The following is a 115,343-nucleotide window of genomic DNA, read 5'->3' as shown; positions in this document are numbered from 1 at the left end:
TCTGTGGTTGGTGTATGCGATTCTGAATACACATTAGTTTGCGCCACACCTTGTAATATATTAAATTGAACTTGTATAAGATCGTTAGTAATTAAATTACCACTTCCATCCTTTATTACTGCTTTATAATTAATACTTTGTGCCTCTATAGTCGAAAATATTGAAGAAAGACCAAGTATAACTATTACGAGTATTTTATTTATGTTTTTCATGATTAATAGTATTTATTTTTTCTAAAATCGCAATCAATTATTCCTTTATAATGCGTTTTACAACTGTAGTGTGTTCTGTTTCTAACTTTAATATATATACACCAGAAGGCAATTTTCCTAAAGATATTTTTGAAGGTTGCTCAACAATCATAACTTGTTTACCAGTAATATCAAAAAGTTTAGCTAAACCAATAGATTTAGTAGATTTAATTGCAATAGAATCCTTAGTTGGATTTGGAAATACTTTAATAAAAACCTGAGTTATTTCTTCTTCGTTAATACCTAGAGTATTAAACATTATAGAAGTAAAACTAGGATCATAACCTCCAAAATAATCTTGTGTGGTTGTATTGTCAATATTAGAGTTGTAAAAACTATCTAAAACGCCTGCTGCTCCTGTAGCAACAGGATCTGTATTATCTAAAAAAGTCATTTCTCCAGTAGTTGGCATAGTACTAACCGAAAAAGAAACTAAATCTATTTGTTCACCTGAAGTATGTGCAATAAGTGATTGTCCTGGTGGATTATTAAATTGAAACACATCTCTGCTTCCATCTCCTAACCCTTGACTTGTTAAAAAAGCAGCATCAAATTGTTGCATAGTCCATATACGTGAAGGTAATAAACTACTTGTATTGGTAATATCTGCAATACCTGCTGGTAATGTTAATGTAAATCCCATATCTGATGCATCTGTACTAGCATCGAAATCCGGAATGGCTACTACTTTAAAATTGTAATTATCGGTATTAACTATTCCGTAAGAATAAGTTTGAGCATAACTGTTTGCAGTTATAAAAAGAAGTACTAAAATTGAGTAAAAAGTTTTCATGGTTTTTGTTTTTTTTAATTTATTAATAGCTGTATTTATTTTTAGTTCCCTACAGGAACAGTTGTATTTATAGTAAATGTTGGTGAATTGAATCCGTTATTAGGATGCTGCAAAACGTTATCTTTAATAATATTGCTATCATTATTAGATCCTGAAAAACGACCTCCTCCAGATAAATCTAAATCAATAAGCAAATAACCAGTAGATGTGTAAGTGGCAGAATTAAAGCCGTTTGATGGATCATTTAAAACAGCATCTTTAATAATATTACTATCATTATCAGATCCTGAAAAACGTATTTCACCATTATAATTGGTGTCTCCTGTCCACAAAGCTAAATCACCATTCGCTAACGCAACTTGAGCATTACTACCAAAAGTAGGAGTTGTGTTCTCTGTAAAATTAATGGCAGTACCTATTTCGGTTACAGCAATAGGATTAGCGCTCATAACACCCAAATGGTTTCTGTGTTGTAATACCACATAATAGTTTTTAGGAACCATACCTAAAGAAATATCTGAAACGCCATCCAAAGCAACAATGTCTCCGTCGCGTTGTAATAAAACTGATGTTCCTTTAATAATTTGAGACACATCTGTTTCATTTCTAAATTCTAACCAAATCCAATCTACAATGTCATCCTCAAATTCTCCAAGACTAGTAGTTCCTCCAAGGTTAAAGACACTAACATCTACCGTTTTACCATCTCCAAAAGGTGATGTTGTAGGAAGTAATCCTAAATCTCTTAAATCATCATTCATTAATCCTACTGTTTCCGGGTTTAGTGATGCACCTTGAAGAAATACTTTAGGATTGATTTTAATTTTAATAAAACGAGATAGAAAACCTTCTGAAATTTTAACTGTTGCAGTAGCACGTTCTGCTGCATTTACTTCTCCAATGGTATAAACCATTTGAATAGTTGGCGTAATAGTTGAAGCTCCTCCACTATCAATACTAAATTTTTCGATACTTTGAGCAACACTACTAAAGCTGTAACTCCAAACGAGTAATATGACAAATATTGTTTTCATAATTTTAATGTTTAGTTGATTATTATTTATAGGTGATAAACTGAAAATCACCTTGAATTAATGTTCCTGCTGAGTTGTAGAGATAAACTAGTAATTTTCCTCCTGCACTATTTACGCGTAATCTATTAACAGAAGAAGAAGTAGTCGTAACATTAGTAGTATAGAGTGTCCAGAAATAATTTTCTCCAGTAATTGCAATTTCATATCTATTATTTGCTGCAACCCAAGCGGAGCTATAGTTCCCTGAACCAGAAGATGTATTACCAGTATTTTGCACAAAACCATAAGCAATTGGTCCTAATGCTGCTTTGGTTTGCACAGAATTATCTTCAAATTGCACAGATTTAAATTTAGCTGACCCATCACTATTTACAGCAGCTACAATATTAGTTCCATTTTGCATTTCTATAAATTGCGAACCAGATGTGGAACCCGAAGGAACAATAAGTTCTAAAAGATCTTTTCCTGTAGGATGATCTAAACTTTCTACTCGAACCGTATTTGCTGTACCTGCTGATTGAAGCACAGATAAAGGATTTACTGGTGTATTGGTTCCAATACCAATACGACCTTCATTTTGTGCCATAGTAATATCTCCATTTTGTTTTAATCTTAATCTTACACTACCTGAAATCAAATCATCGTTTGAACTTCCTATCTGAAGTTCGTTAGTAGTAACTCCACTAGCAATAGACCAATCTGTTTTTGCTGCGTCAGGATGAAGAAATTCAAGAGATGAAGTTCCAATTGGAGATGTTATACGTGCAGAAGTACTATTGGTTCCAGAACCTAATATTTCTAATTTAGTAAGCGGTGAATTAGTACCAATACCAACATTACCTGCGTTATAAAAAGCATTTATTCCATTGGTTTCCCAAATAGCATTTTCTATATCTTTAGCTACTAAAGCATAGGGAACAGTTTTAAACTCAGTTGTACCTAAATCTACTAATCCTGCACCAATATTCACCTGTACATTTAAAAAGTGGTTATCGGTTTCCCAAGAAATTGTAGAAAAATTATCTCCCGTTATACCTTCTCCAATATTAACTATTATAATTCCGTTAGCATCTGTGTTAAGAGTATGACTTTCTTGGTACACATTATTAGTTAGCGCCGAACCTTCATACACAATAAACTGAACACTTATAGGTATAGATTCCATAATGTTACCTACTCCATCTTTTATAACAGCTTTGTAGTTAATGCCATTTTGAGCCATACTACTTAATGTAAGCAGCAATGTAATTAATAGAGCAAGTGTGTTTTTACTCAAGGCAGTTCCAATACCTTTTTTGAATTCGTGGTTTTTCTTAGGAAAATTCATTTTTTTTGATTTTTAAAATAAATAGTTAATAGCGGTTTATTTCTTATTTATGGATACAAAAATCAATAGGTTAACATTTTCTATAATATTTTTTTAAACAAAAAAAATCCCTTTTAAGCCGAAGCCTAAAAGGGATTTAATAATCTCTTATTTGTATTAGAGCGATTTTAATATCGCATCTTTCATTTTTTCTGCACGCAATTTAACCTCTTCTTCAGTCCAAGACAATTTAATAAGGCACGATATGTTTCGTCCAATATAATGGTCACTTTGAGTAAACGTCTTTTCACTTAACAAGCTTAAAGCATCTTTAATATCTTTAGATAAAGGAAATAAAGATTTAGCATCTTTTAAATGGTTCCATTTTCTCACGTAATGCCAATTATTGTCAAAGTAATTCCAACATACATCTACTCCATTTTCTTTAAAAGCATCAATTGTTTTTCTTGCTGTTTCTAAATCTGGTAAAAAGAAATTAAAAAAGGCGTAACTTTCTTCTCCTCCTTCAGGTACTGTTCTAAAAGTAACTTCTGGAATTTCAGATAAAGCCTCTTTTAGTATTGTATAGTTTTTTTTCTGAACAGCTAAAAACTCAGGCAAGCGTTTAATTTGTGCTAAACCAACAGCTGCATGTAATTCTGAAATTCTAAAATTATAGCCCAAAAACGGATGAGTTTCTGCTCCTCTATCACTTCCAATATGGTCATGACCATGATCGCTAAAACCATCAGCATTTATATAATACTCTTTATTGTTCGTTATCACTGCTCCACCTTCTCCACAAGTAACTGTCTTTACAAAATCGAAAGAAAAACAACCTAAATCACCTATGCTTCCTAATGGTTTATTATTATAACGTCCACCAATTGCTTGACAAGCATCTTCAACTAAAAGTAAATTGTGTTTAGTACAAACTTGAGATAAAGCATTCATATTCGCCATACTTCCGCACATTTGCACAACCATTACAGCTTTTGTTTTAGATGTAATTGCTGCTTCTACTGCTTTAGCATCTAAGCCTAAAGTATCATCAATATCAACTAAAACAGGAATTGCTCCTAATAATAGAATAGCCTCAAAACTAGCAACAAAGGTAAATGTAGGCATAATCACTTCATCTCCTGCTCCAACACCAGCACTTGCTAATGCTACAGAAACTGCAGATGTTCCATTAGAAACTAATTGAACGTAATCGCTTTCTAATGTATTTTTTAGTTCTGCCTCTAATGCTTTTGCTTTCCAATGTCCATTACGCATACCATCAAAACCATAACGCATTAAAACACCATTATCTAATACATCTTGTAGTTCTTCTCTTTCTAAATCTCCAAAGCGTTCAAATCCTGGCATATCTATATCTTTTTTTAGTTGTTCAAAAATAGTTCAATTTCTAAAATAAAAAAAGCCTCTTAAAACAAAGTTTAAAAGGCTTTTTATAGAATTTAAAACTCTATTATTTTTTTATAAGCATATCAATAAAAGCAAAATGTCTATCTGTTTCTCTTAAAAAGGTATAACCAGATAATTCACCAATAACACTTAAATTATTATTTAATGCTACTAGATTTGGGTAGCCTCCTTTTTGATTGTATTTTTTTACTAATACTTTATTTTTCTTTTTTTGTTCAGGTGTTATAATATCTAGTCTTCTAGGCATATCAATCATTAATAAAACGAAATTTTCTGCTTTTGCTTCAAAAGCTTCAGTGTTAAAAAAATCCTTTTTCAGCATTTTACAAGGTCCACACCAATCACTTCCTGTAAAATATATAAGTATTGGCTTTTTAGATGAAGAAGATTCTTTTTTAGCTGAATCAAAATCTGTTAACCAATTAAGATTTGAATACTCCTCATCATCTTGAGAGAAGCCAATTAAAGAAACACATAGGAAAAATAAAAAAAACACTTTTTTCATAATAAATCTAGACTTAATACATTACAATAGTATACAAAATATATAATATAACAATAATCTTGCCAAAATATTGTACTACATTACAATCACACTATCATTAAAATCTTTACGAACTTTTTTAAGTTCAGCCATAAAATCATCTGCTGCTCTATAACCAATAGGCAATACTAAAACAGATTGTAATCCTTTAAATTTCAAATTTAAAATTTTATCATATTCTGTTGGATCAAAGCCTTCCATTGGGCAAGCATCAATTCCCTCTAAAGCACAAACAGTCAGCAAATTTCCTAATGCAATATATGCCTGTTTTATAGACCATTCTATAATTTCGCTTTCTGATTTACTTTCAAAATCATCAATTAAAAAATCTTTAAAAGGATTTAAAATGGCATCAGGTGTGTTTCTAATAGACTTAACTAAACTAAAATAGTTTTCAATAAATGCTTTATCAATTAGAGTTTCAATACAGATTACTAAAACCTGAGAAGCTTGTGCAACTTGCTCTTGGTTCATTGAACAAGAAACCAAATCTTTTTGCAACTTCTTATTTTCAATTACTAACAATTTTAAAGGTTGCAAACCATATGAAGTTGCTGTTAAATTAAAAGCCTTCAAAATAATATCTAATTTCTCTTTAGAAACCATTTTGTCCTTATCAAAAGATTTTGTCGCATAACGCCATTTTAGTGCTTCAATTACGTTCATAGAATTGTATAATAATTTTATGCAAAAATAGAATTACATTCGCAATTAAAACTACAATGTCCAATAAATTAAAATGATATTAGTATAGATATGAAATCTACCGAAGAATTAATTAACGCATCAGAAACTAAAATTTTTAAAGCCATTTTTCCAAACACAACAAATCACTACAACACATTATTTGGCGGAACTGCTTTACACATGATGGATGAAGCATCTTTTATTTGTGCTACTAGATTTAGTAGAAAAAAGGTGGTTACAATATCTACAGATAAAATAGATTTCGAAAAACCAATCCCAGAAGGCACAATTATTGAACTTGTTGCTAGAATTTACAAAGTAGGAAACACAAGTTGTACGGTAAAAGTTGATATTTTCATGGAACACATGCAAAGTTACAATCGAGAATTAACAGTAACTGGATACTTTAAGTTCGTGGCAGTCAACGCACAAATGAAACCAATTCCCATTTTAGGATAATTTTTTAAAAAAAGTACCACTTTTATTTGAAAAGAATTAAAAAGGACACTATATTTGCAGCCGCATTCAGGCAATAGCTTGAATAGACACTTTGGAGAGTTGGCAGAGTGGTCGAATGCGGCAGTCTTGAAAACTGTTGAGGGTCATACCTCCAGGGGTTCGAATCCCTTACTCTCCGCAAAACCCTATAAACATAATGTTTATAGGGTTTATTTTTTAATGCCGATAATAAGATATTAGTATAACTGTAATTAACTGATTAAAAAGCGATATATAAAACGCCTTTTCTTTACAAAGAAAGCATTTAACTCTTCATCGAAATTAACTATAGATAAAATTAAGCACGTTACTATTTGAGTCTAATGCATTTTTTTCTATCTTAAGTACCTTACCAATTAATCAAGATTTACTTATTTTGGAAACATGAAAAAAATTACTTTAAAAAATATTGCTAATCATTTAAATGTTTCTATATCTACTGTATCTAAAGCACTAAACGATAGTGACGAGATTAGTAAGCCTACCGCTGATGCAATAAAAGCATATGCTAAAGAGAAAAACTACGCACCAAACTTTAATGCTTTAAGCTTAAAAAATCAAAGAACTAAGACTATTGGAGTAATTATTCCAAACATGCTTAACTATTATTTTGCTCAAATATTAAAAGGAATTGAAAAAACTGCAACTCAAAATAAGTACAAAGTAATTACCTGTATATCTAATGAATCTCTACAAAAGGAAATAGAAACAATAGAAATGTTATCGACAGGTGTTGTTGATGGATTTATTTTATCTGTTTCTGAAGAGACACAGCTAAAACAAAATTATAAGCATTTATATTCTTGTATAGAAAACGAAATTCCTTTAGTAATGTTTGACCGTGTTATAGACGAAATAGATTGTGATAAAGTTATCACTAACGATTTTATGGCTTCTTCAAACGCTGTTAACTACCTAAAAAAGAAAGGCTGTAAAAAGATAGCTTTTGTTGGAACTGATATGGATTTAAGTATTGGAAAGTCCATATACGAAGGCTATTTATCGGGTTTAAATAATAATAATTTTAAGAAAGATGAATCTATAATTATTACTACGCATGAGATGTATTATAAAAATCATGAGTCGGTTGTAAAACCATTGTTTGATAATTCGTTTGATGCCTTAATTACCTCAAACGAATCTGTTGCTATTGCTGCAATGAAAATCGCGCAAGATAAAGGCATAAAAATACCTGAAGATTTATCTGTTTTAGCTTTTTCTAATGGCATTTTGGCTAGACATTCTAATCCAACACTAAGCACAATTAGTAAACATGGAGAGCTTATAGGCGAAAAAGCAGCTACATTATTAATAAATAAATTAGAAAATAAAATTAATGATACAACCTCTAAAACTGTAGATACAGATATTGTATTAAGAGATTCTTCAAAATAAAAAAATCTTGTTAATCTTTTTTAAAATACTAACTTTTCAGAAAGACTTTCTATTAGTTTAAACTGGTTTTTTGCTCTATCTAAATTATGATCAGGATACCTCGTTTTATAATAAACATCATTATTTAGATAATCTGTTAAAAAGCGAAGTGCCATAATAAAAATCATTGTTTTTGCAGCTAAAGGCAAATACTCTAGTTCAATTGGAGATAAAGAATATTTCATTTTTTCTATAAAGCCTTTTTTAAACGCTTTATAATAGTTTAAATTAAATTCAACTTTAGATAAGTCTTTCTCGTCCTCTGCTGTAGTATTACAAATAGTTCTAATAGCGTCACCAAAGTCGTAATGTATAATTCCAGGCATTACAGTATCTGTATCAATCATGCAAATACCTTTTTTATATTGATCAAAAAGAGCGTTAGATATTTTTGTATCGTTATGAGTTACTCTTATAGGAATTTTACCAGCTTCTTTTAGCTCCTGAAGAATATGCATCTCTACTTTTAATTCATCTACAACACTTATATATTTTGTCGTCTTTTTTAATCGCTCTTTTGAGGCATTTGTTAATGAAGAAACGTATTGCTTGTAGCGGAAAGACATATCATGAAAATCAGGAATAACGTCTATTAATTGACTACTATCAAAATCTGAAGTTAGGTTTAAAAATGTTCCTAAAAGCTTACCTCCTTCATAAGCTATTTCTTCATCTTCAACAACTTCATATGTAATACTATCATCAATAAAAACCATTAAATTCCAATAATTCTCATTTTCCTTATGATAGTAGAATTTTGTATTTTGTGCTTTAACAAAGAGCAAAATTTTGCTACTTAGTTCTTGTTCTGAAAAATTTGGAAACTTACTTTTTATATGGTTACTTATTAGGACTTTATTATTTATTAAACCTTCAACGTCTATAAAAACATGATGATTTATTCTTTGTAAAACGTACCTGTTACCAAAATCTGTGTTTATTAAAAAAGTATCGTTAATATGACCTGAATTTAATTCGGAATGACTAACAAAATTAGATTTATGATCAAAAGCATTAAAAATGGTTTTTAAAAGATTCGCTTCCATAATTAGTTCCACATTTTTGAAGGATACACTCCATTTTCTTTTAATTTATTAATCTCTTTTTCAACCTTATATTTATCATCAATATAGGTAACTCCAAACCATTTTGAGTCTGATTCTAATACTTTAACCGAAGCCACTTCTGTTGTTATCATATTATTAACAATAGCTGGTAAATAGAACTCTGCCTTGTTACTATTTTTATTCTCTTCCAAGAATTCTAAAAATAATTTATCGATAAACTCAAAACACTTAGGTGTAAATCCCCAAATATTCATAGAAACAGTAGTGTTTTCATCAATAGAAATCATTCCTCCTTTTCCGTCTTCTCTTTTTAATGCTCCATCAATTCGTTCTATTCTAACACGTTCGGTTACATCTATAAGAAAGTCTTTAGTATTAACTGTACATTCTCCTCGCGAAACATAGCCATTATTTGAAACCGTATTTTTTAAAGCGTATGCTACCATACAAAAATCGTAGCTATCTTTTTTTGTATGTTTTAATTTTTCTGCTATAGCATTAAAAGCTTGTCTACCATAAAAATCGTCTGCATTAATTACAGCAAAATTCTCTTTAATAACACCTTTAAGCATTAACAAAGCGTGTCCTGTTCCCCAAGGTTTTACTCTCTCTAAGTTTATATATTTTTCTGGAACATTTTCTAACTCTTGAAACACATACTCTACTTCTAATTTCCCTGATAGTTTCTTATTAAAAATGGTTTTAAACTCTTTCTCTAGAGTTTTTCTAATAACAAAAACTATTTTACCAAAGCCAGCTTGTATTGCATCAAATAAAGAAAAATCTATAATAGTATCGCCTTCAGGAGTAAATGTATCCATTTGTTTTAAGCCACCATATCTGCTTCCCATTCCTGCTGCTAAAATCACTAAAGTTGGTTTATTTTCTGTCATAATTACATAAGTTTGAGAATAATCTTAGTTTCAGCATATAGCCTATTTCGTTAAAAAAATTAGCAATTCCTGGATGACTTAGTTGTATTTTAAAGAAATAATATTCTTTAAACCAATTCAATCTTCTTTTTTAGGAAAACAATTTCTATTTTTTTTGAGCTGAAAGCTGAAGAAAAAAAAACATAAAAAAACTATCTAAATTAAGTTGTGTAAAAACCAATGATTATAAATTTATCCTGGCTCTTTCTCAGATCCACTCTCCAATTTAATTAAGCCTCTAAAAGCATCATGAACAGTATTACCTTCGTAAAGCACTTTATATACTTCTCTAGAAATTGGCATATCTACCTTATAATCTTTGGCTAATTCCATTACTACTTTAGCCGTTTTTACACCTTCGGCCACTTCATTCATTTCTTCAATAATCTGCTCTAAACTTTTTCCACGTCCTATTTGAAAACCTACATGGTGATTTCTACTTTTAGAACTTGAGCAAGTGGCTACTAAATCTCCCATTCCTGCAAGTCCAGAAAACGTTCTACGTTTTCCTCCCATTGCAGTACCTAATCTTGTTAATTCAGATAGGCCTCTTGTAATTAAAGCTGCTCTTGTGTTATCTCCTGCGTTTGCACCATCTCCCATTCCTGTCGCAATTGCCATAATATTTTTTAATGCACCTCCAAGTTCACAACCTATAACATCGTTATTGGTATACACTCTAAATAATCCAGTGCTAAATACTTGTTGTAATTGTTTAGCAATGGTTTTATCTACCATAGCTATTACTGCTGCTGCAGCTTGACCAGAATGTATTTCCTTCGCTAAATTAGGACCTGTTAAAACGCCTGCTGGATGACCAGGAAGTTCTTCTTCAATAATCTGCGTCATGCGCATTTTGGTTGTTAACTCTAAGCCTTTAGACAAACTTACTATTGGAACCCAAGGTCTAATAAACGGTTTTGCAGCTCGTAATACTTCTCTAAAATGTTGGGATGGAATTCCCATAACAATCACATCTGCGTTCTTAACTGTATCCTCAATAGAACTTGATGCTTTTAGATTTTTATGTAATTTGGCTCCTGGTAAATATTTAGAGTTTGTATGCTCTTCATTTATTTCTTGAACAGATTTTTCATTTCTAGCCCATAAAATAGTCTCATTATTTTTTGCAGTTAATGATGCTACTGTAGTTCCCCAAGATCCACCTCCTAAAATTCCAACGGTTAGTTTCATGTAATTAATTTTCTAATTCATTAAGATATAAATTTCTAACGTCTTCAATATGTTTATTGATGTTTTTTAATTTCCAAAGTGATGTATCTACAGGTTCTAAAACCACGACTTCAATATGAGTTGGCTTAAACATACTCGTTCCTTTAGGCATTGCCATGTAGGCGTTTTTAATTACAATAGGAATAATTGGAACTCCTGCTTGCATAGCTAAATGAAATGCTCCCTTTTTAAAAGTACCTAAGGTTTTACTTCCGCTTCGCGTTCCTTCTGGTGCTATTGCAACAGAAATACCACTTTTTAATGCTTCTACTGCTGGTTGCATGGCTTCAATAGCTTTTTCTTTATTCGCTCTGTCTACATAAATAGCTCCTAAAGCTTTAAAAATTGGGCCTACAGGTGTACGCTCTAATTCCTTTTTTGCAATACCTGTAAAATCGTGTCTTATTAGTTTCATAACTATAAAGAAATCTGCTGCGCTTTGATGATTAAAACAAAAAACCGCTGGACGTATTTCTTCTAAATTATGCTTTCCTTTTACTGCAATTTCTAAACCTGCCATTTTAGAACCTAAATCTCCAATACTTGAAAAAGTAGTATTTGCAGCCTCTTGCCTAGATAGCGTTATTGCTCCTTTTATTATTCCTTTAAGAGCTGAAGGATAAATACTGGCTGCTGCTAATGCTGTTCTAAAACCATTAACTACTGGTTTTCCTACGGGTTCTTCAAACCTTAAAATTGGCCAATTGTTTTCGAATGCTACTTGCGATAATTTCTGATCTGGATTAGTAGCTACTGGATTTCCAACAATTTTTAATAGTGGATAATCTTCAATACTATCTGTATAAAAATAACTTTTTGATAAGTCTGTATTATTCTTTTTTGCAAATTTCCTAGCTGCTCTAGCTTTACCTTCTCCCCAACACATTTCGGAAACACGACCAGTAAACTTACCATTACGTAATTCCATTTCGGTAGCATAAATATCTTTAATACCTAATGCTTTTGCGATAGGTTCAATTTGATATGTCGTTGCTGCCGAAATAATAACAACCTTATGCCCTTTTGCTATATGTTTTGCTATTAATTCGCGAGACTCTTGGTAAATAGTTTCTTCTAAATAATCAATAAAAACTTGTTCTCCTAATTCTATAAATGCAGATTCAGCAATACCCTTTACACCAAGCGCTGCCATTTTAGTAAGTACTTCAAAATCTCTATTTCCAGCTGCAAAAGCTAAAGCTGTTACAAATTGTGTTAAATATTCTTTGGCTGTTGTTTTTCCGCTAAACAAACGTGTGGACATGAATTTCTTAGCTGAAAAATCATTGATTAACGTTTTATCCATATCGAAGAATGCCGTGATATGTGGACCTTCTTCTATAATCGTTTCTTGGTTAACTTCGTCATTACCAGAATCTGGAACAACACCTTGCTCTGAAGCTTGCGCGTTCAATCCTTTTTCATCTAGAACAGTTTCTATTTGTTTTAAATAGAATAATCTTTCCGATAAATCTTCTAATTGATTTTTCCAATCCACTAAACCATCATAGTTTATGACTCTTTCTACTGGGATTAAATTAGCATTTTTAGCAAAACGAAGTGCATTTATTAAAAAAGGTTTAGAGACACTATCCAATCGTGTTATATTTGATTGCCAATGCAACTCTTTCCCTTTAAACATTGCTAAATCGATGAAGTCGTTATCTTTAAACTCATCATCTGTATCCCAACTATTTAGTGTGTGACAAACTATTTTATCTGCTTCTAAATACGATAACAAAATGGCTCGAGAAACGAATAAATCTTGCTTTTTTAATAACCCAGAAATATCTCCTTTTGGATTTGCTAAAATCCTTCTCCAGTTTTTATCAAATCGTAATAATTCAGCTTCAATTTCACTGCTAAATTTTGGTTTATTAGTGTAGAAAAATTCAAACTTAAATAAGTTACGAAGTTTCATGATTTCTTCCCAAAAATGGGTGATTCTATTTGCTGAAGTGTCATCTTTAATTTTCACCAAAGCCATTTCTATAAAAGCTTGGTGGTATAAATGGCCAGATGCCATATTTGCATAATAAGTTGCTGGTAAATATTCGGTTGAAACCAAACTATATTGCGCCTTTTGTCCTGCTCTACTCTTTTGGATTATTCTTGCACCTTGTAATAAATTTAAAGCTTTTTGAATTGTAACTCCAATCTTATTACCACGATCTATAAGTACATCTTCCTTCTTTTGGCCAATATATGCCATTAATCTATTAACCTTAAATTCGATTTCTCTTTTAGTTAAAGCAAAATCATTTAATAGCGTATGGCATACCAACGAAACTGTTGTTACTGGTGTAATTGCATTGGCTTTGTGAATTAACTCAAAAGCAAAACGTGGTAAGGTGTTTTTGTCTGCATAACTATCTTCTTCCATATCTGGAATAATAGCTTGCTGGTGTTCTTCTATCTCAACTGGTTCTCCAAAACGAATAGCTGCACGACCATAATCGTTACCTAATTTTTTTATGTAATTAACTGCTTCTTTTACGTTCTCAGACTTCTTATCTTGTCCTTTTCCTTCTTCTGTCATTTCTTTAACATCAGGAATTAAATCGTAAACAATAGAAACTGGCACATATTTTATAGCTCTTGAACTTTGCAATTCTCCTTCTTTAATATACTTTAATATTCCCATTTTAGGGTAAATAATTTTACCTGTTCTAGAACGTGTACCTTCAATATTCCAAGTTAAATGATCTCCTTTATCTATAATTGTAGATATGTAATGGCGTAAAGCTGCTTTGTAAATTAAATCGTCCTTAAAACTGCGGCGAATAAAAATAAGTCCTGCGTTATTGCCTAGTTGTTTTAAGCCTGGAAATGCCAAATTACTACCTCCAAAAGAATATGGAATTGGCATACCATATCTTGCTAATGTAGATATTAGAACTAAAGTGTCTAAATATGTTTTGTGTGTCATGATGAAAGCTACAGAATTTCTCTGCATGAGTTTCATCAATTTTTTTATGCCTTTTGGATCGACATCAATTTTATCGTTATAAGCTCTAGACAATATATAATCAAAGCCTTTTACCGACATTAATTTTGCCATAGGATGCTGCTGTGCGTATAGTTCCTTAATACACTTGGCGCCTTGCTTTTTTACTTCTTCAAGGTCTAAATCTTGCTCCTTTGCAATTTGTTTTAAAACTTCTTGAAATTTATGATGTTCAATAATATGATCCATAACTTATTATTTAAAGCAGTCTACAATTGATTTTTTAGTTTGAAATGCTTTTCGTGCTTTATTCCAAAAATTAGGATATAAAAACCGTTCAATATTTGAACCAACATCTCTTATTTTTTTGCCTTGCAAATTAGCACTTAGCATATTGGCTGTAACCAATAGTACACTCACATTTGCTCCCATTCCAGAATGGCTTCCAAAAACTTCAATGTTTTTTATATTCTCTCTATAGGTTTCTGCTTCCATGCAATGTTTCCAAGGTACCAAACCATCGGTTTTTGTATAAATACAAGTTACCGGAATTGTTGGTATTGGTTCTAACTCTGCTAAAAACCTCTCGTTTCTTTCTTTTAAAGATTTTCCTCTAAAAAATTCCATCAAGCCATATACTGGTGTTTTCATATCCATAACTCCCCAAATTGGTGAGCCAATGGTTAAAATTTGCTCTACTTGATCTGGATGTCTATTTGCCATTATTTTTGCAAAAATGCCACCACCACTCCAACCAACAATACTTACTTTCTCTTGATGCTCTTGATAAATGTCTGCTAATTTCTCTTCTAATCTTGGTATGTAGTGCGACTTAACCATATTAAACCCTAACTCCCATTTATACGTTGTAAAACCTAAAGATTTTAAATATTTTCTAACAAATGTTGTAGAAGAATCATCTCCTAAATAAGGAGGAATTAACAATACTGGTTTTCCTTTACCATCTATGCGTTTTGGTATAAATGGATACAAACAATAAATAGACGACCATTCTAATAGTGAGCGACTTTCCATAACCATATTAAACAATGGTGGAGAAGGTATTTTTTTATTAACTACTGCTATTTCTTTTTGAAATCTTTCTATTATTGAATTGGTGTATTTATATTCATCTTGATCATGGCCTTCGGAAATTGAGCTACCTACATTTTCTAAGATTTTTACCAATGTGATGTAATCTCTATTTGGACCTAACTCGTCACAAACCAAAATAGTTTCATCAAGTAATTGTTCGATGATATTATGTTCGTCTTTATCTATTTTCTTAATTAACGCTTTGGCTTCTTTCTCCAAAGGATGTTGTTTAAACTGAAGCTTTGTCAACTTTTTAGCTTCACTCATGGTTAAACCATTAAGTGTTCCTAGAGCAACTGTTAAGCGTGTAAAAATTCGATATATAATTTGGGTTTCTTCCATTCTTATTTTTTAATCTTAAATACGTGTATTTAGCCAACTTATAACTTCTTTTTTAACTTCTTCGGCATTGATTTCGTTTAACATCTCGTGTCTTCCGCCTTCATATAAATTAAATGTAAAATCATTTAGACCTCTTTTTTCGTATTGCTTTGCCACACGTTTTACGCCTTTTCCCATTTCGCCAACGGGATCTTTATCTCCTGAAAACATTAGGACAGGCAACTCTTTTGGTGTTGCTATAAATGCTTTCGACTTATTTAACGTTTTAGAATTTTTGATAATATCTAAAAACACTCCAAGTGAAAAATCTTCTATACGATACGGATCTTTAGCATAAAGATCGACTTGTTTTTCATCACTACTAATCCAATCAAACTTTGTTCTATTGGGTTTAAATTTCTTATTAAATTCTCCAAAAAAGAAAGATTTTAAGAATTCGTTTCCTCTTGCTCTTCCGCGAAAAGCTGTAACTGTTGTTGCTGTTACAAGCCCTATATTCCCTAATCCTTTTATAAAACTGGCGGTTCCAGATAAGATTAAAGCATCTAATTCGTTTCCATATTTAAGCACATATTTTCTACTAAAAAGCGATCCCATACTATGTCCAAATAAAATGAATTTAGTTTTAGGGTTTTCAGCTTTCATTAGGTTAGACAATACATACATATCTTCTATACAGTCGTCAAAATATTCCTTGCCATCATAAAACCCAAATAAGCGTTTCATTTCGGCAGTTTTACCATGCGCTCGATGGTCGTTTGCATAAACAGAATAGCCTTCTTCTTGTAAAAGATGTGCCATATCATCATATCTGCCAGCATGCTCTCCTAAACCATGTGCAATTTGCACCAAGCCTTTAAAAGCCACTTTTGGGCTGGCTTCCCATTTATAATAACAAATGGATTCTCCATCTGTAGATTTTAATATATGTGTATTATAGTGCATTAATTATCTTTCTAAAAAGGCAGTAAGTAATTTCATAAATTTTGTTTTACTTGCTGCAGTTCCTGTTATTTTTATTCTTCCTTGTATTTTTAATTCCTCTAAAAGCAACTTGCCTTTGTATAAAGCAAATAAATTTTCATCTTCAATTTCAATTAAAACTTTAGGAGCTAAATTTTTCTTTTTCTTAATAACCGCTACTGGTTTTGTAAGGTTTAATTCCCAACCGTCTGTTCTATCTCCTAAATCTAATTGTATTTGGTATAAACCTTTATAAGCTTTAACAAATTTAGGGTTCTCTTTTAAGTACTTTTTTAAAGCTGTAAAGAAAGGTGCACTTTTACTTTTAACTTGTTTTGTTTTACTTGTCGATTTACCTTTACCAAGGTTTGTAATGTGCTCTTCTAACTCGTTTGCAGATTCTCTAATATATCTAGAAAACACATCTGCATCTGGCATTGTTTTAGAGTCTGAAGTTGTGGTAATACTCACTTGACCATTATAACTAAATGCTGCTATTATTAGCCCAAAACCATCTACAACAGGTGTTAAACCAAAAATAGAAACCACTTTATGCCCATTTAAGTACAATAAACCTCTTGGTCCTGGAACATTGGTAATCGTGACGTTAAAAGGTGGTCTGTGTAGATCTTTAATATTGTATTTACTATATAATCCAGCAGCTAAATTTGCCAAACCAAAAGGCACAACATCTGCCATTTTAGCTAAGGTTTTTGCTCCCATAGTATTGTGTCTAGATTTCCCTAACATGGTTTGTTCTTGAATATATTCTAAACGCTCTAATGGATCTTCGATATGTGTTGCCAACTGAATCATCATGTTAGCAATTTGATTATTCATTTTTGTGCTGTTTTCTGTGCGAATAGAAATTGGAACATTTGCAACCAAAGGATGTAATGGTAACTTTTCTTTTTCTATTAAATAACGACGCATAGCTCCTGCACAGATGGCTAAAATAACATCGTTAATACTTCCTCCCATTGTTTTTCGAAGTGCATTAATACGATCGAAAGATAGAATGGCTGTTCCCCAAGTTCTTTTTGCCGAAATAGAACCATTAAAAATGGTAATTGGAACTGGAAATTTTGTAGCACTAAATTCCTTTTGAATACTTAGTTTTTTAGCAGCTCTACTTTTAATAAAACTGTAAGCAGTCTCTGCAACTGTTTTTGGAACTTTAAACGGGTTTTTAAAAAACGCGTACCCACTTTTTAACAATAAACTAAGTTCGTCTGGTAAAGGTTCAGGGTTATATGCTTTTGGTTTAGAACGTTTTTTCTGCTTGCCGTTTTCATCACTATCATATAAAACGCCAAGTAAACCAACGCCAGAAGTACCATCAATCATTACATGATGTATTTTTGTTATTATGGCAACAGAGCCTTTTGGTACTTGTGCAATTTCGTCTATGCCTTCAATAAAATGGACAGACCACAATGGTCTTCGCAAATCTAAAGGTGCAGAAAATAATGTAGAGGTTAAATCTCTTAAGGTTTTCCAGTTTGAAGGATCTGGTAATTTAATACGATTTAAATGCAAGTCTATATCAAAATTAGGATCGTCTACCCAATAAGGATAATCTAAATTCATTGGTACATTTAGTAATCGTTGTCTAAATTTTGGAATTAAATGTAATTTTGAAGCAACAATATCTTTAAAATCTTCGAACTTTAAAGAACCTTCTACAATGTTTAAGGTTGCCACATGCATAGGACTTGTAGGTGATTCTGCATATAAAAAAGCTGCATCAGAACCTGAAATCTGCTGTATTGAAGAATCGAATGCGTCTTGCACAATATCCTTTAAATCAATTTTTTTCGCCATTATTAATTACTTGTATTTTATACTCTTATTTTAAAAACTTGTCAATTCTTTAAATCTAAAGTGAAAAATTAATGCTTTTATTAAAACAAACCACTAATCAAAGTCGTTTTTTCACAAGATACATTATTTACACAAAATACTATGCACGCATAGCATTTTAATTTCACACACCAAAGAAAATTTGTAAACTTAGGTTTTACAGTGTTTTATAATTATTGATTTTTATATTTTTTGATTGTAAATCGAACATTAAATTAAACAATCCAAAAAAGGTTCTATTTAAATAGATAAAATGTTTAGAGCCTCTATTAGCATTCATTTTATTAGATCTTGTACTTTTAAAATAGCGCTCACCAATTGCTGCAATTTTTTCAAAAAATTCTGAATTAGAAAAATCGAAAGTTTCCTCGCGAAATGGTTGTGTGAAAAAACTTAACACATCATGAAACATGTTGGTAAAAAACTTAATTTCTTCAGATGAATCGTCTTTTCTTAAAATTTCTAATTTTAATAATTGATTGTGAAATAATTTAGGATCATCAAGAATTTCTTTATTAAACAACTCGAAATAAGGTACGTAAAAATCTTCTGGAATTATTTTCATGCAACCAAAATCGATAGCTATTAGTTTTCCTTCTTCAGAAATTAAAAAATTTCCAGGATGTGGATCTGCATGTACCTTTTTAAGAACATGCATTTGATATAAATAAAAATCCCATAAAGCTTGTCCTAATTGGTTTGCAAGCTCTTGATTGGTATTTATTTTTGCAAACTCGGAAAGATGAATCCCTTCCATCCAATCCATAGTTATAATTTGTTGTGAAGAATACTGTTGATAATATCTTGGAAACTCTAAATTAGGAATACTTGAACACGCTGCAACTACTTCTTTACTTTGTTCTATCTCTAACAAATAGTTTGTTTCTTCTAGTAGCTTCCCTTCTACTTCTTTAAAATAGACTTCGGAATGTTCGCCTTTTATGTTGAACATTTTCATAGCTATTGGCTTTACCATTGCCAAATCGGACAAAATACTATCTGCAACTCCAGGATATTGAATTTTTACAGCTAACATTTTTCCATCTTTTTCTGCTTTGTGTACTTGTCCAATACTTGCTGCATTTATTGCCTCTGGATTGAAGGTGTCAAAAATTTCATTTGGAAATTTACCAAACGATTTCTTAAAGGTTTTCATTACCAAAGGAGCAGATAATGGTGGTACAGAAAATTGAGATAAAGAAAATTTTTCTACATAAGCTTGTGGTAAAATGTTTTTCTCCATGCTTAGCATTTGCGCTAATTTTAAGGCAGATCCTTTTAAGTCTTTTAAACTATCGTAAATATCTGTAGCGTTAGATTCGTCTAAACGCTCTTTGGCTTCTTCTTCCGAATTAACCATTTTGTCACCATAATACTTAAGATAATTTACGCCAACTTTTGCTCCAGTTTGCACGAGTTTAGATGCACGCTGAATTTTAGAAATTGGTATACTTTTTAGTGTTTTCATATTTAGCCTATTTCACTTTTTCTTTATATAAAAACTTCGCCAAATCTATTATATTATTAAAAGACTTGGTATTTATCAATTCGAAACTAGTATTTATTGATTTTTCTATAAATATATCTGTTTTTTCAAATTCATCAGAAGTATCATCTAGCCAAAATTTCATGGTGAATAACAACTGAACCCAAGATGATTCTCTTATTGTTTTTTTCTGAATATTTTCAATGGCATCTACATTTAAACTTATAGTTTCTAAATCTAATTCACTAATAAACGCAGAAAAGCTACGTTTAAATCTTGAAAATACTGAAAGTGCTTTTAGCTGATTTTCAAAGCCTTTTAAATTCAACTTTATAAATTCTTGATTTAAGGACAGATTCTCGAAAAAGGTATAATACAAACTTAGTAGTTTGTCTTTTTTAGTAAATGATGTATATTCTGGAGTTTGCTTTAAAATAGCTACCGAATTATCGAAAAGCAGTAAATAAATATCCTTTTCTAAATCTTTAAATGAAGTAAAATGTGTGTAGAATAATTCGTCATCAAAATGATGTGCTTTGGCAAAATCTGAAACCGATTCTGGTTTACTATAATGTTCTACCACATAATCCATGTAGAATGTAACTATATCTGAAGCAGAAATTTTCTTTTTCTTGGCCATTAACTAGGTATTTGTCCTTAAAAATACAAAAAGTAAAATCGAGTTTACCGTTTTAATGTACACTAAATTTAAAAACAAAAAAACCAAGCTTCACATGTTGTGTAACTTGGTTTTTAATAGTCAATTTAAAAATCTCTAATTAAGCGATAAGCTTAGTAAATCTTTTTTTGCTAAGTTTTGCATGTTTTTTAACACCTGCTAAAGCGGTAAAAACTAAGTCTTGATTTGTTGCTGCTATTTTTAAGCTATCTTTAATTGCTTTGTTAGCAACCGTTTGCCATTGTTCTGCAACAATTATTCCTTCAGAAACTACATCTTCTGTTGTATTTAGTGCATAATCATTAGCAGATTTTGCAACTTTTTTTGTTTTGCTAAGTGCTTTAAATACCATCGTTTTTGGTGCATCTAACATTGATTTTTTTGTGCTCATATCAAATTACTTTTTATAAGTTATTGAATTATTTTTTTACTTCAGTTTTTACTTCAGCAACTTTAGCTGCTACTTCATTTTTAACCTCTGTTGCTTTAGCTACAGTTTCTTTTTTAACAGCTGTTGCTTTTTTAGCTACAGCAGTTTTTGCTTTAGGAGCCGTTTTTGTTGCTACTTTAGTAACAGCTTTTTTAGTTGCTGTTGCCTTTTTTGCTACTGTTTTCTTTGGTGCTGCTTTTGCTACAACTTTAGTTGCTTTTGCCTTAGTTACTGTTGCTTTTTTAGCTACAGTTTTTTTAGCTTTAACCACTTTTTTAGTTACCTTCTTAGTTACTTTTGCTTTTGGTGTTGCTTTAGCATCTTCTATAATAGCTTCGCCTTTATCAATAATTTTTGAAGCTTGCTCTAACACATCTCCTTTAAGTTCATTAAACTTAGCCATTCCCATTTTCTTAATACCGTCAGTAGCTTTTTCTGCTTTTTGAACCATTGGGCTTTCAGTAATATCTTCAACAATATCCATAACTTTTTTAGCTACAGGATTGTTTAAAGCCATGTCTTTAGCTTTCTCAATCATAGTTGCATCGTAACCAACTAAGTCTTTCATTTTATCTGTTCCTGTTACAAACTGGCCTTTTACAGCTTCAGCAGTATCAAAAAACATATTAATTTGTTGTTCTCTTACTTTTTCTGACTTCTTAATTAACTTAGAAGCTAATTTTTGCCATTTTTCACCATTATCTACAACAGTATTAATTGTAGCTATAGAAGCATTAACTAATTCTTTATTAATTTTCTTTACAACGTTAGTATCGTTTTTTACTTTACTTGTTGCTTTTTTTGCTACTGTTTTTGTTTTAGTTGCCATAATATATATTGTTATTGTAATGTTATTTTTAATTCTGGTACAAACATACAATCAGTGAGTTACAAATGAGTTGCACTTGAGTATGTGTTCCTTTTTATTTCTAAAATTATTTAGACTTAACTAAAAACTTTACTGCTTTATCTTTTACAGTTTCTAATGTATCGAATACTAAATTTTGATTTTTAGCTGAAACTTTTAGCCCTTTTTTAACCACTTTAGAGGAAAGCCCAATTCCTTTTTCGGTTAAGTCAATAGATTTTGTTAATACCTTTTCAGTAGTTTTTAAAGCTATATTGTTTGCTTTAGTAGTTAAACCTAGTACTGTATTAGTTGTTGTATTGATAAGGGTCGCTTTTGCTTTTTTTGTTTTAGTACTAGCCATAATATATAGTTTTAATGTGTTGTTTAATATTTATGGTACAAACGTACAATCAAGTAGTTACAAATGAGTTGCAAACTGAAGGATGAAACTGTTTTAATCTGAAAAATTAGAAGAAATACTAGTAAACATTAACGTTTACAGCATATTATTTTTTTGAATATTTTTTTTACTAAATGGCTTCAATCTCCTTTAGTAGATTTTTTGTTGCTGGAAGCGGATCGATACCATATTCTTTATCTAGCACATCTGCACATTTTTGGTAGGCTTTTATGGCTTGTGGTCTGTTTCCTTTTTTTATATAAGCTTGCATTTGAAGTCTGTACGCATCTTCCCAAGTATTATCAATCGCTATTGCACATTGTGCTAAACGAATGCTTTCCAAAGGATTTTCGTTTAGTAGAATTTCGGCAAGTATAACATATGCACCTAAAATTAGGATTTGAATTTTCTCTCGTTCTTCAGACGACCAATCTTCAAAAACACGATTTGGCAAATAGACACCTTGATATAATGCAATAGCAGCTTTATAGGCTTCTTTAGAAATGGATTGATCTTCGCCAAAAGCCTCATTTCCTATAATAACATATTGTTCTAATGCTTCGACATCTATCCAAACCTTTTCCAAATCTAACTGGTAACTAATGCCTTGTCTAATGACGAAACTAGGTTCTGTTCTAGAAGCTCTTTCGGGTTCTAGTACTTTATTAATACCATGTAGTGCGACTTTAAAATCACGATCTCCTCCATCTTCCCAAAGATGATCCATGATTTTTTCTTTATGAAGTGCATGACGTTGTCTGTTAGAAATTAAATACTGAAGTAATTGAACGGTTTTGTCTCGTCCCCATTTTTTTGAATCTACTTTTTCATTATTCAACCATAGATTAAACTGTCCCAAAGTTTGAATGCGAATAACTGCATCCTTTTGAAACTGTTTTAATTCTTTTAACCTATCGGTAAGTGGATTCATTTAAAAGGTTTACTTCTTTTTAGTTGTTCGTGTCGTTTTCGCTGTTTTAGTTGGTTTTACTGGTTTACTAATAGCATCTACTTTTGCATTCAATTTTTTAATCTCATCTGCAAGAGTGCTAATAGAATCTGCTATGGTATTAAAATCGGAACGAGAAGCATTTCTCCATTGATCTATGTGGACTTTATCCATTAAATCTTCACCTAAATAACTAATTTGATCCTGTATGTTTGCAACTTGCTTTCTAGGATCTTTAATCGTTTCCATAATCACTTTTGGACCTTCTTTAGAAATAGTTTTCCATATAGAAAAACTCTTTTTTAATAAAGAATCCTGTTGTTCTGGTGTTTCATGCTTTGTAGCTTCCAAGGTTAAATCGGCTAATTTGGACTGAATAAAAGCTACAGCTTCTTTAAAGTCTGAAAAACTTTTATCGTCACCACCTTGTACATGCGATACTTTCCCTCTCCATTGTACTTTAGATTCACCATCTTCTTCAAAAATAATTTGGTTAAACCTAACCATAAAGGATGCTGTTTGGTCTGCTTTTTTAGCCATAATATTAAAATTTAATCGGTTACAAATTACAATTCTTTTTTGATAAACTAAATCCGTTTTATATATTAAGGATGCCTCAAAATTAAAAATAATTTCCTATGCACGCATAGTATTGCGAAATAATTTCGGTTCTTTATGTTTTAATTCTTGAAAAAGAAGCCAATGAACAAAAAATATATAATTGCTTTCGATCAAGGTACAACAAGTACCAGAACTATCATTTTTGATAGAAAAGGTAATATTCAAGGTATTTCGCAAAAAGAACTCTCACAACATTATCCAGAATCTGGTTGGGTAGAACACGACCCAAATGAAATCTATAATGACCAGAAAGAAACCTTTGAAACGGTTTTAAAAGACACCGGAATTCTGCCTGAAGACATTGCGGCTATTGGTATTACAAATCAACGAGAAACCACTGTGGTTTGGGATAAAGAAACTGGAGAACCTATTTATAATGCAATTGTATGGTTAGATAATAGAACCAAAAGTATTTGTCAGACTTTAAAAAATGATGGCTTAGGAACTTATGTTCGAGAGCATACAGGATTGGTAATTGATGCTTATTTTTCGGGTACCAAATTAAAATGGATTTTAGATAATGTGCCAGGAGCACGTAAAAAAGCCGAAGTTGGACAGTTGCTTTTTGGAACTATAGATAGTTGGTTAATTTATAAATTTACCAACGGAAAACAGCATGTTACAGATCATACCAATGCATCTAGAACCATGCTTTATAATATTAAAGATTTAAAATGGGACGACACTTTGCTTGCAGCTTTAGATATCCCAAAATCTATGCTACCAGAAGTAAAAACATCATCTTCTAATTTTGGATCTGTTACCTATAAAAATATAAATATTCCTATTTATGGTGTTGCTGGAGACCAACAAGCCGCTTTATTTGGACAAGGAGGCTCTCAAGCAGGTATTGCAAAAAACACATACGGAACAGGTTGTTTTATTTTACTAAATAACGGAAAAGATTATGTAACTTCTAAAAACGGGCTCATTACCACATTAACATGTACCTTACCAAAAGAACCAGTAAATTATGCTTTAGAAGGCAGCGTTTTTATAGGAGGAGCTTCTATACAATGGCTACGCGATAAGCTATTGTTAATTAAGGATGCTAAAGAAACCGAAGCAATTTGTAATAGTATTCCGCCTTTAAAAGATTTATATGTAGTACCTGCTTTTGCAGGATTAGGAGCGCCTTATTGGGATGCTAATGCAAAAGGTGCTATTTACGGAATTACACTTGACATAGGAAAAAATGAAATTATTAAAGCCACTTTAGAAGCCTTAGCCTACCAAACCAAAGATGTAATAAAAGCTATGGAAGAAGATAGTGGAAAAGCATTAACCACTTTAAAGGTAGACGGTGGAGCAAGTGCTAATAATTACTTGATGCAATTTCAATGTGATATCTTAGACGTTGCCGTAGACAGACCGAAAATGATTGAAATCACGGCTTTAGGAGCAGCGATGTTAGCAGGATTAAAAGCAGGGATTTGGACAAATAAAGACATAGAATCCATTCGAGAAGTAGACCGAATTTTTATTCCAAAAATGGACATAAAGACCAGAAATCAAAAATACACAGGTTGGTTATCTGCTATTAAAAGAACCAAAACCTTTAATGAAGCTTAGTAAATAAATTATGAAAGTAAAACCATTTTCTATACTAAATAGAGCCGAAGATATTAATACAATAACGTCCCAAAAATTTGATCTTACTATTATTGGAGGAGGCGTTACTGGAGCTGGTATTGCTTTAGATGCTGCTTCGCGAGGCATGAAAACCTGTTTGATTGAAAAAAACGATTTCGCCTCTGGAACTAGTAATAAATCTACAAAATTAATTCATGGTGGTTTACGCTATTTAAAGCAATTAGAAATTGGTTTGGTTAGAGAATCTGGAAGAGAACGTGCGATTGTACATAAATTGGCACCACATTTAGTAATCCCAGAAAAAATGCTTTTACCGCTTGTAGAAGGTGGTACTTATGGAAAAATGATGACTTCTATTGGGCTAAGAGTATACGATTTTTTAGCAGATGTAGAAGGTGACGACAGAAGGAAGATGTTAGATAAAAAGGAAACTTTAAAAAAAGAACCTTTACTTGATGCAGAAACTATACTTGGTAGTGGTTACTATTCGGAATACAGAACAGACGATGCTCGATTGACCGTAGAATTACTAAAAAAAGCTTCGGAGTTTGGCGCAACGATTCTTAATTACTGTGAGATGGATACCTTTGTTTACAATACCAAAAAGCAAATTAAAAGTATAGATTGTATCGATCACAACTCTGGTGAAACTATTAATATTAGTTCTAGAAACTTTGTTTCTGCAACTGGTCCGTGGGTAGATTTATTAAGAGAGAAAAATGCGTCTAAAAACAACAAGTATTTACATCTTACTAAAGGTGTGCATCTGGTTTTTCCTTTTAAAAAATTCCCATTACAACAATCGGTTTATTTTGATGTTGCAGATGGACGCATGATATTTGCCATACCAAGAGGACACGCTACTTATGTTGGTACAACAGACACCAATTATTTTGGAAATTTAGAACGTGTAGTGACTACAAAAGCAGATATTAATTATTTATTAGATGCTGTAAATGATGCTTTTCCAGATATTAATTTAACCGAAAACGATATTGAATCTAATTGGGCTGGTTTAAGACCATTAATTCATGAAGCCGAAAAAGATCCTTCAGAATTATCTAGAAAAGATGAAATATTTATTTCGGATAGTGGCTTAATTTCTATTGCTGGCGGAAAACTAACAGGTTATAGAAAAATGGCACATCGTGTTATTGATGCTGTAATAGATACAATGACAATAACACAAGCTAAAAAATTTAAAGAATCTTATACCGAGAAAATAACACTTACAACTGATGCTTTTGAATCTTCTAAAGAAGTAAAAAAATATAGAAAAAAGCTACGTTTAAAGCTTGAAGATGCTGGAATAAACAACAACTATTTTGCTACTTATTTAACATCTACTTATGGAAAACAAGCCAATACTATAGTAGAACATATGCCAGTTTTTAAAAATAAAAATCCAGAGGCTAGACTAATTAGAGCCGAGTTATGGTATGGTATTCATCATGAAATGATTAATAGTCTTGCCGATTTTTTTGTGAGACGAACAGGACGATTGTATTTTAATATTTCTAGTATTTCTATGTTTGAAACACTAATTGTAAAAGACTGTACCAAATACTTAAATTGGGATGCTGCACGCATTAAAAAGGAAAAAGAGATATTAAGCGTTCTTGTAAAAGATGCTACCCATTTTTATGATGAAGAATTGAAAGCGTAATACACTTTATTTAAATCAAGAATTTGCTACAATTGGAGTATCAACAATTTAATCCTTCTAAAATAATAGAAACCGCCTTTAATGTTGTCCAAATGTTTTTCAAGTAAAAGAAAACTAGTTTAGAGTTTAATAAAGTAAGTAAACTCTTATAAGTGATTAAATTATTTTTAATATTATGGTGTTTGTAATAATTTATCAAAATTTTAACTAAGATAAATTTATCCTAATTAAAATATTGATTTATCTTTGTTTAAGAAATAGAAGAATTATATGTTTTCAAAAGCTTGCGAATACGGAATTAGAGCCTCAATTTTTATTGCGAAGAATTCGTTTGAAGGTAAACGTGTTTCACCTAAGGAGATTTCAGAAGAAATAAATTCACCACAAGCCTTTACTGCTAAAATATTACAAGCTTTGGTAAGACACGATATAATAAAATCTGTAAAAGGTGCTTATGGTGGTTTTGAAATTGATAAAGATGTTATTTCGTCAATAAAATTAGCTTATATAGTAGAAGCGATAGATGGAGATTCTATTTACAGTGGTTGTGGTTTGGGCTTAGATAAATGCGATGAAAACCATCCTTGTCCAGTACACAACAAGTTTAAAGAGATTAGAGATGGATTAAAACACATGCTAGAAACTACTAATTTAGAAGAACTTGCATTAGATATAAAAACTGGTATTGCATTTTTAAAGACTTAATTAAAAAAATATCCTAACTTAAGATTAGGAATAGTTCAACTAACAATTTTTTAAAAAAACTGAGAGACCTAAAAAAAATTTGAATATAAATAGGATAAATTTATCCGAGATAAAACAGCCTTACATCTATAATAAAAGGATAAAAGGCAAACACTTTTTACCATTTTTAAAATAAACACATTATGGAAACATTACAAAAAAGCACACCAAAACAAATAGGACAATTTGTGGCAGAAGATTTTAGAACTGCAGCAGTTTTTTCGAAATACAAAATAGATTTCTGTTGTAATGGAAACAGATTTATTGAAGAAGCTTGCGAGAAAAAAGGCATTGATAGTACTACCTTAACACAAGAATTAGAGGCTGTTTTAAACTCTACAACAGACCAATCTATAGATTATAAATCTTGGCCTATAGATTTATTGGTAGAATATATTGAAAAAAAACACCATAGGTATGTAGCCGAAAAAACGCCTGTAATACGTCAGTTCTTAGATAAACTTTGTAAAGTACATGGAGAACGCCATCCTGAGCTTTTTAAAATAAATGAACTGTTTACAGCTTCTACAGGAGAATTAGCTTCGCACATGAAAAAGGAAGAATTAATCCTCTTTCCTTTTATAAAAAGAATGGTGAAAGCAAAATTGGATAATGTTGCTATACAATCTCCACAATTTGGAACCGTAGAAAGCCCAATTGCAATGATGATGGAAGAGCACGATACCGAAGGTGAGCGTTTTAGAGAAATAGCAGAACTTACAGGCAATTACACGCCTCCTGCAGATGCATGCAACACCTATAAAGTAACATTTGCAATGTTAAATGAGTTTGAAAAAGATTTACACTTACATATACATTTGGAAAACAATATTTTGTTTTCTGAAGCAGTAAAGCTAGAGAAGCAGTTTGATTAATAGCATTTCATGATTAGTAACTTTAGTGATTAGAAATTCCTAGAACATTATTATAATATGTTCTGGGATTTTTGTTTAAATTTTAGACCTTTACATTACAATTTTCCTTTTACCAAAATGCAAAAAAAACTAATTATTGTTTGCCTAATAAATTTCTTAATTGCTGCCTTAATGGGCTTGGCACTACGTTTTTCGTTTTTAGAATCTATTGGTTTAAACTATCGTTTTTTAACACATGCACATTCTCATGTTGCCATGTTAGGTTGGGTTTACTTAATGTTGTTCACGCTTTTTGTTCATTATTTTATACCCAATAAAACAAAGGTTTTTAATCACTTATTTTGGCTTACAGAGTTTGCAATTATTGGCATGATGATAAGCTTTCCTTTTGTAGGTTATACAGCTATTTCAATCTCCTTTTCTACATTACATATTTTTTGTAGTTACTACTTCGCTTATCTTATTTTTAAACACTATAAAACCAAATCTGTGGTTACTAGGAAACTACTAAAGGCTTCACTCCTATTTATGGTGCTTTCTACATTTGGTGTTTGGTGTCTAGGTCCTGCAGTTTCTATGCTTGGTCAAGCTTCAGCTTTTTATCAAATTGCGATACAATTCTTTTTACATTTTCAGTTTAATGGCTGGTTTTTAATAGCAGTGATTGCTGTATTTTTTCATCTGCTTAAAATTAAAGATTCTAAATTATTTAGGCAGTTTTTTAATTTATTAATAGCCTCTACTATTTTAACTTTCGCATTACCAATTCAATGGTTTGCACCACATAAAATGCTGTTAATTATAAATATAGTGGGTGTTATTTTACAAATTGCTTCACTTATATTCTTTTTAAAACTTATTAAGCATAATTTACTACTACATAAAAAAACACAATCGAAAATAGTACTATCCCTTTACTTTTTTAGTGTTGTTTGTTTCCAATTGAAAACACTCTTTCAAGCATTTACTATTATCCCAGAATTTTCGCAAGTTGTGTTCGATCATCGTAATTTTGTAATTGGGTTTATTCATTTAATGATGCTTGGTATTATTAGTGGTTTTCTTTTTTCTTTTATAATAAACACCAAATTAGTTAGATTTACAAAATCTTTGTACATAGGTGTTTATAGCTTTGTTTTAGGCTTTGTATTAACCGAAGTGCTCTTGCTTATTCAAGGTTACAAATTTTATTTTGGAGAAGGAATACTTACCAATTATTACATTTTATTATTCCTATTTAGTATCTTATTACCTCTAGGAATCCTTTTTATTGTATTCAATATTTTAAAAACAAAACAACATGGAAATAAAACCACAAAAACGACATAAGGCCTTACAGCCATTAAGTAGAGAACATCATCATGGTTTATTATTATCTTGGAAAATTAGATCTGGATTTAGCAAAAATATTGAACCAAAACGTATGCGTATCTATGCAGACTGGTTTTTCAAAACGCATTTAATTCCACATTTTAAAATGGAAGAAACACATATTTTTACCATTTTAGAAAATGATAATGAACTGGTAAAAAAAGCATTAGCAGACCATAGACGTTTAAAGCGTTTGTTTGCTGAAACCGAAGATGATGCCAAAACATTAAGCAAGATTGAAGAAGAATTAGAACAACACATTCGTTTTGAAGAACGTATATTGTTTCCTGAAATCCAGAAAGTAGCTACAGAAGCGCAAATGCTTCAAATAGAAGAAATTCATAATCCAGAATCTTTTGAAGATAAATTAGATGATGAATTTTGGAGGTAGTATTGTATTATTTCTAGTTTAGGATATAACTAAAATAGTGCTTGTGAAAATTAATAAAAAACCAATAATTAAAATTTTCCAAAATACGTTTGCTTTTTTCATCTCCATAAATTGAAAAGCAATACCAAGAAATTTCAAGCCTGCTAATATTAAAATAATTAATACTACATAAGTACTTTCCATTTTAGAAACTAGTGCAGACACTATGGTAAGACCTATTAAAATAATCCAAGTTATTGTTGCTGTTCTACGCATATTAAAAAAGTAAATAAATTATAGGAAAAAGTAAAACCCAAATTAAATCGCACATGTGCCAAAAAGCAGCACTAGCCTCTACATCCTCTATACTTGTGGTAGATTTTTCTTTACTAATTCCGAAATAAACAGAGGTTAATATTACCAATCCAATAATTACATGAATAACATGAAATAAGGTTAGCATCCAGTAATAGGTGAAAAATGTATTGTAGCCAAGATTTATACCTTCACTTATTTTACCATAATACTCAAAGCTTTTTAAGCCTAAAAATAACATACCAAAAAATAGGGTTAAAAGCAGTCGTTTTTTAAACCCAGCTTTGTTTCCTTTCTTTAATTCTGATACTGAAATAGTCATAAAAAAACCGCTAGTTAATAAAAATATAGTATTAACCATACCAAAAGTTTTATTAAGCATTAAGCTAGATTCTTGGAATAATTCTAATTCTTGATTTCCAGAATATACCATTACTATTAAAGCAATTCCGAAAGTGAAAAGCTCTAAAAAAATAATAATCCATAAGAGAATGCCTCCAGGAGGATAAAATATATTTTTGTTATCTATTGTTTCTATATTCATATTAACTTTGATGTTTAATCTTTTCGTAAAGTTGCACTAAAGACTGAAGAAGCTCTACTGGAGTTGTAAGAATTTGATAATGATTTTGTCCAAACATTTGTGGCAAATAATATTTGGCTTGTCCCTCTATTGCCAATGCATACGAATTTATTTGGCGTTCATTTAACTCTCTTAACGCTTGTTTAACGTCATTAACACCATACTTTCCTTCGTATTTGTCGTAGTCGTTTGGTTTGCCATCCGAAATTAAAATAACCCACTTATTCTTAGTGTCTCGCTTATCTAACAAAGCTCCAGAATGTCGCAATGCAGCACCTATTCTAGTATAGCCACTTGGCTCTACTGCTCCTACTCTGTATTTTGCTTTACTCCAATCGTCATCAAAACCTTTAAGCGTTAAATAAGTAGAATGGTTTCGTGTTTTAGAGTAAAAACAATCGATTGAAAAATCGATATTAAATTCATCTAAAATTTCACCAAACAAAATAGATACTTGTTTTTCTACATCAATAACTCGGTTTCCAGCTGCATAACCATCACTAGAAAGACTAATATCTAAGAGTAATAAAATAGATAAGTCTTTTTCTTTTTTTCGTTTAGATAGATATATTTTTTCTGAAGGTGTATGCCCAGATTTAACATCGATAAACAAATCTGTTATGGCATCGATATCAAATTCCTCACCTTGTGTTTGTCTTCGTTGTTGCTGGTATTTATTATTAACAGTAGTTAGCATTTTTCGTAAGCCAACTAAAGTAGATCTGTTTACGTTTAATGTTTTTTTATAATAAGCAACATCTGTTTTTAATTGTGTTTTTGGGTATACTTTACAAAAATCTTCTTTATAAGATCTATTAGCATAATTCCATTCTTTATAAGTAATATAATGTCCTGCACTTTCTTGTTCTGCACTTTCTAGAACTGTTGTATTCTCTATAAAATCTGCTTGATATACAGAATGTGCTGTGTCGTCCACACGTACTGTATATTTCATATTCACCTCATCTAAAGCGTTAGAGTGGTCTTCTAAATTATCATCGCCATCCATGTCTCTAAAGTTTCCACCAAATTCTTCTGCTGTTTCTACTTTTTCAAATTGATGTTGTAACACAGCATCTTCCATTTGTTTTTGGTCAATTTGAACTGAAATAATTTCTTCTACAGCCTTGGATTTTAAAATGGTTTTTACAGCATCTTGTTTTGCTTCTTTTACTTTATCTGAAAAATTTTTCAACGTATCATCTACATCATCATCATTAGGCGCGTCTTTCATCCATTTTCCATATATAAAGGAATAATCTGGAGGTAGTTTAGAAGTAGATTTACTTTTAAAGTGTGAAATAAACGTTTTATAATAATCTTCTGCTATAGGAAATTGTTCGAATAAATTATAAAGTACCTTTTCTGAAGCTTCTGCTGCTTTTTGCTGTGATTCTGAAGTATCATGTTCTACAGTATCTTTCCAATTGAAGCCAAGGTTTTTTTGTACAGATATATATAATATTCTAAATAAATAAAAGGAAAGATTCTCTTCTACTGTAGGAAGTTCTTGAAATTTAGTTGGTAAAAAGAAGTTATTATTTCTATAACCTCCTTCTTTTTCTGCTTCATAAATTTCTATAGCTTCTCCAGTAATAGCGCGTGCAAAAATTGTTAAACGTGGTTTAAGATCGCTTAAATAAACGGTATGCTCAAATGCTGCTTCTTTTTTCTTTTTTCGTCTTTTAAAAAAGAAAGCAAACTTGGTAAAAATATACTCATCTGGCTCGAACTCAAACATGGTTTTTATCTTTATGCTAAATCATTAAATCACTTAAATCTTTTAACGCTTGAATCACTTCTAAATCATCTGTTAATGGTTCTACAACAGCAACATGTACTGCAAGTCTTTTTGGTAAGCCAGCATGAATTAATTTAGCAGCATCAACTAATAATCTTGTAGAAACGGTTTCGGTTAAACCTAATTCTGTTAAGTTTCTAATTTTAGTCGCGATATTTACCAGTTTTTTAGCAATATCAAGCTGAATTCCAGTTTCGGAAACTAATATTTCGGCTTCTACTTTTTCTAATGGATAGTCGAAAGATAAAGCCACAAAACGTTGTCTAGTTGACGGTTTTAGTTCTTTAAACCCGCGTTGATAACCTGGATTAAAAGAAGCTACAAGCATAAAATTCTCATGTGCTTTAATTGTTTTTCCCAACTTATCAATAAACAACTCTCTACGATGATCTGTTAAAGAGTGAATGGCAACAATAACGTCTGGTCTGGCTTCGGCAATTTCATCTAAATATATAACATGACCTTCTTTAACAGCAGTTGTTAATGGTCCATCTAACCAAACGGTTTCTGCTCCTTTTATAATAAATCTACCAATTAAATCTGTAGACGATGTTTCTTCATGACAAGCAATGGTAAGTAATTTTGTATTTAATTCATGAGCCATAAACTCAATAAATCGAGACTTTCCAGTTCCTGTTGGTCCTTTTAATAAAAAAGGGATCTTACATGTATAGGCATGTTCGAAAACAGTAACTTCTTTTCCAACTGCACGATAATATGGCTTGCTCATTTTATTGTTTATTAATTAATTCATTTAAATTTTTACTAAAAATAAATTCAATTACAAAAAGCCAGAGTTAATAATATCCAAACTATCAACTCTGCCTTTTTAAATTATTAAATTTTACTCTTTTTTGTTAGTGTACGATAAGAATTTTGGCTTAAAAGTAATCATCATCCAAGCCCATGAATTATGCTCGTCTTTGTCTCCTGCTTTTAAAATCTCCATAGACTCTGTTGCTAGCATTTGAGAATAACCAGCATTTAAAGAAATATCATTAGCTAATTTATAACCTAATAAAAGATCTAACTCAGTACCTAAACTATTACTCATTTTTTCTGAACCGTTATAAATTTTAGCTGCAGAAGAAAATATATGCGGCATTAATTTAGCTGTAAATTTATTTTTTTGATATCCAAAAGTAGCGTAAACATCTACTAAACCTACATTATTTACATGATTGCCAACATAGAAATAATCCATCCAACCATTAAATTTATGGTTTGTACCAAATAATGGCGAGAATGATTTAATATCTGTATCTGCGTCATCCATATCTTTCCCTGAAAGATATTCGGCACCTAAACCAACATTAAAATTATCATCGATTTTATAACCAACATCTCCTGCAAAATAAGATGCACTAACATCTGTATTAAGTGATTTTCCTAATTGAAAATAAGCTGCAGTATTTATTGAAAATTTTCCAGACTTATATGTTAATCTTGGACCTACAGTTTGCATATTATCTATGGTTTGCTTTTCGCCTGTTAACCCTTCATTTTCAATATATTCAATTCCTGTGTTTAAAGCTAAAAAGCTTAACCCAATTTTATCAAAATCACCATGATACCAAGCATACTGAAAGGTTTTATAACCAGCAGCATTACTATATAAATTATCTATATTAGATTGTGAATCTGAATTTAAAGCAAATCCTACATCTATTTGGTGCTTTTTATTTGGTTTGTATTTAAACAAAAAGGCATCGTGGCTTCTAGCCTGTTGTGCCCAACCAACACTACCGAAAATTCTGTGATCATCATAAACAATTTCTTGACGTCCAAATTTAAAAGACATCGTACTGTCTAATACATATTCTGCCCAAGCTTCATGCAATGCTGTTGCATTGTCATCGCTAGACAATGTACTTACATCTCCCCAAACTCTAACGTTTTGCATTATAAGTTTAAAACGCATTTTGTTATTTACAAAGTCAAAATTTAAACGCGTTCTTTGAGATACAAAGTTCGAACCATCAGCATCTGTATTTAAAAGTGTTCCGAAACCATGTTTATTTTCATAACGTGGTCTTATTTCTGCCGAAACATCAAATTGTTGGGCAAAAGAGTTTATTGCCATTAACGCGGTAATGGTAAAAAAAACTATATATTTTTTCATGTCTTTTATATTTTTAGTCGTCTGATGCTATATCTAAAGCTTCGTCTGTTGGTCTTCCATGTTTATAGAAATCTATCATATAAAGAATAATTCCTGTTACAAATAATGTTGCGCAGATAATTAAAACATAAAAGTGGATTTCTATTTCTTTTTGAACTTCCATGAATTCCATTTTCATTTTACGCTCTAAATATACTTGAGCGACTCCTGCAACTCCAAAAGCAACCGTCATACCAATCATTCCTATATTAGAAAACCAGAATGCCATTCTACCAATAGAACTATCATACAACTTACGTCCAGTCATGTTTGGTAAACTATAACTAATAATCGCTAATACAATCATTGCATAAGCTCCCCAAAAAGCAAGGTGACCATGCATTGCTGTTACTAAAGTTCCGTGTGTGTATAAATTTGTTTGTGGCAATGTGTGTGCAAAACCTAATAATCCAGCACCTACAAAAGATACTATAGCAGCACCAAGTGTCCAGTATAAAGCAAGTTTATTTGGATGTTCTTTTTCTCCTTTTCTATACATGTTTACAGCAAATAATGCCATTGCTAAAAATGCTAAAGGCTCAAGAGCAGAAAAGATTCCACCAACAATTAACCATATTTTATTAACGCCAATATAATAGTAGTGATGTCCTGTTCCTAAAACACCAGATAAAAATGTTAATCCTACAATTACATACAACCATTTTTCAATAACTTCTCTATCTACTCCTGTTAACTTAATTAATAAGAAAGATAAAATACCTCCCATAATAAGTTCCCAAACACCTTCAACCCAAAGGTGAACAACCCACCATCTAAAAAATGAATCTGTTACTTGGCTATCGAATGGCAACATTCCTGGTAAATATAATAATGCTGCAAAAAACAATCCCATAGTTAATACCAACGCTGTAGTGGTTCTACGCTTTCCTTTATATAAAGTTGTTAAAATAATACCTAAGAATAAAAGTACATTTGCAACTACCAAATAATCTAATCCTCTTGGTATTTCAAGAAATTTACGTCCTTCCCAAATATTAAAATGAAATCCTACTATGGCTGCAACGCCTACTAGTGCTAAACTAATAAGTTGTATATAAGCCCATTTTACACTTACTAACTCATGTTGTGCTTCTTCTGGAATAATGTAATAAGCTGCTCCCATAAAACCGGATAACAACCAAACAACTAATAGATTAAGATGAACAGCTTTTGCTGTATTAAAAGGAATAATTTCATGCAGTCCATCGAATCCTGCATGTGCAAATCCCATAATGAAACCATATACTAGCTGAAGTCCGAACAACAGCATAGAAAGGGCAAAAAACCAATACGCTACTTTTTGTGATTTATATTTCATGTGTTTTAGTTTTTAGTTTAGTTTTCATCTTTTGCTAATGGTGAAACAATTGTATCGAATCCGTTTAAATCAATATCATCTATCCAATCGAAAAAGGCAATTAAGTCTAATGCTTCTTCTGCTGAAAAGCCATAAGCCACCATTTTTCTTCCGTTTGGTTGCCATGCTACTGGAGACATTAGTACAGCTTTAATGTAGCCTTTACCTCTACGATCGATTACTTTAGTTAGTTCTGGAGCATAATAACCACCTTCGCCTAAAAGCGTATGGCAACCCATACAATTATTTTTTTCCCAAAGTACTTTTCCTCTAACCACAGCTTCTGTAATATTTTCGTGGTTAGTTTGATCTTGTGCTTTACTAAAGGAGAAAATGGTAAGTCCTATAAATATTAGGAAAGTGACTACAGTTCCACCAAGAAAAAAAGCACGTGCTTGTTTTTTTGATAACATATTATTGAGTTTTGATTAGTATTATTTTTTGTTTGTTAATTTTAGAATAGTTTCTAATGTTTCTTTATTATCGACACCTAACCCTTCTTGTTGGTGCTCTAATTCTCCATCGTTATTAAACACACTTATAATATTAGAGTGCGAAAAATCTATAGGTGAAATCTCTTTATATTTTACAGATAATACGTTAGCAAATTCTCTTACGCTACTTTCTGTACCTTGTAAAAAGCTCCATTGCTCATCGTTCATAACATTTTCTATAGCAAATGCTTTTAAACGTTCTGGAGTGTCTGTTTCTGGATCGATACTTATCAATACAAATTGCATGTTTTTAATATTCTCATCAGGAATTTTTGATTCAATACTTCGCATATCTGCAACTAGTCTTGGGCAAGCTGCTTTACAAGACGTATAAATCATGACCATAACTAAGGTTTTTCCTTTTAATTCTTTAAGCTGAATTTCCTCACCTTCTTCTGTACGCCATTTACTCGTTAGGTTGAATATAGATTCTTCAGAAATTTCTGTATCTATCAATTTTTCTGAAGCGTTTTCTATTGCTTTCAAATCCATTTTACAAACAGAACAACTTCCTGGCTCGCTATAGGTTTTATTGCCTTCGCATTGCATTGGACATTGATAAACTGCTAGTTCATTTCCAGAATTATTTGATGTATCTGTTTTACATGAAGCCAATGTTATGAGCAACAAAAACACACTTGCAATTACTTTTAATTGTTTCATTTTTTTATTTTTTTATTTTTTAATATCTTGAACACATCTAAAGCCTAAGTTTTTCATAGAATACTTTGCTTTTAAACTTCCGCGAATAGCATAACGCATAAAAGCAGCATAATTCATTAAATCTGTAGCATTAATTGCTGCACTTCCGCAGAATAGATTACTATCTTTATCTACGTCTTTTCGAGATTCTCCTGTAATTAATACAGAATTAAAATCTTGAGTCCACTCCCAAACCAAACCATGTAAATCGTAAACTCCCCAAACATTTTTAGGTGTTTCGCCTACTCGGTTTTCTTTAGTTTTTGGTGCTTCATACCAAGCTAAAATTTTTTGATTATAAGAAGCTTTAACTCGTGCATCTTTTGTTGTTTCATCTGCCATTGCTGCATATTCCCATTCATCTATTGTTGGTAATCGTTTGCCTTGGCATTCGCAATAAGATTTGGCTGCAAACCATGAAACATAAGTAATTGGGCTATTAGCATTAATTGATTCATTAATTTTAATGTCATTTTTCCAATTAGATAAATAGCTTTCATCTGCAAATAATTTTATTACTTTAGACTTTTTCCATTTAGGATATTTTACAACAAACTGCTCGTACTCCTTTGTGGTTACTGGATAAATATCCATTTTAAAATCTTTGACTTCAACTACTGCTGAATCTCGACCGTATAAAGGCAAATACCTACTTCCTTCTATTAAAACCATGTCTTTAGTCTGCCCAAAAGAAATGAATTGAGAGATTAAACAAAGTAAAAACAAGCTAAAGACTTTGGTTTTCATATGTATTAATAATTAACTATTAGTGACCGTTTTTTACTTGCTCTACTTGAGATTTGGTAACATTAGTTTTATTATTTCCCCAAGAATTATAGATGTAAGTCATAACATCTGCAATTTCATCGGAACTAATAGACTGTCTAGTCATGACACTATTGTATTTTTTACCATTAACTGTAATCTCTCCTGTTTTACCTTTTAACACAATACCAATTGCACGATTTACATCAGCATTTAAGTAATCTGATTTCGCTAAAGGAGGAAATGCATTTGGTATCCCTTGTCCTTCTGCTTGGTGACAAGCGAAACAGGTTTGCATATAGACTTGTTTTCCAAGCTCCATCTGTTCTTCTAAACTCTTTTTAGCAGTAGAAACAACTTCTTTTTTATCATCTTCTGGCATCGTTTGTATTCCTCCGCCTTCAGGTTGATAAATTCCTTCTTGAACAACACCAGAATAAATCTTCTTATCTTCTTCTCCTTCAACCTTAAGCATACCTAACGCACCTTTATTAAATGCTCTAAAAATAGAGTGATCTACTAAAATAAAAGTTCCTGGAACATCTACTCTAAACTCTACAATAGCTGCTCCACCTGCAGGAACTAAAGTTGTTTGTACATTTTCATTAATCGTACTACCACCTTCAACATGTACTTTATCGAATATTTCGCCAATAACATGAAATGAAGACACTAAGTTTGGTCCACCATTACCTACATAAAGTCTTACTGTTTCTCCAACTTTTGCAGTAATTGCATTATCGCCTGTTAAAGCACCAACACTACCATTAAATACTACGTAATCTGCATCTTCATCAACCGCTTTTTGCATATCGAAAGGTTGTAGACCTGGATCTCCATTTTCTCCTTTGGTATAGAAATCACCTTGCATGATATAATATTCTTTATCAACTGGAGGTAAACCACCTTCTGGCTCTACTAAAATTAGTCCATACATTCCATTAGCTATATGCATACCTACAGGTGCAGTTGCACAGTGATACACATATAAACCAGGATTTAACGTTTTAAAACTGAATGTTTTCTCATGACCTGGAGCCACAAAAGAAGATGTTGCTCCACCTCCTGGGCCAGTTACAGCATGTAAATCGATATTATGAGGCAACTTATTATCTGGATGGTTAGATAAAGTAAATTCTACTTCATCACCAACTCTAGTTCTAATAAAACTTCCTGGAACAGAGCCTCCAAATGTCCAATAGTTATAAGTTGTTCCATCTGTCATGGTTCCAACTTGTTCAAGAATTTCCATATTAACAATTAGTTTTTTGGCTTTACGTCTTCCAACAGGAGTTGGCACGTGTGGTGCAGAAGTTAATTCTGCATTCATTTCTCTACTAACTGAAATCTCTGAGGTTTCTAAATGTGACATTTTGTTGTCTTTTTTACAAGATGTAAAAAAAAGCATTCCAAGTATTATAGTACTTAGCAATAAATTTACTTGTTTCATTTTAATTCTGGTTTTAGTGTGTTTCTTAGCTCTGCCTTAATTCGGACAAAAGAGTCCTAGTTTATAAACAAAAGTACTTGAGATTCATTAGGTAAAAGATGATATTTATCATAGAATGAAATAATTATTCTTATTATATTTCTGTTAAATAATTAGAAATGAAAAGAATATTATTACCTACAGATTTCTCAAAAAACTCAAAAAATGCTATAGATTATGCTATGGCATTATGTAAAAAATGGGAATGCACTTTCTATATATTAAACGTACAAAAACAATCGGAATTTATACTTGACGATTTAATAGCTGCGCCAGCAAACTCTTCGGTACACACTGCAATTGCAAAAGATAACAAAGAGGAGTTGAATTGTTTTTTATCAAAAATTAAAAAACTTAACACAAACAAAAACTTCACTTTTAAGCCGCTTTTTGACTTTGATAGTCTTACTAATGCAATAAACCAAGTTGTTACTGCTAAAGAAATAGATTTAGTAATTATGGGAACAAATGGTGTGACTGGAGCAAAAGAAACTGTATTTGGTAGCAATACATTAAATGTTATTAGAAAAGTAAATTGTCCAATTTTAACTATACCAGAAAATCATAAGTTTTCTACTATAGAATCTATATTGTTTTCTACTGAGGATTGTAAAGATTTTAATAAAGATGGAATTAAACCTTTAACAGATATTTTATCGGTTTTTAAAGCTGAATTAAGCGTTTTAGATTTAGATTTTGCTAATTATCCTGAAGTACAAGACAATCATACTAAATGTTTAACAAATCTATTTAACGAACAACCATTTAAATATTACAGTGTTACGCAAGTGCCAAGCATAATGGTGATTAGTACAATTACTCAAATTCACAATTATAATATTCATGCGCTATTTATAGAAGCTAAGTCGTTTTTTGAACGTTTTCTATTTGGATCTAATGTAGACGAAATAAGTTATAATTCTACCTTACCATTACTTATATTACGCAAGTAATGGTAAGGTAAATTTATTGTACTATAAGTAAATTATTATCCTTTAAGCTTTTAAGTAACGTTTTAGTATAATCTTTTATATTTCTCTTACTTTTAGGAGATTTAGTTACTTCAATATTTCCTTGCCATAATAATTCGCGTTCTTTTCCTGGGCAAATGCAATACAAAGTCGTCTCAGTAAAATAAATTACGTAATGCTCTGGTTCTTGTTTAAAAAACAACTTCTGATTTCCATAATAGTAATTGTCGAATGTTTTGTGTTGTCCTGTTTCTAAAGCATCATAGATGGATATTAAAGCGACTTTAGTTTCTTGACCTGTTACTTTAGTTAACAAGATAGCATCGAAACCAGCTTCTAACAATTGAGATTCTAAAGCATTTAATTCTTCTATTGTTTGTTTTCTATTAGTAAAAGAGGTCTCGAAAAAATCGACACTTTTAACACCTATAATATTATTTTTCTCTAAAGCTTTAGCTATTTTTTTTTCGAAACCTCTTCGCAATTCTTTATCTGCCGTCATGCCAATTACTAGCACTTTATTGGCTTCAAAAGTATAGGTTTCTGGATTTTTATATTCGTTTACTAATCTACTCGACGAGCAACTAGAGCAAAATATAATAATTAAAAATGCAGTTGTAATTAATTTATTCATCTTCCTATTAATTTAATAAGCGTTTACTTTTATTAGCTTTCATTATGTTTTTTATTAGAATATAAATTCGTTTTTTTAATGTTTTGAATTCTGTATTAAAGGCTATAGCTTCAAACATAATTTTATAGTGCTCTTCCTTATAATCCTCTAATTCGTTAGGTACTTTAACATCATCTAAAAGTAATTGCAGCTCATTTTTATGATTTTCTACTTTAAAAAGTAAAGGTTTTAGTTCTTTCTTTAATAAAACAAGCTCTGTTGCAATAGCTTTGCTTTGTTCAAAAGTTTTTTCTGAAATTAAATCTAAAGTATGCTCCTTAATTAATTCGTTTAAAAAATCTAATTCATCTCTTTTAAATAAAAGTTGCGATATGCAGGTAAGCGAATCTTGATGAAGATCTTCTGGATTGTGAAATTTGATAAATTTTAAATGTGTATGTACTCTTTTCATAACTTTAAGATATTAAATTATTATGCCATAGTTTCTATAAGAGAATCTTCTTAAATTTTTACTAGTGCTATAACTTTTTATTTATTGGGATTAATAATTTCTTATTAGCATAAAATTACATTTCAAAGTCAACAATTAAAATGATAATAATCAGTTTTTATTTTTATATTTAAAGTTTTAATTCCTTGATTTCATACATTTTAGGAATTGTAGTTTTCCAGTGGAATGTATCTTTAATTTTTACTCGAAAACTATCTAAGGCTGTAGGTTCTCCATGAACTAAAAAAATCTCAGTTGGAGCGTTTTCAATGTCTAGCATCCAATCTAATAATCCACTTTGATCTGCGTGAGCCGAAAGACTTTCTATGTGCTCTACTTCTGCTTTTACATCGTGCCATTTACCAAAAAATTTAAGCTCGTGCGCACCTTCTAATAGTTGTCTACCTCGAGTACCTTCGGCTTGATAACCAACTAATAAAATAGTAGTTGTAGGGTTATCTATTAATTGTTTTAAATACGTTAAAACGCGCCCACCTGTTACCATACCACTACCTGCAATTACTATTTTAGGACGTGGATCGTCTATTGTTTTCCAGGTATCTTTGTAAGATGTAATTATATTCATCCTATCTTGCATGGCTATAAACTCCTTCCTAGGTATTTTATGCCAATCTGGAAAACGCTCAAAAACAGAGAGCACATTATTACCCATTGGGCTATCTATAAATATAGGAATATTAGGAATTTTATTCTCCTTATATAGTTTCCAAAGAATAAACATTAACGTTTGTAAACGTTCCACAGCAAAAGATGGAATAATTAAATTACCTCGATTATATATCGTTTTATTTATAAGTTCTACCAGCTTTTGTGTCGTGCTTTCTTTTGGATGCAATTTGTTACCGTAAGTACTTTCTATAAAAAGATAATCGGCTTTTGTTGGTTTTTCTGGTGCTTCAAGAAGTAAATCATCAGTTCTTCCTATGTCGCCAGAAAACACAAACATTTTGCTATATATTTCTAATTCTATAAAGGTCGCGCCAATTATGTGTCCATTAAATTTAAAACGGTATCTTATATTTTCACTTAGCTTATGCCATTGGTCTTTCTCAACGGCTTTCATTTTGTTTATAGTAATTTCAGCATCTTTTATTGTGTAAAATGGTTTTGCAGGACTGTGTTTTGTGTAGCCTTCTTTATTAGCACGCACAGCCTCTTCTTCATTTATCTTGGCACTATCTTTTAAAATAATTTCTGTTATTGCTAAGGTTGGTGCTGTCCCAATAATTTTCCCATCAAAACCTTGTTTTACTAAACGTGGTAAATAGCCAGTATGATCTAAATGGCCATGTGTTAATAATACAACGTCTATATTTGGAACTTCGAATGCAAGTTGCTGCCAGTTTTGTTCTCTTAATTCTTTTAAACCTTGAAACATACCACAATCTATCATAAGGTTTAACTCTGGAGTTTCAATTACATATTTTGAGCCTGTAACCGTTCCTGAAGCTCCTAAGAAATGAATTTTTACTGTTTCCATTATTACTATTATTTACTACAAAGTAGATTGATTTCGTTTAAAATTTTTTCTTTTCTTTTTTCTGAAACTCCCAAATGATCCAAGTAAAAATTATCCTTAATTAATTGTCTACAGAGTACAATATCTCTACTTAACAAAAATTGCTTTTCCCTGTTTGTTAACAAAGTAGAAACTGTAACTGGATATAATCCTAAACGATCTATTCTATCTTTTAGCCCATTACCTAAAGGATAATCCCAGCTTAGAAGCTGCAGACCACAACACTTACCATAAGTAATCGCATCTTTAGTAAATTGTGTATTGGTGACTACCCAACCCTCGTTAGGATAATTGTTTGTATTCTTATAGTTTTTAACAACATCTTGATATCTTGAGTTTATATATAAAGGAATTTTTACGTTACATTTAGTAGACCTATCGCTATGAAATTTACATTCGGCAATAATATACTGATCCTTTTTTTTTGCTATAACATCAATTTCATGTGTCACACATTTTCCTTGTAAAATTGCTCCAACAACAACCTCGTATCCCGAATATTCAAGTATAGATGCAATAAATCGCTCAAAAGGAAAGCCCGTTGGCCCTAATTCGTAAATGGCTTTTTTAAGTTTATATTTTGAAGCATAGATGTTTTTCTTTTTTTTAAGCAAAGAAAAAGCACGATTGTAAATTTCTTTGGTCGAAATGCCTTGATATAATTCATCTCTAACAACATTAATAATATGAGAAACGGTATCCTCGTCTGCACCACTTCGTCGTAATGAGTTTTTTAATTTTTCGATTGAAAATTTCACACGTTCTCCCGAAGCTTTAATAATTTCAATATCTATATCTTTCATTATATAATTTTAAAGTCTTGCAATTCGTTCTTCTGAAGGAATAACTAAAAAAGGCACATTAGTATGATACACCATTTTATTAATGATTGGTTTAAATAAGAGGTTTTCAAAAAAGCTATGCTTATTATGAATCATCACCAAAAAATTAATTTTTTTATTAATTTGAAAAGTCTCAATAACGTCTATTAAATCTTGATCTTCACCTAAATGAAATTCGTGCACATTATCTATAAAAAACGCGTCCAAAAACACCTTAACTCGTTTTTGATTTTCTTCTAACGGAACATGGTAATAAGCATTTAAAAAATGTAATTTAGAACCATGTAAACTACATATTTCTCTAACAAATTCTAAATATCTATTAGATTTTTCAACCTTATAATCTGTTGGAAATAATATCTCTTTGGGTTGTTGGTATTTATAACCAGATGGAACAGCAATTACAGGGCATTTTATTTTTTTAATAGCATACATGGTATTCGAACCTAAAAATATTTCTTTAGCTCCTGTTGCTCCTTTGGTTCCCATAATTACTAAATCTATATCATTTTCTTCTATAAGTTCTTTCATTTCTGGAACTAATAAATTGAAAGCTGATATAGAAGTAAATGTATGTTTGTTATTACTAAACTCTTTCTTAATGCTTTCTTCTGTTTTTTTAAAATTGAGATTAATATTTTCTTTTTCAATTTCAAAAATTTTCAATGCAGCGTAACTATCTGCTATGTTTCCAGCATATATGGCTGTTGGTGTATAGGCATGAAGAAAATAAAATTTACATTCAATATCTTTAAACAATTGTACTGCATAAGAAATTGCACTAGATGCGTTATCCGAAAAATCTGTTGGTAGTAAAATGCGTTTCATCTATTAATAATTTAAAGTTATTCTCTACGTAAATTTTGCAGCACGAGAAATGGAATTTTAATCTCTAATCCTATTTTTTCTATTGTGGAATGGTAAAGTATATCTTCAAGATAAGAGTGTCTTTGATTTACCATAACTAATAAATCTATGCTTTGTTCTTTAATTATTTTATTAATGGTTTCTGTAACGTTATCTTCTTGTACTTGTTTAAAGACAAACTTATTATCGTCGAAACAACAATCTAAAAAAGCTTGATTATCTTGTTGTCTATGAGACAATTGCTTAGATTTAGACACATACAACATGTTAATTGTAGACACATAATTCATAGCAATACTACTCACTAATTTAAGCTCTCTTCGTTTAAAAGGAATAATATAATCTGTAGGAAATAATATGTTTTCAGGATGCATGTCATGATACGTAACTGGTACTGCTAACACAGGGCATTGTACGTATTTAATTACTTTTATGGTATTACTACCAAAGATCATTTTAGGATTGTTTGTTGCTCCTTTGGTTCCCATAATTACCACATCTATATTCTCACTATCCACAAAGTCATTAATAACATCTACGATACTACCAAATCTTGATAGTCTATTATAAACATGTCTTGGGTTAGGAGAAAGTTCAAGCATTTCTGCTATTACTTTTTGTAATTTTCTGTCGACATTTTGCTGTACTTTTTCTTTATATTCTTCAAAATAATCTTTGGACATTTCGGTTGTATTCTCATAAACTTCATCTGCAAATGCATGAATTATGGTAATTTCACATTTGTCATATTTAAATAACTCCAAAGCATATTTAATAGCATTTGTAGCTGTTTCAGAAAAATCTGTAGAAATAAGTATCTTTTTCATATTGGTTTAGAAGTAATGATTAACATACTCAAAACTATAATAGATACTTGACAATTAAAATGATATATATCAGTTAATAAAAATGCTATTCATGTAAAACCAAAAATGGGATTTTGGTATGATAACTCATCTTAACAACAGATGGTTTAAAGAGAAGCATCTCGAAAAAATTAAGATTTTTAGCTATTATTGCAACCATATCTATATGCATAGAATCTATAAATTCTTGTAATCCTTCTTGAAAATTTTGATGATTTACTCTATGAAAACTACTTGTAGTGTCTTTAAAATAACCTTTTAAATAGCCTCTATTCTTATGCTGAAATTGTGTTAAAGTAACTTTTGGGTTTACAATTCTAATAATTTTTATGCTAGAGTTATGCAAATTACAAATTGTGGTTAAAGTATCTAAAACCTTGCTTTTATAAATAGAATTATAGTCTGTTGGAAACGCAATATTTACTGGAACAGAGAACTTTGCATTTTTAGGTATAACTAAAACAGGGCATTGAATTTTTGTAATTACAGATTGTGCATGCGTACCAATAATTTTATTTTCACTTGCTGAAAAACCTTGTGTTCCCATGACAATTAAGTCTATCTCATACTTATTTACTAATTGCTTTATGCCTTCAATAAAACTGGTTTCTATATAATCTATAACAATATTAGAGGTCTTTAATGAAGAAGTCTCTAACATTTTTTTTCTGTTGTTTTGTAAAGTCTCAATAACCTGATTCTCTGGAGACATCTCACCTGTTATATAACTATTTAAAGCCTCGAATGCTGGTGGTAATATATCTGGATGCTCTATGTGCGCCAACACATAATTAACCTCATAATTGCCAAAAAAAGCTAGTGCAAATTGCGAAGCATTCCAGGCATTTTCTGAAAAGTCTGTTGGAATTAAAATATTCTTCATTATTAATACTATTACTACATATTTTTTTTAGAAATATGCTGTAAACAAAAGTATTAAGCCCTTTTATATTAAATAATGATAAATATCATTAAACCATAATTATTCTACATTTTCTAATGCTTCTAGATCAAGAATTTTAATATTACGCCCTTCAATCTCTATATAATTATCTTTTTTAAATCCTGATAGCGTTCGTATTAGACTTTCTGTTGCTATACCTGCAACACTTGCTAAATCGTATCGAGAAATTTTAATAGCCTCTTCCGGTTTTTTATTTAAAATTTTAGCAAATTGTAGAATTGTTTGTGCTGTTTTTTTTCGAACAGAACTGTATGCCATTTGTAGTAATTGGTCTTTAATTTCAGAAATATTATCTGTTAAAACATTCATAAGTTCTATAGAGACATTTTGGCTTTTACCTAGAACCTCTTTTAAACGCAATTTAGAAATACTTGTTAGTTCTACATTTTCTACTGCAGTGGCAGATTCTTGATAAGGTATGGTATCAATAAACGAGGTGAAACCAAGAAAATCATCAGCCTTATGCAATGCTGTAATTAATTCTTTACCACTCTCATCTATTCTATGGCTTTTTACAACGCCTTTGATAATTAAATAAACATTATTAGAATGTGAACCTTCTTTATATATAGCTTCTCCTTTAGAAAAATTATACTGCTTCCCATTATCATCAAAAAAATTCTTAAGCTCGTTAAGACTTCTTAAACTGTCTTTGCCGTTAGTGTCTTTTGTTTTAGAATCTTCGCTAATTATTTTAGCTAAAATTTGCGATTTTGCTAATCTGCTTTCAATAGCACTTACTAACTCTTCTTCCTCAAAAGGCTTGGTAAGATAATCGTCTGCACCTAAATCCATTCCTCTTCGTATTTCTTTATGTTCGGTTTTAGCTGAAAGAAATATAAATGGGATATGCTTAGTTTTTTCGTTATTAGATACAGCTTCCAATACACCATAACCGTCAGTTTCAGGCATCATAATATCGCAAACTATAAGGTCTGGAATATGAAGATTGGCTTGCTCAATTCCTAATTTACCATTAGCAGCAGTTAAAACTTTATAGTTGGAAAGTTCTAAAAGCTCTGCTGTATTTTCACGTAATGCCAAGTCGTCTTCAATTAACAATAATGTTCGCATACTTTTTATTTTATAATGTTTACAGGAATTGTTACAGTAAACGTAGTTCCTTTATTCTCTTTACTTATAAAGGTAATATTACCTCCTAAATTTTCTAAGTGGCTTTTTACTATATTTAAACCAATACCTGTTCCTTGTGTTAAAAGCGCATTTTCTGCTCTAAAATATCTATTAAATAAAAACTTTTGTTCTTGTTCTGGAATGCCAATTCCAAAATCTATAATACTAATTTTTAAACCTTCTTTTTCAACCCAAACTTCTACTTCTATTTTGGTATTTTCAGGAGAGTATTTTATTGCATTATTAATTAAATTGGTAAGCATTAGCTCAAGAATTTTTTCATCGAAATCCAATACAATATCATCAATAGCGTCTGGATATATAATAGTTTGCCCTTCTTTTAAAAGCATATTAGCATCGTAAATTACTTCATTTACTACTTTACTTAATGAAAATGTTGAAAATTTATAATTTACTTTCCCACTTTCTAAACGTTCTATGGATAAAAAATCATTAATAATATTATTAAGATATTTTACTTTATTCTGTATTGTATTTATGTGTTTTTCTCGTTTTTTTTGTTGCTCACTTTCTGTATATTTACCTATTAATATTGACGAGGTTAAAATACCACTTAATGGTGTTTTAAACTCGTGAGAAACCAAAGACAAAAACTTAGTTTTAAGCTCATTAAGCTCTTTTTCTACGTGCAAAGCCTCTTGTAATTGTTGTGTTCGCTCTTCTACAGTTTTTTCTAATCTTTCGGTATAGTTTACGCGTTCTGTAATATCAAGTATAATAGCAATTAAGGTGTCTCTATCACTAGATCTCGAACGCTGTAAGTGTATTTCTACAGGGTATTGACTGCCATCTTTTCTTTGATGGATGGTATTAAATTTTATTTTAATCTCTGTACCATCTAAAAGTGGTTGAATTGCATCTTTAAACTGAACTTCATTTAAGTTCGGTTTAATATCTATTGGTGTTAATTGCCTTAACTCTTCAAGACTATAGCCAATATTTTTTATTGCACCTGCATTAACGTTTAAAAATTTTAATGTTTGTGTGTCAAATATAAAAATTTCGTTTAATGATTCATTAAAAATATTGGCCCAATGTTTTAGGTCTTCTTCGGCCTTTTTACGCACTGTAATATCTATTATCAATGCCATAACATAATCGTTATCGTAAATAGTAAAAGGGTTTAAACCTGCTTCTACAGGAAAAGTAGACCCATCTTTTCTTAATCCATACAAATTTCTGCCATGTCCCATTTGGCGTTTATCACTATGCTCTAAAAAAGTCTCGACATGTTTTGAGTGGTTATGATGGTACTTTTGTGGAATTAATATGTCTAAAGGTTTACCAATAAGCTCATCTTCTTCATAACCAAATAAGGTGTTTGAAGATTTATTGGTGGCAACAATAACTTGCCTACTGTTTACCACAACAATACCTTCTGAAACAGCTTCAGAAAGAGTTTTAAAAACGTTACTCGTCTTTTTGAAAATTTCCATAAGTAAAGATAAGTATTTTTTAACTCTATTAAATACTGATAAATATCATTTCTATATTATAAAACTGATATTACATTTACAGCAAGCAAACTAGTTATAATGACACATGTAGAAAAACCAGATATCGTTTTTTATCAAAGTTTAGGTGAATTATTTTATGCAATAGCAGCTTCGGATAAAACAGTTAAAGCTGAAGAATATGAAGCATTACTAAAAATGGTTTTATTAGAATGGAAAATTTATGAAAACATACATGAATTCTACGATGAAGCTGCAGGCTATCAAATGGAATTTGTTTTTAAATGGTTTGATTATGAACATATGGATGCACAAGACTCCTTTAAAAATTTCTGCGAATATGCACGAAAAAACTCAAAACTGTTTACAAAAAATATTATAAAACTTATTCTTAAAACAACAGAATCTATTGCAAGTGCTTTCGCTTCAAAAAACAAAAGCGAACTTATTATGCTTGCTCAATTACAGATACTATTTAAAGAACTAAGTTCTAAGAATGAATTATTTTAAAAAACAATTAGATAATACCTTTATTAAATAATTTAACAGTAATAATAGAATGAAACACCTCATAATTATTTTAGTTCTCGCTCTTGTTTTTAGTTGTAAAACAGATACTAAAGAAGAAAAAACAGAAATAGTAGAAGATACAATAGAGCTGTATGAAGAAAAAGTAGATTCTACAGTTATTAGCACACCAGATATTATACAAGATAAATCTATTGCTATAGAATTAAAACAGAATAAACTTATTGAGAAAGAAGATGAAAGGCAATCTCTTGAGTCGTTAATTATTGAAAAAAAATATTTAAAAGAAAAAGAAGGCTATTCTATAGACTTTACTTATCCACTACTTAATGAAAAGCAAAATCTTAAATATGCGAATTTTAACGATTACATAAATGATTATTATGTTGATATAACTGGAACTGAAGCAGCTATTTTAAAAAGTAAGGCACTATGTGATAGTATAGCATTATTAAAGTTTAAAGAAAACCGATTAATTAATTATAAAATTTATAATGTTAATGACGATTTGGTGAGTGTTGTTTTTTACAAAGAAAATTTTTACTCTGGCACGTTACATCCAAGCTATTCTTTCGATTGCGTGAATTTTGATTTAAATAGAGGTGTATTTATGACTTATGAAGACTTCTTTTTAGAAGGCACAGAAGAAGAGTTTAGAGCGTTAATAAACGAAGAGATAAATAGTAAAATAAGCAAAGGAGAACTCTTTTACGATTGTTGGGAACTCTCTCAAGACGATTTTTTCGAGCATAAAAACAATTTTGTTTTAAACGAAACTTATGTAGAGTATTATTTTGATGATTGCCTAATGTGTCCATCTTACACAGGAAGTTACTCTGTAGAGATTCCTTTAGTAAAATTACTATCTGTTATTAAGAAATACGATTTAAACCCATTAGTATTCTAAAATGAGATTATTTGGTGTTATATATGCAATAATATATCTGCTATTTTTAGCAGTAATGTTTTTATTGCCATTATTTTCTTTTCAAGGGTATTCTATTATTGAAAATTCGGTTAGCGAACTTGGAAGCCAAAATGCTCCTGGTAATTGGATTGCTAATAGTGTAATTATTTTACTTGGTACTGCTACATTTTTTCTTGGCATAAAGACATTAAAAACTAACGTGTTGCAAAACATTGGATTGTTTTTCTTTTGCTTCTCATTTATACTAACTGGTATTTTTGAAATGGCAGGACCTTTTTACAAGATTTATAATTATAATTACACGCAAGATGCTTTTCATTCTATGTTTTCAAGCATAACTGGCTTTGCTTTTTGCTTATTTTGTTTGCTCTTTTTACTCGTTTTAAAAGAAACTAATGATAAAATTAAAACCATATTAATGTTTTTACTCGCTTTAGTTTCATCTTATTTAATGCTCGAGTTTCCAGAGTATAAAGGATTAACGCAACGCATTCTTTTTATTGGTGCTTTTAGTTGGCTGTTTTATGCTTTAATTGACTTTAAAAGAAAAGAAAAACTGCTAGATTTACAAAAAGAAAGAAGGTTATATTAAATAAATAAAACACTTAATAAATAATGAAAAACAACTTTAATTCTATTATAGATAGTGATACACCAGTTTTAGTCGACTTTTTTGCAGAATGGTGTGGCCCTTGTAAAGCCTTGGCTCCTATTTTAAAACAAGTAAAAGAAAATTTAGGCGACAGTGTGAAAATTATAAAAATTGATGTCGATAAGAATAAAGCATTGGCATCAAAATACAATGTTCGAGGTGTACCAACACTATTACTTTTTAAGAATAAAAAACAAATTTGGAGGCAATCTGGAGTATTACAAAAGGACGTCATTATCAACGTTATTAACGCACACAAGTAATGAAAGAAATTAACAAGTACATAGACCATACATTATTAAAGCCAACTGCGACGCGAGATGATATTCTAAAACTTTGTGATGAAGCTAAACAATACAATTTCTATTCGGTTTGTGTTAATAGTTATTGGGTAACCTGTGCTTTTAATGCCTTAAAAAACTCTAAAATTAAAGTCTGTGCAACAGTTGGTTTTCCTTTAGGTGCAGCCTCAACAAAAGCAAAAATTGAAGAAGCTAAAAAAGCAATTAAAGATGGCGCAGACGAAATTGAAATGGTCATGAATATTGGTCTCTTTAAATCTGAATTAACAAAAGAAGTACGTCGTGATATATCTGCAGTAAAAAAAGCAATAGGAGATCACATTCTAAAAGTAATAATTGAAACCTGTTATTTAAATAAATATGAAATTAGAATTGTTTGCGACATTTGTAAAATGGCTAATGCAGATTATATTAAAACATCAACTGGCTTTGGTAGCAATGGCGCACAATTAAAAGACATACAAATGATTCGTTCTGCAATAGGAGACAATACAAAAATTAAAGCATCAGGAGGTATTTATAATAAAGAAGAAGCTGTTTCATTTATTCATGCTGGAGCAGATAGAATTGGCACTACAAAAGGAATTGACATCGTTTTTTCTGCTAAAGAAAAAGAATTATAAGTGCTCAAAAAAAGTTGTTGAATTTGTTATTATTATAGTACGATCAAGAACCTCAAAAAAAACGAATAGTTCACGATTTATAATAGAATGATTAATGTCATTTTAATCATTAATTATTTGTTGTTATTTTATCAAAAATGAATAATTAAAATGCACTCAAAAATTATAGTTATACTTCTTATTTTCGCTACATTTTCTTGTTCTAAAAATGAAGAAAAAATCCTTCCGAAAAAAAGAACAATTACAGAATCTGTTTATACATCTGCAACAATACAGCCAGACAGCTTATATAAAGTTTATGCTGCTGTTGCTGGATTATTAGATAAAAACATGGTTGAAGAAGGCGCAATAGTTTCTAAAAACCAACCTATTATTCAAGTTATAAATAACACACCAAAACTTAATACAGATAACGCAAAACTAGCTTTAGACTTTGCTAAAGAAAATTATAGTGGTAGTACAGCAATTTTAGATGCTATTAAAGATGAAATTAGTGCAGTTAAACTTAGTTTAAGTAACGATTCTATTAATTTTTACAGACAAAAAAATTTATGGGAACAAAAAATTGGTTCTAAAGTGCAACTCGACACTAAAAAATTAACCTACGAACTCTCTCAAAACAACTTAAAATTATTAGTTAGCAAATATAATCGCACAAAAAAAGAGCTTCAAAATGCTGTGAATAGGGCAAATAATAATTATAAATCTTCACTAATTACAACTAAAGATTTCACAGTAACAAGTGCTATAAATGGTAAAATTTACGCGCTATATAAAGAATCTGGTGAGATTGTAAATACAATAGAACCATTGGCTGCAATAGGTAGCGCTAAAAATTTTTTAATTAAATTATTGGTTGACGAAGTAGATATTGTAAAAATTAACAAAGGACAAAAAACACTCATTACTTTAGACGCTTATGCTAATGAAATTTTTACTGGGAAAATATCAAAAATCTATCCTCAAAAAGACGAACGCAATCAAACCTTTACACTAGAAGCTATTTTCGATATGCCACCAAAAACGTTATATCCAGGATTATCTGGTGAAGCAAATATTATTATTTTACAGAAAGAAAATGCTTTAACTATTCCTAAAAGTTATCTCATAGAAAATAATAAAGTTAAAACTGACAATGGTATTATTACTATTGAAACAGGTTTATTAAACATGGAATTTATTGAAGTACTTTCGGGAGTTACAGCAAAAACATACCTCTATAAACCAACAGAATGATTAACTGGAAAGTTATATTAAATATTGCCAAAACGCACTTGTTAACTAAAATCAAACAAACGTTAACAGCTGCACTTGGTGTAACTTTTGGTATTTGCGCATACATTACTTTGGTTTCGTTTATGACTGGTTTAAACTCCATGTTGGATGATTTAATATTAAATCAAACACCACATATTCACATTTACAATGAGATCGAACCTACAAAAAAACAACCCATTTCTTTATATACTGATTTTGAAAATAGCATAAACATTATCCATTCCATAAAACCAAAACACACTCAAAAGAAAATCCATAATGCAGTACCAATTATTTCTTATTTAAAGAAAAACGAAAATGTACTTGGCGTACTTCCACAAATAAAAACACAAATATTTTATATCGCTGGACCTATTGAATTAGGTGGTAATTTAATAGGAATACAACCTGTTGAAGAAGCAACCTATTTTAATATGAGTGATTATATTGTTGAAGGCTCAGCAGAAGCTTTACAAAACACCGATAACAGTATTTTATTGGGTATTGGTATTGCCAATAAAATGGCTTTAAAAGTTGGCGACCGCGTACAAGTTAGCCCAATAAATGGTGGTCTATTTCCTTTAAAAATTGTAGGATTTTACCAAAGTGGTATTGCAGATTTGGATGCAATACAAAGCTTTACAAATATTAAAACAGTACAGCGTATTTTAGGTGAAACACAAAATTATATTACAGATATTAATGTAAAACTGCATGATATTGATAAAGCTTTACCACTATCTAAAAAAATTGAAAAGCAATTTAACCTAACAGCTATAGATATTAATACGGCAAATGCCCAATTTGAAACTGGTACAAACATTAGAAACCTTATTACTTATGCTGTTTCCTTAACATTGCTTATTGTTGCTGGTTTTGGAATTTATAATATTTTAAACATGCTTATTTATGAAAAAATGAATGATATTGCCATTTTAAAAGCTACAGGTTTTTCTGGTAAAGATGTTCAGCTTATTTTTATGAGCCAAGCGATGATAATTGGTTTTGTTGGTGGTGTTTTAGGCTTATTATTAGGTTTAATTTTTACTAACATAATAAACACTATTCCGTTTAAAACGGAAGCACTACCTACAGTAGAAACTTACCCAATAGACTTTAACATATGGTACTATATTATTGGTTTTACGTTTGCTATTATTTCTACCTTTTTAGCAGGTTACTTACCATCTAAAAAAGCAAAAAAAATAGATCCTATAGAAATTATAAGAGGCCAATAACATGAAAACTATTCTTGAAGCAAGACATATAAATAAGTTTTTTAGAAAGCCTGTAGAATTTCATGTGCTTAAAGATATTAACTTTAAAATAAGTGAAGGCGAATTTACTTCCATTATGGGAAAATCTGGTTGTGGAAAATCGACACTACTCTATATTTTATCTACTATGGATACCGATTACGAAGGCGAATTGTTTTTAAATAATGAATTAATCACTGGTCAAAGTAGAAACAAATTATCTTATATAAGAAATAAGCATATTGGTTTTGTTTTTCAGTTTCATTATCTGCTTTCCGAATTTTCAGTATTAGAAAATGTTATGCTTCCAGCTAAAAAATTAGCTGAAAAATCACTTCAAGAAATTGAATATGATGCCATACAAAAACTTAAAATTTTAAATATTGAGCATTTAGCAAAAAAAAGAGCATCTCGTATTTCTGGAGGAGAGAAACAACGTGTTGCTATTGCTCGTGCTATAATAAATAACCCGTCTATAATTATGGGAGACGAGCCTACTGGAAATCTAGACAGCCATAATGCAGATAATGTATTTAATATTTTTAAGCAATTAAGCGAGGAGCAAAACCTTTCATTATTAATAGTAACTCATGACGACGATTTTGCAAAACGTACAGATCGAATTATAGAAATGGGTGATGGACGTATTATTAGTTAAACAAAAATTACAACTTTTTAGTTTATGATATTGGTCATTTTAAAATACAATATCTCAAAGTACCTTTAATGCTATAACTAAAATAATGGTACTATGGATAGTTACAGAATAAGACCTAAAGGCAATTATATACAAAAAGCAAACTGGCAAGATCTTTATGCTTTAACTCAAGACTGGAACGAAGAGATAGAGTTTATTAAACAAGATTTAGAGTTTCTTATTCGTTTAATAGATAACCATTTTGTGAAGCTTCTAATAGTAGAAAATTTAGACGAAATAAGGGAATTACAAATAGAATTATTGTCTTTATTAAACCAATCTGATCTTTTATCAATTCGAATACAAATTAACTTTAAGCAATTATCCAAACTCATAAAGCAACCCTTAACTTACGATGCTATTTTTTTTAGAACTGAACACGAATATTTAGAAGATGAAGTTTCAGAGTTTATTAAATGGGTGAGAAATATTCGAAAAACAGTTTTTAAAATAACAAAAAAAGCGCTTGAAAATAACACCTCTAAAGCAATATGGAAATACAATTAAAAATGAAAAAACTACAAAATATACTCACAGACATTACAAGATTAACACTAAACATTGAAACTAATTATCCTGAATTGTATAGAACTTTAGACGAGAACCCAATGACTATTCCAACGATTGCACATCCAGAAATGAATGAGACTACTATGCAAGATTATTTAGAAAGTTTAAAACAATTATTGAAGCATCATTTAGAAACTCATAAAAAGAACAACTCTAACTTATAATTTTAGTATAGTTCTAGACGTAAATTAACTTGGTTATTGCTCTTCATTATTTTATAGACACTCTTATTTTATAATAGAGAGGTTGTAAAACAAATTAAAGAAATGATAATAATCATTTCTAGGAGCTAAAGCTTAATCTATTTTTAAACTTACACTATCTCGAATCAATTTAGCTTTTAATAAAAACAGCATCATGGAATTTATAGATTACTACAAAACATTAGGATTAACTAAAAGTGCAACGGAAAAGGATATAAAAAAAGCCTACAGAAAATTTGCAAGAAAGTATCATCCAGATTTAAACCCAGATAATAAAGATGCCGAAAAGAAATTTAAAGAAATAAATGAAGCCAACGAGGTGTTGAGCAATCCTGAAAATCGTAAAAAATATGATGAATATGGAAAAGATTGGCAACATGCAGATGCTTATGAAAATGCTAAAAAACAACAGCAATATAGTGGCTCACAACAAAGAACTCAAGGTTCGCAATTTGAAGGAGATTATTCAGACTTTTTTGAAAACATGTTTGGAGGTGGTGGTTTTCAATCTCAAGGAAGACGACAAGCACAATTTAGAGGTCAAGATTTTAATGCCGAATTAACTTTGGAATTGAAAGATGTGTACACCACCCATAAACGTACACTAACCGTAAATGGAAAAAACATAAGAATTACAATTCCCGCAGGTGTAGAAAATGGTGAAAAAATTAGAATAAATGGTTATGGTGGAAAAGGAATAAATAATGGCCCAAATGGTGATTTATATATTAAGTTTCATATTCAAAATCATACTAAATTTAAACGAAACAAAGCGAACCTATACACTCAAGTAGATTTAGATTTATATACTGCGCTTTTGGGTGGTGAGATTATGGTAGACACATTTGATGGTAAAGTAAAACTAACGGTAAAACCTGAAACTGAAAATGAAACAAAAGTAAAATTAAAAGGCAAAGGGTTTCCTAAGTATAAAACTGATAATGCCTTTGGTGACTTATATATTACATACGCGCTTAAAATTCCAAAGCAACTTACAGACGAAGAAAAAAAGTTAATTAAAGCGCTACAAAAACTACGTTAATTATGAACACACAAGACTTAATTTCCATAAAACAACTTTGTAATTATTATAAAGTACCACAATCTTTTTTAGACACATTATACGAGTACGAACTTATAGAGATACAAACCTTCGATAATGATGTTTTTATTAAGAAAACACAAATTCGTGACATTGAAAAAATAATACGCTTACATTATGATCTTGAAATAAATATTGAAGGCGTAGATGTTATTTTTAATCTATTAAACCAAATCGAAACTCTAAAATTGGAGAATATTCAATTAAAAAATCAATTAAAACTTCACAACGACCTCGTTAAAAAATAAGAATTGAGCTACTGATTTTTATCATTTTATAGTTTTTAAATTGTTCTTAATTTTAAGCAATCATCTTAACGAAAATAATTATGATAAAGACATTAGATACAAAAGAAAAAATCTTCATATTAAGTAGAAATTACATTGGTTATTTAGCATACATATATAATAACGAGCCATTTGTTGTACCAATCACCTATTTCTATGACGAAGAGAGAAATAGTATTATTTGCTATTCTGCAGATGGACATAAACTAAATGCTTTACGAAAAAACAATGCTACTTCAATTTGTATTACAGATATAGACTCTGTAAACGATTGGAAATCTATACTAATTAGAGGTACTTTTAATCTACATTACGGCAGTGAAGCCAAAGCAATGCTGCATCAATTTTCTTTAGGTGTAAAGGACATTATACTAAAAACTGAAAATCGAGATTTAGATTTTATTAGTCAGTTTTCAAGTAAAATATTTAATGATAATATTCCTAGCGTTTTTACTATAACTGTTGAAGAAATTACTGGTAGAATGAGAAAATTTTAAAATATTTTATTAAAGAAACCTAAATCATATAATCATGAAAACTAAAACAGAGCTTCTTTTAGAATTATGGATTGAAGCTAGAACTAGATTTACCAATCAATTAGAAAGACTTACAGAAGACGATTTAAAGAAAAAGCTATCACCTTCTCCAAATAGCATTGGCTTTTTAATTAGGCATATTGGTGATGTAGAGCTTCTTTTTGCTAAAAATGTCTTTGGAGCAATTGATATTCGTGTAATTGCGAAAACTGTAATTGCACAAAAAGACACTGGACAATGGACAAAACTAAACGAACTTAAAACTTATGGAGAGCATTCTTTTAACGAATTAAAAACGATAGTAGAGCAACAAACCGAAACAGATTGGGAAACTATAATTGAAACTAAAGAATTTGGGACAAAAACAAAAGCGGAAGCTTTTGGTCGCATTATTTCTCATACTACTTATCATGCTGGACAAATGGCTATCATCAATAAATATGGAAAAAACAATGAAACAAATTAGTAAATATTCAGGTTATTTAATAGTCTTATTTATTTTAATTTCTTGTAAAAATTCAGAAAAAAAACAAGATCAAGAAAATGCAAATTACGTTCTAAACACTTCTGGAATTACAGTTGCTTGGACAGCATATAAATTCTCCGATAAAGTTGGTGTAAAAGGTGTTTTTGATACTTTTAAACTTAATACTAAAAACCATTCTGGAACCTTAGAAAATTTACTTGAAAACTCTCAAATTTATATTGAAACAGCATCTGTAAATTCTAATTCTAAAATTCGAGATGTAAAGCTAAGAGAACTGTTTTTTAAAACCTTTAATACCATTACAATTAAAGGCAACATTTTAAAAGCACATTCTGGAAAAGGGATTCTAAATTTAAATATGAATAATACCACAAAGAAAATAGACTATAATTATAGCTTTAAAGCAGATACGCTAACTTTAAAAACTAATCTGGATTTATTAAAATGGGAAGCAAATAAAGCGCTAGACACTTTAAATAATGCATGCTACGATTTACATAAAGGTAAAGATGGCGTTTCTAAACTTTGGCCAGATGTTAGTATTGAAATTAAAATTCCTGTAACAAAAACCAACAACAACAACAACAACAACAACAACAACAACAACAACAACAACAACAACAACAACAACAACAACAACAACAACAACAACAACAACAACAACAACAACAATTAGCCTATACTATGCAACTTTGCTTCTAAAGTTTAAACTGATAAACATCATTTTATAAAACTATTATTAATAGTATTTTTAATAAGCAAAACGAGAAATAATGAGAACAACATTACATGTACAAAATTTAAAATGCGGAGGATGTGAGCATACGATTGTTAATAGACTATCTGAAATTGTTGGTGTTTACGATATAGACGTAGATCTAGTAGAGGAAACCGTTGGTTTTACTTATAATACTCCTCATGATTTTGAAAAAGCAAAGCATTTATTATCAAGAATTGGATATCCAATTCTTGGCGCAGACAATAACTTAAAAGCAGAATCACAATCTTAAAGAAATAATGCCTTCGATCTCAATTAAAAATAGCTTATGTGTAAAAAAAAAATATTCTTACTTTTTATTCTATCACTATTATTTATAGCCTGTAATACTAAAGAAGAATCTATTATTTTATCTTCTCAAGTTGTTTTAATTCCTAAAATTTCAGTAAAAAAAGACAGTATAACTACTATACTTATAGAGAAACCTGTAAAGATTGAACACTATTTTCAATATTTAGATTCTATTGTTTGTAAATACGACTCGATTACACCATATTCTTTAACCGAACACCTATTGGTTCGCGCAAATCCATGGATTATAGATACGCTTCAGAATACCGATTATTATAGATTAAAGGCAAAGGATTCTTTTGTTTATAATCAGAAAAAAATGGTGATTTTACCAAAAGGAGCTAATTTAATTTTACCAGATTCTGTTTTAGCTAAAAAACTTCAGAAGTCCATAGATAAGACTTTAATAGATGTTAATATACCCGAATACAAACTACGTATTTATGAAGACTCTTTGTTGTTATATGAATTTACAGTACGCGTTGGCAGACATGAGAAAAAGTACTTAAAATTTGGTGATCGCATTACCGATTTAAGAACAAAAACAGGTAATGGAAGTATTGTTGATCATGTAAAAAATCCAGATTATTATAATCCAGTAAATGGGCACCAATACCATGTAACACGAAGGGATGACAACAAAGTAACAGCATTACCCCAAATTCCTTGGTTAATAACCGAAATTAACAATATTAGATACGGTCAATTAATTCATCCAACTACAAACCCAAAATCTTTAGGTAAAGCTTATTCTAATGGCTGTATTGGCACAAGAGAAGCAGATGCTTGGATTATTTATTACCATGCAACTTTAGGAACCAAAATTAATATTCGCTACGATTTAATGGTTGAAAAGGATGGTAAACCACAAGTATTAAAAGATATTTATGGTTTAAATAAGAAAAAACTTTAAGCGATTTATATTGTTTCGGTTAATTCGTTCTCTGTATCTGTGCCATCATTCCAACAATCTAAATTATAAATTGTAGTCTCTGCTATATTTGTTAAAGCTTCTATAGTTAAAAAAGCATGATGTCCTGTTATTAAAACATTTGGTATCGCGTTTAGTTTTATAAAGAGATTATCTTCTGGCATTTTGTACGATAAATCTTTAAAGAATAGATTTTTTTCATTCTCGTAAACATCCATAGCAAAAGCACTAATGGTTTTATTTTCTAAGCCTTCAATTATAGCTTCGGTATCAACAATTAAACCTCTAGCTGTATTTATAATTACAACACCTGGTTTCATTTGCTCTATTAAATTTCTATCAATTAAGTGATGCGTATCACTATTTAAAGGCACGTGTAATGAGATAATGTCTGCTTGTTTGCATAATTCGATTAACGACATGTATTTTATATTAAAATCGTTTATTAAACATTGATTTTCTTCAATATCAAAGCCTAATAAATTACAACCAAAACCATGCATAATTTTAGACATTACTGAGCCAATTTTTCCAGTACCAACAACACCAATTGTTTTTCCATTTAAATCAAAACCTATAAGATGGTTTAAATTAAAATTAAACTGCTTTACTCTACTATTAGAAGCTATTAGTTTTCTGTTTAGTGCTAAAAGCAAAGCAACTGCATGTTCTGCAATAGCATAAGGTGAATAAGCAGGAACATTAGCCACTTTAATGTTTAATCTTGCTGCAGAACGCAAATTAACATTATCGTAACCAGTAGATCGCAACGTAATATATTTAACATTAAAGTCTTTAAGCTTTTCTAAAATCATAAAACTACATTCGTCTGCAGAGAAAATAGAAATGGCATCGTAGCCTAAAGCTTTTATTGCTGTTTTAGAAGTTAAAGCATCCTTAATAAATGTTAATTTATGTTTCCCATTATTTGCATTTTCTAAATATGGAATTTCGAAATCTTTTGCGCTGTATATTAGTACTTTCATTTCCTTTTGGTTATTATTTAAATGTGATTACTTTTTCCTTTTCCAAAGATTTAATGATAGCATTTACATAATCATTAACAGTAGTACTAATTTGTTTAGGATCAACAATATTGTATTGTGCTGTCCATACTAAGGATTTATCATTATCCTCTTTTATGTTGTATAACGAAGCTTCAATATGATACACTTTATATTGGCTGTAGTAGCCTTTTTTCCAATAAACATCTTGATACCTGTGATAGTAACGTCCAAAACGTCTCCAATAATAGTCTACTTGATAAGTATCTCCAGAATAAACTTCTTTTTCATCAACACCTTTTACTGCAGAAATAAGAATAGCATCGAAACCACTTTTTGAGAGTTTAGCCACCTCATTTTGAATGTCTTTTTCGGTTTGCTTTGAGCTTGTAAATGTAGATTCAAAAACATCATAACTTTCTATGGCTTCAATACCTCTGTTTTTAAGTTCTGTTTTAAGTTTTTCTTCAAATATTTTTCTTGCAGTAAGATTATCTGTAAGTCCTACAATTAGAATTTTATTAGGCGTGTAAGTACTGTATTCTTTACTTTTCCAGCTATCTATCATACTTGTAGATGAACAACTGGTTAAAAATAAAATGGCGATTAAATAATAAAATAATTTCATCTTTTCTTTTTTTTTTAAATAAATCTATTTAATAGTGGCTTAATTTACTGTGATATTTATGAGATAAAACAACTATGGTAATTGCAAGTAAATATTAGCCTCTTCTATGGAGTAGCAATCTATTTTGTTATAAAAGACGCTGTTGGTTTTCTTTCTTGAGTGCCTTTTTTACTATTAGAAAAAGTTGCGTTTTTAATGTTTGGTATTCTATAAAAAAGGCACTCATTAAGCTAATAAATTCACGATGCTTTTTCTTGTAAGTTTTTTCTTCTTTAAGTTGATCGATACCATCTACAAGTATTTCAAGGTCGTTTCCATGCCTTTTTATGGCTGCTAATAAATTTTTGGTTTTATTTTTAGACTTTTCAAGAGCGTCTATAGTTACTTTAGTATCTGCAAATACACTTTTATCGACTAACTGTATGGTATAATTTTTTATTAAATCCTGAAAGAACTTTTGCTCATCTGCAATAAATTTTAAATCAGAGAGCCATTGCTTTGTTACTTCATGCATTTCTTCAGCACTTATCCATTCTATATATTTTGAATCTGTATTGTTCGTATTCATAGTTTATGATATTTTATAAGGTTAAGCTATAAATAGTGTGCGCTACACATTTTTTATAACACTCTTTAAATATTGAAATAACTCTAATTTAACAATGCTTGATTTTTTAATTAAGTTAAAAAATTCACTCTCTATCTTATTATGCTCATTAATAAAAAAAGCATCGCATTCTAAATCTTCACATTCTATCTTTTTAGATATTAAATTTGTTTGATTATTTAACTCCATTAATGCATCTTCAATCTCGTTTAGAAAACGATCCACTTTTTTATCAAAAAGAGTAAGGTTTTCAAACAAATTCATCACTTTCTCCTTATAAATTCTTGCATCAATTAAAAATTTCAGGAAACGTAATTCTGTTTCTATATTTTTTAAATGCAACTCCGTTTGTTTCATTGTGTACAATAATTCATCAATAGACTTGTCTGAATTGAAACTTAAGTATTCGAGTTGTGTTTCCATTATTACTAAGTTTAAATTGGCTTTTCTAATTGTATTTAATGCTTTATAAAAAAATCTCTAACCCAAGCTTTTACCTCATTATCACTCATACTATCTGCTTTTTTTATTGCCTTTAATTTTGTTGCTAACGTAGTATAACGTTCTTGCAGTTCTTTACTAAATTTCTCGTTTGTTTGAGCTGGTCCAAACAATACAATTGCATCTGCATCCTTTATGTTTTCTGCAATAGTTTTAAAATATTTTTTGAGTTGTTGGTTCTCTCTTTCCAGATATTTACTATCCTGTATAACATCTTGTGGACCACCTTTAAACCTTGATCCAGAACCACCTTTTACGTGAAAATGCTCAATATTAGACTCTACAATTTTCACAGATTCTAAACCATCTTCTAGCTTAACAATTTGTGCTTTATTTTTATCAATCCAAACGCCTACTTTTTTCATCTTATTTGTTTTTTAGTTTCTTAAATCATGCATTACTAATATTGGCACATTGGTGAGATAGGTTATATCTTTTACCAATGGTTGTGTTAAAATACTACCAAAAAAAGCATGTTTTTTATTTATAAATGCAACCATATCACTTGCTCTACTTTCTACAAAAAGGCCAACTGCTGTTTCTACATTATTATTTAACAGGTTATGAACAGAGTATGTAACCTCTTTAAAATATTCCTTTAATAACTCTATATTTTCAAGTTGCTTTTGATCAAGTTTATCTTCGTTAGAGATATGTAAAACAGCAATATTTGCTTTACATTTTTTTGCTATATCGATAAGGTAAATTAGTTCACGCCTTTTAAAATGTGTTTTATAACTTGTTGGAAAAACAATCTCCTTTGGCATGTCTAGTTTTGCGTCTTCAGGCACAGCAATCACTGGACAATTACGCACTTTTTCCATAACATTAATAGCAATGCTACCATAAGCAACTTTTCGAGCATTTGTTTTTCCTTTTGTACCCATAACAATCATTTCAATATCCTTTTCTTCTACTACATTTTTTATGGTTTCAACTGTATTATTAAACTTTGAAATGGATTTAAATTGATGCTTAGGGTTTACATTGTCTCCCAATAACAAACCGTCTATTATTTTTTGCAACCTAATTTGCGACTCCTCTTTTACTATTTCATAAACACCACTTCCTGGCTCTAGATTAATAAGGCTTTCTATTAAATGCCCTTTAGCATAAAACACGTTTAGCAAATAGAAATCGCATACATCATCTTTATATAATTCTAATGCGTATTCAATGGCTTTAGAAGCATTTTTAGAGAAGTCGGTAGGTAATAATATTTTATGTCTCATTTTATAATAAGTTACGTTACTGTATAAATGTACTATTATAAAATAGTATTCGAAATGATAAAAATCAGCTTATTTGGGTATAACCAAAAAAGGGACAGTTATATGAAAACCAATTTTTTTAATGATTGGCTCTCTTAATATTTTTTCAAAATAACTATGTTTATACTTTACCATTGCCAATAGATCTACTTTATAATCTTCGACAAAAGATGTAATTTCATTAGTGATTTTTAAACACTTTAGTACCCAATGAAATCCAGTTTTATTATGCGCAAAATGTTCTTTTAGTACAGCTTTATTAATTTTTTGTTCTTTAGTTAAACTCGATTTTTCTGCTATATATAATACTCTAATTTTAGAATCCCACAAATCTGCAAAATCTTGTATAGGACGTAACTCTTTGTGCGCATAAAACCTACTATAATCTGTTGGGAAAGCAATTTGCTTTGGCGCAATAAAGTTATAGTTCTCTGGTATTACTAGTATTGGGCATTTAATAATTTTATTAATAATCCTTACAGTATTACTACCTAAAACAAATGCCTTAAGACCTGTAGCTCCTTTTGTTCCCATTACAACCATATCTATTTTATGTGTAGCAATTGCAGTATCTATTGCTTCACTTAAAGCCTCTGAGCTTAACAATACTTTTACCTCATGATTTGGGTTTGGATAAGACGATTCTATTCTCTCTTTAAATTTTAACAATTGCGCTTTGTCATTTTTATGTAAGGTCTCAACTAATTTCTTAGACAAGTTTAGTGTTGTTGTAACTTTTAACTCTGAAGAATTAAGTACATAAAACGTACAATCTTTATCACTATATAATTTAAGAGCATATACAATTGCTGTCCATGAATTATCCGAAAAATCTGTTGGTAATAGTATGTTTTTCATTTGTTTATTTTTTTATTTTGAAGGAATCACTAAAAACGGGATATTTAAATGAAAACCGATTTGGTTAATTTTATTTTTGAAGAATATATTCTCGAAAAAAGAATGCTTATTATTAACCAAAACCAATAGATTAATACGTGCTTTAAGTTGAAAATCTGTAATAGCATGAGAAATATTTTTGTTTTTTACTTCATGAAACAAGTATGCTGAACCTTTAAACAAGTTCTCCAATTGCTGCCTATTACTCTCTTGTGCTTTAGAAAGTGTTTCTCCATAAAACACATGAAGAATATTTACTCGCGAATGGTACTGTTTTGCAATATCCACCAATGGTTTAATTTTAATTTCACTAAATTTTATATTATAGTCTGATGGAAATAATATTTCACGAGGCGTTTCAAAATTAAACTTTTCTGGCACAGCCAAAACAGGACATTTTACACTATTAAAAACATGCACAGTATTGGAGCCAAAAAGTACTCCTTTTGCTCCAGTTGCACCTTTTGTTCCCATAACAATAAAGTCTATTGCTTTATCTACTTGAAGCTCATTTATTGCTCGAATCAACGTCTTGAAAACAGCCATTGTAACTAAAGTATGTTTAGGGTTTTTAAATTCTTTTTCTATGCGATTTTTTACCTCTTGCAAATTCTTTTTAGCCATTTCTCCAACGGCATCTGGTCCTGCAAGATCAAATTGTTCTGGATTTATTAAAACTTGTTCTGTGTGATATATTATTGGAGTATAAGTATTAAGAAGATAAAAATTACATTCCTCGTCTTTAAACAACTGCAATGCATAAGCAATAGCATTCCATGAATTATCCGAGAAATCCGTTGGCAATAGTATGTTTTTCATTTTTATACATATTAAATTTTATTAAAATTACTGTGTATTACTATAGAAAACTATGACGAATATCAGGCATCTAGTAAAGTGTTTTAATTAAAAACAGGAAGCCTAAGCTTCCTGTTTTTTTTGGTAGTGTTTAAATTTATTATTTAACGAATAGTAACCCTAAAGACTTCTTTGTATAAAGTGACAAAGCATTGCAGTTAAATGATAATTTTAAACACTCAACAATTTCAAGGTCTTACGATTTGAAATTGTATTTGTTAGATTTATTAATACTGTTTAAAAATCTATCTTGATTGATAATTCTAAATTAGTTTATACGTTAATATTTTAAAATGACATTAGTCATGTTCTAAATAAAAGACTAAAAACAATTAGATATAATGGTTTTTACAAGACATAAGCCATACTTTGTGCCTAATTACAGACTATTTTTCTCAATTTATATACTTCAAAATTAATTGACATCAAAGTTTAGCATCGCTTAAGATTAATACTACATTCATGATTTATATCATTTTATAAGCTTTAAAATCATGATATTTTTGAATAAACAAATACAAATAATTTATCATGAAAAAAGCAGCTATTCTGGTCTTTACACTTATTATAATCCCTTTTTTAGGGTATACACAAAACATAGATTATATTTCGCCTTTCCATAACGATGTTGCGGCTATTAAAAAAGGTGACCAATGGGCTTTTATAAATACTGAAGGTGATATTTTAGTAGCCTTTAGAAACGATCTAGTTTTAACAAATGTTAATAGCAAAAGCTATCCTATTTTTAAAAAAGAACGCTGTTTAATAACGTATAAAAAAGAAGGTATTTCTTATTATGGTTATATAGACAAATCTGGAAAAACAATTATTGAGCCTCAGTTTTTAAATGCTACAAATTTCGATTTTGATTTTGCTATTGCTTTAGAATTAATGAAAGAAGATATTGGTAAAAACAAATTAAATATAAACGTGTATTATTATAAGTATTTCGAGGTTTTAATAGATACTAATGGTAAAATAACTAAATATCTGGATCCAGATAATGCAACTTACATTGCTTTAGATAAAAGTAGTCTTATAAAAGCTCCAAGCATTACTTCTAAGTTACTCTCTAATACTATTTTTGCTACTCTAGGCAAAACTAAAAAGTGGACTATTCAAAAAATTTAATACTTAATCAAACTTAAAAAAAAGCAGAATACTTAATAAGAGTATTCTGCTTTTTTATTAAACGATAAATATAGAATGTACTAAATTTTAAATGTTATTATTGGGATATCGCTGTGGTTTACTAACGTCTCTCCTATTTTCTCTGAGAAGAAATGTGCAATACCTCTTCTACCATGAGTTGGTATAGCAATTACATCTGCATTAAAATCGTTACTAAAAGAAAACAAACCGCGTTCTAGTGTGTAATCATTATAATAAATAATATTCTTTTCTTGTTCTGCTAATTCCTTAATTCCTGTGTGTAATAAAAACTTAAAAGCTTTAATTTTCATTTCTGTGGTACTTATAAATCTATCTGGTAAATTAATATAAACAATTTGAAATTCTGCTCCTAGGGTTTTAAAAAACTGATATGCTTTTTTAAATGGCTCTACAAAGTCTAAGTTAAAGTCGCAAGCGAAAACTACTCTCTTTATTTTAAAATTTAACACTGGGTTTTTAACTACTAAAACTGGTGTTTGCGAAGTACGTACTACTTTTTCTGTGTTTGAGCCTACAAAAACCTCTTTAATACCGCTTGCTCCATGAGATCCCATAACTATTAAATTAGCATGAAACTCTTGGGCTACTTTATCTATTTCATTAAAATGCACATAATTTTGAACTGTTGTCTCTATTGAGATGCCATCTAAATAGTCTTTATCCAGGAATTCACTAAAGCGTTTTTCGGCTAGTTTCATATAGAAAACACCTTCTAAAATCTCATCAGATTCGTTTTTAGTAAGTATTGCTTCAGAAAGCCCTAACATGTGTAAAACAACAAGACTACTATTGTGTTTTTTAGCTAAAGTTGCTGCTGTTTGTAATGCATATTCTGAATGTTCAGAAAAATCAACAGGGACAAGAATTTTTTTCATCTTTAATTTAAATTTAATGATTAATTATTTTTGCTTTTCTTTTTTCAAGTTGTTTTTCTAAATCTGATATGGTTTCTTTTACAGCCATTTCATAATTTTTTTCGTTTGAAGTTGCAAATATTTTTGGACCAGGTAAACTTAATTCAATATCACAAATTTTACCTTTTTCGGTTGCATCGTTTTCATGCTTAAAAAAAACATTAGCTTTTATAACCCATTCATATTTTTTTGATAGTTTTTCTAAATGTTTAGTAACATAAAGAGACATGGTTTCGCTTGTTTTTATATTTACATATTGTATTATCGTTTTCATAATTTATAGTATTTAGTAATTCAAAAATAGGATGTATACACTTTAAAAACTATGATATTTCTCATTAACACCTATTTATATATTTTTTTATTGAGATCTTATTTTTCTATTTTAAACTCTGGAACTTTAACAATTTCTATGGTTGTTGATGCTAATTGAACTTGCCCAGCAGTTTCATTTATACGTTTATTAATTTCATCATGTAACAAATGATGTGTTGCTCTTCTTTTTTTATAATCTACTATATACCTAAGGTTAAATTTTATCCAATTATCTGTTATACTAATTGCTAATGTAGGATCCAAAATTGCATCTTCTATATAATATTTATTTACAACAGTTTTCCATTCTTCTTTAGAGATTGATGTATAATTACTTAGAATTCTAGAAGCTGTACTTAACACAATTTCTTTAGCTAATTCGATATCCGAACCGTAACGAATGGGAATTTCAATTTCATCCCAAATAAATGGAAAATCGCGAGAGTAATTATAAATAGGTCCTTTAAAAACAAAAGCATTACTAAGTTTTACAATTCTACCACTATAGTTATCGCTACTTACCCATTTACCAATTTCCATCATGGTTGTGTAAATACTATCTATATCTATTACATCTCCTTTAATACCATTAATTTCTATTCTATCTCCTGGAGCATAGACTTTTACTAAAAAGATATAAATGGAACCAGCTATACTTAAAAACAACTCTTGAAGTGTAATAGCAACTCCTGCAGAAAATAAGCCAATTGCTAATGTGAAGTCTTTAACATTACCTGTAAAATATGAAATAGTTAAAAAAATTAAAAAAATGTAGCCTATAATTTCAATTGCTTTTTGAGACTTATATCTTGTTTTTGTTTCTGGTAAGTAACGTTTTAAAGAGCGCCTTAAAAACTGAATAATTAAAATAGAAAACAGAATCCAGAAGCAATACTTTATTAAACTTGTGGCTATTGGATGTTTGGATATCCAATCGTAAATAAATTCAAGAAAATTCATAAAAGTGCTTATTATGATTATTATTCAAATTTTTAATTAAAAAAAACAGAAGCAATACTATTACTTCTGTTTTTATTCATTGATTAATAGCGTATTTATTATTAGCAAACACTATTTTAAGCTTAACCATTAACTAATAGGTTTGATAAATAATAAAAATGTAATTAGGTTATTACTATTGAAAAAACTCAATAACTATAAACTAAATAACATATTAAAAGTAATGCCTATTATCAATTAAAACTATGATAAATATCAGTAATGTGCTCAATTTTTAATTTAAGAAAAACTTCTATTTTATTTTCTAAATATGATTATTGTCATATTAATTTTTAAGTGTTAAACCTATCTTTATTGTAGAATTTAAAACTTAAATAATTATGAAGAAAAGAACACCAGTATCAGCTATAATGACCAAAGATGTTATTACACTTAACCACACAGATAATTTAGAAACAGCTGAAGAATTATTCAAAAAAAATAATATTCGCCATATTCCTGTAGTTTCTGGAGAATCTATAATTGGCATGTTAAGTTTCACAGATTTATTACGCATAAGTTTTGCAGATTCTGCTTTCGAAGAAGAGCAAGAAATTGACACAGTAGTTTATAACATGTTTACTATTGAGCAGGTTATGGCAAAAAATTTAATAAGCGTAAATACAAATACAACTATTAAAGAAGTGGCAGAGATATTAGCTAAAAAAGAATTTCATGCATTACCAGTTGTTGACAATAAGAAATTAGTAGGTATTGTAACAACTACAGATTTAATAAACTATTTAATAGAACAATTTTAGTGCTATTATTGTTGAAATAAAAACCGTCTAGCTTTAAAAGTTTAGACGGTTTTTTTAATTATAAATTTATATTATAAATTATAATTTTTGATTTCTCAAGTATATTTTACATTAATCTTTTCTAGTTTGAAAACGAATACTATTAAAATAAAAAAACAGAAGCAATAAAAATTACTCCTGTTTTTCTTCATTGATTAATAGCGCCTTTATTATTATCAAACACAATTTTAAGATCAACTATTAACTAATAGGTTTGATAAATAATAAAGATTATTTTCTGCAGATTACCAATGCAGAAAAAATTTAAAAAACAAGAAATACATTTAGTGTTTCTTGTTTTTTTTTAGAATATATTTAATACTCTTTGATTTAACTTACAGGACTAAATTAGTATAGATTGATGTTTTAAAATATGACAAATATCAGTTTTTGAAATTTTTATTTAATTAATATGTGATACTTGTCATTTTTTTTAAGTTACAACTCTACTACTTTTATATAAAATAAAAAAAATGAATGTAGGATTAGTTTTATCTGGTGGTGGAATTAGAGGTGTCGCACATATAGGTGTATTAAAAGCATTAGAAGAATATAATATTACTGTTTCTCATGTTTCTGGAACAAGTGCAGGTGCTATTGTAGGTAGTTTATATGCTGCTGGACATTCATGGCAGGAGATTCTACAATTTTTTAAAAATGTACCAATATTTAATTATAAAAAATATGCAAATAATAAACCTGGATTTATTGATACCTCTAAATTTTATAAAGATTTAAAACCTTTTTTTACTCAAGATGATTTTAACACACTAAAACGCAAATTATATATTAGTACAACCAATTTATTAACTGCAAATTTAGAAACATTTAATTCTGGCGAACTTATAAAGCCTATTTTAGCTTCATCTGCAGTACCCGGAATTTTCTCTCCCGTTTTAATGAAGGATAGTATATACATAGATGGTGGTATTTTAAATAATTTTCCAGTAGAACCTCTACAAAAAGAGTGTTCAAAAATTATTGGCGTTTATGTTAATCCCATACAAGATGTTGCAACTAAAGATTTAAAGCACTCTTATCAAGTTTTAAATCGTGCTTATAATATTAGTTTTAACAATCAATCTATGTCAAAATTTAATCTATGCGATTTGGTGGTTTATCCAGATAAACTTAAAGAATATGGGCTATTTAGTATAAAAAATATAGATGCTATTTTTAATATTGGATACGAAGAAGCTATAAAAGTTCTTCAAAAAAATAAACGTGAATTAATAGATTAAATATTAGCTATAACCTAATTTTGTCTTTTTACTAGGTAACTCCCATTTTATCATTTCTTTTAAAAATTGATCAACGTTTTCAACTATTAATTTTTCTGAAATCTCTAAGGGATTAAGAGTTACAAACTCAACAATATTATCTTCATAATTAATTTCATTAATATCTGGAAAGAGCACAAATATAAATACGTCTCCACTATAGGTTTGAGAATAAACTAATGCAGCACCAGAAATAAATTGATAAGCTGGAATACGATTGGTACAATCTATTAATGCTTCTGGAAAAGAATCGAAAGTAATATTTACAGCTTCGTTATTATGTATCCAATTTAGCTCTTGTACTTTCCAGCCAATAGCATATTTTTTAACTATTGTTTTGAGCGTTTTTAATAATAATGGTTTTGTAACCTTACTCCATTGTATTTTCTTTTCTACAACAGTTTCAATAGATGTTTTATAGTCTAAAACCCGTTCTTGCAAGTGTTCAATTTTCATTATTTTGATTTTTTTTAGCCTCTTTTTTTTCTAATCGCTCTTGTTTTTTAAAGTAACCTTTAAAGAAAAAATTATGTTTTAAAGCTTCCATGTTTTCATTTAATTTTTCTGAAGCTTCTTTAATATTTAACATTGTTGAGTCTATAATTTTTGGAAGCTCTTCGTCCTTAGTTAGATAATTAAAAGTGCTTTCTTTTTGTTTTATTTCTAAAACCATTTCATCTAAAGTTTTAGTGATTTCTAAAATAGATTTACTAGATTCTTCTAAATTATTAAACACCTTTTTAACTTGATTACCTGCTATAGTATCGTTTAGTAAAACACCAGCTGCACTATCTTCAAAATTAATTTTAGATAATAGTTTATTTAATTTTACAGCTGCTTGATCTGTGCCTTTAGTTGTTTGTTTTAAATTATAGAGTGTTTCTTTTATATCTTTTGTAAGTAATGAATCTGTAATTAATGCTCCTAAAACTCCCTCGCCATCTAAAATTTTAGTGGTAATTTTTAATAAATCAGACGTTAAAAGTGCGGCATTTTCGTTCGTTACATTTAAGGTAGATAGCATATCGTCTGCTCCAATTTTACTATAAGATGCAATTGAATCCCCAGAGATAATAACAGCTAAGTTTTTTTTTCCTGGAATAATATTAACAACCATGCTACCAACTAATCCATCTGAACCAATAGTTGCAATAGCATCTTTTTTAATAAATGCTCCTGTTTTCTCTTCTACTAACATTTGCACCACAATTTGTGCATTGTTTATCATTTCTATTTGGCTAACAGTACCTATATTGATCCCAGAATAGCGTACATTATTTCCCAATTGTAAACCATTTACATTCTGAAAAACACTGTAAACTTTAATGTTTTTACTAAATATATGTTGCTTATTTCCAATAAAATATAACGCTGCTACTAAAATAATTGTGCCAAGAATTACAAATGTACCAACTTTTATTTTTTGAGATATTGTTTGTTTCATAATCTTTAATTTTTAAAAAATGCTTGCACTTGAGGATCTTTAGATTTTGATAATTCATCAAAAGTACCCTCAACATAATTTGTGCCATCAACCAATAAAATCATCCTATTAGAAATAACACGAGCACAATCAACATCATGAGTTATAATGAGTGATGACGTTTTATATTGTTTTTGTATAGTTCGCATTAATTGAATTATTTCTTTAGCAGTTATTGGATCTAACCCAGTAGTTGGTTCATCATACAAAATAATTTTAGGCTTTAAAATAAGTGCTCTAGCCAAAGCCACTCGACGTTGCATACCACCAGATAATTCTGATGGCATTAAATCTATAGCATTAGCTAATCCTACATTTTCAAGTGCTTCTTTTACTAATACATCTGTATCTTTATCTTTTTTAAATTCATCAACGTGCCTTCGTAAAGGAAACTCAAGATTCTCACGTACAGTCATAGAATCGTACAACGCACTACCTTGAAATAGAAAGCCTATTTCGGTTCTTAAAACATCTAATTCTTTTCTTCCTAATGATGCTATTTCATAATCATGAATTTTAATACTCCCACTATCTGCGGCCATTAAGCCCACTAAACATTTTATCATTACGGATTTTCCTGAACCAGATTTTCCCATAATTACCAAATTCTCACCTTCGTATAATTTTAAATTAAAACCTTTAAGCACATGATTATTACCAAAACTTTTATTTAAGTTTTTAATTTCCAAAACTGGTTGTATGTGTTGTTTTTTCTTCATTAAATTTCAAAGAATATATCTGTAATAAATACAGCAATAAAATCGATTATAAATAACAGCATTGATGAGTATACTACAGCTGTGTTAGATGCTTCTCCAACACCAACAGTCCCTTTAGAGCAATTATAACCTTTGTAGCAACCTATTAAACCAATAGCAAATCCAAAAAAGAATGATTTTATTGTTGCAGGAATAATATCGCTAAATTGAAGTGCATCAAATACTTTATTAAAATATAACAGATAAGATACTTCCCCTTTTAAATTTTCAATAATTGCAGAGCCAAATAAAGCAATAGCATCTCCTATTATAATTAGTAACGGTAACATTAATGTAGTTGCTAAAATCCTGGTAACTACTAGATATTTAAATGGGTTTGTGCCAGATACTTCCATAGCATCAATTTGTTCTGTAACACGCATAGAACCTAGTTCTGCTCCTATACTTGAACCAATACGACCCGCACAAATAAGTGCAATAATTACTGGTCCTATTTCTCTAATAATAGAAATACTTACCATAGAAGGCATCCAAGACTCTGCTCCAAACTCCATTAATGTAGGTCTGGACTGTAATGTAAATACTAAACCTAAAATAAATCCTGTTACGCTAACTAATAATAATGAACGATTTCCAATATTATAGCACTGCCTAACAAGCTCTTTCCATTCAAAAGGCTTAGTCAATAATTCTTTAAAAAAACGAATAGCGAAATAAGTAATATCGCCTATTTCATTAATAAAAACCTTTGTTTTTTCTTTTATGGAACGAGTCGCTATCAATAGTATAATTTTTATTTAAACCAAATATAATGCTGAATGTAATTTCTATAAATGATATAAATCACAAAATGAAATAGATTGATAATAAAGCATTTAATACTTATATAATAGAAATGAAGAATTTCATTATTTTAATAAATAAATTCCACAACAAAACCAAAAGCTATCAACTTTTCACGTAAACCTTCTATTATATTATGCGTAGAAAAATCGAAAATAAATTTATTGTTTATAATATCTACTTCTAGATTCGAAACACCCTTAGTATTGGCAATACAATCTTTTATAAATGTGTATTCTTTTGCGTTTTTGGATATAACAATCGCTTTCATTTATCATTTTTAAGATTGTAAACGTAAAATTAAAAAAGCTCTTAAAGGATGACTTTTGTCACTATAAGAAAATAATTCTAATCTTACCTTTGAATAATATTAATACTCAACTTTATAACAATGAAAAAAATACTAGTTCCCGTAGATTTCTCTGAATACTCAGAGAATGCTTTAAAAGCAGCCTCTCAAATAGCAAAAAAACAAAATGCAGAAATTGTTGCTGTACACATGCTAGGTCTTAGTGATGCTGTAATTACTAAGGAAGAAGACTCTATGGAAGGTCTCTTTTTATTAAAACTTGCTCAAAAACGTTTTGCTGAGTTTTTAGATAAAGACTATTTAGAAGGTATTACTATACATCAAACCGTTAAAAATTATAAGGTATTTAGCGAAATTGACGATGTAGCAAAAGAACACGATGCATATCTTATTGTAATGGGTTCTCATGGAAGCAGTGGTTTAAGTGAAGTTTTTGTTGGCTCTAATACCGAAAAAGTTGTTAGAACTGCTTCTGTGCCAGTTTTAGTAATTAAAGATGCTCATAACTTTACAGCATCTAAAGCTGTATTTGCTTCAGATTATAAATTAGAAAGCTTAAAAGTCTTTAATAAAGTAACTGCATTATTTAAAGCATTAGATATAGAAGTAAAATTACTATATGTAAATCTCCCAACAGAATCTTATTTAAGTACAAACGAAATAGAGCAACGCATCACTAATTTTTTAGTGCACCTTAATGAGGATAGTACTATTCTACCAGAAGATATCGCAATATATTCAGACTATTCTGTAGAAAAAGGAATCTTTAATTATGCAAAAAGAGTAAAGGCAGATATTATTGGTATCCCTACACATGGTAGAAAAGGATTAGCACATTTTTTCTCTGGTAGTATAAGTGAAGATGTTGTAAACCACTCAAAACTTCCAGTACTTACAGTAAAAATATAAAAAATATTATTTATAATTTTATAAGCCTTCTATTAAACGATAGAGGGCTTTTTTATCTTCAATTTTTATGCGCTTTCCGTCTGTAGAAATTAGTTTTTCTTTTTTAAAAGAAGATAATGTTCGTATACAAGCCTCTTTAGCTGTACCTACAATATTAGCAATATCTTCTCGTGTAAGTGTTACAGCAATATAACCATCACAGTCTATTCCAAAATTATCTTCTAAGTATTTTATAGTTTCGGCAACACGTTGTTTCACCGTTTTCTGTGCCATATTTACAATAACGTTATCAGCAAATTTTAAATCGTTAGCCATATTTAATAAAACAGCCTTAGTAAATTCTACATTACTGCTTAAACTATCTTGAAGGTGTTGCTTTGGGATATAACACACTTCCATATCGTTAAGCGCAACTGCACTTAAATTAGTCTTTTCGTCTGTAATTACAGAACGCTGTCCTAAAATCTCACCTCGTGATGCAATTTTTACTATTTGGTCCTTTCCATTGTCACTCATTTTCGACAATTTTGAAACACCATTACGCACACAAAAAACACCGTTTAACTTCTCTCCTTCAGCAAAAATAACCTCACCTTTTTTAATGGTTTTAGATACTTTACTGTCCGAAATTCGTTTCAACTCATCCTTTTTCAAGGCTTTAAGTGAATTTAATTCTCGTATTATACAATTCTCACAACGATCATGCATTCCATCTCTATTTTAATAAGATAAAGATACTAAAATCTAACGGCTTACGTAAGGAAAAACAACTTAAAACCTTTTAAAACATGATAAAAGTCATATTTTAAACAACCCTATTCTACGACCTTTGCTTCAGGTATAATAATCACTATTACTATTTTGAGTAATTGGGATGAGCAAATAAAATAATTATGGAAAATTGTTTCCATTGTGGTGATGAATGCAGAACAACTGTAATCGCGCACCACGATAAATTCTTCTGTTGTAACGGTTGCAAAACTGTGTTCGATATTTTAAACGATAACGATCTTTCGTATTATTATGATTTAGAACAAACGCCAGGAACAACTCCATTCTTTAAAGAAGGCAAATTTGATTTTCTTGAAAACGAATCCATTGTAACAAAACTTCTAGAATTTAACGAACAAGGTACACAAGTCGTTTCATTGTTAATTCCAACCATTCACTGTAGTTCTTGTATTTGGGTTTTGGAAAACCTTAACAAGCTTAATTCTGCAGTAAAAACATCTCAAGTAGATTTCCCTAAAAAAACCGTTAGAATTACTTTTTCTTCGGAAGAATTAACACTTCAAAACCTCGTTATCTTATTATCAAAATTAGGCTACGAACCTTATATTTCTTTAGATGATGCAACCAAGAAGAAACCAAAAATAGACAGAAGTCTCATCTATAAATTAGGTGTTGCTGGTTTTGCTTTTGGTAACATTATGTTTCTTTCATTTCCAGAATATTTTGAGGTTAATGAATTTTGGTTAGATAAGTTTAAACCTATTTTCCGTTGGCTAATATTCGCTTTTGCATTACCTGTAGTTATCTATTCTGGTCGTGACTACTTTGTTTCAGCATACAAAGGCTTACGCTCTAATATTCTAAATATAGATGTGCCAATTGCAATTGGTATTTCGGTATTATTTATTCGTTCTACAATCGAAATTGTATTCGATTTAGGCTCTGGTTTTTTCGATAGCATGACTGGTTTGGTTTTTTTCTTACTTCTCGGGAAATTCTTTCAACAAAAAACATACGCATTCTTGTCTTTTGAGCGCGATTATAAATCCTATTTCCCAATTGCAGTTACACGTTTATTAAAAAATAACGCTTCTAAACCTGAAGAACAAGCACAAGTTTACGAGCTTAAAAAAGGAGACCGATTATTAATTAGAAACGCAGAACTTTTACCTGTAGATGCCATCCTAATAAAAGGAAATGCATTAATAGATTATAGTTTTGTAACAGGTGAAGCAGAACCAATTACAAAAATATCTGGAGAACAATTATTCGCAGGCGGACGACAACAAGCTGGATCTATTGAGGTAGAAGTATTAAAACCTGTAGAACAAAGCTACCTTACTCAACTTTGGTCTAACGAAATATTTAGTAAAAACAACCAAAGCACTTTTCAATCTTTAACAGATAGTATTAGTAAACGCTTTACCATAAGCCTTTTATTAATAGCAATTCTAGCAACTATAGTTTGGTTATTTATTGACACTTCTATTGCACTAAATGTTTTCACTTCTGTATTAATTGTTGCCTGTCCTTGTGCAATCGCCTTGGCAGCTCCTTTTACTTTAGGGAATTTATTACGCATTTTTGGACGTAATAAACTCTATATAAAAAACAGTTCGGTTATAGAACAATTAGCGCATATAAACACTGTCGTTTTTGATAAAACAGGAACACTTACTACAAGTACAAAAAACACTATTAGTTACGAAGGTATTATGTTAACAAAAGAAGAAAAATCCTTATTAACAAGTACACTTAGAGCCTCAAACCACCCATTAAGCAGATCTTTATATGCTATTTTAGATAAAAATAATATTCAAACTTTAGATGAATTTAAAGAAGATATTGGACAAGGTATTACAGGAATAATTAATAAGCATCAAATTAAGGTAGGATCATTTGGTTATGTCGAAAAAGACAATGCAATCAAAAACACTCAAACCCAACAGCGCACAGCAATTCATATTAGTAAAGACAATGAATATAAAGGTTGTTATGTGTTTTTTAACGAATACAGAGCTGGTGTTAAAGACGTTTTTAATACACTCAACAAAACAGCAAATATTGTTATTTTATCTGGTGATAATGAAGGCGAAAAGGAACATCTTAAAAACATATTACCAAAAAACACAACACTTCTATTCAATCAAAAACCAGAAGACAAACTAAATTATATAAAACAGCAGCAACAAAAAGGTAGAAATGTATTAATGATTGGTGATGGCCTTAACGATGCTGGAGCTTTAGCACAAAGTAATGTTGGTATTTCCATATCCGAAAACGTAAACATCTTCTCTCCTGCTTGCGATGGTATTTTAGACGCTTCAAAATTTAAAGATATTACTTCTTTTTTATCGCTTTCGCGGAAAAGTGTTACCATAATAAAGTATGCCTTTATATTTTCATTAGTCTATAATTTAATAGGACTAGGCTTTGCTATTACTGGAAATTTAAAACCAGTCGTTGCAGCAATTTTAATGCCTTTAAGTTCAATAAGTATTGTCGCGTTTACAACACTAGCAACATATTTAATTGGCAAAAAATTGAATAATAAAACCAATGTATCATGATAAAAGAAACATTACATCTTTCGTATAAAATAGCACAATTAGAAGCTGTCACATTAAGTCAAGAATGCAACGACTGTTCTTTAATGCGCAATTATATAACTAGAGAATATTATGAATTACGTTCTAAATCTGAAGCAATTGAGAGCTTGTTAAAATCCAATTTCATACAACAGCAAGCAAAAAACATAGCAGAGATTAAACAATCAATCTCAATTTTAGGACTTTACATATTAGTATAGCGTGTTAAAAAAATTAACATTTTTTAATAAAAGCTGACAAATGTCATCATTTTAAAGAACCAACAACAGTAATTTTACAAAAATAATTCAGGTAGGTATGAGTATTATTTATATGCTTTTAGCAATAAGCGTTATCGTTGCCCTCGTCTTTTTTGCAGCTTTCATTTTTTCTGTTAAGAGTGGACAGTTCGACGACACCTATACACCATCTGTTCGCATGCTTTTTGACGATGAAATAGTAAAAGATAAAAGCGAGAAACCAAATATTAAAAACAACAAAAAACCAATCATATTTAAAGAACAACTAAAGTAACTATGGAATTACAAAAGTTTTATTACGATAATAAAATCGTCAGCAAATTTATCATCGCTACACTGCTTTGGGGTATTGTAGGAATGAGCATTGGCTTACTATTAGCCTTTATGTTTCTATTTCCTAACCTTACAGATGGGATCTCTTGGTTAAGTTTTGGTCGTTTACGTCCATTACACACCAATGCAGTAATTTTCGCCTTTGTTGGTAACGCCATTTTTGCAGGTGTTTACTACTCTTCACAACGTTTATTAAAAGCACGTATGTGGAAAGATTGGTTAAGTAATCTTAACTTTTGGGGATGGCAAGCCATTATTGTTGGTGCAGCTATAACATTACCACTAGGTTACTCGACCTCTAAAGAATATGCAGAATTAGAGTGGCCTTTCGATATTGCTATTGCAGTAATTTGGGTTGTATTTGGTGCTAACTTAATTGGTACAATGATAAAAAGAAGACAGCGTCATTTATATGTTGCTATCTGGTTCTATTTAGCAACATTTGTAACTGTTGCAGTCCTTCATATTGTAAACAGTATGGAATTACCAGTAAGTGCTTTTAAAAGTTATTCGGCTTACGCAGGTGTTCAAGATGCTTTAGTACAATGGTGGTATGGGCACAATGCAGTAGCATTTTTCCTTACTACTCCATTTTTAGGGTTAATGTATTATTTTGTTCCTAAAGCAGCAAACAGACCAGTTTACTCTTATAGATTATCTATCGTTCACTTTTGGTCTTTAATCTTTATTTACATTTGGGCAGGACCACACCACTTATTATATTCTGCACTTCCAGATTGGGCACAGAATTTAGGTGTTGCATTTTCTATTATGTTATTAGCTCCTTCTTGGGGAGGAATGATTAATGGTTTACTAACCTTACGTGGTGCTTGGGATAAAGTACGTACAGATCCAGTTCTTAAATTTATGGTTGTAGCCATTACAGGTTATGGTATGGCAACTTTTGAAGGCCCTATGCTTTCATTAAAAAACGTTAATGCCGTTGCGCATTTTACAGATTGGATTATTGCTCACGTTCACGTTGGTGCATTAGCTTGGAATGGTTTCTTAACCTTTGGTATGATTTATTGGATGGTACCAAGATTATTTAAAACAAAACTTTGGTCTATAGCATTAGCAAACGCTCACTTTTGGATAGGTACTTTAGGTATTATATTATATGCACTACCATTATACGTTGCAGGATTTGTACAATGGTCTATGTGGCAACAATTTAATCCAGATGGTACATTAACTTATGGTAACTTCTTAGAAACCGTAACTCAAATTATGCCAATGTATTGGATGCGTGCTATTGGAGGAACCTTATTTATTACTGGTGCTTTAATTGGTGTGTTTAATGTTATTATGACAGCGCGTTCTGGTAGTAAAGTAACAGATGAACTAGCAGAATCTGCACCACTACAAAAAGTAACTAAAAAACGTACTAACAAAGAAGGATACCACACTTGGTTAGAAAGAAGACCAATAAAACTTACAATCTTCGCTACAATTGCAATATTAATTGGTGGAGCAGTACAAATTGTACCATCTCTAATGGTAGATGACTACATACCAATAATATCTAGTGTTAAACCATATACTCCTTTAGAATTAGAAGGTAGAGATATCTACATAAGAGAAGGTTGTGTTGGTTGTCACTCTCAAATGGTACGACCATTTAGACACGAAGTAGAACGTTATGGAGAATACTCTAAAGCTGGAGAATATGTTTACGATCACCCATTTCTTTGGGGAAGTAAACGTACAGGTCCAGATTTACATCGAATAGGTGGTAAATATAGTGATAACTGGCATTTAAGTCATTTTTACGATCCGCAAAGTGTCTCTGAAGGTTCTATTATGCCATCTTACAAATGGTTTATAAAAAATGAACTCGATAAAAGTTTAACCGAAACAAAAATGGAAGCTATGGTAACTCTTGGTGTTCCATATACAGAAGAAGAGATTGGAACAGCTCAAGAATGGATGGACGATCAAGGTACTCAAATTGAAAAAAACCTTTACAACGATCCAGACTTTGCTAAAACGTATGAAGCAGATAAAAAATACGCGAAAGAAAATGGTGAAGACTTTATAGAAATGCGTAATCGTGAAGTAGTTGCAGTAATAGCTTACTTACAGCGCTTAGGGACAGATATAAAAATTAAAAACGCAGACGATTCTGTGGGTAACCAAAACTAGAAGCCATGTTAAAATTTATAAAAGGAAATTTAGAACAAATAGAAGGCGTAGAAATATATCCAATTATATCTCTTTTAATATTCTTCTTCTTTTTTGCAGGTTTATTTTTTTGGGTTTTTACTGCAAAAAAAGCACATATAACAAAGGTTAGCAATATACCTTTAGAAGACAATACTATTAATACCAATAACGAGTAATTATGAGAAGTACAGCATCATTATTAAGACTCTTATTCTTTTTTATACTAGCTATAATATTAATGGAATGGGTTTACACAGGAGACGAATGGGCAATGTTTAGCCAACCCATATTTTGGGCAATTATAGGTACAGCAATGTTTTTTGCTATGGCTTTTGAAATTTGTGTAGAAGCCTTAAGATATGTTTTGTTTAAAACATTAAACCAAGAGCAACAAGCAAGTTATTTAGCTAAAGAAGCATTAAGAAAAGAGAACCAATTTAAATGGATACAAGAAGTCTACACAAAATCTTTAGGTTCTAAAGCTATTGAACAAGAACACGAAATTATCTTAGACCATGATTACGATGGTATTAAAGAATTAGATAACGATTTACCACCTTGGTGGAAATACTTATTCTACTTCACTATTATTTTTGCTGTTGTGTATTGGGTTCGTTTTGAAGTTGTAGGCGATTACAACCAAGATCAAGAATATGAAATGAATGTAGCCCAAGCTAAAATTGATATTGCAGAATGGAAAAAAACAGCTAAAGATTTAGTAGATGTTAATTCTGTAGTATTACTTACAGAAGCGTCAGACTTAAAAGCTGGACAAAATATTTTTGGTACAAATTGTATCGCTTGTCATAAAGCAGATGGAGGTGGTGGAATTGGACCAAACCTTACAGATAAACACTGGATTTTAGGTGGTGGCATTAAAGATGTATTTAAAACTATTTCTGAAGGTGGACGTGCTGGAAAAGGAATGATTTCTTGGAAATCGGACTTAAAACCAGCAGAAATGGCGCAAGTAGCAAGTTATGTATTGTCTTTTCAAGGTACAACACCTGCAGAGCCTAAAGCTCCTGAAGGCGATATTTGGAACGATCCAAATGCTCCTGCAGAAACTATAGAAACTATAACTACAGATTCTACTTCGGTAAATACTATTGAAATTAAATAAATGTTCGCTTTCGCGGAAGCAAACAAACAAAACAAGTAATGGCAGAACAAGGTCAAGATAATTTTAGAGACACAATAGGTACGCTTAACAAAGAAGGTAAGCGTGCTTGGGTGTTTCCAAAGAAGCCAGACGGAAAATGGTACGAGTATCGCAAATACGTTAGCTATGCATTACTTATTTTCTTGGTCTCTGCTCCTTTTATAAAAATTAATGGGAATCAGTTTTTGATGTTCAATGTATTAGAGCGTCGTTTTAATATTTTCGGATTTCCCTTTTGGCCACAAGATTTTCATTTGTTTGTAATAATGATGATTATTGGTGTGGTGTTCGTTATTCTATTTACTGTTGCATTTGGACGTATTTTTTGTGGGTGGATTTGTCCGCAAACTATTTTCCTTGAAATGGTTTTTAGACGCATAGAATATTGGATAGATGGCGATAGAGGAAAGCAAATTCGTTTAGATAAAATGCCTTGGAATGCCGAGAAAATAAAAAAGAGAGTACTTAAATGGATTATCTTTTTTATAATTTCTTTTTTAATTGCAAATGTATTTTTAGCTTACCTTATTGGTAGCGATCAACTTATGCGTTATATGACAGAAGGGCCTTCTAAACATGTAAGTACTTTAATTTCTCTACTTATTTTTACCAGCGTTTTCTACTTTATATTCGCTTGGTTTAGAGAGCAAGTATGCATTATCGCTTGTCCTTACGGACGATTACAAGGTGTGCTTTTAGATAATAAATCTATTATTGTTGCCTACGACCATAAGCGTGGAGAAAAAGAAGCAGGTCGTGCTAAATTTAAGAAAAATGAAGACAGACCAACTACAGGAAAAGGAGATTGCATAGATTGTTTTCAATGTGTACATGTTTGCCCAACTGGAATTGATATAAGAAATGGAACGCAATTAGAATGTGTTAATTGTACTGCTTGTATTGATGCTTGCGACCACATGATGGAGAGCGTAAACTTACAAAAAGGGCTTATTAGATATACAAGTGAAGATGAAATTGAGAAAGAAGAAAAGTTCAAGTTCACACCACGTTTAAAAGGTTATACTGCTGTTTTAGGAATTTTAATAGCTGTACTTATTGGAATGTTATTTTTACGTAATGATGTTGAAGCAACTATTCTTAGGCTGCCTGGACAATTATACGAACACAAAGCTGATAATATTATTAGTAATGTTTACACGTTTAAATTGATAAATAAAACGGTTGATGATATTGAGAATATATCTTTTAAACTATTATCGCATAAAGGAACTGTTAAATTAGTGTCTCACGAAGGTTTTAAAGTAGATGGCCAAGGGCTTGCAGAAGGCACTCTATTTGTTGAAGTAAATGCAAGCGCATTAAAAGAAGATAAAGTTAGAGTAGAAATTGGTATTTATAGTGGAGAGCAATTAATTGAAACCACAACAACTGCTTTTTTAGGACCAAGAAGTTATAAGTAAGCAAAAACAAAGTTGAGCCTCTTAAAACAGTAAAAATGCCCGCGTGAAGGATGGCAGTGGAAATCCCACAGCGAGGCACGAGCGAGGAATTGAAACGTACAGCCTGACCCTTGTGGTCACGCCAAAACATTATAAAACAAAAGAGTTATGAAATGGAATTGGGGAAAAAGTATAGTTGTTGTTATGGCTGCATTTATGTGCTTTATATTATATTTTGTATACCTAATGACTACTACAGAATCTTTTAGTCATGATTTAGTTACCGAAGATTATTATGCTAAGGAAATGCTCTATCAAAATGAGATTGATGCCGAAACAAACACAAATAATTTAAAAGAAAAATTTGTAAGTAAAAGAACAGATAATGGTTGGCTATTGGTGTTTCCAAAGGAGCTTGAACTATCAAAAATTAAAGGAAAAGTGTTCCTATATAGACCGTCTAACGAAACTTTAGATTTTAACCTTGAGTTAAATCTAACTTCTTCACATTTGCTCATACCTGACAATAAGATGTTAGACGGTCGTTGGAACATTACTATAGATTTTATGTACGAAGGCACACCATATTTATATAAAGAACAGATAACGTATTAATGTTAATTTCGGCAATTATATTTGGTTTATTAGGAAGTTTCCACTGTGTTGGCATGTGTGGCCCTATTGCCTTTTTATTGCCTTTAGATCGTGAAAACAAAACCAAACGCATTCTACAATTATTAAGCTATCATGCTGGGCGTATTTTAACGTATAGCGTTTTAGGTCTTATTTTTGGTGCTGTTGGTAAAAGCTTAAATCTATTTGGTTTACAGCAACAACTCTCTATTGGTATTGGTGTTTTAATGATTGTTACTATATTAATACCTACCAAATTATTTAACAGCTATAACTTCTCTAAACCTATTTACAGACTTGTTGGTAAAGTGAAAAGTAAAATGGGAGCTAATTTAAAGAAAAAGAAACCCAGTACTTTTTTTACTATTGGTTATCTTAATGGTTTATTGCCTTGCGGACTTGTTTACATGGCTATTTTTGGTGCTTTAGCAACTGGAAGTTATTGGGAAGGCAGTTTGTACATGGCCTTATTTGGTTTAGGAACTGTACCACTTATGACGACTGCTATTTACCTTGGTAATTTTCTTACTAAAACAGTAAAACAACGTGTTTTAAAACTAATTCCGGCCTTTGTGGTAGTTGTTGGTTTGCTATTTATTATTCGCGGTTTGGGCTTAGGGATTCCTTATTTATCGCCTTCTAACATGGTTACTGTAGAGCAGGTAGATTCTCAATATAATTGTCATTAAAAAATTAATAATTTAAAAATATAACACTAATGGAAAGTTTAATAATACTTGTAGTTAATTGGACAATGGGAGCTGTTTTTATTGGCTTTTTTCTTTTTGTCTGCCTTGTATTATCTCTTATTGTCTATAATATGGCGAGAAGCGGTAAAAAGAAAAGCGATACTTCTAACGATGAAACTTCTACTGAGTTATAGCAAATTTTAAAATTTACCTAAATAGCTACAGTATATTTATCGCTAAAACATTTGAAACAAAAAAAAAGGAAAGCTTTATAGGCTTTCCTTTTTTTGTTTCACTCTTCTACAACTATTTAAATAGTCATAGAAAATACTTGTGTTTCTGGTTTGTTACGTTGCAAACGTCTATCGAATGGTAAGCAAACGTTTCTAACAAACGGACGTCCTTTTTCTGTAACACGTATTTTTTTAGAATCTATTTCTATTAAACCATCGTTTTCTAGTTCTTTTAATTTAATAAGTACACCTGGAAGCTCATTAAACTTTAATGCTTCGGTTTCCCAAGAGGTTTCGAACTTACACATTAAGTTAAGTATGTGTTTGCGTATTATTAAATCTTCATCATTTAAAATATGTCCTCTAAAAACAGGAATTATACCTTGGCTAACAAGCGCTTTGTAACTTTCGATGCCTTTATCGTTTTGTGCAAAACCATACCAACTATCGCTAATTGCAGATGCGCCTAAACCAATCATTACTTTAGTATTAGTTACAGTATAGCCCATAAAATTACGATGTAGTTTTTGGTTTTCGTGCGCTTTGTAAAGAGAATCTGTTGGTAAAGAAAAGTGATCCATACCTATTTCAAAATAACCAGCTTCAAGCAACATTTCTTTACCTTTTTCGTATTGTAAACGTTTTTGAGTTGCAGTAGGCAAATCTTGATCGTTATAACCACGTTGTCCGTTTCCTTTAATCCAAGGCACATGTGCATAACTGTAAAATGCAATACGCTCTGGTTTTAAAGTAATTGTTTTATTAATAGTATTCTCAACATCTTCTACTGTTTGAAACGGTAAACCAAAAATAATATCATGTCCAATAGATGTAAAACCTTGTGCTCTTGAGGCATCTGTTACATGCTTTACGTTCTCGAAAGGCTGAATTCTATTTATTGCTTTTTGTACTTTTAAATTATAATCTTGAACACCATAACTTACACGCTTAAAATTATAGTCGGCAAACATTTTTAAATGTTCTTCTGTTGTGTTATTTGGGTGACCTTCGAAACTTAACTCGCAATCCGTACTAAACTTCCCAATAGCGTTTATGGAGTTTAGTAGTGTTTTAATATTTTCTGGTTTAAAAAAAGTTGGTGTTCCTCCTCCAATATGTAACTCTTTAATATTTGGCGTATTCCCAAGAAACTCTTTGTAAAGTTTAAATTCTTGAATTAAAGACTCGATATATGGCACTTCAACTTCATGGTTTTTTGTTATGCGTTTATGGCAACCACAAAACGTACACATACTCTCGCAAAATGGAAGATGAATGTATAAGCTTACACCATCTGTAGCATTACTCTCGTCAAAGCTTTTTTTAAGCGATGCTTTCCATAATTTTAAGGAAAACAAATCATTATCCCAATATGGAACTGTTGGATAACTAGTATATCTTGGTCCTGCGACGTTGTATTTTGCTATTAGAGAATTATTCATTTTTATAAACTATTTTAAAGCAAATTTAGATGGAAATGAATGGTTAAAAGATGATAAATATCACCCGATAAAAAATCTGATGTTAAAATGATAAAAATTAGCAACTTCTAATATATTTTATTTCAAAATTTAAAACTGTTATCTTTACAGGGCTAAAAAAAGAAAAAATGTCTGACGCAAAAAAACCAGATAACGTTGTATTTAATAAAGAAAAACAGCAATACGATGCTGCTTTAAAACCTTATGGAACTAATGTTGGAGCTCCTGCTATTAAAGTAACAGAAAATATTACTTGGAAAAACAAAAACGTTAACAAAGCCAACAAACAACTTAAAGCTAAATATTTGGAGCTTAAAGCTGAGTACGATAAAATGATTGAAGAACTGGAATACAACAACTTGGTATATAATGCTAAGTTTAGTTTTCAGCCAGATCTTGGAGAGGTTTATCATTTATACAAAGACAAAAAAGGACAACCGTTTTTATCTATTATCGCGCCTAACGAATGTAATTTCGATTTTGTGGGTAGCTTCTATTTAACATCAGAACACATGTGGAAGAAAGTAGATGAAACAACATCGAACAAACTACAATAACAACTACTAATTTTCAGCTTAAAAATAACGCATTGCAATACACTATAATAGACGTTGAAACCTCAGGAAGAACTAACAGAATTACCGAAATTTCGGTATTTAAATACGATGGCAATGTTATTGTAGACGAATTCACCTCTTTAGTTAACCCAAACTGTTACATACCAGACCATATTACTGCATTAACAGGAATAGATAATAATACTGTAAAAGATGCTCCAGAATTTCACGAAGTTGCACAACAGGTTTTAGATATTACTGAAGGTACTACTTTTGTAGCTCACAATGTAAATTTCGATTATAACGTAATTAGAAACGAGTTTAAATCTTTAAACATAGATTTTACAAGAAAAAAACTCTGCACCATTCGCTTAAGTAGAAAGTTATTACCTGGACATAAAAGCTACAGCTTAGGCAAACTGTGCAAAGATTTAGATATAAATATAAACGGAAGACATAGAGCACGAGGAGATGCGGAAGCGACCGTAATTTTGTTTCAGATATTACAAAGACAAGATAATGCAGAGACTGTTTTTTCTGAATTCTTAAATAAAAAAAGTAAAGAAGCAACCCTACCTCCTAACCTACCTAAAGAAGTTTTTAATGCCTTACCAAATGCTACAGGTATTTATAAATTAAAAAATAAGAAAGGCGAAATTATTTATGTTGGTAAATCTAAAGACATAAAAAAGAGAGTACTCAGTCATTTCCATAGTAAAACCAAAAAGGCTTTAGATATGGTTCGTGAAACTGCAGATATCGATTTTGAGTTGTCTGGCAGTGAACTTATTGCTTTATTAATGGAAGATGCAGCTATAAAACATCACTTTCCGCAATATAATAAAGTAGCGAAACGTGCACCAAAAGGTTTTTCGCTCTTTAGTTACCAAGATAGAAACGATATCATGCATATTGCTATTAATAATAGTAAAGCAACACCAAACCCAATAATTACCTTTTATAGCTTACGAGATGCACGCTTGTTTTTAGAGCGTATTTGCGAGCAATTTAGCTTGTGTCCAAAATTTTGCCACTTACAAGAAGGTGTTAATGAGTGTTCTCATTACGTTTTAAAAACCTGTAAAGGTGTTTGTACAGCAAAAGAAGATGTAAAAGGTTATAACGAGCGTGTTACTAATGCCATTTGCCAAATTATAAACGACAGTCAAGATGTTGTTTTAAAAGAAAAAGGCAGACACGATTACGAAGAAGCATTTGTTATTGTTAAAAATGGAGCTTATTTAGGATATGGTTTTATAGATAGAGATGAACAAATTACACACGAAGACGAACTACAACATTTTTTAATAAAACAAAAAGACAATAGCGATGTGCAAAGTATTTTGCGAGCTGTACTTCTAAATAAATAAAAATGACTTTAGAAATCGCTCGTGTAATTATAGATTTTGGTTTAGTTGTTTTAATTTTAATGGTACAACTTTTAATTTATCCATCATTTAAATACTTCACAGAAAACAATCTTTATTTATGGCACAAACGCTATACAAAGCTAATGGCTATAATTGTATTGCCACTAATGGTAACTCAATTAATACTAGCTCTTTTAGTCTTAATTAAAACAGGAGGCATTATTTTAATTATTTATTTTGTTTTAGTGTGCTTAACATGGATAGCAACTATACTCATTTTTGTTCCATTACACAATAGAATTTCTAATAGAAAAATAACAAATAACACCATAAGTGATTTAATTATTCTTAATTGGTTGCGTGTAGCAATTTGGACTATAATTTTTATTATTTCACTTTTTAATCATAAATAAAAGCTAAACACAATAATTTAGGTACAGTTAGTGTTATGATTATTTATATTAGAAACTTAAATATTATTTATGAAACATTATTTTTTATTCTTAGCACTTAGTTTGTCTTTATTTACAAGCGCTCAAAACAATGCCTTTTTAGGTGGAGAAAACCTAACCTTTACTGCTGGGTACAACATGTCTGGCTTAATGACGGATTTTGCAGAAGTAACTATGGCAACCAGTAATGTAAACACCAAAAGTGGTACATTATTACGTTTAAAGTGTAAAGCAACAACCTATACTAAATGGGATAACTTCTTTAAAATTAGAGACCTTTACGAAAGTTATGTAAACCCAAGAACATTAACACCTTATTTATATAAGCGAGATATTAATGAAGGTGGACATTATACATTTGTTAAGTACAACTTTAACCACAAATCAAGATCTGTAAAAAGTTTAATTAGAAAAAAAAGTAAAAACTTCACATCTGGTTTTTGGGATAGAAAAACAAACGTTAAAATTAATGGAAATACTAAAGATATAGTAACAACTATTTACCATTTAAGAACTTTAGACATAAAAAAAGCCAGCATTGGAGACAGTGATACATTTACTGTTTTGTTCGATAATGAGCAAACTAAATTTAGATTTACTTACGTTGCAAAAGAAACTATTAATACAGCAATAGGTAAAAAAGAATGTTATAAATTACGTATTAACCTAGACAATAACGATGCTTTAAAAGGAAACAGCAACTTTTTATGGTTAACAGCAGACGAAAATAAAGTTCCAGTATATGCAAAGTTTAAAGTTGCTATAGGTAGTGGAGAATTAAAAATTAAAAGTGCAACTGGTTTAAAAAATTAAAACAATTATGAGATTATTATTTATTATTTTAGGGCTAATAAGCGCAGTTTTTGCAGTTATTTTAGCAGTTTTACCATTATCTAATTTTGCTTTTTTTCCAGCAATAGCAGCATTAATATTTGGAGTATTAGCATTTATTAAAACGCGTGGTACAAATAAACCAAAACATACAATTCAGCTTATATTATTATTAACCATCATTTCTTTAGTATTAGCGACTTACAAATCTATTAATGCAACTACAGAAGTGGGTGATACAGAACAACTAGAACAACGTGCTCAAGACTCTGAGGAAGATGCTATTGAGGAGTTAAATGATCTTGATATTTCTGAATAATTTTAAATACTTGTAAGAATTTATATATATATTTGGCCCTCAAATAGATATTAAATGAAATCTTTACTTATAGTTTCTGTGTTTGCAATCGTTGGTTCATGCGCAGAAACTAAATATAGCACTAAAATTGAAAATTTAGAAAATAGTGTTAAAATACAAGACAGTGAACTTATTCTAGAATATTCAAATTCTATAACTGCTACCGATTTAAAAAGTAGATTAGCCATATTTGCTTCAGAAGAATTTCAAGGTCGTGGCACTGGAGAAGAAGGACAAAAAAAAGCAGCAGATTATCTAAGAACCTTTTATAAGACCAAAGGTATTGCTCCTGCTATTAACGATTCTACTTACTATCAAACCATTCCTGCAGACTTTTTACCAAAAGATATTGGTGCTTCAGAAAACGTTTTAGCCTATATTAAAGGAAGCGAAAAACCCGAAGAAGTATTAATCATTTCTGGACATTTAGATCATTTAGGTATCGAAGATGATGCTATTCATTTTGGAGCAGACGATAATGGATCTGGTTCCATGGCAATTACTGAAATTGCTGAAGCCTTTAAACTTGCAGAACAACAAGGCCATTCGCCTAAAAGAAGCGTTTTATTTTTACATCTTACAGCCGAAGAAATAGGATTACAAGGTTCTAAATTTTATGTAGAAAATCCAATTTTCGAATTAAACAAAACCATTGCAAACCTAAATATAGATATGATTGGTCGTGTGGATAACAGGCACGAAAACAACCCAAATTACATCTATATTATTGGTGCAGATAGAATTAGTAAAGAGTTACAATATACTTCAACAAAAGCAAATGAAACCTTTACCAATCTAGAGCTAGATTATAAATACAACGCAGAAAACGATAGAAATCGTTACTACTATAGAAGTGACCATTACAACTTTGCAAAGCAAAATATACCTGTAATTTTTTACTTTAATGGAGAGCATCCAGATTACCACAAGCCTACAGACACTCCAGACAAAATAGACTACCCATTATTAGCCAAACGCACAAAATTAATCTTTGCAACGGCTTGGCAATTGGCAAATAGAACTCAGTTTTTAACTCATAATGAAGATATCTAACACTGTTAAAAAAAATATAAGAATTAGAATAAGCATCTATTTTTCTCGTATTTTTACTTCTTAATCAAACCCTTACATTTTTAAATGAAAAAACTACTTTCACTTTTTGCTATTACTCTAGTATTAGCAGCATGTGGCACTTCTAAAAGTAAAAACGCTACATCAAAAACTAAAACACCTGCAGACCCAACTAAATATGCAGAAACTATAACTGCCGAAGATTTAAAAACTGCACTTTATATATATGCTGGAGACGCATTTGAAGGTCGTGAAACTGGTAAAGAAGGTCAGAAAATGGCTGTAGAATTCATTAAAGAACATTACATCGAAGATGGAATACCAGCTGCAAAAAGCGATGGTAATTATTTTCAAGATGTACCATTAGTCGTTATGGCAGTTCCAGATGTAAAACTAAGTATTAATGGAAAGTCTTTTACAAATGTGGAAGATTATGTATCTGTTAGTTCTTCTAAAGACGCTATATTAAACGCAAAAGATGTTGTTTTTGCTGGTTATGGTATTGAAGATGAAAACTATTCAAACTACAAAGATTTAGATGTAAAAGGAAAAGTTGTAGTTATTCGTTCTGGAGAACCAAAAAATGCAGACGGAAACTATGTTATTTCAGGAACAAGTGAAAGCTCTAAATGGTCTAATATGCGTCAGGCATTTGCATCAAAACAAGAGGTTGCAAAAAGTAAAGGAGCAAAAGCACTTTTATTTTACTATCCAGAAGTTTACACAATGGCTGCCAATCGTTATGGTCGTTCAAGCGGTAGAATGAATTTAGCAGATGGCGCAGAAGACATGATGTATATGCTAATCAATACAGATTTAGCAAAAGCTTTAGTTAGTGATATTGATACTAACGAAAATTCTATGTCTGTAAAATCTGATGTAGCAATTACATATAAAAATAATTCTGAAAACGTAAGTTCTGAAAACGTAGCAGCAATTATTAAAGGAAGCGAAAAACCAAACGAGTATATTATTATTTCGGCGCACTTAGATCACGAAGGTATTAAAGATGGTAAAGTTTATAATGGAGCCGATGATGATGGTTCTGGAACCGTTGCTATTTTAGAAATTGCAGAAGCATTTGCCAAAGCAAAAAAAGATGGTCATGGTCCAAAACGTTCAATAGTTTTTTTAAACGTAACTGGTGAAGAAAAAGGATTATTAGGTTCTAGGCATTATACAGATAACGACCCAATTTTTCCACTAGCAGATACGGTTGCCGATTTAAATATAGATATGATTGGTCGTACAGATCCTAAACGCGAGAAGAAAAACAGAAACTATGTTTACCTTATTGGTAGTGATAGATTAAGTACAGAATTACACGATATTTCTGAAGCAATGAATACAAAGTACATGAATATTGATTTAGATTACACTTTTAACGACGAGAACGATCCTAACCGTTATTACTTTAGAAGTGACCATTACAACTTTGCAAAAAACAACATTCCTGTAATTTTCTATTTTAATGGAACTCACGACGATTATCACCAACCTGGAGATACACCAGATAAAATTCAATACGATTTATTAGAAAACAGAACACGTCTAGTATTTTATACTGCTTGGGAACTTGCAAATAGAGAAGCGAGAATTACAGTAGATAAAGTTTTAGAATAGTTTTTTGGAGTTACCAAGACATGTAAAAAAGCCTTTCAATTAATTTTGAAAGGCTTTTTTGGGTTAACAAAACTAAACCACTATGGACTGAAAGCCCATAGGTTTGGGTTGGTAACTTAAAGTCACCGTAATAGTCATTTCTCAATGATAAAATTTGTTACATTTCCATGGTCTGGTAGTCGATTGTACTCCAAATACTCATTAACCATTTCATCTGTAATATTACCTATACTCCAACAGCCATATCCAATCACCCAAAAGTGTTTGCCTCAATATTTCTGTTTTAGTTATGGAAACTCTTGTTGTAATTTCCTCGAACTGCTTCCTTTTAACTTCTTAACCAAAAACCATTGCCGTTTTGCAACATCTTATCGCCTTAAACACATTCTAAATCTGTTTTATTTTTAGTTTTTTTCTTGCAATTGTGGATTCCCGTAAAATATATTAAATAGACCATTGTAACTTGGCTTTTGTTGAATAAAAATACGTAGTTGTACGTATTTTTTACTCGACAAATAAGAGCTAATTTCGTTGCATATATCTTTTAGGGTATAAATACTATATCCTCTTATATTTATGGGATATGAGGAATAAAGATTATTATATAACTAGTTAGGCACAATATAAAAACACACTATGGGAATATTTGACTTTTTGAAATCTAAACAAAAAACAGAAAATCAACCGACAAAAAATTCGGAATTGAAAAGCACAACGGAAACAAAAACTACAGTCGAGAAATCAACGCCAAAAACCGTGTTTGATTTATTCGAAATTGATTTTAAAGCAAGTCCGAATGAATCGTTTATAACTGGAAATACAGACATAAACGAATCTGGCGATGAAATCAGTAATTTCCGAAAAGACTTGAATCCGAAAGAGTGCGGACTTTTCGACACGCTTGAATTAAAAACTTTTGAAGGAAAAGCTAATAAAAACTTTATTTTCACGAATTTTAATTTTCAAAAATCTGATGTGAATAAAGTTCAGAAACTTGTTGACCAATTATATCTATTCTACGGACTTGACTCTATGAATAACGGAAAATTTAACAAAAATGACAATCTTGATTTTCAAGAAGATTATTGGTCAGGAAGAATGTGGACAGACGAAAAACATAAAAATCCAGCAATGATAAGTTATGACCCGGAGAGTGGATTAAGTCTAACAATTTGGCTGACAGAATAAATACTGTGCCTAACACCGTATAAAAATAATTGCGGTTTAGTGCTTAATCAAAGGTCGTTGCGTGTTTGTAACGTCTGATTTTCCTTCGGAAAATCCTCGCATACAAACCCGCAACTATTCTTATACATAAACGTTAGCACACATTAAAAACGAACATCGTGCAAAAATAGAACAGATACGGAAAACCGTAAGTTTCTTTTTAGCAGAAAAATTAAATTTGAAATTTCAAACAATAACCAAACGAAAACAGAAAAACTATGGCAGGAATTTTAGGATTATTAAGCTTTGCATTATTTGTTGCATTAATTGTTGGACTTGTAAAACCATCATTAATATTACGCTGGACAAATAAACCAACTCGATTAAAAGTTATTGGATATTGGTTTTTGAGTATTATTATTACAGGAATATTAGGAGTTATGTTTATTGACGATACAATAAATGCTAAAGCAGATATTGAAAGTGCAAATAAATTAATCGAACAAGGTAAATATTCAAGTGCAATTTCAGATTTAGAAAAAATAGAAAAAACTGACAGTTTATATAGTAAAGCCCAAATATTAATAAAAAGAGCTGACAGCTTAAACAACTTATCTGAAGAGGAAAAATTAATTGCAAAAAAAATACAAGAAGAAAATTCTAAAAAAGAGGAACTTGTAAAACAAAAAGAACAACTTGAAAGGGAAATTAAATCAATAGACGATGGAATCAAATTCGCTGACGGAAACTCAATTGAAGAGCTTCAAATGGATATTGTTGTATTCGCAACTTGGGCGAAAATCATTAAAGAAGCAGAGGAATCAGAACAGACTGAAATTCAAAATTTAGGAAAAAATCTAAAATCAAAAGTTTCGAGAATACAGGTTCGAGAGTTTCCAAATTTGAGAAAACAATATGCGAAAATTGTTGCGAAGAAAATGTGGGAAAACGATATTGAAGTTTCAGCTAATGGAACTGGAAAAAGATATATAAACTTTAGTGGTGGAGTTTTTGCTGCAAATAAAAACAAAAAAGAATTTCAAACCCAAGTTCAAGAAGTGCTGAATATGTTTAGATTTAATCAAGCAAGATATCGTTGGTACAAAGGAGAAAGCGAATATACTTATTATACAATGTACGAGGGAAAAGACTCTGAACCTGTAACATTTAACAACTAAACGATATGAGTAATTGTTCTGTATGTTCTGTAAAATTAAAATTTATGAATACACCAACATTTGGTGCTGGTAAATTAAATGACGGTAGTGTTATTTGCACTTCTTGCTACAAAAAAATTAATAAAATAAATCCAAGTATTGCGTTTAAATTAAAAAAACATTCACTAACTGATATACAAAATCTTCTTCAAGAAAAAGAAGAAACTGACAGTTCTATAAACGAAAAATTATACGAGATTAAAGCAGAAATTAAAAGTCTAAATTTAAGCAATGTTTCGACATTTTTTGGGAGAAAAGAAATCAACGAGTTACCACAAATTCTTGCGGAAAATGAAAAAATCGACCACATAATTCAAGGAACGTATAATAATGGAAATGGAATTTTAGTGTCTACTAATAGACGTTTAGTGTTCATTGACAAAGGAATGATTTACGGACTAAAAGTTGAGGATTTTCCTCTTGAAAAAATAAGTTCAATCCAATATGAAACTGGACTCATTTTAGGAAAAGTAAAAATTCACACATCTGGAAATATTGCTTCGATTGACAATGTTGAGAAAGCATCTTCAAGAATATTTGCGGAATTTGTTCGTAATAAATTATCAAAACCAAAAGAACCAATTGCACAAAATAGTCAAGAACCAAATGTTTTGGAACAAATAGAAAAACTTGGAAAATTAAAAGACAGCGGAATTTTGACAGAAGCGGAATTTAGTGAGCAAAAGGCGAAATTACTTGAGAAACTTTAAAATAATAACGTGTGCTAACACCGTATATAAAACATTAAAACCAAACTTTATGAAAAAAATTACTACAGGAATCCTATTTTTTATTGCTTTAATTTCACAAGCCCAAGAATTGAATTATGGAATAACATTAGGCGGAAATCTTTATGAGATATACGCTAATAGTGCTTTAAACCCATCGAATAGCACAATACGTAATGAAGCAGGAACAAAGAAATTTAAACTTTATGTAGGCGGATTTGCTGATTATGGGTTTACTAAAAATATTGGAGCAAAAGCACTAATAGCATTTAACCAAAAAACTTTAGCTGCTGGAGAAGTTGTTGATTTTAGTTTTTTAGATATAAGTCCAAGCTTAAAATATAGTTTTGGAGAAAATTACAATGATGGTTTTTATCTTCTTATTGGACCAAGATTTTCATTTTTACTTAATGCTGAATTTAATGGTGAAGATGTTAAGGATAACTTTGAGAATAGTAATATTGGATTTCAACTTGGAGCTGGAACTTCAATCTACGAATTTTTAGAATTAGAATTAAGGCTTGATTATGGATTAACTGCATTATATGATGTTCTAGGAAATGACAGAAAAATATTCGGTGGGATTTTAGCTCTTAATTTGAACTTAGAGAAACTGCTGAATAAATAACGTTTCGTTACACCGTATATAATTTATTGCTAGTTCTAGCCTACTTGCGAAAGTCCCAGAGCAAACTCATACTTTGCTTTTCAAAGTGAATTTAACTAACAAAATGGTAAATTAGATAAGTTTTGAGTTCTTTTTTAAAAATTTGAATAGATTTTTATTCGTGAGAATAGAAAGAATCAAAATTTTAGCAGAAAAATTTGTGAATTAGTGGCAAAAAACATCAAAAATAAAAGTATGAGTTTGCTCTGGCGAAAGTCACTCTACTTTCTTTGTTGGTCATTATTTACTAAATTAGGTGCTTGCAACACGCAACTAACCATACACAAAAACGTTATTCTAAAACACGTTATAGTTCTCCTCTTTTTCTAGTTAAAGATATTATATTACAAACTAAAGAAACATGTTGGCTTTAATTTAAATCTGAACCTTTTAGACAAACTTATTCATACATATGTGTATAATTATTTACACAAAAGAATACATATAAGTATTCTTTTTTTTGTTTATTCATACATATTTGTATACTTTTGTTTTAATTTACATACTTATATGTATAAAATATTGACAAATGAGAAACAAGAAAAAACTACTCATAGAACAATTAGACCAAAAACTGGCTCATTTTAAAGATGCAGGAATGGTCTTGGTCCCACAAAAAGGATGGGTAAATACTATTAGAACCACTCTTAATATGACAAGGGACCAATTAGGGACCAAACTTGACTTGACTAAAGGAGCTATTCAAAAAATCGAAGAACGTGAAGCTACAGGTCAGATAACCATCAATAAACTAAAGGATGTTGGCAATGCCTTGAATATGAAATTTATTTATGGTTTTATTCCTAAAGATGGGACCATCGAAAGTCTAATCAACTTAAAGGCTAAAAAACTGGCCCGAAAAATTGTTTTAAGGACCAATCAAAATATGAAATTAGAGGACCAAGGAATCAGTGAAGATAAAATTGAACATTCAATAAATGACTTGGCTAATGAAATAAAAAGGGAAATGAGAAAGTCATTATGGGATTAGATTTAAAATACGCAGATGGCCAAACACCTTTAGATGAAGACGAAAAAGAAGGTCTAAAATTAAAATCAATAACAACGCAAAAAGAACTCGATGAATTTGAACAGTTAAATATTGAAAAAGCTGTAGAATGGACTATTCGAGCTAATTTAAAACCTGAAAAAATATTGACTGAAAAGTTTATAAAAGATTTACACACAAAAATGTACGGCGATGTTTGGAAATGGGCAGGTGAATTTAGAAAGACTGACAAAAACATTGGAATAAAATGGACTCAAATCGGAATAGAACTGAAAAATCTAATTGATGACACTAAATATTGGTTAGAAAACAAGACTTATCCACCTAAAGAAATTGCTATTAGATTTAAACATAGAATCGTAGCAATTCACTGCTTTACCAATGGAAATGGTAGACACTCAAGAATGATGGCTGATATAATTATTGAATCTATTTTCGGAAAAGAAATTTTCAGCTGGCACAAGTCAAATATGGTTAGAGCAGATGAAACAAGAAAAGAGTATATCATAGCATTAAGAGAAGCTGACAATGGAAATATAAAACCATTAATAAAATTTGCAGAAAACTAAAAAACTTAAGCCGTGTATAATTAATTGCTTGGTACAAGTCTTCTTGGAAATTCCTACGGAATTTCCTCTGGGTCGTTCCATTTTTATTAAATTAGTTACTTAACCACGCAACTAACCATACACAAAAACGTTAGCAAAAATTAAAAAAAACAATCAATATGAACAAAATAATACTTACATCAATTAGCATAATTTTCGCTTGCAATTCAATTTTCGGACAAACAAACGAAGAAAAATACGCGAAAGATATAAAATCAGTAGATGCAATAATAAATGCATATTACGATGTTGTTTCAGGCTCAAGTAGTGAGCCTTGGGAATTTGAGAGAGATAAATATATTCATTCGGACAATGCTGTTATAACAAGGCTGGACGAAAATGGGAAAGCGGAATCACATACTCTTGAAGCGGAATATATACCAATCGGATTATCACCTAAAGCGAATTTTTACGAAAAGGAACTAAAACGAGTAGTTAACAAGTATGGAAATATTGCACAAGTTTGGAGCGCATTTGAAATACGAACTGACCCAAAAACTGAATCTAATATTAGAGGACTAAACAGCATTCAGCTACATTATGAAAATGGAAGATGGTTTATAGACAGTTGGACTTGTGAAATGGAATCTGAAAAGAACACTTTAGTAACTGAATTTTTGAATAAGGAATAAAATACTACTGCCAACATCCATATATAACAAATAGAAATAGACGAAATGCGCTTTCAAATTCTATCTAATATTTAATTACATCTTCTATAGCAAACACCAAATTATAGTAACAAAAAAAGCTTCTCTTTTCAGAGAAGCTTTTTGCTTTTGGGTGAAAGACGGGATTCGAACCCGCGACCCTCGGTACCACAAACCGATGCTCTAACCAACTGAGCTACAATCACCATTTATACGCATTTTATTAATGCGTGTGCAAATGTAAATTAATTCCTTTTTACTACAAAGACTTTTATTATAATTTTAATTAAAATTTTACTCTTTTTATTTTATGTCGAATAAGCTATCAACGGTTATATAACGTTCTACAGTAAAACCTTCGGCGTAATCTACTCCAACTAAGCGACCTAACTCTTTAGCTCTATAATTTACACTATCAATAAAGCTTTTACTTGTTATTGGAGTTTCTGGCTCATTACTTTTACTATTAAAAAATTGAGTTTGATAAGCATTAACAGATTTTTGCTTAATTTCCATAAAATTAGAAATATCTACTACAAAATCTGGTTCTATAGTCTTCCATTGTATGTAATGGTAAACGTGCTTTGGTCTCCATTTTTCTTGAATAACACCATCAAGCATTGTTTCAATTTTAATTAATCCGCTTAAAAAACAAGCATCACTTACTAGTTTGCTTCCTTTTCCATGATCAATATGTCTATCGTCAATAGCATTACAAAGCACAATCTCTGGTTGGTATTTTCTAAGCATTTTAATTACTTCTAATTGGTGCTGTTTATCATTAGTAAAAAAACCATCCGCAAAACCTAAGTTTTCTCTAATAGACAAGCCTAAAATCTCAGCTGCATTTGCAGCTTCTGCTTTTCTAGTTTCTTCTGTACCTCTAGTACCAAGTTCGCCTTTTGTTAAATCTATTACGCCTACTTTTTTACCTTCGGCAATTGCTTTTGCTATTGTTCCTCCTGCTCCTAGTTCTATATCGTCTGGATGTGCTCCAAAGGCAAGTATATCTAATTTCATTGAAAACTTGTTTTTTATTCCCATGAAATTGGGAATCTTATTATATGTTTTTTAAGCGCGTCAGGCTTTATTGGCCTTTCAATATATTTGTTATTTATTCCAATCTTGTTGTTGCTTTTCCGTTAAAAACGTCCAAGCTACTACTCTACTTTTCTTATTACCTTGGCTCATTTCTATTACTTTAACTGTAGTTGCACCTAATTTTGCTAAAGACTTCTTCATCGACTTAATATTGTCTTTATTAGAAACTAAACTAGTGTACCAAAAGCATTGTGTTTTAAATAATGAACTTTCATAAAGGTACGTGTGTAAAAATGCTTTTTCACCACCTTTAAAACATAACTCGTGAGCTTGACCTGCAAAATTTCTTGTTACAGAGTCTGTAAGTTTACCTAAACCTTTTAATTTACGTGTAGTTGCTTCAAAAGCTTCAGCTTCGTCTTTATAGAATGGTGGATTACAAATGGATGCCGAAAAGGTATCTGTAGCTGTTATAACACCTTGAAAAACACTTTCAGTATTGGGCTGATGCTTTAACTGAATCTCTTTTTTAAGCTTGTTCTTAATAATTATTTTTTCGGCGTAAGCGATAGACTTTTTATTACAATCTGTACCAACAAATTTCCAGTTATACTCTGCATTACCAAGTAAAGGATAAATACAAGATGCTCCTGTACCAATATCTAAAACTGTAATGTTTTTGTTTAATTTTGAAGCTTTTAAAAGCGCTGCTATATGATGTATGTAATCTACACGACCAGGAATTGGAGGACATAAATTAGTTTCTGGAAATTGCCAAAAATCTATGCCGTAATGTGCTTTTAACAAGGCTGTATTTAAGGCTTTTACAGCTTTAGCATCTGCAAAATCTATGGTTTGTTTTTCGTATTTATTAACGAAAACGTGTGGTATTAATTCTGGAAAAACCTCAGTTAGTTTTTCGAAATTATAATCTTCTTTGTGTTTGTTTTTTTTATGCAAAATTTTATAATGTATTTATTGCTTGTTGAATATCGTTTTTTAAATCCTTTACAGATTCTATACCTACAGAAAATCTAATTAAACCATCACTTATTCCTACCGCATCTCGTTCTTCTTGACTTAGCAAGAAATGAGATGTTTGGGCTGGACTTAAAACTGTACTTTCTACACCTGCTAAGCTCAGCGAAGCTTTTATTAATTTTAATGCTTTTTGAAATTTATCTGAATCTAAACCATCTACTAATTCAAAAGATAACATCGCTCCAAAACCATGCATTTGCGCTTTAGCTAATTCATGTTCTGGATGGCTTTTTAAACCTGGATAATAGACTTTTTTAACGGCATCGTTTTTCTCTAACCACTTAGCCATTTTACCAGCGTTTTTGGTTTGTCTTTTAACACGAAGTCCCATAGTTTTCATGCTACGCTCTAACATCCAAACTGTAAAATCGCTTAAACTGCCTCCAAGGTTTTTAGAAACATTCCAAATTCTATCCATATGTTCCTTAGAGCCTGTAACTGCTCCTGCACAAATATCACTATGTCCTCCAAAATACTTGGTTGCAGAGTGCATAATTAAATCTACACCAAAGTCTCCTGGTGTTTGGTTTATAGGACTAGCAAACGTGTTATCTATACTTGTAATTATATTGTTAGCTTTTCCTAAATTTGCTACAGCTTTAATATCTGTAATGGTTAACAAAGGATTAGAAGGTGTTTCTATATGAATTAATTTTGTATTAGGTTTTATAGCTGCTTCAAAATCTTCTACTTTATAACCGTCTGTAAACGTAAAATCTATATTAAATTTAGGAAACTCCTCACGTATAAAGTTACTTGTTCCTCCATATAATGTATTTTGGACTACAATATGGTCGCCAGATTTTAAAAACGCTAAAAACATATGACTTATAGCTGCCATACCAGAACCAAATATCATTGCAGTTTCCTTGCGTTCTAATGCCGCGATTTTCTTGGATAAATGTTCTTGATTTGGCGTATTAAAATAGCGTGGATAGCGCTTAACGTCTACATCCATATACTCGTAAGAGCTTGATAAATAAATTGGAGACACTGCGCCTTTAAATTGTTCATCTTTAATTTCGCCTACATGCGCACAAATGGTATTTAAACCAAAATTATTTTTACTCATATCGTAAAGATAGTAATTGTTACATTTAAGTTTAAGTACTTATCTATAAACAATATCATTATTCTTAAAATCTGTTAAAAACCCATGGTTTAACAAGGCATTAACGCAAAATCAAAGCATGTGTTTGTATATTGGAAGTATTATGATACAGATAGAAAAAAAAGATAACGCAGCATTTTTTAAAGAATCGGTTAATTATTTAGAGAACTTAGGGTTCGAAAATATTAAAGCTGATGTGGAAGGTTACGAAACTCCAAAGTCTTACATTAAACAAGATGGAGATGTTAAAATTACACCAGATATAACGGCAACTAAGAGTGCTAGAAAATACTATTTTGAAATTGGTTTAAAAAGCGACAAACCACGTTTATTAAAATCTAAATGGCGGTTTATAGATGTATTAAGTAGAATGAACGATCATAGATTTAGAATTATAACAACAAAAGGGCATTATAAATTTACAAATGATGTTCTAAACGATTTAAATTTGCATAAAACACTAATTAAATTATAAACTTTATATAATTGATTAGATAAAAGCAGCAAATGATATTAAATATCATTTGCTGTTTTTTTATGCATTTTTAGACTGAGCTTTAAGCAGTTTATTCTGCTCTGCCATTAGCTCATTTAAATCTGTAAGTAATTGAATATCTTTTGGTGTTTTTACTGTTTTATCTTTAGTGTCATTAGATTTGTCTCGTAACCTATTCATCCCTTTTACAACAAGAAATACAGTAATACCAATAATAATAAAATCCATAAAAGCCTCTGCTAAAGCACCATATTGTATAACAACGTCATCTGCAATTACTTTTCCTGCTTCATCAAAAGTTCCTTCTCGAAGGATAATTTTTTTATCTTGAAGATTAATACCATCTGTCATTAAAGACAATGGTGGCATTAGCACCTTTTTTACTAGAACATCAATAACTTTATTAAAGGATGCTCCAATAATAATACCTATTGCCATATCCATCATATTACCTTTTACGGCAAATTCTTTAAACTCTTTAAAAAACACAGTCATTGAAATTGTATTTACTACTATTTAGTCTTTAAATGTTTTGTTGTAATTTCTAATTATTGTAATAGTCCAAAAAACAATACAAACAGATACAAAAATTGAAAAGTATAGAATAAAACTATTTGGATCCATTGTCTATCAGTTTTAAAAATATCATTATTCCAATAATTGTTGGAGCCCATAGCCCAAGAAAAATGCCATGAAGTTGATACCCTGTTAAAAACAAATACTCTGCAAATACTATTATACATAAACACAAAAGGAGTATTAATGCATTGTGTATACCTATTTTTTTAATATAACTCATTAATATAATTATTTATTAAATCTAAGATAATAAATAATAATTAAATTTTAACTTCATTATTTTTTATAGTATTTTGAATACATTCTATAAGACGTTACAGCAAGTAAACTAACAATACCAACTGCTACAGCAATATATTTATAACTTAAATCCTGTCCAGATTGGTAAGAATGTAATCCAGATAGATAGAAGTTAACACCAAAATAAGTGAAGATTATAAATGCAAATGCTACTATAGACATTAAGTTAAAAAACCATCTGCCACGCAAACCAGGTACTAAACGTGCATGTATTACAAAGGCATAAACCATTATACTAATAAGCGCCCAAGTTTCTTTCGGGTCCCAGCCCCAATAACGTCCCCAACTTTCGTTAGCCCACATACCACCAAGAAAATTACCTATGGTTAACATAACTAAACCAACAGTTAAAGACATTTCGTTAACAATGGTAAGCTCCTTTATGTTTAAGAGCATCTTTTCTTTATTCTCTTTATTTGTTAATAGCATTAATATTAATACTGTTGCTCCTAAAATCATGGACAGCGTAAATGGTCCATAACTTGCAACAATTACCGCAACATGTATCATTAACCAATAACTATCTAAAACTGGTGGTAGATTTGCAATTGCTGGATCCATCCAACTTAAATGAGCAACCATTAATAACATCGAGGTTACAAACGCTCCAGCAGCTGTTGTTAAATTAGAACTGTGTTTTCCTGCTATTAAACTAGAATAAACGGTAAGCAGATTTCTATTAGATGTACTAGAAAGCATTAATCCAAAAAGCATTGTTGCCCAAGCAACATAAATCATAGATTCGTAGCCATCACTCCAAGGTGCATGACCAGAAATATACCAACGTAAAATTAGACCTATTGTATGCGCTAGAAATGAGAATAGAATTAATACCTTAAATACTACTATTAGTTTATCAAGAAACTTGCTTTTATCTTTAAATATTTGAACAATTAATAATACAAACAGTATTCCTCCAAACAACATGTAAGCATAATGCAGGTTCTTAAAGATATCGTACTTATTGTATAAAATTTCTGTGTTAATTTTCTTCTCGCTAAGCATAACTTCACCTCCTAGCTTTACTTGATTTCTTTTAAAAGCTTCTAAAATCTTATCAGCTTCAGAAAAATCTCCAGATTGTTTTGCATTATTTAAACGGTACAAATAGAGATTAAAACTCTGGTTTACAAAGCTTTGATAAATAGTGTCTTTTATTTTCTCTTTGTAGTGCTCCTTTCTGTATTCGTTTGCAGAAATCCACTTATTATTAACTTCTTCTGGAATAGGAAATATTTTAAGCGAATTACCTTGTACTGTATTATGAAGTAAATTAACACGTTGATCTGCTTCTATAAATTCTTTTTGGTAACCGTTTGGCGCTAATGCCTTGTATGCATCTTCTAAATAAGGTGCTAATTTGTAATCTCCATTACTAGTAAAAAAATGACCTAATGTTGCATAGCCAACAGACTTTTCTATGCCAATAATACTTCTTATAGAATCGTCTTTTTTAGATTTTAAATAAATAATTGGCACATTGTACCAAAATGCAGGACTCTCTTGTACCGAAAGAAAAATTTGATCTGCAGTAAAACCTTCGTAGCTATCACTTTTACTTAATTTTCTTAAAAATTCTGATGCATAAGTATTAACAGGCATCATACGCCCTCCAACATCTTGTATCACCAAACGTCCAAACTTATCGGCTTGTTCTTTTGGTACCATATTAGCATTTAAAATAGAATCTACTGCTGCTTTATTTTGTTCGTATGTGTATTCGTCATGTTGTACAACGTTAGCCTTAGTTTGAACTTCTTGAACTGTTGCGTGTTGAGAATGATCGTGTCCATCGTCTGCAGAGTGTTGTTCTTGTGCAAAACCTGTTAAAGTAAAACAAACTAATAGAATAGAAATGATCTCAGATTTTTTATCTTTTACTTTATCAAGTGCGCGTTTTAAATCGGCAAAACGTGTTTTTTTATCAAACAGAATAGCCATCATACCAAAATAGAGTAACATATAACCAAAATAAGTAACCCAAGTTCCCCAACGATCATGATTTACAGATAGTCTGGTTAGTGTTTCGTTATTATCGAAACCAGCTTGAAAGAAACGGTATCCTCTGTGATCGAGAACGTTATTCATGAAAATTTTATAATCAAAATCACCTTCTTCTGCATCATTTACTGTAATAGCACTTGAAAACGCCGAATAGCTATTTTTAGTTCCAGGATATTTATCTGCAACAAAATCATTAAGTTTTATACTAAATGGTAATTCTAAAAGTTTAGCTCCAAATCTAAAATCTAAATCTAAACCTCCTATTTCTAATCTTTCCCATTGGTTAGTAGTACCCATTCCACCAAGTAGCTTCACTTGTTTAGTTTCACCATTTGCAGAGACGTTTAATACAATACCATCTTCATCACTTTTTAATAATTTAGATTTTTTTACAATATCAAAAGTTCCTTTTATTACTGGTTTTGGAAACACCATTTGCATTTTCCCTATAACATATCTAGAACGTAACATTAATGGTTGGATGCTGTCTTTAACCAATTTACCTTCAGACATTGTTGCCATTTGTAAATATTCACCTTCAAAAGGAGAATCTATAGTTATTCCATTTTCACCATCAACAATATTAATGGCTCCTTTTTTAGGATTATTTAAAGTAAAAATAATGTTATGAATTAATTGATCTTCACCAGACTTTAAATAGTGATTGTGTGGTGCTCCATTTCCTGCTTCTACTATTTTTAAATATTCTTCGCCATTTTCATTAGGGATAATATCTTTTTCGGCATTAGAAACAAATTTGTCTAAAGACACCGAAACTGGTGTAGTATCATAAGTTGTACTAAATTCTAATGAGTTGTTTAGTCTTTCAGAGAAATCGACTTCCTTTTCAATACGTAAGCGTTGTGCTACATCATTAATTTTATAATCTCCGTTTACTAATACTTGAACGTATGTTTTTTGAGACAAAAAAGTGTTTTCAGTTTCACCTTCTTGAATTGGCATCATGCCTTCATATCCAATATAACGTGTAATAAAGGCTCCTAAAAGAATAAAAATGAATGCTAAATGCAACGTTAATGTTGCCCATTTTGCTTTTTTATATAAACGGAACCTAAAAATGTTTCCAACAAAATTAATGACGAAAAACACCATAATACCTTCAAACCACCAGGTATTATAAATTAAAGATCTAGAATAAGGTGTTGGCGACGTTTCTTGTCCTGCATCCATAAAAGTACCAGCAATCATGGCAGCAGCAAAAAGAATAAATAAAGTGGCTGTTAAACGAGTAGAAAAAAGGATTTTCGTGAGTTTATTTTGCATCATATCAAGGCTCTGTTTAGCTCGTGCAAATATAATCCTTTTTGTTTGTTTTAGTTAACTGATAAATGAAGAAATACTGTTAAAATTACAATTATTTATTAGCACGTGCTTCAAATATTTTTAAGTACATAAATGAACCCATTTTTCGAGCACGACGTTTAGCATTATCTGCTACTTCACCAAGAAACAATTCGTCTATGGTTTGCATCCAATAATTTAACCAAATCCCAAAATGAAGTTCTGTAATACTATTATTATTCTCCTTATCTACTTTTGCGTGTACTTCTAGAGGATTTCCTATGTATTTATGCTCTAGTTTTCTAGAAAAAAACAAGCTAGATTCCCAAAAAGTGGTTAAATGATTTAGGTGTTTATCCCAATCCGTAATGGCATTATTAAAAATTGGACCTAAAGTCTCATCTTTTCTTATTTTAATATAAAATGAATCTACTAATAACGCTAGATCTTCACGAGTATTTATATCTTTTTTCTCCATTGTTTACAAAGATACTATTATCATCTTTTTTATAAGCATTTGGTTACTTATTTTTGCCTAATGATTTCAGTAGTACTTTTAGGCGCAGGAAATGTAGCCACTCACCTATTTAAAGCTTTTTATGCTTCGGAAGAAGTTGAAATAAAACAATGGTATAATCGTAGTTTAAAGACGATTGACAAGTATAAAAACAAGGTTAAAGTTACCGATGATTTATCGTCGTTAGTTGAAGCTGATGTTTATATTCTTGCAGTTAGCGATGATGCAATAGAAGATTTATCGAAGCAATTACCTTTTGAAGACAGATTAGTTGTCCATACATCTGGTAGCACAAGTTTGTATGCTGTAGATATGAAACAAAAACGAGGTGTTTTTTACCCTTTACAAACGTTTTCTAAAGCTGCAGATCTTGATTTTACAGATGTTCCTATTTGTATTGAAGCCTTAAAGAAAGTCGATTTACCAATTCTTAAAAAGTTAGCCGAAGCTATTGGTAGCAAAAGCCACAAGGTAAATAGCGACCAACGTCAAGCTTTACATTTGGCAGCCGTTTTTGTAAATAACTTTACAAATCAATTATATAGAATTGCTCACGAAGTTACAGAAATGAATGGTGCAGAATTCGATATTTTAAAACCATTAATAAAAGAGACCGCTAATAAAATAGAATCTCTTTCTCCTTATCTCGCGCAAACTGGACCAGCAATGCGTGACGATAAGAAAACAATAAAAAGACATTTAAAACAACTAGAAAACGAGCAACACAAAGCCGTTTACGAGTTGTTAACCAAATCTATAAAAAAGACACATGGCAAACGATAAGAGTTATAAAGAATATTTAGTAAACATCAACACTTTTATTTTTGATGTTGATGGCGTTTTAACAGATGGTTCGCTAACTATTACTTCTACAGGAGATATGTTAAGAACCATGAATGTTAAAGATGGTTATGCGCTTAAACAAGCGTTAAACAAAGGTTATAACGTTTGTATTATTTCTGGAGGTACTAACGAAGGTGTTAGAAAACGCTTAGAAAACTTAGGCTTTACAGATGTTTTTTTAGGAGCACACGATAAATTAGTGCCTTTTAAAAAATACCTAACCAATAAAAATATAAAACAAGAAAACGTGTTATATATGGGAGACGATATTCCAGATATTCCTGTTATGAGATTAGTAGGTTTAGCTACTTGCCCTCAAGATGCTGTACAGGAAGTGAAGCAAATTTCAAAATATATTTCGCATAAAAAAGGAGGAAAAGGCTGTGTTCGCGATGTTATTGAACAAGTTTTAAAGGTGAAAAATGATTGGAATACTTATTTTGATGCCTCGATTTAATACATGGTAGCATGCTCTCATTCTAAAAACAGTAATTAATTTGAGCAGACCTAAAAGAAGACATAAAACAGGTTTTAGTTACATTGGAGCTGGAAATAACAAATCGGTTTTTAATAGAAAACCTAATAAGGCGTTTTCTAAAGCTAAAGAAAAACTAAATAGCTCTAGTATTAAAGGTTACAAATTAGAGTTTACAAATTAGAGTTTACAAATTAGAGTTTACAAATTAGAGTTTACAAATTGTAAATTAACTGAAGCTGAAAGAGAGCACATTAAAAATGATATTCGTTCTAAAAGCAAACGAAAAAACAGACTAACATTATTACTTTCAATTTTAATAATGATTCCTATAATTCTTGTAATTATAGCTTTAATTGAAGGTGTATTATCAAAACATAGATAAACTTTGAATTTACTAAACTTAATCCGCTGGAAAAATTTATTAATGATTGCTGTTGTGCAACTATTAATTAAATATGCATTATTTCCTACTTTTATAATAGACACAACCTTAAGTCCTTTAAATTTCTTTTTATTAATAATTGCAACTGTTTCTATTGCTGCAGGTGGTTATATTATTAACGATATTTATGATATTGAAACTGATACTATAAACAAGCCTAACAAAATAATTATAGGTAAAAAAATAACAGAAAGTACTGCAAATAAATTATACATACTATTCACTTTTATTGGTGTTTGTTTAGGTTTTTATTTATCTCATAAAGTAGGTAAGCCTCCATTTTTTGGGCTATTTGTTATTATTGCAGCAGCGCTTTATGTGTATGCATCATATTTAAAACAAATTGCCATTGCTGGTAATATTATAGTGTCAATATTAGTGGCACTTAGTTTACTAATTGTTGGTATTTTCGAACTTATACCTGCAATGACTATTCAAAACGAAACTGTACAGTCTACAATGCTTGAGATATTAACCGATTTTGCTGTTTTTGCTTTTTTAATCAATTTTATACGCGAAATAGTAAAGGATATTCAAGATGTAGATGGAGACCATAAAGCAGGTATGCAAACCTTACCTATTCTATTTGGTAAAACGCGAACTTCTAAAGTAACAATGGTCTTAACCTTAATTACCATTGCTATAATTTTATACTATATAACAACATTCTTATACATGCATGTAGGAGCAATAGCCTATTTTCTAATTGCTGTTATTGGTCCATTAATTTACATTTCTATTAAAATGTTTACCGCAGAAAATAATGCACAATTTAAACACATTAGCTTAATGCTTAAAATAGTAATGATAACAGGAATGCTATCTATGGTGCTTTACAGATTAATTTTTTAATTATGCTAAACGAAAAACTTAAGAATCGACATATTATTCTAGCCTCAGGATCTCCTAGGCGTCAGGAATTTTTCAAAAATTTAGGTTTAGATTTTGAAATAAGACTTAAAAATATTGAAGAAATCTATCCTCCAGAATTAACACATTCTCAAATTAGTGATTACTTAGCCGAACTAAAATCTCTACCATTTATTGAAGAACTAAAAGATAAAGATATCTTAGTAACAAGCGACACTATAGTTTGGCACAAAGACATTGCTTTAGGCAAACCAAAAGATAATGATGAAGCATTTGCTATGCTAAAATCTTTAAGCGATGCTACTCACGAAGTTATCACTTCAATTTGCATACGTACTAAATCCTATAAAAAAACGGTTAACGCTGTAACAAAGGTTACTTTTAAGGCATTTACAGACAACGAGCTTTGGTATTACATAAATACGTGTTCACCTTTAGATAAAGCTGGTGCTTATGGTATTCAAGAATGGATTGGACAAATTGGTGTTGTTAGCATGGAAGGTTCTTATTTTAACGTTATGGGCTTACCAACACACTTACTTTACAAAATGTTAAATACTATTGCCGACGATTATTAGTAATATAATTTTGCAAAAAAAACATTATGAAAACAAAATATAAAATCCTTGGTTGTTTAATTATCGGTTTCTTTTCTATTGTTATGTCTTGTACCAATAAAGAATCTAAAGACATAGCACTTTCTACTGCAAAAACTGAAAACAAAACAACTTCTACAACGAAAGCGTTTCAGCCTAATAAAGATTTTAATGCATATTGGTATACTGGAGAAGCAGAAATTTCGTCTTATAATTTAGAGCAATCACGTTATGGAGAAACAAGAAATGGAACTGCTGTTTTAATATATGTAACAGAACCTTTTTTAGAAAAAAAACAAGTTAAAGCAGATAACAATAATGCTTCAAACATTAGTGTTTTAAAACTAAATAGAACTAAGAATTTTACTACTGGTATCTATCCTTATTCTATTATGCAGAGTACATTTTATCCTATTGCAAATAACCAACATGCAATAAAAGTAAGTTGTTCTATTCAAGAATGGTGTGGTCATGTTTACACACAACTAAATAACCGCGAACAGTTTGAAATAGACTCTCACTCCTACTTTGAAAACCAAGCAGACAGCAATTTTAATTTAGATAAAAACGTTTTAGAAAACGAGCTTTGGACACAATTACGTATTGACCCAAAAAGTCTACCAACAGGAACAGTTAAAATTATTCCATCTTTAGAATTTATTCGTTTAAAACATGATCCTTTAAAAGCATACGAAGTTTCTGCTACTTTAAATACAGGAAGCTATATACTTAATTACCTAAGCTTAAAGCGTAAACTTACCATTAATTTTAACCCAGAGTTTCCTTACGAAATACTAAATTGGGAAGAAAACATTAATGGTGCAATTACTAAAGCAACTAGATTAAAAACAATAAAATCTGCTTACTGGAATAAAAAAAGCAAGAAGGACGAAGCGTTAAGAGAAACACTTTTATTACAATAAAACAGTATTCTATTGTTATCTAAAACTTATTAAATGTTTTTACAAAAATTTGAATCAGAGCTTATAAACACAGCGATTGTGTTAACGATATTCTTTTTTATTAGAGTAATAGGAAAGATTGCAATTAAAAAAATTGGAAAAAAGAGCGCTATAAACGAAGCAAGAACTCGATTGATTTCTAGGTATTTTACTTTTACTTTATTAACCATATTATTATTTATTGAAGCTTTTATTTTTGGTGCAGAAACAGACGATATATCACTAGTATTCTCTTCTGTTTTTGCAGTATTAGGTGTTGGTTTATTTGCCATTTGGTCTATATTAAGTAATGTCACTTCTGGTGTAATTATGTTTTTTTCCTTTCCATATAAAGTAGGAGATAAAATAAAAATCCATGATAAAGATTTTCCTATTGAAGCTGTAATAGAAGACATTCGTGCTTTCCAATTACATCTTAGAATGGATAATGGAGACTTAGTAACTTATCCTAATAATTTAATTCTTCAAAAAGCAGTAACTTTACTTGAGAAAGATGCCATTGAAGATTTTGGCGACTTCCATTAACAATTAAACTATGGCTAAAAGAAAACCGAAAAAACGCACACAGGATTATAAGAAACAGGTTGGTCAAGTTCCTGGCACTTTAATATATACAGGTACCAAAGAAGCATCTCATTTATTTATAGAATCTTTTGATTATAATGTTGACACTTTCGTAGAAAAAGAATTAAAAACAGTAGAAGAAGCGTTTCAATTTAAAGCTTCGAATACTGTTACTTGGATAAACCTAAATGGGCTAAACCAAATAGCAGAGATTGAAAAACTTGGAACACATTATAATTTACATCCTCTAGTATTAGAAGATATTGTAAGTACAAATCAACGTCCAAAAATTGATGAATATGAAGACTATATATTTATCGTTTTAAAAATGATGTATTATGATGTCGATGAGAATATTGTATCTGAACAAGTTAGTTTTATTTTAGGCGAAAACTATGTGCTTTCTTTACAAGAAGCAGAAGGTGATGTGTTCGACTCTCTTCGTGAACGTATTCGCCAAGCAAAAGGTCGAATTAGAGGCTTAGGTTCAGATTACTTGCTCTACGCTTTAATAGATTCTGTAGTCGACCATTACTACGCGATTATTGAAACTATGGGTAATAAAATTGAAGATCTTGAGGATAATTTATTCGAAGGCTTAACCAAAGATGAAATTAGCTCAGAAATTCAAGGCCTTAAACGTGAGGTTTTAAAAGTTAGACGTGCTATTTTTCCACTTCGTGAAATTATAAATCGTATCGATAAAAGTGATAGCAAACTTATAAACGAAAAAACATTACACTATTTTGGTGATGTTTACGACCATATTATCCAGGTGTCTGATACTATAGATATTTACCGAGAAATGATTTGGGGATTAATGGACATGTACATGACAACCATTAGCAACCGCATGAACGAAGTCATGAAAGTATTAACTATTATTGCTACCATATTTATACCATTAACATTTATTGCAGGTATTTACGGGATGAATTTTGATAACATTCCAGAACTACATTACAAGTACAGTTATCAAGTTTTATGGATTGTTATGATTGTTATATTCTTAGGTATGTTGTATTACTTTAAGAGGAAGAAATGGTTGTAAAAAACATATTAAAATAAAAAAGCTTCAGTTTTCACTGAAGCTTTTTTTATATTTTTTTTGAGGCTATTAATTCCCTTCAACCCTAGTAATCTTAGCACCAATCTTTTGTAAACGTTCTACAATATGTTGGTAACCTCTATCTATTTGTTCAATATTATGAATAGTAGATGTTCCTTTTGCAGACAAAGCAGCAATTAATAATGAAATTCCAGCTCTAATATCTGGAGAAACCATTGTAGTTGCTTTTAATTGCGATTTAAAATCGTGACCCATTACTGTTGCTCTATGTGGATCGCAAAGAATAATTTTTGCACCCAT

The 115,343-nt window shown here is 30.4% G+C and carries 127 protein-coding genes and 2 tRNA genes (2 of these 129 running past the window's edge); 63 read left to right on the top strand and 66 right to left on the bottom strand.

Annotated elements, in window-relative coordinates:
* The 7 genes from CW733_RS03235 to CW733_RS03205 all read right to left on the bottom strand — a co-directional run.
* Positions 1 to 212, bottom strand: the start of a protein-coding gene (locus CW733_RS03235; protein WP_100995640.1) for a hypothetical protein. The gene continues 1,036 nt to the left of window position 1, outside the view; 212 of the gene's 1,248 nt are visible here — the first part of the coding sequence; it begins with the start codon at positions 210 to 212; its stop codon lies beyond the left edge, outside the window.
* Between the two features lie 37 nt (positions 213 to 249).
* Complete coding sequence (locus CW733_RS03230; RefSeq protein WP_100995638.1) at positions 250 to 1,044, bottom strand: T9SS type A sorting domain-containing protein; 795 nt, start codon at positions 1,042 to 1,044, stop codon at positions 250 to 252.
* A 41-nt stretch (positions 1,045 to 1,085) separates the two neighbouring features.
* Complete coding sequence (locus CW733_RS03225; RefSeq protein ID WP_100998637.1) at positions 1,086 to 2,078, bottom strand: hemagglutinin protein; 993 nt, start codon at positions 2,076 to 2,078, stop codon at positions 1,086 to 1,088.
* Between the two features lie 22 nt (positions 2,079 to 2,100).
* Positions 2,101 to 3,405, bottom strand: a complete 1,305-nt coding sequence (locus CW733_RS03220) for a hypothetical protein (RefSeq protein WP_100995636.1) — start codon at positions 3,403 to 3,405, stop codon at positions 2,101 to 2,103.
* 156 nt (positions 3,406 to 3,561) lie between these two features.
* Positions 3,562 to 4,755, bottom strand: coding sequence for a DegT/DnrJ/EryC1/StrS aminotransferase family protein (locus tag CW733_RS03215; protein WP_100995634.1), 1,194 nt, complete (start codon positions 4,753 to 4,755; stop codon positions 3,562 to 3,564).
* 103 nt (positions 4,756 to 4,858) lie between these two features.
* Positions 4,859 to 5,320, bottom strand: a complete 462-nt coding sequence (locus tag CW733_RS03210; RefSeq protein WP_100995632.1) for a thioredoxin family protein — start codon at positions 5,318 to 5,320, stop codon at positions 4,859 to 4,861.
* 75 nt (positions 5,321 to 5,395) lie between these two features.
* Positions 5,396 to 6,025, bottom strand: a complete 630-nt coding sequence (locus CW733_RS03205; protein ID WP_100995630.1) for an NAD(P)H-dependent oxidoreductase — start codon at positions 6,023 to 6,025, stop codon at positions 5,396 to 5,398.
* A 90-nt stretch (positions 6,026 to 6,115) separates the two neighbouring features.
* Here CW733_RS03205 and CW733_RS03200 point away from each other — a divergent pair, with 90 nt between their 5' ends.
* From CW733_RS03200 to CW733_RS03190, 3 genes are all read left to right on the top strand, one after another.
* Entirely contained in the window at positions 6,116 to 6,505 is a 390-nt protein-coding gene (locus CW733_RS03200) for an acyl-CoA thioesterase (RefSeq protein ID WP_100995628.1), read from the top strand.
* 93 nt (positions 6,506 to 6,598) lie between these two features.
* Positions 6,599 to 6,683 (top strand) — tRNA-Ser (locus CW733_RS03195).
* A gap of 245 nt (positions 6,684 to 6,928) precedes the next feature.
* A complete protein-coding gene (locus tag CW733_RS03190) occupies positions 6,929 to 7,939 on the top strand; it encodes a LacI family DNA-binding transcriptional regulator (RefSeq protein WP_100995626.1) in 1,011 nt (336 codons plus the stop codon).
* A 20-nt stretch (positions 7,940 to 7,959) separates the two neighbouring features.
* Here CW733_RS03190 and CW733_RS03185 read toward each other — a convergent pair whose 3' ends face one another.
* From CW733_RS03185 to CW733_RS03120, 14 genes are all read right to left on the bottom strand, one after another.
* The gene (locus CW733_RS03185) at positions 7,960 to 9,024 is read right to left on the bottom strand and encodes a phosphotransferase enzyme family protein (RefSeq protein WP_100995624.1); all 1,065 of its coding nucleotides are present in this window, start codon (positions 9,022 to 9,024) and stop codon (positions 7,960 to 7,962) included.
* A 2-nt stretch (positions 9,025 to 9,026) separates the two neighbouring features.
* Positions 9,027 to 9,938 carry a sugar phosphate nucleotidyltransferase gene (locus CW733_RS03180; protein WP_100995622.1) on the bottom strand — a complete coding sequence of 304 codons (912 nt, stop codon included), beginning with the start codon at positions 9,936 to 9,938 and terminating at the stop codon, positions 9,027 to 9,029.
* A 231-nt stretch (positions 9,939 to 10,169) separates the two neighbouring features.
* A complete protein-coding gene (locus tag CW733_RS03175) occupies positions 10,170 to 11,171 on the bottom strand; it encodes an NAD(P)H-dependent glycerol-3-phosphate dehydrogenase (protein WP_100995620.1) in 1,002 nt (333 codons plus the stop codon).
* A 4-nt stretch (positions 11,172 to 11,175) separates the two neighbouring features.
* Complete coding sequence (locus CW733_RS03170) at positions 11,176 to 14,406, bottom strand: HAD-IB family hydrolase (RefSeq protein ID WP_100995618.1); 3,231 nt, start codon at positions 14,404 to 14,406, stop codon at positions 11,176 to 11,178.
* A gap of 6 nt (positions 14,407 to 14,412) precedes the next feature.
* Positions 14,413 to 15,594, bottom strand: a complete 1,182-nt coding sequence (locus CW733_RS03165) for an alpha/beta fold hydrolase (protein ID WP_100995616.1) — start codon at positions 15,592 to 15,594, stop codon at positions 14,413 to 14,415.
* A 15-nt stretch (positions 15,595 to 15,609) separates the two neighbouring features.
* The gene (locus CW733_RS03160; protein WP_100995614.1) at positions 15,610 to 16,539 is read right to left on the bottom strand and encodes an alpha/beta hydrolase; all 930 of its coding nucleotides are present in this window, start codon (positions 16,537 to 16,539) and stop codon (positions 15,610 to 15,612) included.
* A 3-nt stretch (positions 16,540 to 16,542) separates the two neighbouring features.
* Positions 16,543 to 18,381: a wax ester/triacylglycerol synthase family O-acyltransferase gene (locus CW733_RS03155; RefSeq protein WP_100995612.1), complete on the bottom strand. Its 1,839-nt coding sequence runs from the start codon at positions 18,379 to 18,381 to the stop codon at positions 16,543 to 16,545.
* Positions 18,382 to 18,577: 196 nt separating this feature from the next.
* Positions 18,578 to 19,888, bottom strand: a complete 1,311-nt coding sequence (locus CW733_RS03150; RefSeq protein ID WP_100995610.1) for an AarF/ABC1/UbiB kinase family protein — start codon at positions 19,886 to 19,888, stop codon at positions 18,578 to 18,580.
* A gap of 7 nt (positions 19,889 to 19,895) precedes the next feature.
* Entirely contained in the window at positions 19,896 to 20,546 is a 651-nt protein-coding gene (locus CW733_RS03145; RefSeq protein ID WP_100995608.1) for a TetR family transcriptional regulator C-terminal domain-containing protein, read from the bottom strand.
* Between the two features lie 139 nt (positions 20,547 to 20,685).
* The gene (locus tag CW733_RS03140) at positions 20,686 to 20,976 is read right to left on the bottom strand and encodes a hypothetical protein (RefSeq protein WP_157811529.1); all 291 of its coding nucleotides are present in this window, start codon (positions 20,974 to 20,976) and stop codon (positions 20,686 to 20,688) included.
* A 28-nt stretch (positions 20,977 to 21,004) separates the two neighbouring features.
* Complete coding sequence (locus CW733_RS03135) at positions 21,005 to 21,844, bottom strand: hypothetical protein (protein WP_100995604.1); 840 nt, start codon at positions 21,842 to 21,844, stop codon at positions 21,005 to 21,007.
* A gap of 106 nt (positions 21,845 to 21,950) precedes the next feature.
* Positions 21,951 to 22,226 (bottom strand): hypothetical protein, encoded by a 276-nt coding sequence (locus tag CW733_RS03130; RefSeq protein ID WP_100995602.1) that lies wholly within the window; start codon positions 22,224 to 22,226, stop codon positions 21,951 to 21,953.
* 169 nt (positions 22,227 to 22,395) lie between these two features.
* Positions 22,396 to 23,196 (bottom strand): bacterial transcriptional activator domain-containing protein, encoded by an 801-nt coding sequence (locus CW733_RS03125; RefSeq protein ID WP_100995600.1) that lies wholly within the window; start codon positions 23,194 to 23,196, stop codon positions 22,396 to 22,398.
* 9 nt (positions 23,197 to 23,205) lie between these two features.
* Entirely contained in the window at positions 23,206 to 23,754 is a 549-nt protein-coding gene (locus CW733_RS03120) for a hypothetical protein (RefSeq protein WP_100995598.1), read from the bottom strand.
* A gap of 162 nt (positions 23,755 to 23,916) precedes the next feature.
* On the opposite strand from CW733_RS03120, the gene glpK reads away from it, so the two are divergent.
* From glpK to CW733_RS03090, 6 genes are all read left to right on the top strand, one after another.
* Positions 23,917 to 25,407, top strand: coding sequence for a glycerol kinase GlpK (gene glpK, locus CW733_RS16595; RefSeq protein WP_100995596.1), 1,491 nt, complete (start codon positions 23,917 to 23,919; stop codon positions 25,405 to 25,407).
* A gap of 10 nt (positions 25,408 to 25,417) precedes the next feature.
* Positions 25,418 to 27,094: a glycerol-3-phosphate dehydrogenase/oxidase gene (locus CW733_RS16590; RefSeq protein WP_100995594.1), complete on the top strand. Its 1,677-nt coding sequence runs from the start codon at positions 25,418 to 25,420 to the stop codon at positions 27,092 to 27,094.
* 270 nt (positions 27,095 to 27,364) lie between these two features.
* Positions 27,365 to 27,799 carry an Rrf2 family transcriptional regulator gene (locus CW733_RS03105; protein WP_100995592.1) on the top strand — a complete coding sequence of 145 codons (435 nt, stop codon included), beginning with the start codon at positions 27,365 to 27,367 and terminating at the stop codon, positions 27,797 to 27,799.
* A gap of 182 nt (positions 27,800 to 27,981) precedes the next feature.
* Positions 27,982 to 28,713: an iron-sulfur cluster repair di-iron protein gene (ric, locus tag CW733_RS03100; RefSeq protein ID WP_100995590.1), complete on the top strand. Its 732-nt coding sequence runs from the start codon at positions 27,982 to 27,984 to the stop codon at positions 28,711 to 28,713.
* Positions 28,714 to 28,830: 117 nt separating this feature from the next.
* Positions 28,831 to 30,042, top strand: coding sequence for a hypothetical protein (locus CW733_RS03095; protein WP_100998635.1), 1,212 nt, complete (start codon positions 28,831 to 28,833; stop codon positions 30,040 to 30,042).
* Entirely contained in the window at positions 30,014 to 30,475 is a 462-nt protein-coding gene (locus CW733_RS03090) for a hemerythrin domain-containing protein (RefSeq protein ID WP_100995587.1), read from the top strand. The genes CW733_RS03095 and CW733_RS03090 overlap by 29 nt, the downstream gene beginning before the upstream one ends.
* A gap of 18 nt (positions 30,476 to 30,493) precedes the next feature.
* Here the strand turns inward: CW733_RS03090 and CW733_RS03085 are convergent, their stop codons facing one another.
* The 10 genes from CW733_RS03085 to nirK form a co-directional block, all read right to left on the bottom strand.
* On the bottom strand, positions 30,494 to 30,730 hold the full coding sequence (locus CW733_RS03085; RefSeq protein ID WP_100995585.1) for a cytochrome C oxidase subunit IV family protein: 237 nt from the start codon (positions 30,728 to 30,730) through the stop codon (positions 30,494 to 30,496).
* A gap of 1 nt (position 30,731) precedes the next feature.
* On the bottom strand, positions 30,732 to 31,313 hold the full coding sequence (locus tag CW733_RS03080; protein ID WP_100995583.1) for a cytochrome c oxidase subunit 3: 582 nt from the start codon (positions 31,311 to 31,313) through the stop codon (positions 30,732 to 30,734).
* A 1-nt stretch (position 31,314) separates the two neighbouring features.
* On the bottom strand, positions 31,315 to 33,093 hold the full coding sequence (locus tag CW733_RS03075) for a nitric oxide reductase activation protein NorD (RefSeq protein WP_100995581.1): 1,779 nt from the start codon (positions 33,091 to 33,093) through the stop codon (positions 31,315 to 31,317).
* A 16-nt stretch (positions 33,094 to 33,109) separates the two neighbouring features.
* Positions 33,110 to 33,883: a CbbQ/NirQ/NorQ/GpvN family protein gene (locus tag CW733_RS03070; protein ID WP_100995578.1), complete on the bottom strand. Its 774-nt coding sequence runs from the start codon at positions 33,881 to 33,883 to the stop codon at positions 33,110 to 33,112.
* Positions 33,884 to 33,997: 114 nt separating this feature from the next.
* Positions 33,998 to 35,275: an alginate export family protein gene (locus CW733_RS03065; protein WP_100995576.1), complete on the bottom strand. Its 1,278-nt coding sequence runs from the start codon at positions 35,273 to 35,275 to the stop codon at positions 33,998 to 34,000.
* Positions 35,276 to 35,288: 13 nt separating this feature from the next.
* Positions 35,289 to 36,632, bottom strand: a complete 1,344-nt coding sequence (locus CW733_RS03060) for a cbb3-type cytochrome c oxidase subunit I (protein ID WP_100995574.1) — start codon at positions 36,630 to 36,632, stop codon at positions 35,289 to 35,291.
* Positions 36,633 to 36,649: 17 nt separating this feature from the next.
* On the bottom strand, positions 36,650 to 37,084 hold the full coding sequence (locus tag CW733_RS03055) for a cytochrome c (protein WP_100995572.1): 435 nt from the start codon (positions 37,082 to 37,084) through the stop codon (positions 36,650 to 36,652).
* Between the two features lie 21 nt (positions 37,085 to 37,105).
* Positions 37,106 to 37,828: an SCO family protein gene (locus tag CW733_RS03050; protein WP_100995570.1), complete on the bottom strand. Its 723-nt coding sequence runs from the start codon at positions 37,826 to 37,828 to the stop codon at positions 37,106 to 37,108.
* Between the two features lie 12 nt (positions 37,829 to 37,840).
* Positions 37,841 to 38,614 carry a formylglycine-generating enzyme family protein gene (locus CW733_RS03045; protein ID WP_100995568.1) on the bottom strand — a complete coding sequence of 258 codons (774 nt, stop codon included), beginning with the start codon at positions 38,612 to 38,614 and terminating at the stop codon, positions 37,841 to 37,843.
* 19 nt (positions 38,615 to 38,633) lie between these two features.
* Positions 38,634 to 40,082 carry a copper-containing nitrite reductase gene (gene nirK, locus CW733_RS03040; RefSeq protein WP_100995566.1) on the bottom strand — a complete coding sequence of 483 codons (1,449 nt, stop codon included), beginning with the start codon at positions 40,080 to 40,082 and terminating at the stop codon, positions 38,634 to 38,636.
* Between the two features lie 158 nt (positions 40,083 to 40,240).
* Between nirK and CW733_RS03035 the strand changes: the two genes are divergently transcribed.
* On the top strand, positions 40,241 to 41,074 hold the full coding sequence (locus CW733_RS03035) for a universal stress protein (RefSeq protein WP_100995564.1): 834 nt from the start codon (positions 40,241 to 40,243) through the stop codon (positions 41,072 to 41,074).
* A gap of 13 nt (positions 41,075 to 41,087) precedes the next feature.
* Here the strand turns inward: CW733_RS03035 and CW733_RS03030 are convergent, their stop codons facing one another.
* The 9 genes from CW733_RS03030 to CW733_RS02990 all read right to left on the bottom strand — a co-directional run bounded on the left by CW733_RS03030 (position 41,088) and on the right by CW733_RS02990 (position 49,886).
* Entirely contained in the window at positions 41,088 to 41,726 is a 639-nt protein-coding gene (locus CW733_RS03030) for a hypothetical protein (protein WP_100995562.1), read from the bottom strand.
* A 7-nt stretch (positions 41,727 to 41,733) separates the two neighbouring features.
* The gene (locus CW733_RS03025; protein ID WP_100995560.1) at positions 41,734 to 42,177 is read right to left on the bottom strand and encodes a hypothetical protein; all 444 of its coding nucleotides are present in this window, start codon (positions 42,175 to 42,177) and stop codon (positions 41,734 to 41,736) included.
* Positions 42,178 to 42,346: 169 nt separating this feature from the next.
* Entirely contained in the window at positions 42,347 to 43,717 is a 1,371-nt protein-coding gene (locus CW733_RS03020) for an MBL fold metallo-hydrolase RNA specificity domain-containing protein (RefSeq protein WP_100995558.1), read from the bottom strand.
* Between the two features lie 8 nt (positions 43,718 to 43,725).
* A complete protein-coding gene (locus CW733_RS03015) occupies positions 43,726 to 44,559 on the bottom strand; it encodes an ATP cone domain-containing protein (protein WP_100995557.1) in 834 nt (277 codons plus the stop codon).
* Positions 44,560 to 44,568: 9 nt separating this feature from the next.
* Positions 44,569 to 45,426 (bottom strand): universal stress protein, encoded by an 858-nt coding sequence (locus tag CW733_RS03010; protein WP_100995555.1) that lies wholly within the window; start codon positions 45,424 to 45,426, stop codon positions 44,569 to 44,571.
* A 17-nt stretch (positions 45,427 to 45,443) separates the two neighbouring features.
* The gene (locus CW733_RS03005) at positions 45,444 to 46,292 is read right to left on the bottom strand and encodes a universal stress protein (RefSeq protein WP_100995553.1); all 849 of its coding nucleotides are present in this window, start codon (positions 46,290 to 46,292) and stop codon (positions 45,444 to 45,446) included.
* 85 nt (positions 46,293 to 46,377) lie between these two features.
* Positions 46,378 to 47,214, bottom strand: coding sequence for a universal stress protein (locus CW733_RS03000; protein ID WP_100995551.1), 837 nt, complete (start codon positions 47,212 to 47,214; stop codon positions 46,378 to 46,380).
* Positions 47,215 to 47,313: 99 nt separating this feature from the next.
* The gene (locus tag CW733_RS02995; RefSeq protein WP_100995549.1) at positions 47,314 to 48,369 is read right to left on the bottom strand and encodes a response regulator; all 1,056 of its coding nucleotides are present in this window, start codon (positions 48,367 to 48,369) and stop codon (positions 47,314 to 47,316) included.
* A gap of 5 nt (positions 48,370 to 48,374) precedes the next feature.
* The gene (locus CW733_RS02990) at positions 48,375 to 49,886 is read right to left on the bottom strand and encodes a PAS domain-containing sensor histidine kinase (protein ID WP_100995547.1); all 1,512 of its coding nucleotides are present in this window, start codon (positions 49,884 to 49,886) and stop codon (positions 48,375 to 48,377) included.
* A 99-nt stretch (positions 49,887 to 49,985) separates the two neighbouring features.
* Between CW733_RS02990 and CW733_RS02985 the strand changes: the two genes are divergently transcribed.
* The 17 genes from CW733_RS02985 to CW733_RS02905 all read left to right on the top strand — a co-directional run bounded on the left by CW733_RS02985 (position 49,986) and on the right by CW733_RS02905 (position 61,314).
* Positions 49,986 to 50,414 (top strand): hypothetical protein, encoded by a 429-nt coding sequence (locus tag CW733_RS02985; RefSeq protein ID WP_100995545.1) that lies wholly within the window; start codon positions 49,986 to 49,988, stop codon positions 50,412 to 50,414.
* A 49-nt stretch (positions 50,415 to 50,463) separates the two neighbouring features.
* Positions 50,464 to 51,339: an RsiV family protein gene (locus tag CW733_RS02980; protein WP_100995543.1), complete on the top strand. Its 876-nt coding sequence runs from the start codon at positions 50,464 to 50,466 to the stop codon at positions 51,337 to 51,339.
* 1 nt (position 51,340) lies between these two features.
* Positions 51,341 to 51,952: a DUF998 domain-containing protein gene (locus CW733_RS02975; RefSeq protein ID WP_100995541.1), complete on the top strand. Its 612-nt coding sequence runs from the start codon at positions 51,341 to 51,343 to the stop codon at positions 51,950 to 51,952.
* Positions 51,953 to 51,975: 23 nt separating this feature from the next.
* Positions 51,976 to 52,275: a thioredoxin gene (trxA, locus tag CW733_RS02970; RefSeq protein ID WP_100995539.1), complete on the top strand. Its 300-nt coding sequence runs from the start codon at positions 51,976 to 51,978 to the stop codon at positions 52,273 to 52,275.
* The gene (deoC, locus tag CW733_RS02965; protein WP_100995537.1) at positions 52,275 to 52,937 is read left to right on the top strand and encodes a deoxyribose-phosphate aldolase; all 663 of its coding nucleotides are present in this window, start codon (positions 52,275 to 52,277) and stop codon (positions 52,935 to 52,937) included. The genes trxA and deoC overlap by 1 nt, the downstream gene beginning before the upstream one ends.
* A gap of 150 nt (positions 52,938 to 53,087) precedes the next feature.
* A complete protein-coding gene (locus tag CW733_RS02960) occupies positions 53,088 to 54,173 on the top strand; it encodes an efflux RND transporter periplasmic adaptor subunit (RefSeq protein WP_100995535.1) in 1,086 nt (361 codons plus the stop codon).
* Entirely contained in the window at positions 54,170 to 55,432 is a 1,263-nt protein-coding gene (locus tag CW733_RS02955; protein WP_100995533.1) for an FtsX-like permease family protein, read from the top strand. The genes CW733_RS02960 and CW733_RS02955 overlap by 4 nt, the downstream gene beginning before the upstream one ends.
* 1 nt (position 55,433) lies before the next feature.
* Positions 55,434 to 56,108, top strand: a complete 675-nt coding sequence (locus CW733_RS02950) for an ABC transporter ATP-binding protein (RefSeq protein WP_100995531.1) — start codon at positions 55,434 to 55,436, stop codon at positions 56,106 to 56,108.
* A 93-nt stretch (positions 56,109 to 56,201) separates the two neighbouring features.
* The gene (locus tag CW733_RS02945; RefSeq protein ID WP_100995529.1) at positions 56,202 to 56,654 is read left to right on the top strand and encodes a hypothetical protein; all 453 of its coding nucleotides are present in this window, start codon (positions 56,202 to 56,204) and stop codon (positions 56,652 to 56,654) included.
* A gap of 2 nt (positions 56,655 to 56,656) precedes the next feature.
* The gene (locus CW733_RS02940) at positions 56,657 to 56,881 is read left to right on the top strand and encodes a hypothetical protein (protein WP_100998633.1); all 225 of its coding nucleotides are present in this window, start codon (positions 56,657 to 56,659) and stop codon (positions 56,879 to 56,881) included.
* 193 nt (positions 56,882 to 57,074) lie between these two features.
* Positions 57,075 to 57,962 (top strand): DnaJ C-terminal domain-containing protein, encoded by an 888-nt coding sequence (locus tag CW733_RS02935; protein ID WP_100995527.1) that lies wholly within the window; start codon positions 57,075 to 57,077, stop codon positions 57,960 to 57,962.
* A 2-nt stretch (positions 57,963 to 57,964) separates the two neighbouring features.
* Entirely contained in the window at positions 57,965 to 58,270 is a 306-nt protein-coding gene (locus CW733_RS02930; protein WP_100995525.1) for a chaperone modulator CbpM, read from the top strand.
* A gap of 80 nt (positions 58,271 to 58,350) precedes the next feature.
* Entirely contained in the window at positions 58,351 to 58,806 is a 456-nt protein-coding gene (locus CW733_RS02925; RefSeq protein WP_100995523.1) for a pyridoxamine 5'-phosphate oxidase family protein, read from the top strand.
* 34 nt (positions 58,807 to 58,840) lie between these two features.
* Positions 58,841 to 59,311, top strand: coding sequence for a DinB family protein (locus CW733_RS02920; protein WP_100995522.1), 471 nt, complete (start codon positions 58,841 to 58,843; stop codon positions 59,309 to 59,311).
* Positions 59,298 to 60,008: a YceI family protein gene (locus CW733_RS02915; protein WP_198520102.1), complete on the top strand. Its 711-nt coding sequence runs from the start codon at positions 59,298 to 59,300 to the stop codon at positions 60,006 to 60,008. Before CW733_RS02920 ends, CW733_RS02915 begins: the two co-directional genes overlap by 14 nt.
* A 97-nt stretch (positions 60,009 to 60,105) precedes the next feature.
* Positions 60,106 to 60,342, top strand: a complete 237-nt coding sequence (locus CW733_RS02910) for a heavy-metal-associated domain-containing protein (RefSeq protein WP_100995520.1) — start codon at positions 60,106 to 60,108, stop codon at positions 60,340 to 60,342.
* A 36-nt stretch (positions 60,343 to 60,378) separates the two neighbouring features.
* The gene (locus CW733_RS02905; RefSeq protein WP_100995518.1) at positions 60,379 to 61,314 is read left to right on the top strand and encodes a L,D-transpeptidase; all 936 of its coding nucleotides are present in this window, start codon (positions 60,379 to 60,381) and stop codon (positions 61,312 to 61,314) included.
* A 5-nt stretch (positions 61,315 to 61,319) separates the two neighbouring features.
* Here the strand turns inward: CW733_RS02905 and CW733_RS02900 are convergent, their stop codons facing one another.
* From CW733_RS02900 to CW733_RS02865, 8 genes are all read right to left on the bottom strand, one after another.
* Entirely contained in the window at positions 61,320 to 62,318 is a 999-nt protein-coding gene (locus CW733_RS02900) for a 2-hydroxyacid dehydrogenase (RefSeq protein WP_100995516.1), read from the bottom strand.
* A 13-nt stretch (positions 62,319 to 62,331) separates the two neighbouring features.
* Positions 62,332 to 62,964: a hypothetical protein gene (locus CW733_RS02895; RefSeq protein WP_157811528.1), complete on the bottom strand. Its 633-nt coding sequence runs from the start codon at positions 62,962 to 62,964 to the stop codon at positions 62,332 to 62,334.
* Positions 62,965 to 63,091: 127 nt separating this feature from the next.
* The gene (locus CW733_RS02890) at positions 63,092 to 63,532 is read right to left on the bottom strand and encodes a hypothetical protein (protein ID WP_100995513.1); all 441 of its coding nucleotides are present in this window, start codon (positions 63,530 to 63,532) and stop codon (positions 63,092 to 63,094) included.
* Positions 63,533 to 63,574: 42 nt separating this feature from the next.
* On the bottom strand, positions 63,575 to 63,994 hold the full coding sequence (locus tag CW733_RS02885) for a hypothetical protein (protein WP_100995511.1): 420 nt from the start codon (positions 63,992 to 63,994) through the stop codon (positions 63,575 to 63,577).
* Positions 63,995 to 64,029: 35 nt separating this feature from the next.
* A complete protein-coding gene (locus tag CW733_RS02880) occupies positions 64,030 to 64,437 on the bottom strand; it encodes a hypothetical protein (RefSeq protein ID WP_100995509.1) in 408 nt (135 codons plus the stop codon).
* Positions 64,438 to 64,449: 12 nt separating this feature from the next.
* Positions 64,450 to 65,304 carry a universal stress protein gene (locus tag CW733_RS02875; RefSeq protein ID WP_100995507.1) on the bottom strand — a complete coding sequence of 285 codons (855 nt, stop codon included), beginning with the start codon at positions 65,302 to 65,304 and terminating at the stop codon, positions 64,450 to 64,452.
* Positions 65,305 to 65,373: 69 nt separating this feature from the next.
* On the bottom strand, positions 65,374 to 66,201 hold the full coding sequence (locus CW733_RS02870; protein ID WP_100995505.1) for a universal stress protein: 828 nt from the start codon (positions 66,199 to 66,201) through the stop codon (positions 65,374 to 65,376).
* Positions 66,202 to 66,213: 12 nt separating this feature from the next.
* On the bottom strand, positions 66,214 to 67,059 hold the full coding sequence (locus tag CW733_RS02865; protein WP_100995503.1) for a universal stress protein: 846 nt from the start codon (positions 67,057 to 67,059) through the stop codon (positions 66,214 to 66,216).
* A gap of 570 nt (positions 67,060 to 67,629) precedes the next feature.
* Between CW733_RS02865 and CW733_RS02860 the strand changes: the two genes are divergently transcribed.
* Positions 67,630 to 68,229, top strand: a complete 600-nt coding sequence (locus tag CW733_RS02860) for a WG repeat-containing protein (RefSeq protein ID WP_100995501.1) — start codon at positions 67,630 to 67,632, stop codon at positions 68,227 to 68,229.
* Between the two features lie 80 nt (positions 68,230 to 68,309).
* On the opposite strand, the gene CW733_RS02855 is transcribed toward CW733_RS02860, so the two are convergent.
* The 3 genes from CW733_RS02855 to CW733_RS02845 form a co-directional block, all read right to left on the bottom strand.
* Entirely contained in the window at positions 68,310 to 69,146 is an 837-nt protein-coding gene (locus tag CW733_RS02855) for a universal stress protein (RefSeq protein WP_100995499.1), read from the bottom strand.
* Between the two features lie 13 nt (positions 69,147 to 69,159).
* Positions 69,160 to 69,459, bottom strand: a complete 300-nt coding sequence (gene hpf / locus CW733_RS02850) for a ribosome hibernation-promoting factor, HPF/YfiA family (protein WP_100995497.1) — start codon at positions 69,457 to 69,459, stop codon at positions 69,160 to 69,162.
* A 98-nt stretch (positions 69,460 to 69,557) separates the two neighbouring features.
* Positions 69,558 to 70,460, bottom strand: coding sequence for a mechanosensitive ion channel family protein (locus CW733_RS02845; protein ID WP_100995495.1), 903 nt, complete (start codon positions 70,458 to 70,460; stop codon positions 69,558 to 69,560).
* Positions 70,461 to 70,840: 380 nt separating this feature from the next.
* Here CW733_RS02845 and CW733_RS02840 point away from each other — a divergent pair, with 380 nt between their 5' ends.
* Entirely contained in the window at positions 70,841 to 71,260 is a 420-nt protein-coding gene (locus CW733_RS02840; protein ID WP_100995493.1) for a CBS domain-containing protein, read from the top strand.
* A gap of 512 nt (positions 71,261 to 71,772) precedes the next feature.
* Positions 71,773 to 72,540, top strand: a complete 768-nt coding sequence (locus tag CW733_RS02835) for a patatin-like phospholipase family protein (RefSeq protein ID WP_100995491.1) — start codon at positions 71,773 to 71,775, stop codon at positions 72,538 to 72,540.
* Between the two features lie 3 nt (positions 72,541 to 72,543).
* On the opposite strand, the gene CW733_RS02830 is transcribed toward CW733_RS02835, so the two are convergent.
* The 5 genes from CW733_RS02830 to CW733_RS02810 all read right to left on the bottom strand — a co-directional run bounded on the left by CW733_RS02830 (position 72,544) and on the right by CW733_RS02810 (position 75,895).
* Positions 72,544 to 73,035 carry a hypothetical protein gene (locus tag CW733_RS02830; RefSeq protein ID WP_100995490.1) on the bottom strand — a complete coding sequence of 164 codons (492 nt, stop codon included), beginning with the start codon at positions 73,033 to 73,035 and terminating at the stop codon, positions 72,544 to 72,546.
* Positions 73,025 to 74,023, bottom strand: a complete 999-nt coding sequence (locus tag CW733_RS02825; RefSeq protein ID WP_100995488.1) for an MlaD family protein — start codon at positions 74,021 to 74,023, stop codon at positions 73,025 to 73,027. Before CW733_RS02825 ends, CW733_RS02830 begins: the two co-directional genes overlap by 11 nt.
* Before the next feature lie 5 nt (positions 74,024 to 74,028).
* Positions 74,029 to 74,781 carry an ABC transporter ATP-binding protein gene (locus CW733_RS02820; RefSeq protein ID WP_100995486.1) on the bottom strand — a complete coding sequence of 251 codons (753 nt, stop codon included), beginning with the start codon at positions 74,779 to 74,781 and terminating at the stop codon, positions 74,029 to 74,031.
* Positions 74,781 to 75,563 (bottom strand): MlaE family ABC transporter permease, encoded by a 783-nt coding sequence (locus CW733_RS02815; protein ID WP_369806625.1) that lies wholly within the window; start codon positions 75,561 to 75,563, stop codon positions 74,781 to 74,783. The genes CW733_RS02820 and CW733_RS02815 overlap by 1 nt, the downstream gene beginning before the upstream one ends.
* A gap of 131 nt (positions 75,564 to 75,694) precedes the next feature.
* Complete coding sequence (locus CW733_RS02810; RefSeq protein WP_100995482.1) at positions 75,695 to 75,895, bottom strand: hypothetical protein; 201 nt, start codon at positions 75,893 to 75,895, stop codon at positions 75,695 to 75,697.
* A gap of 120 nt (positions 75,896 to 76,015) precedes the next feature.
* Between CW733_RS02810 and CW733_RS02805 the strand changes: the two genes are divergently transcribed.
* A complete protein-coding gene (locus tag CW733_RS02805) occupies positions 76,016 to 76,843 on the top strand; it encodes a universal stress protein (protein WP_100995480.1) in 828 nt (275 codons plus the stop codon).
* Positions 76,844 to 76,861: 18 nt separating this feature from the next.
* Here CW733_RS02805 and CW733_RS02800 read toward each other — a convergent pair whose 3' ends face one another.
* Positions 76,862 to 77,551, bottom strand: coding sequence for a Crp/Fnr family transcriptional regulator (locus CW733_RS02800; protein ID WP_100995478.1), 690 nt, complete (start codon positions 77,549 to 77,551; stop codon positions 76,862 to 76,864).
* 185 nt (positions 77,552 to 77,736) lie between these two features.
* Between CW733_RS02800 and CW733_RS02795 the strand changes: the two genes are divergently transcribed.
* The 9 genes from CW733_RS02795 (at position 77,737) to CW733_RS02755 (ending at position 86,806) form a co-directional block, all read left to right on the top strand.
* A complete protein-coding gene (locus tag CW733_RS02795) occupies positions 77,737 to 80,145 on the top strand; it encodes a heavy metal translocating P-type ATPase metal-binding domain-containing protein (protein ID WP_100995476.1) in 2,409 nt (802 codons plus the stop codon).
* Positions 80,142 to 80,384 carry a hypothetical protein gene (locus CW733_RS02790; protein WP_100995474.1) on the top strand — a complete coding sequence of 81 codons (243 nt, stop codon included), beginning with the start codon at positions 80,142 to 80,144 and terminating at the stop codon, positions 80,382 to 80,384. The genes CW733_RS02795 and CW733_RS02790 overlap by 4 nt, the downstream gene beginning before the upstream one ends.
* Positions 80,385 to 80,481: 97 nt before the next feature.
* On the top strand, positions 80,482 to 80,697 hold the full coding sequence (ccoS, locus tag CW733_RS02785; RefSeq protein ID WP_100995472.1) for a cbb3-type cytochrome oxidase assembly protein CcoS: 216 nt from the start codon (positions 80,482 to 80,484) through the stop codon (positions 80,695 to 80,697).
* Positions 80,698 to 80,699: 2 nt separating this feature from the next.
* Positions 80,700 to 82,901: a cytochrome-c oxidase, cbb3-type subunit I gene (ccoN, locus tag CW733_RS02780; RefSeq protein WP_100995470.1), complete on the top strand. Its 2,202-nt coding sequence runs from the start codon at positions 80,700 to 80,702 to the stop codon at positions 82,899 to 82,901.
* A gap of 5 nt (positions 82,902 to 82,906) precedes the next feature.
* Complete coding sequence (locus CW733_RS02775) at positions 82,907 to 83,098, top strand: CcoQ/FixQ family Cbb3-type cytochrome c oxidase assembly chaperone (protein WP_100995469.1); 192 nt, start codon at positions 82,907 to 82,909, stop codon at positions 83,096 to 83,098.
* A gap of 2 nt (positions 83,099 to 83,100) precedes the next feature.
* The gene (locus tag CW733_RS02770) at positions 83,101 to 84,045 is read left to right on the top strand and encodes a cbb3-type cytochrome c oxidase N-terminal domain-containing protein (RefSeq protein ID WP_100995467.1); all 945 of its coding nucleotides are present in this window, start codon (positions 83,101 to 83,103) and stop codon (positions 84,043 to 84,045) included.
* A 38-nt stretch (positions 84,046 to 84,083) separates the two neighbouring features.
* The gene (gene ccoG, locus CW733_RS02765; RefSeq protein ID WP_100995466.1) at positions 84,084 to 85,505 is read left to right on the top strand and encodes a cytochrome c oxidase accessory protein CcoG; all 1,422 of its coding nucleotides are present in this window, start codon (positions 84,084 to 84,086) and stop codon (positions 85,503 to 85,505) included.
* 147 nt (positions 85,506 to 85,652) lie between these two features.
* Positions 85,653 to 86,099 carry a FixH family protein gene (locus CW733_RS02760; RefSeq protein ID WP_100995463.1) on the top strand — a complete coding sequence of 149 codons (447 nt, stop codon included), beginning with the start codon at positions 85,653 to 85,655 and terminating at the stop codon, positions 86,097 to 86,099.
* On the top strand, positions 86,099 to 86,806 hold the full coding sequence (locus tag CW733_RS02755) for a sulfite exporter TauE/SafE family protein (RefSeq protein ID WP_100995461.1): 708 nt from the start codon (positions 86,099 to 86,101) through the stop codon (positions 86,804 to 86,806). The genes CW733_RS02760 and CW733_RS02755 overlap by 1 nt, the downstream gene beginning before the upstream one ends.
* A gap of 310 nt (positions 86,807 to 87,116) precedes the next feature.
* Here CW733_RS02755 and hemN read toward each other — a convergent pair whose 3' ends face one another.
* Positions 87,117 to 88,481, bottom strand: a complete 1,365-nt coding sequence (gene hemN / locus CW733_RS02750) for an oxygen-independent coproporphyrinogen III oxidase (protein WP_100995460.1) — start codon at positions 88,479 to 88,481, stop codon at positions 87,117 to 87,119.
* A 167-nt stretch (positions 88,482 to 88,648) separates the two neighbouring features.
* Here hemN and CW733_RS02745 point away from each other — a divergent pair, with 167 nt between their 5' ends.
* The 14 genes from CW733_RS02745 (at position 88,649) to CW733_RS02675 (ending at position 100,810) form a co-directional block, all read left to right on the top strand.
* A complete protein-coding gene (locus tag CW733_RS02745; protein ID WP_100995458.1) occupies positions 88,649 to 89,077 on the top strand; it encodes a DUF2452 domain-containing protein in 429 nt (142 codons plus the stop codon).
* Between the two features lie 32 nt (positions 89,078 to 89,109).
* Complete coding sequence (locus CW733_RS02740; RefSeq protein WP_100995456.1) at positions 89,110 to 90,447, top strand: 3'-5' exonuclease; 1,338 nt, start codon at positions 89,110 to 89,112, stop codon at positions 90,445 to 90,447.
* Positions 90,448 to 90,449: 2 nt separating this feature from the next.
* On the top strand, positions 90,450 to 90,860 hold the full coding sequence (locus CW733_RS02735) for a hypothetical protein (RefSeq protein ID WP_100995453.1): 411 nt from the start codon (positions 90,450 to 90,452) through the stop codon (positions 90,858 to 90,860).
* 69 nt (positions 90,861 to 90,929) lie between these two features.
* On the top strand, positions 90,930 to 91,712 hold the full coding sequence (locus tag CW733_RS02730; RefSeq protein WP_100995451.1) for a DUF3108 domain-containing protein: 783 nt from the start codon (positions 90,930 to 90,932) through the stop codon (positions 91,710 to 91,712).
* A gap of 7 nt (positions 91,713 to 91,719) precedes the next feature.
* Positions 91,720 to 92,049: an FUSC family protein gene (locus CW733_RS02725; protein ID WP_100995449.1), complete on the top strand. Its 330-nt coding sequence runs from the start codon at positions 91,720 to 91,722 to the stop codon at positions 92,047 to 92,049.
* A 54-nt stretch (positions 92,050 to 92,103) separates the two neighbouring features.
* Entirely contained in the window at positions 92,104 to 93,141 is a 1,038-nt protein-coding gene (locus CW733_RS02720; protein WP_100995448.1) for a M28 family metallopeptidase, read from the top strand.
* A gap of 84 nt (positions 93,142 to 93,225) precedes the next feature.
* Positions 93,226 to 94,782 (top strand): M28 family peptidase, encoded by a 1,557-nt coding sequence (locus tag CW733_RS02715; protein ID WP_100995446.1) that lies wholly within the window; start codon positions 93,226 to 93,228, stop codon positions 94,780 to 94,782.
* A 636-nt stretch (positions 94,783 to 95,418) separates the two neighbouring features.
* Positions 95,419 to 95,970: a hypothetical protein gene (locus CW733_RS02705; RefSeq protein ID WP_100995444.1), complete on the top strand. Its 552-nt coding sequence runs from the start codon at positions 95,419 to 95,421 to the stop codon at positions 95,968 to 95,970.
* Between the two features lie 257 nt (positions 95,971 to 96,227).
* Positions 96,228 to 97,127 (top strand): hypothetical protein, encoded by a 900-nt coding sequence (locus CW733_RS02700; RefSeq protein WP_100995442.1) that lies wholly within the window; start codon positions 96,228 to 96,230, stop codon positions 97,125 to 97,127.
* A 44-nt stretch (positions 97,128 to 97,171) separates the two neighbouring features.
* Entirely contained in the window at positions 97,172 to 97,876 is a 705-nt protein-coding gene (locus CW733_RS02695) for a PH domain-containing protein (RefSeq protein ID WP_157811527.1), read from the top strand.
* A 49-nt stretch (positions 97,877 to 97,925) separates the two neighbouring features.
* Entirely contained in the window at positions 97,926 to 98,522 is a 597-nt protein-coding gene (locus tag CW733_RS02690) for a porin family protein (RefSeq protein WP_157811526.1), read from the top strand.
* A 568-nt stretch (positions 98,523 to 99,090) separates the two neighbouring features.
* Entirely contained in the window at positions 99,091 to 99,552 is a 462-nt protein-coding gene (locus tag CW733_RS02685; protein WP_100995438.1) for a mobile mystery protein A, read from the top strand.
* On the top strand, positions 99,543 to 100,139 hold the full coding sequence (locus CW733_RS02680) for a mobile mystery protein B (RefSeq protein WP_100995436.1): 597 nt from the start codon (positions 99,543 to 99,545) through the stop codon (positions 100,137 to 100,139). Before CW733_RS02685 ends, CW733_RS02680 begins: the two co-directional genes overlap by 10 nt.
* A gap of 158 nt (positions 100,140 to 100,297) precedes the next feature.
* Entirely contained in the window at positions 100,298 to 100,810 is a 513-nt protein-coding gene (locus tag CW733_RS02675) for a hypothetical protein (protein ID WP_100995434.1), read from the top strand.
* 149 nt (positions 100,811 to 100,959) lie between these two features.
* Here CW733_RS02675 and CW733_RS02670 read toward each other — a convergent pair.
* From CW733_RS02670 to CW733_RS02655, 4 genes are all read right to left on the bottom strand, one after another.
* Positions 100,960 to 101,035, bottom strand: a tRNA-His gene (locus CW733_RS02670).
* A 96-nt stretch (positions 101,036 to 101,131) separates the two neighbouring features.
* Entirely contained in the window at positions 101,132 to 101,848 is a 717-nt protein-coding gene (gene bshB1, locus CW733_RS02665) for a bacillithiol biosynthesis deacetylase BshB1 (protein WP_100995432.1), read from the bottom strand.
* 90 nt (positions 101,849 to 101,938) lie between these two features.
* Positions 101,939 to 102,829, bottom strand: coding sequence for a 23S rRNA (adenine(1618)-N(6))-methyltransferase RlmF (rlmF, locus tag CW733_RS02660; RefSeq protein ID WP_100995430.1), 891 nt, complete (start codon positions 102,827 to 102,829; stop codon positions 101,939 to 101,941).
* A 4-nt stretch (positions 102,830 to 102,833) separates the two neighbouring features.
* On the bottom strand, positions 102,834 to 103,982 hold the full coding sequence (locus tag CW733_RS02655) for a PLP-dependent aspartate aminotransferase family protein (RefSeq protein WP_100995428.1): 1,149 nt from the start codon (positions 103,980 to 103,982) through the stop codon (positions 102,834 to 102,836).
* 142 nt (positions 103,983 to 104,124) lie between these two features.
* On the opposite strand from CW733_RS02655, the gene CW733_RS02650 reads away from it, so the two are divergent.
* Positions 104,125 to 104,496: a hypothetical protein gene (locus CW733_RS02650; protein WP_100998629.1), complete on the top strand. Its 372-nt coding sequence runs from the start codon at positions 104,125 to 104,127 to the stop codon at positions 104,494 to 104,496.
* A gap of 60 nt (positions 104,497 to 104,556) precedes the next feature.
* Here CW733_RS02650 and mscL read toward each other — a convergent pair whose 3' ends face one another.
* From mscL to CW733_RS02630, 3 genes are all read right to left on the bottom strand, one after another.
* Positions 104,557 to 105,012 carry a large conductance mechanosensitive channel protein MscL gene (gene mscL / locus CW733_RS02645; protein WP_100995426.1) on the bottom strand — a complete coding sequence of 152 codons (456 nt, stop codon included), beginning with the start codon at positions 105,010 to 105,012 and terminating at the stop codon, positions 104,557 to 104,559.
* Between the two features lie 360 nt (positions 105,013 to 105,372).
* Complete coding sequence (gene ccsA, locus CW733_RS02635) at positions 105,373 to 108,684, bottom strand: cytochrome c biogenesis protein CcsA (RefSeq protein WP_100995422.1); 3,312 nt, start codon at positions 108,682 to 108,684, stop codon at positions 105,373 to 105,375.
* Between the two features lie 91 nt (positions 108,685 to 108,775).
* Positions 108,776 to 109,180 carry a group III truncated hemoglobin gene (locus CW733_RS02630; protein WP_100995420.1) on the bottom strand — a complete coding sequence of 135 codons (405 nt, stop codon included), beginning with the start codon at positions 109,178 to 109,180 and terminating at the stop codon, positions 108,776 to 108,778.
* Positions 109,181 to 109,240: 60 nt separating this feature from the next.
* Between CW733_RS02630 and CW733_RS02625 the strand changes: the two genes are divergently transcribed.
* The 8 genes from CW733_RS02625 (at position 109,241) to corA (ending at position 115,025) form a co-directional block, all read left to right on the top strand.
* Positions 109,241 to 110,002 carry a Rossmann-like and DUF2520 domain-containing protein gene (locus CW733_RS02625; protein WP_100995418.1) on the top strand — a complete coding sequence of 254 codons (762 nt, stop codon included), beginning with the start codon at positions 109,241 to 109,243 and terminating at the stop codon, positions 110,000 to 110,002.
* Positions 109,989 to 110,519 (top strand): HAD family hydrolase, encoded by a 531-nt coding sequence (locus CW733_RS02620; RefSeq protein WP_100995416.1) that lies wholly within the window; start codon positions 109,989 to 109,991, stop codon positions 110,517 to 110,519. Before CW733_RS02625 ends, CW733_RS02620 begins: the two co-directional genes overlap by 14 nt.
* Before the next feature lie 40 nt (positions 110,520 to 110,559).
* A complete protein-coding gene (locus CW733_RS16395) occupies positions 110,560 to 110,721 on the top strand; it encodes a hypothetical protein (protein WP_157811525.1) in 162 nt (53 codons plus the stop codon).
* A 204-nt stretch (positions 110,722 to 110,925) separates the two neighbouring features.
* Positions 110,926 to 111,834: a geranylgeranylglycerol-phosphate geranylgeranyltransferase gene (locus tag CW733_RS02615; protein WP_100995414.1), complete on the top strand. Its 909-nt coding sequence runs from the start codon at positions 110,926 to 110,928 to the stop codon at positions 111,832 to 111,834.
* Between the two features lie 2 nt (positions 111,835 to 111,836).
* Complete coding sequence (locus CW733_RS02610; RefSeq protein WP_100995412.1) at positions 111,837 to 112,430, top strand: Maf family nucleotide pyrophosphatase; 594 nt, start codon at positions 111,837 to 111,839, stop codon at positions 112,428 to 112,430.
* Positions 112,431 to 112,456: 26 nt separating this feature from the next.
* Positions 112,457 to 113,371: a septum formation inhibitor Maf gene (locus CW733_RS02605; protein WP_100995410.1), complete on the top strand. Its 915-nt coding sequence runs from the start codon at positions 112,457 to 112,459 to the stop codon at positions 113,369 to 113,371.
* A gap of 33 nt (positions 113,372 to 113,404) precedes the next feature.
* Entirely contained in the window at positions 113,405 to 113,935 is a 531-nt protein-coding gene (locus tag CW733_RS02600; protein WP_100995408.1) for a mechanosensitive ion channel domain-containing protein, read from the top strand.
* Positions 113,936 to 113,945: 10 nt separating this feature from the next.
* Positions 113,946 to 115,025, top strand: a complete 1,080-nt coding sequence (gene corA, locus CW733_RS02595) for a magnesium/cobalt transporter CorA (RefSeq protein ID WP_100995406.1) — start codon at positions 113,946 to 113,948, stop codon at positions 115,023 to 115,025.
* 66 nt (positions 115,026 to 115,091) lie between these two features.
* Here the strand turns inward: corA and murA are convergent, their stop codons facing one another.
* Positions 115,092 to 115,343, bottom strand: partial view of a UDP-N-acetylglucosamine 1-carboxyvinyltransferase gene (gene murA, locus CW733_RS02590; RefSeq protein WP_100995404.1) — the final stretch only. It continues 1,065 nt past the right edge of the window; the window shows 252 of its 1,317 coding nt (coding positions 1,066-1,317); its start codon lies off the right edge, out of view — the gene reads right to left on this strand; its stop codon occupies positions 115,092 to 115,094.

The organism is Lacinutrix sp. Bg11-31 (genome assembly GCF_002831665.1).
In the GTDB taxonomy this organism is placed as follows: Bacteria; Bacteroidota; Bacteroidia; order Flavobacteriales; family Flavobacteriaceae; genus Lacinutrix.
Note: the sequence above shows the minus strand (reverse complement) of the source record. Positions and strands in the feature narration are given on the sequence as shown.

Excerpts from the sequence above, each read along its gene's own strand:
- CW733_RS03230 (WP_100995638.1), bottom strand. The coding sequence starts at position 1,044 with ATGAAAACTTTTTACTCAATTTTAGTACTTCTTTTTATAACTGCAAAC.
- CW733_RS03225 (WP_100998637.1), bottom strand. The coding sequence starts at position 2,078 with ATGAAAACAATATTTGTCATATTACTCGTTTGGAGTTACAGCTTTAGT.
- CW733_RS03220 (WP_100995636.1), bottom strand. The coding sequence starts at position 3,405 with ATGAATTTTCCTAAGAAAAACCACGAATTCAAAAAAGGTATTGGAACT.
- CW733_RS03215 (WP_100995634.1), bottom strand. The coding sequence starts at position 4,755 with ATGCCAGGATTTGAACGCTTTGGAGATTTAGAAAGAGAAGAACTACAA.
- CW733_RS03210 (WP_100995632.1), bottom strand. The coding sequence starts at position 5,320 with ATGAAAAAAGTGTTTTTTTTATTTTTCCTATGTGTTTCTTTAATTGGC.
- CW733_RS03205 (WP_100995630.1), bottom strand. The coding sequence starts at position 6,025 with ATGAACGTAATTGAAGCACTAAAATGGCGTTATGCGACAAAATCTTTT.
- CW733_RS03200 (WP_100995628.1), top strand. The coding sequence starts at position 6,116 with ATGAAATCTACCGAAGAATTAATTAACGCATCAGAAACTAAAATTTTT.
- CW733_RS03190 (WP_100995626.1), top strand. The coding sequence starts at position 6,929 with ATGAAAAAAATTACTTTAAAAAATATTGCTAATCATTTAAATGTTTCT.
- CW733_RS03185 (WP_100995624.1), bottom strand. The coding sequence starts at position 9,024 with ATGGAAGCGAATCTTTTAAAAACCATTTTTAATGCTTTTGATCATAAA.
- CW733_RS03180 (WP_100995622.1), bottom strand. The coding sequence starts at position 9,938 with ATGACAGAAAATAAACCAACTTTAGTGATTTTAGCAGCAGGAATGGGA.
- CW733_RS03175 (WP_100995620.1), bottom strand. The coding sequence starts at position 11,171 with ATGAAACTAACCGTTGGAATTTTAGGAGGTGGATCTTGGGGAACTACA.
- CW733_RS03170 (WP_100995618.1), bottom strand. The coding sequence starts at position 14,406 with ATGGATCATATTATTGAACATCATAAATTTCAAGAAGTTTTAAAACAA.
- CW733_RS03165 (WP_100995616.1), bottom strand. The coding sequence starts at position 15,594 with ATGGAAGAAACCCAAATTATATATCGAATTTTTACACGCTTAACAGTT.
- CW733_RS03160 (WP_100995614.1), bottom strand. The coding sequence starts at position 16,539 with ATGCACTATAATACACATATATTAAAATCTACAGATGGAGAATCCATT.
- CW733_RS03155 (WP_100995612.1), bottom strand. The coding sequence starts at position 18,381 with ATGGCGAAAAAAATTGATTTAAAGGATATTGTGCAAGACGCATTCGAT.
- CW733_RS03150 (WP_100995610.1), bottom strand. The coding sequence starts at position 19,888 with ATGAAAACACTAAAAAGTATACCAATTTCTAAAATTCAGCGTGCATCT.
- CW733_RS03145 (WP_100995608.1), bottom strand. The coding sequence starts at position 20,546 with ATGGCCAAGAAAAAGAAAATTTCTGCTTCAGATATAGTTACATTCTAC.
- CW733_RS03140 (WP_157811529.1), bottom strand. The coding sequence starts at position 20,976 with ATGAGCACAAAAAAATCAATGTTAGATGCACCAAAAACGATGGTATTT.
- CW733_RS03135 (WP_100995604.1), bottom strand. The coding sequence starts at position 21,844 with ATGGCAACTAAAACAAAAACAGTAGCAAAAAAAGCAACAAGTAAAGTA.
- CW733_RS03130 (WP_100995602.1), bottom strand. The coding sequence starts at position 22,226 with ATGGCTAGTACTAAAACAAAAAAAGCAAAAGCGACCCTTATCAATACA.
- CW733_RS03125 (WP_100995600.1), bottom strand. The coding sequence starts at position 23,196 with ATGAATCCACTTACCGATAGGTTAAAAGAATTAAAACAGTTTCAAAAG.
- CW733_RS03120 (WP_100995598.1), bottom strand. The coding sequence starts at position 23,754 with ATGGCTAAAAAAGCAGACCAAACAGCATCCTTTATGGTTAGGTTTAAC.
- glpK (WP_100995596.1), top strand. The coding sequence starts at position 23,917 with ATGAACAAAAAATATATAATTGCTTTCGATCAAGGTACAACAAGTACC.
- CW733_RS16590 (WP_100995594.1), top strand. The coding sequence starts at position 25,418 with ATGAAAGTAAAACCATTTTCTATACTAAATAGAGCCGAAGATATTAAT.
- CW733_RS03105 (WP_100995592.1), top strand. The coding sequence starts at position 27,365 with ATGTTTTCAAAAGCTTGCGAATACGGAATTAGAGCCTCAATTTTTATT.
- ric (WP_100995590.1), top strand. The coding sequence starts at position 27,982 with ATGGAAACATTACAAAAAAGCACACCAAAACAAATAGGACAATTTGTG.
- CW733_RS03095 (WP_100998635.1), top strand. The coding sequence starts at position 28,831 with ATGCAAAAAAAACTAATTATTGTTTGCCTAATAAATTTCTTAATTGCT.
- CW733_RS03090 (WP_100995587.1), top strand. The coding sequence starts at position 30,014 with ATGGAAATAAAACCACAAAAACGACATAAGGCCTTACAGCCATTAAGT.
- CW733_RS03085 (WP_100995585.1), bottom strand. The coding sequence starts at position 30,730 with ATGCGTAGAACAGCAACAATAACTTGGATTATTTTAATAGGTCTTACC.
- CW733_RS03080 (WP_100995583.1), bottom strand. The coding sequence starts at position 31,313 with ATGAATATAGAAACAATAGATAACAAAAATATATTTTATCCTCCTGGA.
- CW733_RS03075 (WP_100995581.1), bottom strand. The coding sequence starts at position 33,093 with ATGTTTGAGTTCGAGCCAGATGAGTATATTTTTACCAAGTTTGCTTTC.
- CW733_RS03070 (WP_100995578.1), bottom strand. The coding sequence starts at position 33,883 with ATGAGCAAGCCATATTATCGTGCAGTTGGAAAAGAAGTTACTGTTTTC.
- CW733_RS03065 (WP_100995576.1), bottom strand. The coding sequence starts at position 35,275 with ATGAAAAAATATATAGTTTTTTTTACCATTACCGCGTTAATGGCAATA.
- CW733_RS03060 (WP_100995574.1), bottom strand. The coding sequence starts at position 36,632 with ATGAAATATAAATCACAAAAAGTAGCGTATTGGTTTTTTGCCCTTTCT.
- CW733_RS03055 (WP_100995572.1), bottom strand. The coding sequence starts at position 37,084 with ATGTTATCAAAAAAACAAGCACGTGCTTTTTTTCTTGGTGGAACTGTA.
- CW733_RS03050 (WP_100995570.1), bottom strand. The coding sequence starts at position 37,828 with ATGAAACAATTAAAAGTAATTGCAAGTGTGTTTTTGTTGCTCATAACA.
- CW733_RS03045 (WP_100995568.1), bottom strand. The coding sequence starts at position 38,614 with ATGAAAACCAAAGTCTTTAGCTTGTTTTTACTTTGTTTAATCTCTCAA.
- nirK (WP_100995566.1), bottom strand. The coding sequence starts at position 40,082 with ATGAAACAAGTAAATTTATTGCTAAGTACTATAATACTTGGAATGCTT.
- CW733_RS03035 (WP_100995564.1), top strand. The coding sequence starts at position 40,241 with ATGAAAAGAATATTATTACCTACAGATTTCTCAAAAAACTCAAAAAAT.
- CW733_RS03030 (WP_100995562.1), bottom strand. The coding sequence starts at position 41,726 with ATGAATAAATTAATTACAACTGCATTTTTAATTATTATATTTTGCTCT.
- CW733_RS03025 (WP_100995560.1), bottom strand. The coding sequence starts at position 42,177 with ATGAAAAGAGTACATACACATTTAAAATTTATCAAATTTCACAATCCA.
- CW733_RS03020 (WP_100995558.1), bottom strand. The coding sequence starts at position 43,717 with ATGGAAACAGTAAAAATTCATTTCTTAGGAGCTTCAGGAACGGTTACA.
- CW733_RS03015 (WP_100995557.1), bottom strand. The coding sequence starts at position 44,559 with ATGAAAGATATAGATATTGAAATTATTAAAGCTTCGGGAGAACGTGTG.
- CW733_RS03010 (WP_100995555.1), bottom strand. The coding sequence starts at position 45,426 with ATGAAACGCATTTTACTACCAACAGATTTTTCGGATAACGCATCTAGT.
- CW733_RS03005 (WP_100995553.1), bottom strand. The coding sequence starts at position 46,292 with ATGAAAAAGATACTTATTTCTACAGATTTTTCTGAAACAGCTACAAAT.
- CW733_RS03000 (WP_100995551.1), bottom strand. The coding sequence starts at position 47,214 with ATGAAGAATATTTTAATTCCAACAGACTTTTCAGAAAATGCCTGGAAT.
- CW733_RS02995 (WP_100995549.1), bottom strand. The coding sequence starts at position 48,369 with ATGCGAACATTATTGTTAATTGAAGACGACTTGGCATTACGTGAAAAT.
- CW733_RS02990 (WP_100995547.1), bottom strand. The coding sequence starts at position 49,886 with ATGGAAATTTTCAAAAAGACGAGTAACGTTTTTAAAACTCTTTCTGAA.
- CW733_RS02985 (WP_100995545.1), top strand. The coding sequence starts at position 49,986 with ATGACACATGTAGAAAAACCAGATATCGTTTTTTATCAAAGTTTAGGT.
- CW733_RS02980 (WP_100995543.1), top strand. The coding sequence starts at position 50,464 with ATGAAACACCTCATAATTATTTTAGTTCTCGCTCTTGTTTTTAGTTGT.
- CW733_RS02975 (WP_100995541.1), top strand. The coding sequence starts at position 51,341 with ATGAGATTATTTGGTGTTATATATGCAATAATATATCTGCTATTTTTA.
- trxA (WP_100995539.1), top strand. The coding sequence starts at position 51,976 with ATGAAAAACAACTTTAATTCTATTATAGATAGTGATACACCAGTTTTA.
- deoC (WP_100995537.1), top strand. The coding sequence starts at position 52,275 with ATGAAAGAAATTAACAAGTACATAGACCATACATTATTAAAGCCAACT.
- CW733_RS02960 (WP_100995535.1), top strand. The coding sequence starts at position 53,088 with ATGCACTCAAAAATTATAGTTATACTTCTTATTTTCGCTACATTTTCT.
- CW733_RS02955 (WP_100995533.1), top strand. The coding sequence starts at position 54,170 with ATGATTAACTGGAAAGTTATATTAAATATTGCCAAAACGCACTTGTTA.
- CW733_RS02950 (WP_100995531.1), top strand. The coding sequence starts at position 55,434 with ATGAAAACTATTCTTGAAGCAAGACATATAAATAAGTTTTTTAGAAAG.
- CW733_RS02945 (WP_100995529.1), top strand. The coding sequence starts at position 56,202 with ATGGATAGTTACAGAATAAGACCTAAAGGCAATTATATACAAAAAGCA.
- CW733_RS02940 (WP_100998633.1), top strand. The coding sequence starts at position 56,657 with ATGAAAAAACTACAAAATATACTCACAGACATTACAAGATTAACACTA.
- CW733_RS02935 (WP_100995527.1), top strand. The coding sequence starts at position 57,075 with ATGGAATTTATAGATTACTACAAAACATTAGGATTAACTAAAAGTGCA.
- CW733_RS02930 (WP_100995525.1), top strand. The coding sequence starts at position 57,965 with ATGAACACACAAGACTTAATTTCCATAAAACAACTTTGTAATTATTAT.
- CW733_RS02925 (WP_100995523.1), top strand. The coding sequence starts at position 58,351 with ATGATAAAGACATTAGATACAAAAGAAAAAATCTTCATATTAAGTAGA.
- CW733_RS02920 (WP_100995522.1), top strand. The coding sequence starts at position 58,841 with ATGAAAACTAAAACAGAGCTTCTTTTAGAATTATGGATTGAAGCTAGA.
- CW733_RS02915 (WP_198520102.1), top strand. The coding sequence starts at position 59,298 with ATGAAACAAATTAGTAAATATTCAGGTTATTTAATAGTCTTATTTATT.
- CW733_RS02910 (WP_100995520.1), top strand. The coding sequence starts at position 60,106 with ATGAGAACAACATTACATGTACAAAATTTAAAATGCGGAGGATGTGAG.
- CW733_RS02905 (WP_100995518.1), top strand. The coding sequence starts at position 60,379 with ATGTGTAAAAAAAAAATATTCTTACTTTTTATTCTATCACTATTATTT.
- CW733_RS02900 (WP_100995516.1), bottom strand. The coding sequence starts at position 62,318 with ATGAAAGTACTAATATACAGCGCAAAAGATTTCGAAATTCCATATTTA.
- CW733_RS02895 (WP_157811528.1), bottom strand. The coding sequence starts at position 62,964 with ATGAAATTATTTTATTATTTAATCGCCATTTTATTTTTAACCAGTTGT.
- CW733_RS02890 (WP_100995513.1), bottom strand. The coding sequence starts at position 63,532 with ATGAATACGAACAATACAGATTCAAAATATATAGAATGGATAAGTGCT.
- CW733_RS02885 (WP_100995511.1), bottom strand. The coding sequence starts at position 63,994 with ATGGAAACACAACTCGAATACTTAAGTTTCAATTCAGACAAGTCTATT.
- CW733_RS02880 (WP_100995509.1), bottom strand. The coding sequence starts at position 64,437 with ATGAAAAAAGTAGGCGTTTGGATTGATAAAAATAAAGCACAAATTGTT.
- CW733_RS02875 (WP_100995507.1), bottom strand. The coding sequence starts at position 65,304 with ATGAGACATAAAATATTATTACCTACCGACTTCTCTAAAAATGCTTCT.
- CW733_RS02870 (WP_100995505.1), bottom strand. The coding sequence starts at position 66,201 with ATGAAAAACATACTATTACCAACAGATTTTTCGGATAATTCATGGACA.
- CW733_RS02865 (WP_100995503.1), bottom strand. The coding sequence starts at position 67,059 with ATGAAAAACATACTATTGCCAACGGATTTCTCGGATAATTCATGGAAT.
- CW733_RS02860 (WP_100995501.1), top strand. The coding sequence starts at position 67,630 with ATGAAAAAAGCAGCTATTCTGGTCTTTACACTTATTATAATCCCTTTT.
- CW733_RS02855 (WP_100995499.1), bottom strand. The coding sequence starts at position 69,146 with ATGAAAAAAATTCTTGTCCCTGTTGATTTTTCTGAACATTCAGAATAT.
- hpf (WP_100995497.1), bottom strand. The coding sequence starts at position 69,459 with ATGAAAACGATAATACAATATGTAAATATAAAAACAAGCGAAACCATG.
- CW733_RS02845 (WP_100995495.1), bottom strand. The coding sequence starts at position 70,460 with ATGAATTTTCTTGAATTTATTTACGATTGGATATCCAAACATCCAATA.
- CW733_RS02840 (WP_100995493.1), top strand. The coding sequence starts at position 70,841 with ATGAAGAAAAGAACACCAGTATCAGCTATAATGACCAAAGATGTTATT.
- CW733_RS02835 (WP_100995491.1), top strand. The coding sequence starts at position 71,773 with ATGAATGTAGGATTAGTTTTATCTGGTGGTGGAATTAGAGGTGTCGCA.
- CW733_RS02830 (WP_100995490.1), bottom strand. The coding sequence starts at position 73,035 with ATGAAAATTGAACACTTGCAAGAACGGGTTTTAGACTATAAAACATCT.
- CW733_RS02825 (WP_100995488.1), bottom strand. The coding sequence starts at position 74,023 with ATGAAACAAACAATATCTCAAAAAATAAAAGTTGGTACATTTGTAATT.
- CW733_RS02820 (WP_100995486.1), bottom strand. The coding sequence starts at position 74,781 with ATGAAGAAAAAACAACACATACAACCAGTTTTGGAAATTAAAAACTTA.
- CW733_RS02810 (WP_100995482.1), bottom strand. The coding sequence starts at position 75,895 with ATGAAAGCGATTGTTATATCCAAAAACGCAAAAGAATACACATTTATA.
- CW733_RS02805 (WP_100995480.1), top strand. The coding sequence starts at position 76,016 with ATGAAAAAAATACTAGTTCCCGTAGATTTCTCTGAATACTCAGAGAAT.
- CW733_RS02800 (WP_100995478.1), bottom strand. The coding sequence starts at position 77,551 with ATGCATGATCGTTGTGAGAATTGTATAATACGAGAATTAAATTCACTT.
- CW733_RS02795 (WP_100995476.1), top strand. The coding sequence starts at position 77,737 with ATGGAAAATTGTTTCCATTGTGGTGATGAATGCAGAACAACTGTAATC.
- CW733_RS02790 (WP_100995474.1), top strand. The coding sequence starts at position 80,142 with ATGATAAAAGAAACATTACATCTTTCGTATAAAATAGCACAATTAGAA.
- ccoS (WP_100995472.1), top strand. The coding sequence starts at position 80,482 with ATGAGTATTATTTATATGCTTTTAGCAATAAGCGTTATCGTTGCCCTC.
- ccoN (WP_100995470.1), top strand. The coding sequence starts at position 80,700 with ATGGAATTACAAAAGTTTTATTACGATAATAAAATCGTCAGCAAATTT.
- CW733_RS02775 (WP_100995469.1), top strand. The coding sequence starts at position 82,907 with ATGTTAAAATTTATAAAAGGAAATTTAGAACAAATAGAAGGCGTAGAA.
- CW733_RS02770 (WP_100995467.1), top strand. The coding sequence starts at position 83,101 with ATGAGAAGTACAGCATCATTATTAAGACTCTTATTCTTTTTTATACTA.
- ccoG (WP_100995466.1), top strand. The coding sequence starts at position 84,084 with ATGGCAGAACAAGGTCAAGATAATTTTAGAGACACAATAGGTACGCTT.
- CW733_RS02760 (WP_100995463.1), top strand. The coding sequence starts at position 85,653 with ATGAAATGGAATTGGGGAAAAAGTATAGTTGTTGTTATGGCTGCATTT.
- CW733_RS02755 (WP_100995461.1), top strand. The coding sequence starts at position 86,099 with ATGTTAATTTCGGCAATTATATTTGGTTTATTAGGAAGTTTCCACTGT.
- hemN (WP_100995460.1), bottom strand. The coding sequence starts at position 88,481 with ATGAATAATTCTCTAATAGCAAAATACAACGTCGCAGGACCAAGATAT.
- CW733_RS02745 (WP_100995458.1), top strand. The coding sequence starts at position 88,649 with ATGTCTGACGCAAAAAAACCAGATAACGTTGTATTTAATAAAGAAAAA.
- CW733_RS02735 (WP_100995453.1), top strand. The coding sequence starts at position 90,450 with ATGACTTTAGAAATCGCTCGTGTAATTATAGATTTTGGTTTAGTTGTT.
- CW733_RS02730 (WP_100995451.1), top strand. The coding sequence starts at position 90,930 with ATGAAACATTATTTTTTATTCTTAGCACTTAGTTTGTCTTTATTTACA.
- CW733_RS02725 (WP_100995449.1), top strand. The coding sequence starts at position 91,720 with ATGAGATTATTATTTATTATTTTAGGGCTAATAAGCGCAGTTTTTGCA.
- CW733_RS02720 (WP_100995448.1), top strand. The coding sequence starts at position 92,104 with ATGAAATCTTTACTTATAGTTTCTGTGTTTGCAATCGTTGGTTCATGC.
- CW733_RS02715 (WP_100995446.1), top strand. The coding sequence starts at position 93,226 with ATGAAAAAACTACTTTCACTTTTTGCTATTACTCTAGTATTAGCAGCA.
- CW733_RS02705 (WP_100995444.1), top strand. The coding sequence starts at position 95,419 with ATGGGAATATTTGACTTTTTGAAATCTAAACAAAAAACAGAAAATCAA.
- CW733_RS02700 (WP_100995442.1), top strand. The coding sequence starts at position 96,228 with ATGGCAGGAATTTTAGGATTATTAAGCTTTGCATTATTTGTTGCATTA.
- CW733_RS02695 (WP_157811527.1), top strand. The coding sequence starts at position 97,172 with ATGAATACACCAACATTTGGTGCTGGTAAATTAAATGACGGTAGTGTT.
- CW733_RS02690 (WP_157811526.1), top strand. The coding sequence starts at position 97,926 with ATGAAAAAAATTACTACAGGAATCCTATTTTTTATTGCTTTAATTTCA.
- CW733_RS02685 (WP_100995438.1), top strand. The coding sequence starts at position 99,091 with ATGAGAAACAAGAAAAAACTACTCATAGAACAATTAGACCAAAAACTG.
- CW733_RS02680 (WP_100995436.1), top strand. The coding sequence starts at position 99,543 with ATGGGATTAGATTTAAAATACGCAGATGGCCAAACACCTTTAGATGAA.
- CW733_RS02675 (WP_100995434.1), top strand. The coding sequence starts at position 100,298 with ATGAACAAAATAATACTTACATCAATTAGCATAATTTTCGCTTGCAAT.
- bshB1 (WP_100995432.1), bottom strand. The coding sequence starts at position 101,848 with ATGAAATTAGATATACTTGCCTTTGGAGCACATCCAGACGATATAGAA.
- CW733_RS02655 (WP_100995428.1), bottom strand. The coding sequence starts at position 103,982 with ATGAGTAAAAATAATTTTGGTTTAAATACCATTTGTGCGCATGTAGGC.
- CW733_RS02650 (WP_100998629.1), top strand. The coding sequence starts at position 104,125 with ATGATACAGATAGAAAAAAAAGATAACGCAGCATTTTTTAAAGAATCG.
- mscL (WP_100995426.1), bottom strand. The coding sequence starts at position 105,012 with ATGACTGTGTTTTTTAAAGAGTTTAAAGAATTTGCCGTAAAAGGTAAT.
- ccsA (WP_100995422.1), bottom strand. The coding sequence starts at position 108,684 with ATGCAAAATAAACTCACGAAAATCCTTTTTTCTACTCGTTTAACAGCC.
- CW733_RS02630 (WP_100995420.1), bottom strand. The coding sequence starts at position 109,180 with ATGGAGAAAAAAGATATAAATACTCGTGAAGATCTAGCGTTATTAGTA.
- CW733_RS02625 (WP_100995418.1), top strand. The coding sequence starts at position 109,241 with ATGATTTCAGTAGTACTTTTAGGCGCAGGAAATGTAGCCACTCACCTA.
- CW733_RS02620 (WP_100995416.1), top strand. The coding sequence starts at position 109,989 with ATGGCAAACGATAAGAGTTATAAAGAATATTTAGTAAACATCAACACT.
- CW733_RS02610 (WP_100995412.1), top strand. The coding sequence starts at position 111,837 with ATGCTAAACGAAAAACTTAAGAATCGACATATTATTCTAGCCTCAGGA.
- CW733_RS02605 (WP_100995410.1), top strand. The coding sequence starts at position 112,457 with ATGAAAACAAAATATAAAATCCTTGGTTGTTTAATTATCGGTTTCTTT.
- CW733_RS02600 (WP_100995408.1), top strand. The coding sequence starts at position 113,405 with ATGTTTTTACAAAAATTTGAATCAGAGCTTATAAACACAGCGATTGTG.
- corA (WP_100995406.1), top strand. The coding sequence starts at position 113,946 with ATGGCTAAAAGAAAACCGAAAAAACGCACACAGGATTATAAGAAACAG.